Origin of the sequence: Paenibacillus xylanexedens, from assembly GCF_017874615.1 — a bacterium.
Taxonomy (GTDB): domain Bacteria; phylum Bacillota; class Bacilli; order Paenibacillales; family Paenibacillaceae; genus Paenibacillus; species Paenibacillus xylanexedens.
Window position 1 is genome coordinate 57,672 of the sequence record NZ_JAGIKV010000017.1, and the last position, 95,577, is coordinate 153,248.

Below are 95,577 nucleotides of genomic sequence, written 5' to 3' on the forward strand. Positions count from 1 at the left end.
GTAACGTAGCATTGGCATCTGCATCCTTGACCGCGAAACGTACATGCCCTTTGTCAAGCCCCGGATACATGGCACAGCTGCGAATCAGAATACCTCTTCGGCCCAGCTCCTCTTGCATTGCTGCCGCTGTCCAAGGGTCCGGCACACGTGCCAAAATAAAGTTCGCCTCTCCCGGTGTCACCGCACATCCGTACGCCTTCAGCCCTTCGATGAGATGACCCCGTTCCCGCGTGATCTGTGATATGGTCTCCTGTTCGTACCGTTCTCCGCTGCGCAGACAGGCTTCACCTGCCATGAGTGCCAGACCGTTGACACTCCAGGTCACCTGTTTCTTTGTCATCGCCTGAATGTATTCGGCACGGCCCAAAGCATATCCGAGACGCAAACCCGGAATGGCATAAAACTTCGTCATCGAGCGAATGATGATCACATTAGGATAGTCATTCAGTTGTGCTGCCAGGGACTGACGCCGGTCTACCGGAATAAAATCCATAAAGGCCTCGTCAATGACAAGTACGGTTCCCGTTTCTTCCGCTTTGCGGGCAAGCCTTTGTAATACCTCAAGTGGATATTGTACACCGTTTGGATTGTTGGGCTGGCCGAGGAAGAGCAGGTCTACCTTTTCCATGAGCTGCTCGATGTCCTCGGGTTCCGCTCGCCACGCCAGTTCTTCTCTTCCCTCCGTATGCACAACCTCGGCACCGAATTGTCGTGCCAACGACCGGTACTCCGAAAATCCCGGTTCCACCGTACCCACCTTGCGCGGGGCAAGCCCCAGCAGAATGAGCGCCATGCTTTCGGCTGCGCCGTTGCCCACGGAAATCTGCTCCTGCATCACACCAAGACGCTCGCTCAGCAGTGCTTTGAATCCCCGATGCGCCGGATCGGGATACCGAATCACCGACTGCAATCCTTGCTGTATAGCCTCCAGTACCCCTCTGGGCGGACCGAGTGGATTAATGTTGGCACTGAAATCCAGAAAATCAGCGGCTTCCCTCCCAAATCGTGACGCAGCCGTCTCCACGTCCCCGCCATGTCCGAACACTTCGATATAACCGGTCATTCTCCCGTCATCCTTTCTGTATGTCCTTTTTATTATGGATGGCACGGGAGGTGTGGGTCAATCCTGTTTTCTTTGTGTCCCAACCATAATTCGTTTACAATAGAAGAGGAATTTCGGTTCCTTTTGATATACAAGGTTCACTACATAAGGGACTAGCAATCCCTCACATACATTAATGGAGGAATGACCATGCTGTTTGTAGACAACCAGGGCATTACAGATCCTTCTGTAAACCTTGCGATTGAGGAGTACATTCTGAAACATCTGCCGATGGAGGATGACAGCTATCTGCTGTTCTACATCAACCGTCCGTCGATCATCATCGGAAAACATCAAAATACGATTGAAGAAATTAATATCGAGTACGTTCAGGATAACGGTGTGCAGGTGGTTCGTCGTCTTTCGGGAGGCGGAGCGGTATATCATGATCTGGGCAACCTGAATTTCAGTTTTATTACAGCGGATGACGGTCAATCCTTCCATAACTTCCGCAAGTTCACCCAGCCTGTGGTTGAAGCTTTGCACGAGCTTGGTGTAAATGCCGAGTTGACCGGGCGTAATGATCTGCAAGTCGGCGAAAAGAAAATTTCGGGCAACGCCCAGTTTTCCACACGTGGGCGCATGTTCAGTCATGGCACATTGATGTTTGATCTGAACCTGGAGCATGTTCAGGCTTCCCTGAACGTCAATCCAGAGAAATTCAAATCCAAGAGCACCAAGTCCGTGCGCAGCCGGGTCGCCAACATCCGGGATCTGATTGACACCAACCTGACGATTGAGCAGTTCCGCGATGAGCTGTTACGTCACATTTTCCGTATGGAGCCTAAGGACGTTCCACAGTACACGCTCACTGACAAGGACTGGGACAAAATTAAGGAAATCTCCGCTGAGCGTTATAATAACTGGGACTGGAACTATGGCTTGTCTCCGGAGAGCAATGTGAAGCACACTCGCAAATTCCCTGTCGGCATCATCGATCTGCGCATGAACATCAAGGATGGACGCATCGAAGATATCAAAATCTTTGGCGACTTCTTCGGTGTAGGCGATGTGGCGGATATCGAAAATATGCTGCGCGGCAAGCGGTATGAGGAATCCGAGGTGCGTACTGCACTTGAGGGCCTGGATGTAAAACATTACTTCGGCAACCTTGAGCTGGAAGACTTTATCGGCCTTGTTTTCCTGGAAGAGTAAAATTTAGATGTAAGTATAGTTTTAGAACGAAGTCTAATTACACGTTAACGGAGAAGACAGAATTCATCGGGAGAAGCGAAGCGTTCGCTTAAAACTTTTTGAAAAAAAGCTACATCGGAAGCATACGCTTATCAACGGATTTCCCCTTAGGGGAATGGAATCAAAAAATCCGGGGATAACAGCGATCGAAAGATGAATCTGTATTCGGAGTGGCCTCGTGTAAAACTTATTTTTTCGTTCGTTAGTATAGATACAGATAAAAAAAGGAGAGAAACACAGATGACCTACAAATTAATCGCAATCGACATTGATGACACACTGATCAACGACAACAAGGAAGTAACCCCTGCTACACAGACTGCACTGGAACAAGCAGTTGCCCATGGTGTAACTGTAACGCTGGCGACTGGACGTGCTTATGCTTCCGCACAAGCACTTGCTCGTCAAACCGGACTTAACGTGCCGATCATTACGTATCAGGGCGCATTGGTGAAAAACCTGCTGGACGAAAAAGTACTTTATGAGCGCTACGTTCCACAGGAAGCTTCCCGCAAATTGTATGAATACTGTCTGGAGAACAATCTCCACCTTCAAACATACATTGACGACAAGTTGTATGCCCGTGAGGAAAACGACAAACTGCGTGATTATGCCAAATTAAACGGCACCCAATATTATATCGAATCTGATTTCATCAAAGTCATCGAACAAAAAACACCGAAGTTGCTTATTATCGATGAGCCTGACTACTTGGATAAGGTTGCCGTTGACCTGCGTGAATTGCTCGGACCTCAAGTGCATATCACGAAGTCCAAACCTTACTTCCTGGAAATCATGCACAATGAAGGAACTAAAGGCCACGCCCTGACCTTCCTGGCTGACCATTTCGGTCACCAGCTCAGCGAGTGTATTGCCATCGGCGACTCCTGGAATGACCATGAGATGCTCGAAGTTGCTGGTCTTGGTGTAGCGATGGGGAATGCCATCCCTGCGCTGAAAGAGCTGGCGGACTACATTACGGCAAGTAATAACGAAGACGGCGTTAAAGAGGTTATCGAGAAGTTTGTGCTGAACGCAGAGTAAATAAGATCAACGAACAGCCCTGTCGGCGAATTTCGCTGTACAGGGCTGTTTTTTTGATTTTATAAATATGTTCATTATCCTGTTTAAACGATTATATTACGTATATTTCTCTGTTATTTTTTATGTTTTGAGAGCAATAATGCGCTGACTTTCACGCACCACGAATTATTATCTTACTTGCTCATGGCATGCTGGAAAGTCTCCAACAGTTTCTTGATTTGCCCATCAAATTCCAGTTGAAATGACGGAATGATCTCATCTATTCTTTGCTGGAACAGCTCCGGATCTTGGACACCAAGCTCCGCTCTTAACTCCATTTCTTCTTCGGAACCATTGTCGTTCAGGATCATGTTCAGGATTTCACCTTTAAAGTATTCACTCGGAGGAAGGATTAGAGCATTCATCAGGAACTGGGTAAAAAAGAGATGTTTATTATTTTCCTGACTCGCCTTTTTCATCGCCTGCTTCGTAAACAAGTTTATATACTTCTGAGCAAACGCAACCCCTTTCATTCGGGAAGGCCCAACATGTTCGACCCCTTTCCAACGCAGATCGGCCACAGAACTGAGCCACCAGGCTGGTTCAATCGCCTGCTGCATACGAAGCAACACTTGGCGCTCAAACTGCGGCTCAGGATGCATTCGCTGCTCATTCAAACATTTCGCTATGGTCTCGGCTTCAATTGCAGCGACCGTCATACCTTGGCCATGGATCGGATCGAAGCTGCAAAATGCATCGCCAAGGACAAGTAATCCAGAGGGCCAATTCTCCATGAGTTCAAAATGTTGACGGACAGACTCGGAAATACGGTATCCACGTGGCCCTTGAAAAGGCTCCAGCTGGTCTGCCAACGCTACGATTTCATCCGAAGCAAACAGATGTTTGATTTGCTCTTGGAACTCATCGGGTTGAGTTGAAGGATATTCATCTCCTCCTGCGTTGAACAGTAACAGTCCAGCGATATCATTCTCAATGCGCCACAACATGCCTGCACGAATTCCTTGCACAGGATCGGACTCTGTTATCACCGTGCCCCAGTCATTTTGAATAGAGGATGGTATCTTATAATAGCGGGTGCTATAACCAAGCGACACCTTCAGCACTTCCGGCTCAGGCACGGACAACCCTATCTTATCGAGCCATCTGATCAATTTGCAAGAACGCCCCGCGGCATCTATAACCATATCTGCTGTAAGCATTGCTTCCCGATTATCCCGGCCTCTTTCTTTGGTATACACGCCTGTAATCGAACGCTGATCTTCTGATGTCATTAACCCGGTAACTTCCGTACTCGTTAAGAAGCTTATATGATCTATGCTCTGGACTCGCTGACGCAATACCCATTCCAGCAGAGCTCTGCTGCTCGATGCAATTTTGAATGAGGAATCAGCATTCGCCATATTAACTAATGTACCGTAGCGATTGGCAATCATAAACTTCTCTTCATGTGAAGGAATGGCACCAAGCGCGACCAATTCGTCATTATATCCGGGAAAGTAATGTTCCAGAATGAGTCCGCCGCGCGGTAATACACGATGTGGATGAAAGGATTGAGGCACACCCTGCCGATTCGCCGGCTCAGAAGGCAATTCATCTCGCTCAATGATACATACCTCATCATAATAATCAGATAACATCCTTGCAGTGATTAATCCTGCAATACCTGCCCCGATCACCACAGCTTTTTTCAATTCGGACATCGCCACTTCATCCTCTCTAATCCATCATATTTCATCTACACTTGTAGCCTTATCAAAAAATTACTTATAATACCAATATACACTTGGAATCTCGTATCATGTAAGAATCAATGTGTTGATACTATATAGCTAAACTACAATAAGGAACTGATGTAGATGAAAATGATTGATAAAAAGGTGGATTTGAGAGTTATCCGAACTCATAAATTGTTAACGATGGCACTACTCGATCTGTTATGTGAGAAAGGCCAGCTATTCAGCAACATCACAATTAATGAAATATGTGACAAAGCTATGGTTCACCGAACAACGTTTTACAAACATTTCAAGGATAAATTTGCTCTGCTGTCCTCCACCTTAACATGGGTCCTTCAGGATTATTTACACATGAATGTAGAAGATCGATTACAGCAGCCTTTGCAAAGCATATCTAAAATGCTGTTCGGAAATGTACTGGAGACCATCGTGCAAAACCAACAGAATGATGAGGGGTTTAACAACTTTTTCATACATTATATCGGAGAGATATTCAGACAGGATTTTCTGGAATTGAAGAGAAGAGGTAAACAATTTTCACTTCCCATAGAACTTGTAGCGGAGTTTCACTCGGGGGTGATTCGTTTGCTTGTGACGTGGTGGATACAACATTTCGAAGAAAATGTTACGGCAGAACAGATGGATGAATATTACTACCTACTGGTTAACGAGAATATCATGTTGAAATAACAAACAGCTCAACCTAAAATCAATGGCTGATTTTGAGATTGAGCTGTATACCTTCAAACTTTACCTATTTTAAAACAGATTCGGAAGCCTGCACTGTCATCCTCGCACGCTTTCCTTTCTTCAACCAGCTGCTCACCTTCTCATTCATCGCCAGTAGACCTGAAACGACCAGCACCACACCGATCCACGTAACCCAGCTGACATGTTCACCGTAGACAACAGCACCAAGCCCTACGGCAATGGGTGGTGAAATGTATAACCATGTTGCTGGAAACAACGGGTTGGTACGCGACATAATCCAGTAGAACAGACTATGCCCCACCATGGAACCGATGACAGTCAGATAGATCACCGACGAGACGGCAGGCACCCAGTCCAGAGCAGACATATTCCACGATTCCGTTCCGACCGAGAGCAGGGATAACAGCAGTCCCCCATACATCATCTGCACCGCATTAATCGCTACAGGACTAGCCTCCTTGAACTGATGAATAACCTTTTTGGAGTACAATGCACCTGCTGAATAACAGACTTCCCCTACCAGTACCGCGATACAGCCCCACATAAACAGGGAACCTGCACCAAGCGATACACCTGGCAACACAACCAAAACCACACCGGTGAACCCGATCAGGCAGCCCACAATCATACGGGCAGATGTTTTTTGCCGTAACAGCGCCGTCTGCATCAACATAATCATCAGCGGCCCTGTCGCTGACAAAATGGCACCCACACCCGAGCTCACATGCTGTTCAGCCCAATATAATGTGGCAAAGGTGCCGAAGGTCAGCCCCGCTCCCGTTAACAACATCTCCTTGCGGAACAGGAGCGACCAGCTCACTTTGCCCTTCATCCTCATCCATGCAAACATCAGCGCTCCCGCGATTACAAATCGCAATCCGGCTGACAGAAAAGGCGGCATGCTTGCCTCTACTCCAATTTTAATAGCCAGAAATGTTGTACCGAAAATAAGACACATAACCGTAAATGCAATCCCTACCATGATAACCACTCCTTTATCTGTTCTCCATCATATCTCATGGTCTACAGAACAGAATGAACAAAACAGAACAGTTTTCTCCCATTAGCTGTTACAATAGAGTTCAAAAGGAGTGTGAGCCGGGTGGGCAGAACCATGATGATGACAGATAACAGCCTGAAATTATATGAGCAAGTAATCCATTATCTCGTTGTACGTATAGAAGCGGGAGAGTGGGCCGAACATGAAAAACTGCCATCTGTACGAAGCCTGTCCGAGCTACTCGGCGTACATCGTCTGACCGTATTCAAAGCCTATCAGGAGTTAAAGGAACGTGGGAGTGTTTATGTTAAGGACAAGTCCGGCTATTATGTCAGTCCAGCAACTCCATTCTCAGTAACGGATCAGGCGGATGATCCCGCTGTGTCTGCCTGGCTGCATTGGGATTCACTTGCACGGGTACAATCTCTAGAAGCAGAATACCAATTTTCCAAATCGTTAATCGATCCCTCTCTGTTGCCCAACCGTTATTGGGGTGAACTGATGCGTGATCTGCTAGATCAATATCCCCGTTTGCTCGGAACGTATTCCACAATTCAGGGTGATCTGGAATTGCGAAGTGCGCTGGCAAGCCATCTAACGAAAAAAGAACGCTTCTATCTCTCCGCAGACGAGGTGTTAATTACATCGGGTGCCCAGCAAGCGATCGATGTGATCTCCCGCAGCTTGGTCAAACCCGGTGATCGTGTTCTGATGGATAGGCCCACGTATGGACCGGCAATGGAGATTTTCCGCAAACAAGGTGCTCGTCTGATCTTTACGGATATTCACTCGGACGGGTATGATCTGGAGCAGATCGAACATCTGATGAAAAGTGAGAAGCCGCGTCTCTTTTATATGACACCGACCTTTCAGAATCCAACCGGCATTAATGTTCCAGTAGAACAGCGCAAGCAATTACCCGAACTTGCAGAACAGTATGGTTGTTTTCTACTCGAAGACGACAGCACCTATGATATCTATTTTAAGGAGAAACCTCCTGCACCGATTTTCACCTATGACACCACCGGACACACTCTGTACATTCGCAGTTACAGCAAGTATGTTGCACCCGGGCTACGGATTGCAGCAATAATATGCCGTCAGCGTTTCATGCCAGGACTACAGGCTGTAAAATCACTGACAGATAACGGATCGCCCCTTCTGAACCAGAAGCTTTTTCTCCGTTATTTTCAGTCAGAACGCATGCATCAGCATCTATCCAAGCTGCGGACCGCCATCCAGCTACGGATGGAAGGGATGGAACAATCTCTGCTGGAAACGGACTGGACGTGGACCCGGCCGGAGGGTGGACTCAACTTTTGGGTAGAGCTTCCTGAGGGTGTGGATACAGGGAGACTGCTTCACCGATGCATGGAACAATCCGTTGCCTTTGTACCCGGAACCGTATTTGATCCTTCGGATCATTCAGCCAGTCGCAAGCTGCGCCTGTCCTTCTCTTATGCACATGAGCAGCAGATTCGGGAAGGCATGAGCAGGCTTATTACACTGGCTAAAGAAATGTAAGGTTTGGTTATAAATCGAAAAAAAGCCTGAAAGGTCACATGACCTTCCGGGCTACTGTTATGAGCTGGATATGACCTTATCTACCAATCCATATTCGACTGCTTCCGCAGCGGTCAGGAAATAATCTCGATCCGAGTCCTTCTCAATTCGCTCAATTGACTGTCCTGTATGGTCGGCTAACAGCTTGTTAAGACGCTGACGATGCTGAATGATGCGGTTAGCATGAATCAGCATATCCGACGCCTGCCCCCGCGTACCGCCATGTGGCTGATGGATCATGATCTCACTGTTTGGCAATGCCATACGCTTGCCTTTTGTTCCACCTACCAGCAATATCGTGCCAAAGCTTGCCGCCATACCTGTACAGATTGTGGAGATATCCGGCTTCACAAATTGCATCGTGTCATAGATCGAGAATCCCGCAGTCACCGACCCACCAGGGCTGTTGATGTACATCTGAATGTCCTTTTCCGGGTCCTCTGCAGTCAAAAACAACAACTGGGCCACGATGGCATTTGCCATCTGATCCTCAATTTCTCCTGACACCATAATGATCCGGTCTTTGAGCAAACGTGAATAAATATCATAACTCCGCTCACCGCGAGCGGTCTGTTCCACTACATAGGGTACTACATTCATGTGTGTCGCCTCCTCGGTTTAGGCAACCATGTTGACCGTGTATCCTCCTCCATACGACATCGAGTTCATGCCAGAAGTGGAGTACCCGTACATCATTGGCTGCATGGATGGAGACGGCAAAGTCTGCTGCAAAATCGTGCCCGCCACAGCCATCGGATCATCGGTCCGGTTCAGGCACAGATCAATGATTCGGGCTGTATCTCCATTACGAAATGCCAGCAGATAGCTGCGCAGTTCCTCCCGATTGTCCTCCACTGCGCCTTCCTCATACTGCAATTCAGCGTCCGATTGTTCCAACCTGTGCCTCACTTCAGCTATGGCAGAGCGGGCACGACTTAACGCCGCTTTCACAGCACCTTCTGTCGTATCCAGCATTTCCGCAGTCTCTGCCGCCTTATAACCCATTAATTCACGTAATACATATATCACTCGCTGCCACGGTGGTAGCTTATCTACAAGAAGTTGAACGGCAGACTCCAATTCTTCGAATCGCCTTTCCTCCTCCATCTCGTGCAGGAGCGGCTTCAAGCTATCCAGTTTATATGCCAATCTCTCCCGCTGACGTAAGATATCAATCCAGCTGTTGCGTGCAATACGAATCAGATAAGCTTCCCAGTTTATATCTTTATTCATCCCGGAAGATTCAACCGCTCTCGACGACAATACTTTGAGACAGGTCTCCTGAACCAGATCTTCCGTGTCTGGAACTGATTTCGTCAGAGATAAACAATACGCATACAACGAACCCATCAGATCGGGTAGTACGGTATGGAAGCTTGGGTTCAATTGAATTTTTCTGTCGTTGCAATTAGATTCAATATCGAATTTATCTTGTTTACCATCATCATGTGGTCTGTTGATTCTGCAATCCACGGACTTCACAAAGGCCATCTTGGGGGCCCCCCTTTGCTGGTTCCTGATTGATTTTGACTTACACTATGTAAACGAAGAACCCCTTGTAAAGGATACGCTCTTCTGAATTTATTTTTATTACGCTAGTTAAATTGGGTTACGCATTCATTTCCAGCTTTAATGTTCCAAGCGGCACCTTCATCCCGGTAAGGGCAATCGTAATACCTTGATCCAGATTATAATTCTGCCGTACATCGACGTCATGAGACATATGTGTAAAATAAGTATGACCCAGCTTCAGTTCCCGCAGCAGCTCCTGCGCCTCACGCATATCGTACACGGAACGTGTTGAGAATTCCGCAAGCTCATGCACAAAGCTTGTTCCAAGCACCAGCATATCCAGTCCGTGCAACGGCTCTTTTTCGGATGTCTTCAGGTCAATGGCATCTGAACAATACGCCCAGCTATACCCACCCTGATCCAATCGATAGGCGTAAGAATACCCGTTATGTCCATGGCAGACTTTCCAGGAATGTACCTTCCAGCCGCCTAGTTCAATACCGCCATCTGTTTCCAGAAAGTCCACATGACGCCCCAACCAGGGAAACTGTCCCTGAATGGTAGCAATCACTTCACGCGGTGCATACAGCCGTCCCTTTACACCCAACCAGCGGCACGCATCCGCCCATTCGGGCAATCCGCCAATATGGTCAAAATGGGCATGAGTGATGAGCAGCGTATGCACCATACGCAATCCCTGATCCTCCATCTGTGATCTCCAGTCTGGTCCGCAGTCAATCATGAACTGTTCACTCGTACCATCCCCATCACCACCGTCAATCAGAACAGAAGAGCGTTTCCGTTTATTCTCTCCCATAAGCCTCGCCTCTGTACATACGTCGCAATCACAATACACACGTGGAACGCCCATCGCATCCCCAGTGCCCAGAAATGTTAGCTGATTCAATCCGCATTCCCCCTGAATTAATGATATGTAGATTGTAATGTTCCACCTCTGTTTTTGCAAAAAAAAGACCATCCCGCTGCAGTTCTCCACTGCAATTCGGGACAGTCTGTGGTCTGACCGTTCACCGTCAGACTTCAATTCCATGCTTCGCTCCATTCGGGAGCTTACGCTTCGTCAGCATGTGATTCAACCTTATAAGCGGGTCGCCCGCATGAAGAGCAGGCCTTTTACCTTTTTCACAGGCCATGACCTACTGATTCGAGTCACATTAACCCAACGCTAGAATTAAACCAGTGCCCGCAGCTTCAAGGTCAGTTCCTGACCCGCAGGTACATCCTTCGATTCTGTAATGACCCAGTTCGATGCAAGCCGTTTCGCCAGCACCTCTGCCTGCTCTGGTTTCAACTGCAATCCAGTGACGATCCCTTCACCCACCGTGAAGTCTTTCTCCGGCTGCACCTTAAAGGCCTTTTCCAACCAGATTCCGAGTCCACCACGCGTGTTAAAGGTAATCCGGTAGCCGTCTTTCACTGCTTCCTCCAGATTTTCACCATGCTCATCCGCATACGAGAAAAATTCGTTATATCGGTATTCCTCTTCAGACACGGCGTCAAAAGCGGAAACGTCTTTCGCTTGAATAGCTTTTAAAAGTTCTTCCTCAGGCATCCCCTTACCGCGGGCCTGCTCCAGTCGAATTGCTGTACTTTGGGATAATTTGATCTCTGCACTCATCCAACTCACACCTTCCCTACTACTATGTAACAATCATGATTCAGTATACCTCTATTATAACCTTTTGGCAGTAAAAAACCTCCATCTCTACTTCCATTGAAATGAAGGTTTAGTATCCACACGCTCGGTTACCTATTCGATTACATCAGCAATACTCATAATCCAGCGAGCACCTGATACCACACGCCGCGTTTGGAGTACAACGTACTTCGTACCTCGTCCCATCCACCCAGATAGTTGATATCAAACAGTCCTTCGGGCGTTGAGAATGTCGATTCCGTCTGTGCAAATACATCCGGATCTACTGAACGAAAACCATGCTTGGCAAAAATGCGCTGTGCTTCTGGTGTACGCAAATATGCGACAAAAGCTTCTGCCAGTTCACGGTTCCCATGTTTATCAGCATACTTATTCACCACAACTGCCGGGTTCTCAATCAGGATCGTATTTTTTGGAATGACGATGTCATAATCTACACCTTTGGCGATCCGGGCAAGCAATTCATTTTCATACGTGACGATTACATCACCGACACCATACTCGAATGCCGCCATCGAAGAACGCCCGCTCTTGTCCAATGATTCAACGTTGCGGTGTACCTGTTCGAGAAAAGCCTTGGCTGCGGCAGGATCTTTCTTCCCCTCTTGCTCCTCCGACAGTTTCAATCCGGCACCGTAGATGGCATTAATGTCCCATTGTGCGCCCCCAGATGTCTTTGGATTGGGGTACAGTACCTTCACTCCTGGCTTGGTTAAGTCCTGAAAATCACGAATACCGAGCGGGTTGCCCGCTCTTGTGCCCAGAACAACAATTGAACGGGTGATCATGCCCTCATTAGGGGTCTGTTTCCAATCAGAGCTAACCAGATCGGCTTTGACCAACTTCTCGATATCACTCTCCATTGCGAGCAAGGCCACATCAGCCTCGAATCCACCAACGATGGCTCTTGCCTGTGTACCCGAAGCTTCATAGGACTCTTGAAAGTTAATCGTCTGTCCGGTTTTTGCCTTCCACTCCTCCTGGAACTTGGGCAGCAATTCGCCTACAGCATCTTTCGCTACACTATAGGCACCAATCACCAGCGTATTGGATGAATCGTTACCAGAGGGCTCGTTCTGTTCGCTTGACTCCTCCTGCTTGCTGCATCCAGCGGTCATGCAGACGAGCAGAAGCATGAGGGCAATGTATAAAAGTATGGATTTCTTCTTCCTCGTCTGCATGGGCAGCCCCTTTCTTCCACTTGATCTAAATCATCACCGGCATCGGATCTTCCTTCAGTCGGTTCTCAACCACCCAACTGTTGGAGTCATTGAACAGGTATGCACGGTGTACAAGGACGCGAATTTGTTGACCGATTTCCAATGTCGTTTTCTCCAGGGAACGATAGGTGATTAACTTGTGACCCTGTACTTCCACCTCTACCATCCATTCACTGCCGCGGAAATGAAGATGTTTGACTGTACCTTTTTCCGTAGCAGACAGCATGGTGAACTCGTTTTTCAAACCGATCTCAATGTACTCCGGTCGGATCAGCGCTCGTGTACCTTCACCCTCAACCGCATGTTCGAATCCTTTCAACTGTGAAGCATCCTCCACAACCGTAGACTCCCCGATAAATGTAGCGACAAACGGTGTCTGCGGGTTTTTGTAGATATCCCAAGGTGTGCCCTTCTGTTCCAGACGTCCTTGGCTGATAATCATAATCTCGTCCGCGACTTCAATCGCTTCATCCTGGTCATGCGTTACAAAGATCGAAGTGATTCCCACTCGTTCGATTAGCTCACGTAGCCATGAACGCAGTTCCTGACGAATCTTCGCATCAATAGCCGCGAATGGTTCATCCAGCAATAACAGCTGCGGCTCCGGGGCGAGTGCTCTGGCAAAAGCAACACGCTGACGCTGCCCACCAGACAACTGATGTGGATAACGCTGTTCGAAACCTTTTAACCCGGTCAGTTCAACCAGTTCCATCACCCGATCACGGATCTGGGCTTTCGGCGTCTTCTTAACCTTGAGTCCAAAGGCGATATTCTCAAATACCGTCATATGTTTGAACAGGGCATAGTTCTGGAATACAAATCCGATGCCCCGCTCCTGTGGAGGCAGATGGTTCACCACTTTTCCGTGAAAGCGAATCTCTCCGGAACCCGGATTCTCCAGACCCGCAAGCATACGCAGAATGGACGTTTTCCCGCCTCCGCTGGGTCCAAGCAGACCGATCAAATGGCCTTTGGCAATATCGAATGAGACATCTTTTACCGCATGAAAATCACCGAAATGTTTGTTCAGATCACGGACTTCTACATGCATATCAATGCACTTCCTTTCGCTTCTTGGCCCATTCCATCATGAGCAGCAGCCCGACGGAGAAGGTGACCAGCACCAATGCCACACCATTTGCCGCAGCCACATTAAAATTCTCAACATCCTGATACACCAGGGTTGTTGCGGTCTGCGTTTTGTTCATAATATTCCCGGATACCACCAGCACTGCACCGAATTCCCCAAGCGAGCGCGCCACCGTCAAGACTAGACCATACACTACCGCCCAGCGGATCGAAGGCCATGTCACACTCCAGAATGTTCTCCAGCCGTAGGCGCCAAGTGTAGATGCGGCCTCCTCTTGCTGAGAACCGAGTTCCTGCAGGACAGGCATAACCTCTCTGACCATCAGTGGAAAGGTAACAAATAACGTTGCGATCACCATACCTGGGAAGGCATAGACCACATTGAATCCAATCCCCTCAAAAAAAGCGCCCATAATGCTGTTAGGTCCCAACATCAACACAATCATCAAACCGCCAATGACAGGAGATACGGCATAAGGCAGGTCTACAATGCTGTTCAGCAGCCCTTTTATCCGTTCACTCATCCATCCAGCACGAACCAGATACAGAGCCATCATGATGCCAAACAATGTATTTAACAGGGTGACCACCAGAACCACCAGTCCGGTCATCATCAAGGCGTGTAACGCCTCAGGGCGCATCAGCCCTTTCAGGAATCCACCTGCCCCGTCTTCAAATGCACCAATAAAAATGCGTCCAAGCGGGATGATCAGCAGTACAATAAATACCGCAAACGTCAGTCCGATTAACAGTCGTCTCATCGTCTTCTCCCCCGCATCTGCACCAGATTGATCAGCCAGAGGATCAGGAAGGAGAGCGTCAGGAGCAACACGGATACAGCAGCAGCCCCCGTTGGATTATCACTTTCAATCTCCCCGTAGATAAATACGGAAGCAGTCAGTGTTCTTCCCGGAATGTTACCAGCCACCAGCACAACAGCCCCGAATTCAGCCAGTCCTCTCGAGAAAGCCAGCATCCCCCCACTGATCATACCAGGTGCCATGGATGGCAGAATAACCTGCATGAACGTGCGAGCCTTGGATGCCCCCATCGTGTACGAGGCTTCTTCCTCCGAAGGATCAATTTCTTCCAGCAAAGGCTGCACTGCACGGATAACAAACGGAAACGTGACAAAAGTCATCGCGATAACAATGGCGGGCTGGTGAAATACAATCTCAAATCCCATGGATTCTGCCAGTTTCCCGATGGCACTGACCGGGCCCAAAAGTAGCATAATCATCAAGCCGCCCACCGCTGTTGGCAGTGCAAACGGGAGATCAACCAGACTATTAAGAAACGATCGGCCCACAAAGCGATATCTTGTCAACACCCAGGCGATCATCGTGCCCAAAACCACATTAATCAGCGTGGCAATGACGGCCAGCCGAATGGTCAGCAGTACGGCTTTCCACGCGATGGGGTCCATAATGCTCTGAACAAAGTTGCTCCATCCTTCGGAGAAGGAATTGACGTACACACCGATGATTGGAAGTACAATAAGTACGATAAAATATAACAATACGGTACTGCGGAATCCCCAAGTCCATCCCTTATGACGAAGAACGGTATTCATTGCTGCGTTCCCTCCCAGCCTCCGGCTTTAGCTCCGGTCGGCAGTCTTCCTGGCTTTAATACGACATTTTTCCTAAGTTGGATGATATTACTTTAATATTATTCCCATTAGTCTACTTGGTTTTGCTTTTCTGATACTTTACCAGTTTGCAGTGCTAATCGTCAATGCTTTTATTGAATATAATTAGGCCACATATAAGAACGATTAATAAAAATCGCACTGTACACTGCGCGGCCAGAACAACCTTCCGATCACTGTTATCCCCAGATTTCTTTGATCCCCTTTTTTAAGGGGAAATCCGGTGATAAAGGCGAAGCTTATGCTTCCGAAGCAGCTTTCCTACAGAAAGCTTTGAGCTTCCGCTTCTTCAGGTTATTTCTGACCTCTCCGTTACTGTGCGATTCACATATCCGTCTTCATATGTGGTTTGTTTGGTATGTAGTGGTTAAGGTACAATCAAGGGTAAGAAATGAGATCCTAAGGAGTGATTTAACATGTTATACAAGAAGAATATATCCACTGCCACACGAGATGAAATCAAAGATATCACATGGGACGTAAAGCAGGTTGTCCAGACTAGCGGGGTGCAGAATGGGACGGTGCTCATCTACTGTCCACATACGACGGCAGGTATTGCCATCAACGAAAATGCAGACCCGGATGTGAAACACGATGTCTTGCTGCGCCTTGACGAAGTGTACCCTTGGGAGCACCCCGAGTATCGACATGCCGAAGGCAATACAGCCTCTCACCTGAAATCGATCACAATAGGGCCATCACAGACGGTGATTATTCACGAAGGCAGGCTGCTGCTCGGCCGCTGGCAAGGCATTTACTTTTGCGAATTCGATGGACCACGTGAGCGGGAGTACTTTCTCAAAATCATGGAAGGTTAGTTGGGTCCAATAGAACTGCCACCAACTCGTTCATTTTTTGCAAACACAAACAGGCGGTCCACCCTCATTCCGGGTCGGAGCCGCCTGACTTGGTCTACTGCGCATATTAACTTTCGCGAGACAACGTTATAAAGAATTAAAGTTATGACAAATCACCGCCCTGAAGTGTAGGGGTGCAACAACAGCGCCATTATTGGTCGCCAGGCTACTGACCCAGATTGCGGCACAGCACTTTGACATGAGACAGCGCAGACGATTCAATCTCCACAAACGTTAAACGGTCCTGAATGTAATAAGAAATGAATCCGTGCATAGCCAAAAATAGCGTACGCGGTACCCTTTGAATATCCTCTTCCGTACAGTTCTCTTCATTCATATACTGCCTTATAATCGATGCAAACAATTCAAAGCAACGTCCCTGTTCGGTACGACAATAAGACAACAGTTCTTCATCCCTGATCATAAACATAATTTCGTATTGGTATGGATTCTCCAGACCAAAGCGAATAAACTCCATCATAATGTGCTCTACCTTGCTCACATCATCACGAACCGGCCTGACCATGGCTTGCAGCAGCAAATGCCCCAGATGATTAAAATCTTCAACCACGATGGCATAGAACAGCTCTGCCTTTTCCTTAAAGTGATAATACAGCGACCCATGACTATAGCCCAGATGCTGGCCGATGCTTCGCATCGAAATGGCGCGGTATCCTTTGGTAATAAAAAGGTGCCTCGCCGCCTCCAGTATCCGCTCCCTCGACAACTCCTGTTCGACTGCTCTTCTAGCCATATATTTTATTCCCCTTCAATAAAATAAAGCCGCTGTCCCTCCGTGATCCGGGATTGCCCTTGCGTCAAATCCGTGATCCAGGCTATAAAAGCCTCGGTTTCACTATCCGGCGGAAGACAAGTCAACGTAACCTTATCGGTGAATCCAGTTTCACCTGTACGGACTTCCCGGCTTCTTAACTCATTTTCCACTTTACCCAGCCACGTATAATCCAGTTCAACAAACACTTCACGATGCAGCACGTTGGTAATGGCTTCTCCGGCTTCAATGGCTGCTACAGCTCCATCCGTATAAGCACGAATTAACCCGCCAGCTCCAAGCATAATTCCCCCGAAGTATCGCGTAACCACAATTGCCACATTTTTTAATTTCTGATTTTTGATCACTTCAAGAATGGGTTTCCCTGCTGTTCCACTGGGTTCACCGTCATCGGATTGCTTCTGGATCTCGTCCCGCTCCCCAATCATGTATGCAGAGCAGTTATGAGTTGCATTCCAATGTTTTTTCTTGATCTCATCGATGAAGGCAACAGCCTCTTCCTCTGTCGTGACCGGCATAATATGACCGATAAATCGCGACTTCTTGATTACAATTTCCAGATTGCCCGGTCCTCGAACCGTGCGATAACGTTCAATCATTCCTATCCAACTTTCTAATTTGATCCATTTTACAAGAAAGCAGTTCACCGCGCGAACGCGGACGAACTGCCCTGGTTATCTACATCCGGGAACCCTGCATCTTACACGAACAGTGATTCCCGGTTAGTTTTACATTACCTTATTCAACTATATGAGCAGACCGATGAATTATTCGGAAAGTCTCGCTTCGAGCGCTGCTTTCTCTTCTTCAAAGCCTGGTTTGCCCAGCAATGCGAACATATTTTTCTTGTAAGCTTCCACGCCTGGTTGGTCAAATGGATTGACGCCCAGCAGGTAGCCACTGATACCGCATGCTTTTTCAAAGAAGTATACCAGATATCCGAAAGAATATGGAGTCATATCTGGAATGTTCACAATCAGGTTTGGTACTTGACCATCCGTATGTGCAAGCAGTGTTCCTTGGAACGCTTTTTTGTTAACAAAGTCCATAGTTTTTCCTTCAAGGAAGTTCAAACCATCCAGATCGTCCGGATCGGATTTGATTGAGATATGCTCAGCAACTTCAGTAACCTGGATAACAGTTTCGAAGATATTCCGGCTACCTTCCTGGATGAATTGACCCATGGAGTGCAAGTCTGTAGAGAAATCAACAGATGCAGGATAGATCCCTTTGTAGTCTTTACCTTCACTCTCTCCAAACAGTTGTTTCCACCATTCGGATACGAAGTGCAGGGATGGCTCATAGTTTACAAGGATCTCAGTGCCTTTGCCTTTGCGATACAATGCGTTACGAACTGCAGCATATTGATATGCTTCATTCTCAGCTACGTTCGGGTTGCTGTATTCTTTGGATGCATCAGCCGCACCTTGCATCATTTCTTCGATGCTGATACCCGCTGCTGCGATTGGCAGCAAACCTACAGCTGTCAGAACGGAGTAACGTCCACCTACATCATCCGGGATAATGAAAGATTCGTATCCTTCTGCATTTGCCAGTTCTTTCAATGCACCGCGCGCTTTGTCTGTTGTAGCATAGATGCGTTTGCGAGCTTCTTCTTTACCATATTTCTCTTCCAGCGCTGCACGGAAGATACGGAATGCAATAGCCGGCTCTGTTGTTGTACCGGATTTGGAGATAACGTTGACGGAGAAATCTTTGCCTTCTACCAGATCCAGCAAATGAGTTACATATGTGGAACTGATATTGTTTCCTGCAAAATAGATTTCAGGCGTTTTGCGTTTGTCTTTTGGCAGATTGTTATAGAAAGAGTGAGTCAGCATTTCGATCGCTGCACGTGCACCCAGGTATGATCCACCGATACCGATAACGATCAGTACTTCGGAGTCGCTTTGAATTTTGGCAGCTGCTTTTTGAATGCGGGCGAACTCTTCTTTGTCATAAGCCGTTGGCAGGTCAATCCAGCCCAGGTAATCGGAACCTGTTCCTGTTCCGTTGTGAAGCTGCTCGTGAGCCAGACGAATCGGTTCTGCGAAATAATCCACTTCGTGCTGATTTACAAATTGCAATGCCGTGCTATAGTCAAATGTCACTTTTTTTGCCATGATCTCAAAAACCTCCTGATTTCGATTATAGTGCGTGTTCAAACTTTGTAATCAAAAGCGGACTTTTTGAACAACCTCTTATATTATGTCCGTATTCCATTCTATACAACTTGCCTTAAGGATACTTCAAATCCACGGGGCTGACAAGCTTGCAGCTCGAACTTTGTCGTTAGAATTCAAGAAGCAAAAAGGGTAAACCGAATCCGCGGGTTGCGGTTCTGCTTACCCTTCTTATGTTATTCCGCCGGGTACGAGCAGACGTAGTCAGTAACGCTGCGTATCTCCAGTTTAAATTTGGATTCGGCAGGCACGTGGAACGTAGCTTGACCTTGAATCTCTTGCCACTCTTCTTCTCCGGGAAGCAATACTTTCAGATCTCCGGACAGAATCTCCATAATTTCACGGGAATCCGTACCGAACTCATAACTGCCTGGAAGCATGATGCCCAGAGTCACTTTGCTGCCATCCCCCAAAATAACCGTTCTGCTGGTTACCTGACCATCATAATAAATGTTGGCCTCTTTCACTACACTGACTTGATCGAATTGTGACATGCGTACCCGCTCCCCTGAAGTTAATGAAAACAAAAGGCAAAACAGATTAGGGCGATAACGAATCACCGCCCATCTCTGCCGAAATAACTTACTGCCATGGATCAGGACAGCATGGTGCTCTCCCAACCATAGCAGCGCTTATGAAGCTATAAGTGCGTGTTCAAAAAGTCAGGTTTTCAGTGCCGAGAAGATGGGATGAAGCTAGAAATGGAGTAGCGGAGCGTAGGAGAAAACTACGTGAGCAACGGACATTTCGGCTGAATCCCATATTCGACGCTGATGATGCCGTGAGGCATCCTTCGTAATCAAAAGCAGACTTTTTAAACAACCTCTATTACAGCAATGCTTTTACGCGGCTAACCACGTTATCCACTGTAAAGCCATACTCTTGGATAACACGGTCGCCAGGCGCGGATGCACCAAATGTGCTGATTCCGAGAATGTCACCTTGATCTCCAACATATTTCTCCCAGCCCATTGGATAAGCCATTTCAATTGCAAGACGAGCTTTAACATCCGGAAGAAGAACGGACTCTTTGTAAGCTTTGTCTTGTTTCTCGAACAGATCCCAGCTTGGCATGCTGATTACGCGAACTTGGATGCCTTGTTCTGCAAGTGCTGCTTGAGCTTTAACAGCCAATTGCACTTCAGAACCTGTAGCGATGATTTGTGCTACCGCTTTGCCATCTTTTGCATCAGAGACAACATAAGCACCACGTTTCACGTTCTCACGTGAACCTTCAACGGTACCTTCCAGGATCGGCAGGTTTTGACGAGTGAGTACCAGTGCAACCGGGTTGCTCTTGTTCTCAAGCGCGTAAGCCCAAGCAGCCGAAGTTTCATTACCGTCAGCCGGACGAATAACCGTCAGGTTAGGAATGATACGCAGGGATGCCAATTGCTCGATCGGTTCGTGCGTGGGACCGTCTTCACCAACAGCGATACTGTCGTGAGTCAGAACATACGTTACAGGCAATCCCATCAGGGCAGCCAGACGAACAGCCGGACGCAGGTAATCGGTAAATACGAAGAACGTACCTCCGAATACTTTCACACCGCTGTGCAGTGCCATACCGTTCATTGCTCCAGCCATACCGAATTCACGGATACCGAAGTAGATGTTACGGCCGGAGTAATCTTCAGGTGTAAAGTTCTCCAGGTTGTTCAAGTGAGTCATTGTGGAGCTTTCCAAGTCAGCAGATCCACCTGTCAGTTGTGGCACGTTGTGCGCCAGACCGTTCAGAGCGTTACCGGATGCTACACGAGTGGAAAGAGCTTTGTCTGTTGCTGCATATTTAGGAAGATCACGGTCCCAACCTTCTGGAAGGTCGCCGTTAATCGCTGTTTCGAATTGAGCTGCCAGCTCAGGGAAAGCTTTTTTGTACTCGGCAAATTTCTGGTCCCAAGCTTTGTTAGCAGAGATACCACGATCTTTCACTTGTGCAAAGTGATCGCGAACTTCAGCTGGTACGTGGAAGTTTTCTTCGTAAACCCATTTGTAATACTCTTTAGTCAATTTGGCTTCGTCTGCACCCAGTGGAGATCCGTGAGTACCGCCGTGGCCGCCTTTACCTTGTTTGTTCGGGCTACCATAACCGATAACCGTTTTAACTTCGATCAGTGTAGGACGCAGTGTATCTGCTTGACCTTCCTGAATTGCTTTTTCGATTGCAGGCAGATCGTTACCATCTTCAACGCGCAGCACTTGCCAGCCATAAGCTTCAAAACGCTTCGCGATGCTTTCGGAAGAAGACAGATCCAATTTACCATCCAACGTGATGTCATTGGAGTCGAACAACATGATCAGTTTGCCCAGGTGCAAACGTCCAGCCAAAGAAGCTGATTCATGAGATACGCCTTCCATCAAGTCGCCATCACCACAGATTGCGTAAGTGTAGTGGTCAACTACGTTGAATTTGTCTTTATTGTATGTTGCGCCCAGTTGAGCTTCAGCCATCGCCATACCTACAGCCATTGCAATACCTTGACCCAGTGGGCCGGTAGTTGCATCAACACCTGCAGTATGTCCGAATTCCGGGTGACCCGGAGTTTTGCTTCCCCATTGACGGAACTGTTTCAGTTCTTCCATTGGAAGATCATATCCGCTCAGGTGCAGCAAGCTGTACAGCAACATGGAGCCATGTCCTGCAGACAGGACAAAACGGTCCCGGTTAACCCAAGTTGGGTGGTCCGGGTTATGAGTCATCGTTTTTGCAAAAAGTTGGTACCCCATTGGAGCGGAGCCCATAGGCATACCCGGGTGTCCGGAATTTGCCTTCTCAATTGCATCAATCGCCAAAGTACGTACGGTAGTAATCGACAGGTTGTCGATTGTAGTGTTCTCGTCCTTTTGAATCGCTTCGTTCTTGTCAGTCATGGTTTGTCCTCCTCATGTCTTTAGATAAGTCGGGTGCGCAAGCGAATCCCTCTCATCATACAAGCAAACCGAATTTCACAATAAGTGAATCCGCTTGAGTGTTTCATTTTGACTTATTCACTTTTGTATTGTATCACTTGGCGTGAAGCTTTTCCATAACCTTCTTTTAGAAGTTCGTGAAAAATCGGTGGTTTGTGATGAATAATCCTTGGCCTATCAAGCAAAAATCGTACTGTACAAGGTACTAAATTCCAAAAGCAGACTTAAGGAGCCTCGCAAATCCATCGCATGAAGTATAACCTTTTACCTGAAAACCATGCATTTTTTAGATATTCATCCTCAATTCACATATAATGTTCCTGAATATGGATTCGAAAGTATATAGGAGGTCGCGATCATGCCAGATCCTGCTGCTCACCCATCAACATCGGTAAAACACTCATTACCCTGGCTATCCGGTATTTTAACGGGAATTCTCTCGGGAGTTGTCCTTGGATTTTTCCTCAAAGTGATTCAGGCCATCACAGGTGAACAAGTATATACTCTGCTGCTGAATATTGATTTTGTGCCTGGTCTTCCGCCAACCTTACCCGAATTCATTGAATTTGCTTTGCATCTCATCGTGTCCGTTGTCATCGGTATCTTCTATCTGTGGTGGGTAAGACATTCAGGCAGCCCTATGATCAAAGGAATTTTACTTGGTGCAGTCTCGTCCTTGCTCTATATTCCACTTTCTCAATTGTCATCACGTGTGCCAGACCTGTACGATGTGTCCGCCATCCTCTACTGGATTGCAGGACATCTGCTGTTTGGTATTATGCTTGGCTTGTGCGGAAAGTATATCAACACAACAAAAAAAGCGAATCCCGCTTCGTAAACGAATTGGGGTCGCTTTTTTGTTAGCCTGTAGTCTATTGCGTGGTTCCGAATCAACCTTGCACAGTGTTAAAGCGCGAGCTTAAAATACAACGGTTTTATTTTCGTGAACGAGAACACGGTCTTCGACATGCCATTTCACAGCACGTGCGAGCACAACACGCTCTATAGTACGTCCAATGCGCTTCAGTTCGGTTACATCGTCCCCGTGGCTTACACGCTGCACGTCCTGTTCAATAATCGGGCCGCCATCTAATTCTTCCGTAACATAGTGCGCTGTCGCACCGATAATTTTGACACCGCGGTTGTACGCCTGCGCATACGGTTTCCCCCCCACAAAGGCTGGCAGGAACGAATGGTGGATATTAATGATTCGATTACGGTAGTGCTCAATGAACATGGGAGAGATGATTTGCATGTAACGAGCCAAAATGATCACATCCACATCGTTGCCGATGACGTCCAGTTGGCGCTGTTCCGCTTCTTTCTTCGTATCTGCTGTAACTGGGATATGATGATATGGAATGCCAAATGATTCTACATAATCCTTCATGTCCAGATGGTTGCTGACCACAAGAGCAATATCTGCATCCAGATCGCCTGCCTGCCATTGCCACAATAATTCAACCAGACAGTGATCTTCTTTGGATACAAAGATAGCCAGTTTCTTCTTGCGGCTAACCGCAGATAACGTCCATTCCATCTGGAAACGGCTTGCTACTTCTGCAAAATCAGCTTCGAGTTTCGGTAAATTGACCAACAATTGCGGAAGATCAAACTCAATGCGCATAAAGAACATGCCGCCAGCAGGGTCCATTGTATATTGGTCCGATTGAACAATGTTTGCACCATGCTGGTGCAGGAAGTGAGAGACGGCAGCTACAATTCCTGGACCATCCGGACAGGAAATAAGCATGCGCGCACGATCAGCGCGGTTTTTAGAATCAGGGCGTACTTGTTTAGCGTGGATCTCCATCGGGTTATTCTTCCTCCTTCAATTAAGCCATGACCTGCGGGGTTAACCCGCAAGCCATGCAATCAAGCGATGATTCAGTTGTTCTTCATTCAAATGCGGGAACAAAGCAGCTTCAGTCACCATGTCATAGAGGCGTTCCAGCGGTTCGCGCGGATCTGCCTTTTTGGCTTTGGCATCATTTTTGAGCAATGTCCACACATCCAGAATATACGAACGAGACTCAATCTCTTTACCTTTGAAAAAGTGTTGCAACTGTTCTACTTCAGTCAGGAATTCCTGGCCGAATCGACCGGCAACATCCCCACGAAGCAGCGCAATCTCAACCTCATACATTGGACGCTGTGTCTTGGACTCTTTACCAATCCAAGGTGTCTCCAAAATAAATGGACGTCCTTGAAGCTTCTCATGGTTGACAATGCGGTTAATCGCCTCAAACCCGATCCAGCCAGAGCCAATTGGTGTATGACGGTCCTTGTGCGCACCCACAGCATTCTTACTATCATTAATATGCATTACGGCAATGCGGTCAAGTCCTACCGTACGATCGAATTGTTCCAGTACACCGTCAATATCGTTAACAATATCGTATCCGGCATCATGAATGTGGCATGTATCCATACACACAGTCAGGCGCTCGTTATACGTTACTTTCTCAATGATCTGGGCGATCTCTTCGAAACTGCGACCCATCTCCGTACCTTTGCCAGCCATGGTCTCCAGAGCGATGTTCACATCCGTGTCTTTCACACCCTCCAGCACTTCATTCAACCCTTCTGCGATCCGTCCGATCCCATAGTGGGCATCTTTGTCTGTAAATGCGCCGGGATGTAATACGATGTTTTTCACACCAATGGCATGTGTACGACGAATCTCCTCCTGAAGGAAATCTACAGCCAGTCTAAACGTGTTATCTTTGTATGAGCCAAGATTAACAATGTACGGTGCATGGACAACGATATCTTCCATTCCACCCTCTTGCATGGCAACCTTGCCTTCTTCAATATACATGGACTCAATTGGCTTGCGACGCGTATTCTGTGGTGCACCCGTATATATCATAAACGAACTGGAACCGTACGAGGACGCTTCCTTCGTTGCACTCAATAATCCCTTGTCCGAAAAGGACACGTGGGAGCCGATTTTCAGCATTATTGATCCCCCTTATTCTGAATTATCCCTTATTCTAACGCGATTATCGAAATAAATCTAGAAATGCGCTATAATTCGGGATAGAGGCTATTTTTGACAGCTAATATGTGGAACATGGGTAGGCGGAATCCGTCTTTCCGTGAAAATCAATGAACCGAGGTGACTCCGCAATGATTTTCGACTCCTACGCGATAATACTGAACAGCTATTCCCCCAGCAATTGGTTTATGAATACGATCGCATTCTGGACTTTTTTATTGCTAGGCAGCATGTGTATCGGTGGATTTTTCATGATGCGCAAGTTTTTGAAAGTGCTACCAAAAGCAGACGGAAAGTCCAAACTGGATTGGCAGAATTATTGGGTTGAAGCCAGCCGTCACTTATGGACAGATGAAGCCAAAGCTTTTTTGGATCAACTAGTGGAGCCTGTGCCCGGGCCATTTCGTGACATCGCCAAACATTCCATTGCTGCAGAGATCGGTAAGATTGCAGTTGAAGACAATGCCACGGAAGTATCGAGAGATCATTGCATCAAAGGATACATTATTGCCACACCAAAGCGGGATAATAAGTTTTTGGTAAAATTTTTGGAGAAAAACAAAATCGATTATTCCCCTTATCAACATTTGATTAAATAAAATAAAAGATGAGTTAAGTGGCATATAGATTTGGTTAATGAGATACAGATATGCTCCGTCAGGTAAGTTGTTCCCAACAGGCAGTGCTTACCGTACGGGGCTGTTTGTCGATCCAACGGTATATCTCAGCGCAGTGAAAATACAGAGAGGATGTTTGATATGAAAATCGCCATTTGTGGAGGTACCGGATTTGTGGGAGGAGCACTTGTAGATTACTGGCTGCAAGCCGGGCACCATGTGAAAGTTATTACACGAAAACTGCCTGACTTGCATACTCCAAGTAAAAATCTTACATATATATCGTGGGAACAAGTCGAAGAACAACCTCACTTGCTTGAAGGTATGGACGCTCTCGTTAACCTTGCCGGAGAAACGCTGAATCAACGTTGGACAACCAAGGCGAAGCTGGAGATTGTTGAATCCAGAGTCACGACCGTAGCGCGGGTAGCCCGATTGGTAGAATCCCTGGAACAAAAGCCGGAAGTGGTCGTTCAGGCTTCTGCCATGGCCATCTATGGAACCTCTCCTACCGAAACCTTTGACGAGAGCAGTCCGCAAAAATCAATAAATTTCCCGTCCCGGGTCTCGGAACAATGGGAAGTTGCAGCAGATGCAATCAAAAATGTAAGACTCGTTAAAATCCGGGTAAGTCTGGTTCTTGGACATAAAAGAGGTGCGTTTCCATTGATGAAACTTCCTTATATGTTGGGTGTTGGTGGCAAGATCGGCAGTGGCAAGCAATGGACTAGCTGGATTCACATTATGGATATCGTAAGACTCATTGATTTTAGCATTCAAAATAAACAAGTGTCAGGTCCGGTCAATGCTTCCTCACCAAATCCTGTTACCAATGATGAATTCGGTCGTACGGTCGGTAAAGTGTATCATCGCCCTCACTGGTTCCCCGTACCCAGCTTCCTGATTAAAACCTTGGTCGGAGAACTATCCGTTGTCGTGCTTCAAGGGCAAAGAGTCATTCCGCAAAAAGCTCTCGACCACGGATTCCAGTTCACCTTCCCAACCTTAACCCAGGCACTGGAAGATCTGAAACACCGCGGCTTATCTGACTGATTGAACTATGTCTTATCCAACCGACCGATAAGTGTAGACTGATTCCGCAAGTGTAAATGTGTCTCCATCCGCCAATGGATACTCCTTATACGGAGCAAGAATATTACCCTGAAGAATGGTGCCATTGACGGAACCCAGATCCTTAATCACATAGCCCGATTTGTTCCGGCTCAATTCCACATGAGCACGGGACACGCCGGTCGCTGTGTCCACCCACTGAACCATGTCTGCTGATCTTCCGATGACAAAAGATGCTCCTTGCACATCCATCCGTTCATGTTGGTCACCGGTGCCAGATCTTCGTTCAAGATAATAAGACGCCATCGCCGGGCCTGCCCCTGTAACATTACCTCCACTCAGATTCTGCAAATTCACGGTTGCCTCCGCAACTGCATCCTGTCGAATTAGCTCTGAGGTTGAAGCTACCGTTTCCACATGGTGCTGAACGAACGGTGGTTCGGAGTGTTCAGGTGTCATATGCAGACTTTGATAACGGGAATGCTCGCTACCACCTTCTGAGGCAGATGCAATCGTTTGGTTTATGCGTTCCGCTGGCCTTTCAGCTGTATTCCAGCGCCAACTTTCCTGAAATTGTTCCTCATCCTCTTCCATTTGCTTACCTTTGTTCTTACCTAAATTGAATGAAAAAGAACGCTTATTCTCTGCGTCATTCTGAGGGTTTGCCTTGCGTTTCCATGTCCATCCTGCTACACCAAGCAAACCAAGGCTTAGTACCATGCACAGGATCATCTGCGTCTGTCCTGGTTGCTCCATGTATATAAATCTCCATACCAATGCCATGGCAACCATGCAGCCCAATATGATATAGGTTACTTTGGAAGATCCGGGCTTCTCCTCCACTTCCATATCAACACGATCTAACGAATCGTACGGGTTACTTCCTCTATTATCCATGCTGTCTGAGCTCTCTAATGAAGATTGCTCAGGTGAGCGCCTGCCTGGAAAGGTTCGAGATCTCAGCGGAATGTCTTCAACCTCAGATTCACTCTTATTGTGCGGCTGACGGAAATTTAGTTGCGGCCCCACAGGAGCATTTTGAACGGGAGCACCGGATTGATATGGCCGAGAAATACCTGTGGCTAGCCTGCTATCTCGCTCAGAAATCGAAGAATGAAGATCACCTCTTGAATCATTGGTTGTTTCCGAAGTTCTGGACGAGAGAAATGCTGCGCCTCCTCCATTCGCTTGCTCGTCAGCGTATAATTCCAGCAGAAGCTCTCGCAACTGTCTGATATCCCAGCGTTCGTTGTCACATAACTGCAGAACACGCTGAATGCCTTCTCCCTGCAGTTCCTGTACATGTGCCATCAGCCTGATCACCAGCTCACGGAATTGCTGAGGTGTTGGATCAACTTCAACTGTATCCATGATTGGTACATATACCATCCCAAGTTCACCCTGTTCGAATGAACCGTTAATGAATAAGTACTCTTCCTGGATCAATAATTTACGAGGCTCCAGCATATATTGTCGGCATTCCGTGAAGGCATCAGCTAGTTGGAACAACAAACCATACAGAACACGCAATTTGATTTTGCTTGACTTTAACATCTGCGATAACATCTTGTACCCTGATATGTCGTACTGCAAAGTTACATTTCGATCGACTTCCCGAATATGAACAGGAAGAAGTCGCGGAATCTGATTGGAGGACAACATCCCCATCTGTACCCGGCTCAATTCCTCCATTCGTAATCCGTCCTCTTTCTCCAAAACCATGAACGCTCCGCCGTTACGAATAAAATCTCTCGTTAGTCCATACATGCCAATCCTCTCTTTCCATTGTTATTCTCAACTTTTTCTACTTCTTCACTTAAGGGAAAAGTCCCGGGATAAAGACCGTGATAAACCCGGGCAATACCGCCAGCATAAACGGAAACTTCAATGTCTTCTCTTTGTTTACCAGCTTGAGCGAACCGAGCATAAAAAAACCTGCAAGACTACCTGCCATGCCTCGAATTCTCTTCGCTGAATCTTTACGGAATAGAAGTATCACTAGACCAATTGCGCCCGCGTACAAAACGGAGTAAATAATGACATGCATGCCAAAAGTAAGTCCCGTCCATGCGCCAATCCCACCAAACAATTTCACATCTCCTGCCCCTACGGCTCCAATCGCGTACATCAGAAACAAAATGCCAAAACCTGCTGCAAATCCAGCGACTGAAAACAAGAAACCATCCCAACCTCCCCATATGATATGGGCCAATACGCCAGCAACAGTCACGGGTAAAGTCAATCGATTTGGAATTTTCATTGAACGAATATCTGTAATAAAAGCTGCAATGACGTATATGCCACAGGCAATGTAAAACCATTCCACCTCCATCATTCCCTTCGTTATTTTCTGGAGGCCACGGTAAACGTAGTCTCCGTCTTGGCACCGTCCCCTGTCTCGACAACAAAACTCCATGTTCCTTCTGTTGTCCGAGTACCAACAAACCAGTTCCATTCAATAATTCCATTCTCATCTGCGGTGGCCCAGCCGATGTGCTTCGCAGAACTTTCACCTGACTTGTAAAATATCGTTAAGTTGGCTGTCGCTCCTGGTTCTACCTTCACCTTGATCGTTGCATTGTTGCCTATGTATGCCGGGTCAGGCTTCGACAGTACCGTTGCTGAACCCGCAGTATCCCCGTCTCCTGCGCTGCCATCTGATCCTTCTCCGGTATCTCCAATCCATACCCGTTCTGCCGCAGCAGCCTGAATCCGAATTGGTTTACTGAGAAAGGGGACTTTTATAGGCAATTCATAACTCAGTTCAAGTCGGAAATATGGATTTGTTTTGTTTTTGAGATCTGGTATCGAAATACCATTCACATGAACACGTTCCATATTAAGCAGCGTTGGCTCGATAAAAGGTTGAAGCAGCGGTTTTACCGTGGGATCAAGTACGGTTTCCAAGACGGATGTTTTGATCTCCTGTAGTGGCTGTTCACCACTGGCCGCCGCTGAACGTACCCAATCACTTAAAGGCTCGGGTAGAGAAGAAGCATAACCTTCTGCCCATTCCGTCAGCGATAACTCTGGTATCTTCCAGCCCCCTCCTGAACCTTCTCCGCCGGCAGAATCAGAAGGTGTGAATGCAAGGGAAACGGGATATATTTTCGTTGACAATTGCTTCACCGCTTCACCCGCCGTGCTCTGTAACGCTGTGGAGATTAGAGTCATTTGCACTATGAAGATGAGAAACATGATAAAGAATAGAAAGACAGGTAACACCAGTGAAGCTTCCAGAACCATGCTACCCTGTTCCTTTTTTGGAGAACATATCTGCTTTTTGAGAGACTTCAAACGCTGCAATCTGATTATTCGTGTTAAACGAATCTGCTTTTGTGCGCTTTCTTTTTCATAATGTTGCTGCTTATCCATAATCCCTCCACCGAAACGATCCTAATTATTCAATAGGAATAATCCGCCTTCCGCTCAATGAAAAATCGCCCATCTTCAACCTGATCCTCACTACCCATAACTGCACCTATGCTTCTAACCACCCCTGGTAAAAACCAAAGTTTGATGCTACTACGCATGTTACTCGAAGCATACGTCTGTTTCTCATCTGGATTCACACCCGTATTCAATCGAATTAGCGCCAGCATTCTGGACATTTTGCGTTCATTGTTACTATGCATCAATAGGAACAATCGGAGATGGTCCCTGTACGTCAGTTTGACTTTGATATACTTGGACAATTCCACACTGCCCTCTTTTGCTAGTTTCATCATATCCGCGATGGCGTTTGTAATCCCGTATAAGATTGCCGCCGATAATACCAGAAGTGGGTTCCCAAGCTTGCTGTGCTCAATTAACCCTTCTGCCGTCCGAATAGCCAGCCGCATCCCAAATATCTCCGCATATGCCGCAGCGATATTACCCGAAGGATTATGAAACCCGTAGACGATATACTCCAGTTCCTGATTCTCCAGTTTGAAAACATCACCAGCATCTCCATCACCTTCAGTCCAGGTAAATAACTGACCAAAATCCATGGAATTGAAATAGGCTAAAGCATATTCATTCTGAAATAATTCGTCGCCAAGACTGTCCAGCAGATCGGACATCCCGCCAAACAAACTATCCATTCCCTTCATGGCATCGCCACCAGAGTCGTAGGGGTCACCCGCAATCTCTGTCTTTTGGGCTTCCTCACGACTAGCCTCATTAAAAGAAATATTAGCGTTGTAATATTCCTCCAACTGTTTGAAAGCGTCCATGGAACCCGAACTTCCATTCTTAATCTGCGACAAGATTCGTTTGACTTCCTTCAATTTCCCTTTGGATTCTTTGTCATTCGCTTTGCGCTGGGCATCCGACCCACGACCACTCTCCAGCTGCTGCTTACTTTGGAGGATGAGATTGGCAGGACCGCTACGTACATAGGTGTCCATATATCGTTCCGTAACCTGACTTGCCTGTCTGACCGCCGGTTTAATCGGAACACCGCTCATGGCCGTGACACTGCGAAGCTGTGTATTCAATTCCATGTTGTCTCTTCTGACGTTAGAGAAGTCTGAATTCTGGGAAACAACCCGCGCCTTCAATTGATCAAATAGGCTATCTGCCCTCACAAGCTCCGAAGCAAGAGAACGTGTACTTTTAGCTTCAGTGCCTGATCCAGTAGATGCAGGACTCGTCCCAGGCAAATTCGAGTTGCCGACGTTGTCATAGCTCGCATTCTGCGAACGGTTCTCCCCCTCCGCGATCACACGTTTCATTACCTCATTAATCTTGCGTGCTTCTTCGATTTTGGACTGCGCTTCCTCCAGCTTTGTTTGATGGGCCTGTAACGCGGGCTGTATGATCATGCTGATGCCTGTCACCACATTACCAACACCAGTCCGATAACGAGCAAGTTCCAATATGTATTGTTGCTCTCTGAACGGCAGTCCCTCATCCGCCTGTTTCTTGTTCAGATAATCTGCATAACGTGCTGCTGCCTCGGCAGCTGTCTCTGGTGTATCTTCCAGCATCTCTTCATAGATGGCTTGTGAAGGCGGGTCCATGATCAACTTCGGAAGATTCTTCAGTTTCTCCGCGGATTCCGTCTGATTGGCAATGGCTTCATCCAGTAATTCTTCACGTTTGTCATATAACTTCTGTAATTTTTTCAGCAAGTCTACCGTGTGTGCAGCTTCCTTCATCTCGTCTGATATCGGTTTGAACCGATTGATCACTTCAAGGGTAAAATCAACCGGAGCCCGATACTTCATATCCTCCTGAATCTGGCGATTAAATATATCGTATCTGCCCAGTTCACGCTCCATGCTCAGCGAAGTTGTATCCCACTGGATATCCAGAATGGGAAATCCATCTTTTACAGCTGAAGGCTTCACGCTATCATTCAACACTTTAGCCATAATTGCATCCCCACTGCTGTCCCCATACCCGAATAAACCATACTCACGGAGTGATGTGTCATAGGCTGACATGACGGATCTCATCGCAGCATGAGTCATGCGTTCGGTCTGCACCTTGAATGCCGCTATACGAGCGTAATCAATAAATATTGCGACAAACATATAAACTCCGGCCAATATTAATATTAAAAAAAGGGTTACGGCTCCCGACTCACCGTCTTTTTTTCTAAACAGCTCCGCCCTCCTCCTTTTCTCACTTTTTGCTTTTGCCAAAATGCTGCACAACCTGTCCGGCTTCTGCCGCTGTACTGGTCGCCGCACCGCCTTTCCCTTTAAACTTGGCTGCATAATACCGGATTAAATCTACCGTTCGAATGAATTCAACCGGTTCAACCACTGCGGACGATCCTTGAGTGAGGACACGGTTACCTGAATCGAACAAAAAAGAAGGAAGAGGCAAAGATATTACTTGTTCCAGCTTGGTTGTTACTTTCCGCTGAATCAGAGAATTCTGATACTCAATCGTTCCTTTCATAGCTGAGGGCATATGTTGCACCGCTTGTGCTAATTTCTGTTCCGAGAGATTGCCACCTTCACCACCAGGTATAGAGACGCTAACCTGATTATCCGCTCCCGCCCAGCCAAACAGTGCTCCAAGCATACGATCGTCCGTCAGTCTCCAGTACAGATTGTCATGTTCTCCAACACCATATTCACCTGTCATCGCCTGTTTGTGGCTGTTGTCCCAGCTATAGGCTGAACGTTCGGAAGCCGCATAAGCATGTTGATTCAGGAATGTCTTTTGATACATGTACATGGTAAAGAAGAGCAACAACACAAGAATAAACAGCACGACAGGGAAGATCAGGGAGGCTTCAACGGTGAAGCTCCCTTCTTCCTTTTTGAACTTGTTATTCGAAGAATTCATTACTTTTATTACTCACATTAGTTAACAGTCTTTCTACCAATTTTTTAATTTGGTCTTTAAAAATCAAAGCAATAATGATAATAACCCCGATAATCAGAATCAGCTCCAACGTGCCGAGCCCGTCCTCTTCCTTCCAAAATGCGTTTACCTTGTTCTTCAATACTTCCATCATCCCAATTCCTCCTACATATTCATCATCATAAAAGCAGGTGCCCCGATCATGACCACAATCGTAAAAAAGATCAGTACCATCGGAAACACCAGTTTGGAAGAAGCCTGTTCTCCCTTCGCCCGACTGACAGCCTTGCGTTTCTCCCACAACACATGTGACAGATCCCGCAGCGCCAATACAAAGTCACCTCCCCCACGCCGGAAATTCAGCAGCACCGTTGTCGTAAAAATCGTCACTTCCTGCACACCGCAACGGCGGCTGAACTGTTCAAATGATTGTTGAAACGAGTAACCATTATTCCAGTCTCCCACCGTCTTTCTGAGTTCGTTGTACAACGGATGATTCCGTTCCCCCTGGCTTGTCACACAGTGAACGATGGCACGTTGCACGGTCTCCCCAGCCCCCACCAATAGAACAATTCGGTTCAGCAGCTCGGGCAGCTCCATAAGAATATCCTGGTCTCTTCGCTGCACTTTCGTATTGAGGTCTTTGTAGAGCGCAAAAGGCAACGCTGCACCGAGCGCGAGCCCACCCACCATACCTCCGATGCCCATATCTCCAACGAGCGATAACAGGCAGCCCACCAGCAGCATGAGCCACGTGTAGGTCAACATTTCGGCGCAATACAGCATCGTTTTCTCTCCACTGTGCTGTATGCCATACATTTTCTGAATGGCATGTTGCATTCGAAACATGAGCACTGGCAATCTGCGTCCAATCTCAAACTTGTCCAATATAAACAGGAAGGGGCCATGCAATTTTTTCAGTCGTAATCCTTCCATATCCAGCTTGCGCAAATGCCGGTAGGTCTGCCCCCTGGTTCGATCCAGCACCAGCCATCCCGCTCCGAGCATACCTGCGACTATAACGGGAAGCAGCATCGTTTCAGCTCCTTATACTTTGATATCCATAATGCGATTAATCCACAGATAACAGCAGGCGAGTACTACCAATGCTCCACTAGAGATGAGGTACCCCATCCCGCTATATAATGGCTCCATAAAGTCCTTGGCGGTCAGATTGAGGAATATCAGAAAAATAAATGGAGCGGCAAACATCACCTTTGATTCGAACTTTTTCTGCGATACCGCGACCATAATATCCTGCTGAATGTCCAGCTTCTCACCAATCACCGCAGAGGTACGACGCACAACCTCAACCAGATCCCCGCCAGTTCGTTTGCACGTAATGAACACATCTGCAAAGTTCGTAATATCTTCAATCTGCGCCCGATCCGAAAAATCCTGTAGTGCCTCTTCAATTGGTTGTCCATACTCCATCCGTGTCCGCAATATCGTGAACTCACGAATCAGATCGGTATCCGCTTCCGGGTTCAACATCCGCAGATCCTCCACGGATTCCTTGAATCCATTTTCCACTGATTTTCCTGCGGCCAGTGCCGAAGATAATGCATATAATGCTTGCTTAAAATGTAAACTGAGTGTCATTCTTTTTCGTTCCAACAGCACTTTAGTCCAATGTTTTGGTACCCATATGCAACCCGCAGCCAGGATCGCTCCAGCCAACCAGTGATGGTAGAACAGAATTCCGATGCCAAAAAACAGCAGACCACTAATCAGCATACAGACCATTCGTTGTCTCCGGGAAAGCGCATATACGGTGTAATCCGTCAACATCTGTCTGGCTTCACCCAACAGTAATCACCTTCCAATGGCTTTAATTCACGTTGTTATCTGATGAATCTATTCCAACACTATATTGTTCTATGTATTCATCCAGCCATTTCCCGAGCCCAGCCATCTGAATTTTATCCACCTGATTCAACTTTCCAACCTGTACTAACCCGCCAATAATTTTGCCTTCACGCTCTTCTTGTTCCTGGAAACGAAACAGTGGATTCAGCATAACCTCACCGTCCTGCATGCCAATCACTTCACTAATCTCCGTCACCCGCCGTGAGCGGTCTCGTAGCCGGGACAGATGTACAAAAATATCGATTGCTGAACTAATCTGCTGCCTTACAACCGCAATAGGAAGATCCGCACCACTAAGCACCATCGTTTCGAGTCTGCTAATCATGTCCGAGATGGTATTCGCGTGCCCAGTTGATAAGCTTCCATCATGGCCGGTGTTCATGGCCTGTAACATATCCAGCGCTTCTGCGCCCCTGACTTCCCCAATCACAATCCGGTTTGGACGCATCCGTAAGGAAGATTTGATCAGATCCCGAATAGATATCTGTCCCTTGCCTTCGGTGTTTGCATTCCGCGTTTCCAGTGATACCAGATTCGGTACCGTAACAATCTGTAACTCAGCTGAATCCTCAATGGTAATAATCCGCTCATCGGCAGGGATGAACTGTGATAATGCGTTCAGAAAGGTCGTTTTTCCCGACCCGGTCCCTCCTCCAATGAAGATGTTATATTTGCTCCTTACCAACTGCTGCAATAATTCTGCCGCTTCTTCATGCAGGGCTCCCTTTTCAATCAGATCGGACATCTTCATCGGTTCACTGGGGAATTTACGAATCGTCATCGTGGGGCCTTTCAAGGCAATAGGAGGCAACACGATATTGACCCGCGAACCATCCTTTAAACGGGCATCTACGATTGGAGAAGACTCATTCACAATCCGGTTTACCCCGGACACAATCATCTGGATGATATCCTCGAGCCGTTCCCTGGACTCAAATTCAAGGGTGATCTGGCTGACTTCACCTTCCTGCTCCACAAAAATCTCCTTGTGACTATTGATCATAATTTCCGTAATATCGGGATGATCCACAAGCGGCTGCAAAATATCCAATCCTCGAAAGGAGTCAAACAATCGCTGTACCAGCGTATGACGCTCTCCTGAGGTCAGATCATCCAGCTTCGGGTCGGTGAGAACTTTGCGTTCTATCCCCTGCCATAGTTCATCATCTCCTGCGGAAGAGGTTAGATCGAGGCCAGCCCTGACTTCCCTTCGCATCATCTGAAACTGTTCTTCACGATCCAGTATTCTATTGGATGAATCCGTCATAACGCCCACCGATCCTGCTTCTGAATTCGTCCCGTCTGCTTCAATTCTTCTTCGCCATCTTGTACCAGCATGGCACATAATCTCTTCACTTCACGTTGGAAGATCGGAGAACTAAGCATGACTTCCTCCTGACTGAGTTGCTTCCAAGAAGGGATATAGGGTAACACTGCATCCAGATGCAGATCAGGGCGTGGAAGTGCATTGACGACATTGTCCCGATATTTGTTAACCACAAAGCGTGAACGATCCAACATACTTTCGTATAGATCTGGCTTCGTACGCTCAGCATGCTGTAACCATTGTCCCCATCGATGCATGGCAGATATATCATCCTCAACCAACCAGACAAATGCATCTGCTGCATCCAGCACCCCTTCACTGCGCCCATCCCAACCGGAATCCCCATCCAGAATCAACACGTCATACTGTCCACAATCCGTTAAATAACGAAGCAGATTCGACGTATCCTCACGAGTCATTTGCAACAGTTCTTTCCGATTCGATAATGGCCAGAACACATCGGATTTCAGCGCTTCATGCCGGACCACATATCCATCTACGCCCTTCGATTGTACCTGTAACTGCTTACCGGATTCCTTCCTGCCCACCTTCAGATCGTATAACAAGCGGGACAATCCCGTCTCCGCATCCGGGTGGCGCTGCCCACTTCTAGTTAGTCCCTTTTCCAGAAACGGGAGCGTGCTGTCCAGCGTCTCCAGATTAAGATAAAGAACAGCATATCCTGCAAGTCCCAATTGCTTCGCCATATGCAAGGCCACTGCCGTTTTGCCACTTCCACCAGAAGCGGATACTACACCGATGGAGAGAGTCTCTTGCCCTGGATGGTGAACCTTCTTACGGCGTGGCTGCCGGCAAGCATGCATCACAGCATCCAGCAAAGCAGGCAAGGGTTGATATTTCATCAGCTGCTTGGCCTCATCCACCTCTTCCATCCCTTCACTAAGCATTAGCCAAGGTACACCTGATACTTCTCCCCCGTTATTCAGCCAGTCATTCAGAAACTCCGGTTCCGCAATAACCAGATCCGGTAATTCTCTACCTTCTTGCTCTTTCATGTGATCCCTGAACGAATCCTCTTGGGAGAATGCCGTGAAACGCACATGAAGACCAGACGGATTTCCCTGTACATAATCAAGCCAGGCGCTAATGTAATCTCTATCCTTTGAAACCAGAACAACCTTCAGTACAATCAATTTTTCCTTCCCTCCCTGTCAAAAAGCACAAAAAAGCACCGTCCAATAACCGCATGAATATGCAGTATATGGACGGTGCTTCCGTCACGTGCTATGAATGTATGGATAATATAGCATACAATTTCTGGGGGAGCAAGGGATTTATTCTAACCCTTTTTCCCTTAAGAGTTGTACGATGAATCGAACTCAATAATATTACGGTCCGGATCAAGTACAAAAATCTGCGCGAATCCAGCCACACTGTCAGGTCTTGCTTCATACTCAATTCCCTGCTGCTCCAGCCAGGCTATAGTCCCTGAATAACTGGTGACCCAGATCGCAAAGTGACCGTCTGTAGTATCAATCCCAGCCTCACGTAACGTGTGACCCTCCGGGTGCTGAAGCAGATGAAGCTGCTGGCTGCCGATAGCGTACCATGTACCCGTGGAGCGGAAGGCTGGACGTTCAATCTCTTGCATTCCCAGTAACCCCGAATAGAATTTCTTCGCGATTTCCAGATCACGTACAGCCAGACTAACATGGTGAATGTGTGCGTATTCAATCATCTTTTATCTCCCCTCTCTACTTCAATATGACTATACTATAACACCTTGAACCCTGAACATATTCTCCTCCAAAAAGAAAAACACCCCTGTTTGAATCCGGTAAACCTCTCGGCTCACACAGATCTAGTTCAGAGGTGCATGTTTTATTTCGCGCTATCTAATGCTTCTTGTGGAATCTTGATCTCTTCCACTTGATCGTGGTTAGAAAATGTACTGTTCATCTTCATGTCCATCGTCATTTTCTGTCCATTCTGTTCCATCTCCATGACCATGGTTACGTCCGTACTTGCAGGTAGGTATGTTTCTTTGTTGATCATATATTTCATCTTCATGCTGGTGATATTCATCTGATCAAGCATGGCTTGCATCTGGGCATCCGATCCGTTCTGCTCCATCACGGCTTTGGCCAGTTCCTTCACGTTATCACCGGATACGTCAGCGTTAATCACATAATTGTCGCCTTCTTCGGTCACTTCAGTATCTTCTTCGATCTTTTTGAATTGCTCCAATTCACCTTCGGGATTCATGCTTGCTTTCATCTGCTCAATCAGTTCCTTGGTTTGAGCTTCAGGAATCGCAACCCATTGATCCCCAACTTGAGAGTAGATTTTATCCGAAGTGATATACTGCTTCACGTTCTGAGCTTCCTGTCCCGACATTTCCATTTTCATCTCTTGATAGATCATCATTGGATCTTTGATAATATCCATCTTGAGCGATGTTTTAACCTGTTGATCCTGGGACTGTTCACCAGCATCCAGTTTCAGATTCTGATCAATGTTTGCTTCAGTTGTGAAGCTTTTCATTTCTTTGGTTGCTGCATTGGTTTTGGTAATCAATTCGTCCAAGGTAGGGATCTTTGTTTCCTGCTCTGCAGGTGTATTACCCTCGTTAGATGTTTCATTGTTAGTCGCTGGCGGCGTTGCCGTATTATCTGTGTCGTTACTGCATGCTGCCAAGCTCACTGCTAATAATGCCCCGATAAATAATGTAGTCCACTTCTTCAAGTTGTTGTCCTCCCAAAATAGATATGATCTGTACTCATTACCCAATTATTTCCGTTATTAATCACACTCACAAAAATCGATCTTTGATCTCCGGTGTAGGCAACATGCACGCTTCATCCTTGCCAAACCAGCGATAACGGTTGCGAGCAACCCAGTTATAGACTGCATTGCGAATAAATTTCGGCACAATAATGAACACATATAACAATGGATAAGGAAACTTCAGACCTTTAGCCAATCGCAGTGCGGCGGTTGAACGTGTAAAGTATTTTCCATTTTCAATCAGAACAAAGGTGTCCATACTGTCTGTCGACAAATTGCCCTTCGCCAGCAGTTCCTTGGCTACATCCGATTGAAGCGATGCAAAATGATATTTCCCTTCCGGGTCACGCTTGATAATCCATTTGGTTAAGCCCTGACAGAAGTGACAGACACCATCCACCAGTACGATCGGATGTCCCTGATGCACATCTGTTTGATTTGCTGTCATATTGGTTGCCTCCTATTGTTGCGGTTAGAGTAACTTACCCAATCCGGGCCATATTGTTCACTAATTCTAATACTATTTCTAAAGGTAGTTCAAAAAGACTGAACACCGCTCTTTTTGAACACGCCTTAATGGGGAATATAAAGAAAAAGAGCGCAGGCATTGTGCCCACGCTCGTATCTGTCCGACAATTACTCCGTAACTGCCTTTTCCATCCATTGGTCATCGATCATCTGTTGATGCAGGTCACTTGCCCACTGGTCCATACATTTGCAAATGAAATCTTTGCGACATACTGGACAAGGGGTTTTCTGCAGACGGCTAATATTGGTCATCTTCCATTCCGGGGAACGGGTGTAGAATACACGGCATTTTGTACCGTCTACCAAATTCATTTTGAATTCATACAATCCGTCTTCCTTGTTACCATAAGCTAATTCTAAATCTGCAATACGCGGTCTATAAGACATGGATATCACCTGTTTAATTCAAATTTGGTTCATGCAATGACACTACTCAGTACTAAGTTATATTAAAGAAAATTCAGATCAATGTCAACTCGCGCATGTCTACCCGCCAAAGAGAATATCCAGAATCGTCCCTACCTGCCCCTGTTTTTTCCCTTTCAAGACATCTGGATCAAATACTTCAACATACCCGCATGAAGTACAAGCCACGAACAAGTAGTGATTATGCTGTATATCGAACATCTTGCTCAGGCCTGCTCCTGACATGGAAACTTCCTTAATGTTACAATCCGTGCTCCTGCATTTTGTATACATAAATCGCCGCTCGATCATCTCTTCAATACTCATCTTCGTTCCCCCTTTGTGGAATGTGTAGCATGAAGTGGGAGTGCAATTATGTAAAATAGTACGCGATCTGGCATCCAATCTCCTGCATCATGTCCTTATATTATGATCAACACAAAACCCTGCCGATTGCCAGCAGGGCTTTGTAGTCGAACATCAGGTATCTGGGATACCCTGCTCTATATGTTCCCTTTACTTGCCGGGAGTCAAATCTTAGACTACGTTTAATACAACATCAATGTTGCCACGTGTTGCTTTGGAATATGGACAGAAATCATGTGCCTTGCGGGCCAGATCTTCTGCTTGACTGTGATCCACACCAGGCATACTCACGTCCAGACGAACAGACAGCTGGAAACCGTCATCCGCAGGGTCTTTACCAATGGATACGTTACTTGTAACGACCACATCCTCCAATTTCACACCTGCTTTACGTGCTACATTGGCAAGGGCACTTTCATAGCATGCTCCATATCCAGCGGCAAAAAGCTGCTCAGGGTTAGTACCCTCACCACCGGAACCTCCAAGCTCTTTTGGCATTTTCAGATCATGCTTAAGCACGCCATCCGAAGAAGTCACCGAACCTGTACGTCCACCTTTAACTGTCGCTACTGCTGTATATAAAGCTTCCATTAAGAATCTCTCCCTTATCCATATAGTTTTTACTGCCTTCCTTTCAATTTAAACTTCTGGCTCATTTTGAAACGCAATTTTATATCTTTATCAGCTTTTACAACTTTATTATTTTCATGCATTTCATCGCCATGGCTGTATTTTCCTAAGGTTGGGTTATATACGAAGGGGATCTTCAAATTAGAACCGAAAATTTTGTGTTAATACATAAAAGTTGCACTAGACAAAAATTATTGAAGGAGTACAATGTAACAATAAACATAAAATTTTAGATATATCATGAGCGGTTTGTCCCGCATCAATATTCCAAAGTCAGGTGATAATCGTATGAGTAAAAAAAATCCGTTCAACGCTCCTTCAAGAGAATCATTGTCTACTGCGGGCACGGCTCCTTCCCTTGGAGAAGCACATAGTTCCATGAAAGTTCCGCAGAATGCTGCATGGTGGAAGAAATTCCTCGCCTTTGTAGGCCCAGGATACCTCGTTGCCGTAGGTTATATGGACCCCGGGAACTGGGCAACAGATATCGCAGGCGGCTCGCAGTTCGGGTATACCTTGTTATCCGTTATCCTGTTATCGAACCTGATGGCCGTTGTCCTTCAGTCGCTGGCTGGCAAGCTCGGCATCGTCACTGGACGGGATCTGGCTCAAGCCTGTCGTGAACGATTCAGCATGCCTGTTGTCATGATGTTATGGATTCTGTGTGAGCTTGCCATTGCAGCCACCGATCTGGCTGAAGTCATTGGTTCTGCCATCGCGTTAAAGCTTTTATTTAACATCCCCATGTTATACGGCGTTATCATCACCGCAGTTGATGTACTTCTGATTCTTGTACTGCAAAACAAAGGCTTCCGCGCTCTGGAAACACTTGTCATTGTGCTGATGGCAACCATCGCCCTCTGCTTCGGGATTGACCTCTTCCTGGCGAAACCCGATATGGGCGGTGTTCTCCATGGTTTTGTACCAAATGTTGAGATTCTGCAAAACCCGGCCATGCTCTATATCGCCATTGGTATTATCGGTGCAACCGTGATGCCGCATAATCTGTACCTTCATTCTTCCATTGTGCAGACCCGTCAGATCGAACAGACACCACAGGGCAAAAAAGAAGCCATTCGGTACTCGACCATGGATTCTACAATCGCGTTGACACTGGCCCTGTTCATCAATGCGGCCATCCTGATTGTATCTGCTGCTGTATTCCACAGTGCTGGTATGACGCAGGTTGCCGAGATCGCAGATGCCTATCATCTACTGACACCTCTATTGGGTACTACGGTTGCAAGTATTCTGTTCGGTGTGGCGCTGTTAGCATCAGGTCAGAATTCTACCCTTACAGGTACACTCGCTGGGCAGATCGTTATGGAAGGTTTCCTGAACATTCGAATTCCCGCTTGGCTGCGCAGACTGGTCACACGTCTGATCGCCATCATCCCGGCGGTAATTGTGACAGCCATTGCAGGAGAACATGGAACAGAAGAACTGCTCATTTTGAGCCAGGTCGTGCTGTCTCTTCAATTACCTTTTGCTGTAATCCCTTTGGTGATGTTCACGAGTGATAAAAAAAGCATGGGTGCATTCGCCAACAAATTGTGGCTCAAAATCATCTCATGGGTCATTACAGCTGTTATCGTTATGCTAAATGTATATCTGATCATTCAGACGATCCGCTTGTTCTAATCTCATTCTAATCGACTAAATATCAAAAAGGCTGATCAACTCCGGTATGCTATACCTAAGTTGATCAGCCTTTATTGCAATAGAGCAACATGTTTCCTTTTATAGTAAAACTCTAATAAACAATCATCTATTCCTGATTTGGTATCAGTAACGGCAGGAGTTCTTCCAATGAATCAACAGTCCAATCCGCACGTTGGTCTTCCGATAGTTCTGTCTGGAATCTTCCGTAACCCTGCATAATTCGAACCGTACGCATGCCCAGCTTCCGAGCTGGAATGATATCGTTATCAATCCGATCGCCGATCATGACGGCTTCCTCCGGTTCACAACCGGCCTGTTTCAAGGCCACAGCGTATAGCTCAGGGTCTGGCTTGGACACCCCTTCTTCAGCCGAACAGGCCAGAACGTCAACATACTTCCGCAATCCGTAACTCTCCAGTCTCTCTTCCGTTCCAGGACTCTGATTGGCAATAATGCCAATGTGATAATGCCGTGACAACTGCTGAAGAACAGAATCCGCTGAAGGAAAAGGACGTTCAAGATCTTTTTGAAACTTCAGCTTGTCCTGAATCTGTTTCTGGTGTTCCTCGTCTTTAACGAATGTGCGAATTGCCACTCTCATAGGCCATTGTTCATATTTTCGGTAACAGCTCGCGAACAGTTCGCGTACCGCCTCAATCTTCACCGGATACCCCAAAGCACAAGCTTCACGGACGAACTGTCCGATAATATCATCAACCGGCTCCCATTCATCCACCAGCGTATCTCCAACATCAAAAAACAACCATTTCAATCCACCTACATCCGGCACGCCAATTCCTCCTTGTAAGCCACAGGTGATTCCTGATCCTAATCGAGTTCAAAAAGTCTGGTTTTCAGTACCAAGAAGATGGAATGAAGCTAGAAATGGAGTAGCGTAGCGTAGGGAAAACTACGTGAGCCACGGACATTTCGGCTGAATTTCATATTCGATGCTGATGATGCCGTTAGGCATCCTTCGTAATCAAAAGCGGACTTTTTGAACAACCTATAGAAACCATAAAAAAGAAGACTCACCATCCTGCATGAGTCTCCTCAAACTTCCGTTTATCGATACATTCAATTATAACAGGCACCTTACACCTGAGCAATCACAAGCTATGGCATTAACCATTGAGGAGAAAACCAACTTCCCCATTGAGCGAATATACAATCCGGTCTGCGCCCATGCCCCGATAGATGCCCTTTGGATGACTCTGCTCCGTAATGACGCACAGGGATTTCGATGTCCATGAACGGCAGATCTGTAAATAACGACAGGTCAGATTCAGGCTGTTTTCGAAAATAAACACGTTGCCTACGCTGCCCTGCGGCAAAAACCATTTTTGAGCTGCAGCCGTATTCATGCGAATGACATGTTCTACTCCGATTCTACGGAGTCTGCGCTCTTCCCCTGCACTGTTGGTTAGAACGGCAAACGGCATTTTTTTATACATCAGCAATTTGATAAATTTGCGTCCTGCTTCATTTGGAGCAGTCACTAAGATCATCTCAGTATCCATCATTCGTTCCTCCCTTGGCGTGAAAAGACAACAAAAAAGAAGCGTGGGGGACCAAGGCCTCCCGAACGCTTCTTAAATAACCCATGGCGAAAAAACCATGAACCAGCGTACGGCTTGTTGCCTCTCCCTTTAACGCTTACGAGGTTAGCTGACGGATTCGGGCGCGAGAGTCGCCCTATTTCCGGCTGTCACCGGAAAATTCACCCCATGAATGCCCACTGTCCTGGACAGCGCATTCCGTTGGTTCCCCCGTTTCCCATTCATCAATGAATGGAAACTCAGCGATTAAAACATCGTTCGTATATCTTAAAGTAAGATCGAGCGATATTATCGTTTGTTTCGTTTTTCAAGTACAATTTAGTTTAAATTGAAATTACGTTATGAATCATACACCCGCGCCATGACGGTGTAAAGTCCTTACAGATCACCGAATCGGCAGATTTTTGCCAATACTCGTCCATAATAACGCTTACAATAAGGTTATACTCTATCCATCTCTTCAAGGCTATCTAATTCTCACTCTGACGAAAATCACTTCGCAATTCATTCACGTATTCAGCACAACTTGCCTGTTTTGATTCTTTTAACACCATATTAGTTTTGCAATATTTAATTGTAACCAATATAATAGAAGATATAAGAGTAAATAAATGGAGGCGATTTAGATGACAGTCTACGATTACAAAGTGAATACCCTTCGCGGTCAAGAAGTTGAAATGTCCGACTACCGTGACAAAGTGCTCCTGATTGTGAATACGGCAAGCTCATGCGGCCTCACCCCTCAATTCAAAGGTCTGCAAGAATTGCAAGACAAATTTCAAGATGCTCCATTTGAAGTTCTTGGTTTCCCAAGCAACCAGTTTGCACAGGAAAAAGGATCTTCCGACGATATTGCCGAGTTCTGTCAGATGAATTATGGCGTGAGTTTCCCCATGTTTGAGAAAATTGATGTGAACGGCTCAAGCGCTCACCCTCTTTTCCAACACCTTAGCACAGAGGCTCCTGGCCTGCTCGGCTCCAAAGCAATCAAATGGAATTTTACTAAATTCCTTGTGGATCAGAACGGACAGGTACTGAAACGTTATGCTCCCAAAACAACACCTGACAAGATTGAAGAAGATATCAAGAACTTGCTGCAAAAATAATACATTGGTCACCCGTAACCGGAAGGTAGAGCACCAGTGCTCCCGGTAATGGATGGCCTTTTTTTTCTCAACAAAACTTGATGTCATACTGTTCGAAAAAGGCAAAAAAAAAGAAGCTTTCCAATAACGGAAAGCTTCTTCTTAATCGTTCATATGATGCGGTCGAGAGGACTCGAACCTCCACGGGCATACGCCCACTACCCCCTCAAGATAGCGTGTCTGCCATTCCACCACGACCGCATGTCGTAAATAATCGGCAACAGAGTTGATTATACCGGGTTCAGAACTAAAAGTAAAGTATTTTTTAATACTTCTTTTTCAGCTAGGCATTTTCATCAAAAATCGCATAATCTCGTCATCTTTACCCATGAACTGCATATGATTAGATTTGATCCCCTCTTTTTCGGTAAGAGCCGATCTTGTTGATTCATTTATATATAGTCCTTTCTTATATATAGTCCTCCCTGCACTTCGCCACAATAATAACACAATAAGTTATCTAAAGTAACACAATTATTGAGTTAAAGATTTAATTCATTGATTTTAAATCACACTATTGACAAAAAGCGGATATTTGTGGGAAGATAACTATCATATAATTCGGATTTACAAACAAAAAGCAAACAAAAAGCAAACAAAAAGGAATATAATTGTTATTTAAAGTGACATTTAACGAACATAGGAGGCGAATGATTGTGAACCGTGGGAATAAGCTGCTCGATTATGTCAAACTGCTTGATTCCTCTATTCAGGTTGGAGGGTTCACCCATTCCTTCGGCATGGATATCCATATCAGAGAGGGTACCATTCGTAATGCTGAAGATCTCGAATCATTCATGCGTTGTCAGTTGCATCCCAGCATCGTTCGTCTTGAAGGCATGGCCATCAAAGGCATCTATACTGCAGTAGATCACAAGGATACATGGCGGATAGCTCTGATCGACAAGCTCGTCCATGTTCAGCGAACCCCTGGAGATCTCAGAGAACAAGCTGCCGCCATGGGTAAACGATTGATCAGACTCGCACGTGCTCTGCACCCCTGGATTGATTTCAGCCAGCTCGAACAAATTTCTGCCAAATACGATTCGGTTGGCTACCTCTCCACTGTTCACGCCTGGATTAACCACCACCTCGACATCCCGGTCGAGGAGGCGGTCCTTGGTTACCTGCATTCAGCCATGAATGCCTGCATAACCGAAGCCTCCAAAGTCATTCCCCTGAACAACGATACAACCAAGGAACTGATGGTCCGCCTGGCCACAGATCTGGAGAATGAATGGAAGACCGTCAGCGCCTCGGCTGCGGATGGACTGGCACAGCCAACCTCGATGTCCATGAAATCGTTTTTCCCCAGCTTCCATATGCTTGGAGCTGGACTTCATGCCTACAGGGCCTAATCCTCTTCCTCCTCATACCCGCTCCCCTTCATTCAGACAAACTAAAAAACACGCGGCAACCTCCTTGCCGACGTGTTTTTTGTCATTTTATTTGTTTTATTTACGTATTTACGCCATTTATAATCACAAAATACACTTTTTTCCGTCTTTTTTAATTGTTAGATGACGAATTTACGTATATAATAAAACATACAGCTCGCATTTCTATATATTCTACATGAAGAAAGGGCGGCTGAATACTACATTCTAACCAGGGGTGAACCCTTTTGAACAAGAAAAAACCAGTTACTCCGTTCGGATGGGCCATCAAACGACGGCTAACCGAACTTCAAGTGGACCAGAAGACCTTTTGTGAACAGCATGGCATCCCACCCTATCGTTTATCCAATCTTATTCACGGCACACGCAAAGCAACCCGATTCAGGCACCTGGTCGCTGATATTTTGGATATTCCAGATGAACTGAGATAAGATTTCTGCCAAAGGAGGGTCTCATCCATGAGACATGTTACATCCGATCTGGAGAGGCTGTCGTTCCAGTCCATACGTCACCAGCTCATCATCGTTGATCACAATTGGATTATCCAAAGTTGTAACCGTGCCTGGCAACAGGGACTCGGTCAATGCTCACCAAACCCGGATACACACAGTAGTCATAGACACTACCTGCACCTGACGGAAGCCTGGGCAAAACGAGGCAAGAACGCTAACATGGCACTTGTCGCACAGAATTTGAAAGAACGCGGAATACCCTTTAATCGAAATCATACATATGACATCTGCGTGTATACTGTATACAACGAAAAGAGGTGGTTTCGTGTAGAACTCACCCCTCTATCTTATGCAAATTCAATTCTGGATACTGATCTCGCTTTGATTGCACACATGGATATTACCGAACAGAGAAAGACAGAACACCAATTGAAGAAGGCATTGTCTGAAGTGCGCACATTGCGCGGATTGCTGCCTATTTGCGCCGTCTGCAAACAAATCAAGGACGAAGAGGAACACTGGAACTCCGTTGAGAGTTATTTGGAAAAGCATACCCACGCCGAATTTACCCATGACATCTGTCCGGAATGCATCCGGCAGTTATATCCGAAATACTCGAATATCCTGGACAAGCGTTCCTGAAACCTTTCTCCACTCGCCGACTAACTACAACTATACGGAGAGATGATGTTCAAACTGCGACATATCCAGTTCTTGCGGTGTCCCATGCAGGGTTATGGTTCCTTTGTCCATGATATAGATGTAATCTGCGGCACTTCGTACAAAATCGATACTCTGCTCTACCAGCAGAACCGAGAGGTTCCCCTTTGCCTTGAGCTGCAAAATAACCTGCCGAATGTCCTCCACGATAGAAGGCTGAATGCCTTCTGTCGGCTCATCAAGTAGCAACAACCCCGGACGCGAAGCCAATGCCCGGGCGAATGCCAACTGTTGCTGCTGTCCACCACTCAGATCCCCGCCCTGCCGTCCATACATCGTAGCAAGCACTGGGAACATCGCCAGTACATCCTCCGGGAACGTTTTTACTCCCGGCGCACTTGTCTCCAGACCGAGCAATAAGTTTTCTTTCACCGTAAGCTGCGGGAAAATCTCCCGCCCCTGCGGTACATAACCAATCCCTGCCCTTGCCCGCTTGGCTGTGTCCAAGGTGGATAACTCCTGATTTTGCCACTGAATACTGCCCTTGCGTGTTTTGAGCAGCCCCATTAATGTTTTCATCAACGTTGTTTTCCCTACACCGTTACGGCCCATCAGACACACCACCTGTCCAGGCTGTACATCCAGGTTCACACCACGAAGCACATTGCTTTCCCCGTAGCCGGATTCAATTCGTTGCAGCGACAGCATGGTCATCCCTCCTTTTGCCCAGATACACTTCGGCCACTTTCGGGTCTGCCTGTACCTCCGCCATCGTACCTTCCTTCAGCAGTTTCCCTTCATGCATCACCGTTACCTTGGCTGCGAACTCTCGCACAAACTCCATATCATGCTCCACCACCACAACCGAGCGTTCACGCGCAATCTCTTGCAGAAGTCGCCCGGTCTTGTGTGTTTCTTCATCCGTCATGCCTGCGGCTGGTTCGTCCAGCAACAACACACGTGGCTCCTGCAGAAGCAACATGCCAATCTCCAGCCACTGCTTCTCCCCATGTGATAACGCTCCTGCACGAGCATCAACGCGATCTTGCAGACCAATCTGGAGGGTAACATGCTCCATAGCAGCACTCATTTTCCCATATCGACGAATACCGATGGCTTGCAAAGGGGAACGGCGAGTCTCCGCCGCCAGCGTCAGATTCTCCTGCACCGTCAGACCTGCAAAGATCGATGGCGCCTGGAATTTGCGTCCCACACCTTTGCGAACAATCTGGTGCTCCTTCAATCGTGTTAATTCCGTGCCATCCGCCATCTTCACCGAGCCGGACATGGGTTTTGTTTTGCCGCATATCACATCCAGCATCGTTGTTTTCCCAGCACCATTGGGTCCGATTAGAAAATGCAAGTCATGTTCATGCAACTTCAGATTCATGCCTTTGACAGCAACGAACCCACCAAAAGCCACCGTAATATCCTCGGCTACCAACACCGCTGATTCCTCAGTAGACTTTAGGTTTTTCCCGAGTGACTTGGACATGCGCACTCTCTCCTCTCCGCTTCAGCAAGCGAACGACATGACGATACACACCTATAATTCCGTTTGGCATGAACAAAACGACCGTTACAAAGAGCCCACCCATGACGAACAGCCACCCTTCGGGATAAGCCTCGCTTATGCCTGTTTTGGCTGCATTCAGCACCACCGCTCCGATGACCGCTCCAATAAGCGTACCGCGACCACCCAATGCAACCCACAAGACCATCTCAATGGAGGGCACAATCCCCATCATCGATGGCGAGATAATACCCACCTGAAGAACAAACAACATGCCCGCGATGCCTGCAAGCGCACCGGAAAAAGCAAAAGCCAGCGTTTTATATCCTGCCGGATCATATCCGAGGAATCGCACCCGATTCTCTCCATCACGCGCAGCTTCGAGCACTTGACCGAACCGACTGTTCACCATTCGACGACAGAGCATATAAGCGATCACCAGAACAGCAAGCGTTATATAGTAGAGAGCAATCGTCGTTCCAGCGGAATGAAGTGTAAAACCAAAGATTGAATTATATCCGGTGATGCCATTTGTTCCACCCGTCCATTCCTGTTTACCAACAAAGAGTGTTACCGTAATAAGAACCAAGGCCTGAGTCAGGATGGTAAAATAAACACCGGTGATCCGGTTACGGAACGTAAACCACCCCAGGGCAAAGGCAAGCAATGCCGGAAGGGCTATCCCCAATAACAGCGCCACCGGGAAAGAGCGAAAGGGTTCCCAGAACCACGGCAGACCACTGAGACCACTCCATCCCATGAAGTCAGGAAGCGTTGCTCCACTGGCCTGAAGCTTCAGATACATCGCCATCGCGTACCCACCCAGACCAAAGAACACCCCATGCCCAAGACTCAACACACCCCCATATCCCCAGATCAGATCGAGACCGATGGCCAGGATTGCTAGCGCCAAAAACTTGGCTAACAGACTCAGACGAAACTCCGTGGAGATTAGTGGAGCAAGACACATCATGATCAGCACAACCGCCCAGATAATCCTCATTTTCAGACTGCCGGTCTTGAGTAAAGCGGACATGAACTAACCCCCTTTTTCACGTTAATCGAGACTCCGTGTACGCATCGCGACCAATCCGCGTGGTTTCCATTGCAGGAAAGCAACGATACATACAAACACAAGCACCTTGCCAATGGAGGCCGAGGTATAGGTTTCGAACAGCGTGTTGAACATACCAATCCCCAATGCACCACACACGGTTCCAACCAATTTTCCCACACCACCCAAAACAACCACCATGAACGCATCCACAATATAATACGTACCAAGCGAAGGACCAATCGGACCAATGAGCGTTAATGCACAGCCAGCAATTCCGGCAATGCCCGAACCAATCGCAAAGGTCATGCCATCCACCCGCCGGGTCGAAATCCCAAGACACCCCGCCATGCTCCGATTCTGCATTACAGCCCTCATTCGTCTTCCGGAAGATGTTCGATAGATATAGAGATACATACACAGCAGCACCACCGCAACCAGTGCGATAATGAAAATTCGTTTATACGGAAATACAATACCATCCGAGATCGCCAATCCCCCATTGAGCCAAGCCGGACTGGATACTCCCACATTGGGTGCTCCGAATATTGTACGGGCCAGTTGTTGCAGCATCATGCCTACACCCCATGTCGCCAGCAAACTGTCCAGCGGCCTGCCATATAGATGCCGGATCAGCACCACTTCAAGCAACCAGCCAATCAGAGCCGCTACAATGAACGCAATCGGTAGAGCCACAACAAAGTAGGCACCAAACCACGCCGCTGGAGCATAGGACATAAACAGATTTTGTGTTACATACGTTGCATATGCACCGATCATGATCAGTTCACCGTGAGCCATATTGATGACATTCATCAGCCCAAACGTTACTGCAAGCCCCAATGCAATCAACAACAGAATTGAACTGATACTCAGACCGTTGAACATCTGCAGGATAAACATATCCATCGCTATCCCCTCCTCCATACCGTGACTCTCGATATTTCACATGAATTCAATTAGCGGCAGTAACATTTTTGATATTACAGTAACGCTTTACCGCGATACGTTAAGAGGATGTGTTGTCACACCCTCGTTTATGTTTCGGCTGCTTTGAAGCGAGTTACCTGTTTTATTGCGAGGTTTCTATGTTATTTAGCGCTGAGGGAAGCTCCCCATTCATACGTTTTCAGATAAGGGTCCGGCTTGACAGGCTCACCAGAATTCCACAATTCCTTGAACTGCCCATCTTCCTGCACCTCACCGATCCGTACGGTTTTGTAGATATGCTGATTCTCTCCATCCACGGTTACCTTACCTTCCGGAGCATCAAACTCCAGACCCTTGGCAGCTGCCTTCACCTTCTCTACGTCGGTTGATCCTGCTTTTTCCACCGCCGCTTTCCAGAGATAAACCGCCACATATCCCGCTTCAATCGGATCAGCTGTCACTCGATCAGCACCGTATTTTTCTTTATACTTGGCAACAAATGTAGCATTTTCAGGTGTATCGGTTGTCTGATAATAATTCCACGAAGTCAGATGCCCCTTCAATACGTCTGCGCCAATACCACGGATTTCTTCCTCCGCCACACTTACCGAGAGGGTTGTCATCTGATCCGAGGAGATTCCGGCATCCTTCAATTGTTTGAAGAAAGCCACATTGCTATCTCCGTTCAGCGTATTGTATACAATATCCGGCTTCGCAGCCTTGATTTTGCTTATGATGGTACTGTAATCGGTATGGCCCAGCGGTGTGTATTCTTCACCCACCACTTCGCCGCCCTCTGCTGCGAGTTGTGCCTTAATGACCTGATTGGCCGTTTTTGGGAATACATAATCTGAACCGAGCAGATAAAACGTCTTGCCCCTGTTCTCCAGTAACCAGGTTACAGATGGAACGATCTGCTGATTCGTGGTTGCTCCTGTATAAAAAATGTTTGGCGATGATTCCAATCCTTCATATTGCACCGGATAAAACAATAGACCTTTGTTCTGTTCGAACACCGGGAGCATCGCCTTCCGACTCGCAGAGGTCCATCCTCCAAATACAGCAGCGACCTTATCCTGTTGCAGTAACTTCCCAGCCTTCTCCGCAAAAGTAGGCCAATCCGAAGCGCCATCCTCAATTACAGGCTCGATCTGTTTACCCAAAACTCCGCCCGCGGCGTTAATCTCTTCAATGGCAAGCATCTCCGCATCTTTAACAGATACCTCACTGATCGCCATCGTTCCACTGAGAGAGTGAAGAATGCCAACTTTAATCGGTTCACCGGATGCAGCCGGCTCTCCTGCACCACCTGAACCCGAAGCTTCAGGTGGCGCAACGCCCTCCACACATCCTGTCATCACAATGACCACACCGAGCAAAATACTCCATAACTTGACCGACCTCTTCTTCAATAGCCTACACTCCCTTTTTTTAGTCTATTGACGAACATTAAGGTCATTTGCGTCCGAAATGTTCGTTGATCCAAATTATGGAGGGTCACACTCTTCATGTCAATATAGCTTACATAATTTTATTTCATGCCTACTCGTTTCATGCATACTGCTAATAAGCCTTGAAGCTTATTGACAAAGAAATCACCCTGTGTGAGTATATTTAACATATAACTTGATTCATGAACATATCAGACACTATAAGCGAAAGGTCGGATTGCCTTGCACTGGACTGAGCAGGAAAAAGAAAAACTCCTGATTACCGTGGCCGCTAACCTCGCCCGTGAACGAAGAGCACGCGGACTCAAGTTGAATGTTCCCGAAGCCATCGCCTTGTTGACCTCCGAACTGATGGAACGAGCACGGGATGGAATGAGTGTTGCCGAATTAATGAGATACGGAGGCACCATCCTGACACGTGAAGACTGTATGGATGGTGTTCCCGATATGATTCCTGAAGTACAGATAGAAGCCACATTTCCTGACGGTACAAAACTGGTTACTGTACATGAACCTATACGCTGAGAAAGGCAGGAGAAAACATGATTCCTGGTGAATACCGTTTGAAGCCAGATGACGACATCATCTGTCATCCGGATCGTTTAACCCTACGACTCCTTGTCCTTAACCGCGGCGACCGCCCCGTCCAAGTCGGCTCTCACGTTCACTTCTATGAAGTTAATGCAGCACTGGACTTTGATCGCACGTCAGCTTTTGGACATCGCCTACACATTCCGGCAGGCACCGCAGTCCGCTTCGAACCCGGTGAAGAGAAACCAGTCGAACTCACGACCTTTGGCGGCAAACGCCAGATTCACGGATTCAACGGATTAACCGAAGGCTCTGCGGATCAAGCTCCTGATCCACTGAAACTGGAGGCATTCCTGAAGACGTTCTCTCCTCCCATACCAGATGGAGGTGAACCTTCATGAAACGAATGAGCCGCGAACAGTACGCTTCGATGTTTGGACCGACAACCGGCGATGCCGTAAGACTTGCAGATACCGAACTATGGGCAGAGATTGAACATGATTATGCCGTATACGGAGATGAGAGCAAGTTCGGGGGCGGCAAAGTTATCCGCGACGGAATGGGCCAGTCTACTACTGCTCTGCGAAGTGACGGCACTCCTGATACTGTTATCACCAACGCTATCATTATCGATCATTGGGGCATTGTAAAAGCGGATATCGGCATTCGAGATGGTCACATCTGCGCCATTGGCAAATCCGGTAACCCAGATACAATGGATGGTGTTCATCCCGCACTAGTTATCGGTGCTTCCACCGAAATCATCGCTGGTGAAGGCATGATTGTAACTGCTGGCGGCATTGATACCCATATTCATTTCATCTGCCCACAGCAGATTCAGACTGCGTTATCCTCCGGGGTCACAACCATGATCGGCGGCGGAACAGGACCTGCAACAGGAACCAAAGCCACCACCTGCACACCAGGAGCCTGGCACATCCACCGGATGCTGGAGTCCGCAGAAGCTTTTCCCATGAACATCGGTTACCTTGGCAAAGGCAACAGTTCCAGCACCGCACCTTTAATTGAACAGATTGAAGCGGGTGCAATCGGCCTGAAGCTGCATGAGGATTGGGGCACCACCCCTAGTGCTATCGATGCCTGCCTGACTGCCGCCGGGGAACATGATGTTCAAGTCGCTATCCATACCGATACATTGAACGAAACCGGATTTCTCGAAAACACCCTGGCTGCGATCAACGGCCGGACGATCCACACGTACCATACGGAAGGCGCTGGTGGCGGACACGCACCGGATATTATCCGGGCCGCTGGGGAGTCCTACGTTATCCCCTCATCAACCAACCCAACACGACCGTACACACGCAACACTGTAGAAGAGCATCTCGATATGTTGATGGTGTGTCACCATCTGGACCCTTCCATCCCGGAAGATGTAGCTTTTGCCGATTCGCGGATTCGTCCCGAAACAATCGCAGCCGAAGACATTTTGCATGATCTTGGCGTGTTCAGCATCATCAGTTCCGATTCACAGGCCATGGGCCGAGTGGGCGAAGTCATTATCCGCACCTGGCAGACAGCCGACAAAATGAAAAAACAGCGTGGCAAACTTGAGCTCAACCCGAATTCTCCCTCCGATAACGATCGGATCAAGCGATATGTCGCCAAGTACACTATCAATCCAGCTATCGCTCACGGAATCGGTCATCTCGTCGGTTCGGTGGGAGTTGGAAAGCTGGCAGATCTAATCATATGGAAACCGGCTTACTTCGGTGTTAAACCCGAGATTGTCATCAAGGGTGGCATGATTACATTTGCCCAGATGGGTGATCCCAATGCGTCCATCCCGACACCTCAGCCGGTATTTGGCAGACCGATGTTTGGAGCCTATGGTAGCGCCATTGCCAGCGGATCGATCACCTTTGTCTCCCAAGCCGCAGCAGATGCGGGGATCAAAGAGTCATTGGGCCTGAAAAAGCGGGTTGAACCCGTTAAAGGCTGCCGCTCGGTCAGCAAAAAAGACATGATTCACAACGACGTCACCCCCGTTATTGAAGTCGATCCCGAAACCTATGAGGTGCGCGCCGACGGCGAGCTTCTCACCTGTGAACCCGCAGACGAGCTGCCTATGGCACAGCGGTACTTTATGTTTTGATAGGAATACGGATTAGCTGATAAGGGGGCACTCATGATGAATAGTGGCACGAAGCTACTTCGTTATGTTCAGCTGCTGGATTCGGCCCTGCCCATCGGCGGCTTCTCCCATTCCTTCGGTCTGGAAGCTTACACGCATGATGGCACCGTGCGGAATACCGCGCAGCTTGAACAGTTTATTCGCAGCCAGCTTCATTCCAGTCTCGTGCGACTAGATGGTCTTGCCATCAAAGGCGTCTATCAAGCGATAAAACAGCAAGATGCCGCTCTACTTGCCCTGTATGACAAACGTGTGCACGCCCAGCGCTCCCCTCGGGAACTCAGGGAGAGCGGCCACAAAATGGGAAAGCGACTACTCAAGCTCGCCCGTTCACTCTATCCATGGATGGACTTTTCCCTAATTGATGAGGCCATACAGGAATACGGCGCGTATTGTGGCATCACGACCATTCACGGTTATATCAACTATCAATTGGAGATTGGATTGGATGAAGCCGTTACCGGGCATCTGTATACCTCAGTGAACGCTTATGTAAACAGCGCACTTCGCCTGCTGCCCATCGGACAAACGGAAGCGCAGATGTTGATTCAGAAACTGCTTGATGTTATCGAAGCGGAATGGGCTCTCATTCGGGAAAATGACCCGGAAGATATGCACAGCTTCGGAATCGCCCAGGAAATCTACGCCATGCGGCACGAGACCTTACCCGCGCGGCTGTTCATGTCTTAACTACAACTTTTATCTAACCAAGGAGGAATTGTTATGTGTGGAGGAGCTAATCATACGCATCATCCGGAGTGGGAACGTAAGACATTTGATCGGAGTCGTCCGATGCGAATTGGAATTGGTGGACCGGTAGGTTCAGGTAAAACAGCCCTTGTGGAGAAGCTGTCCAAGGCACTGCGTACACGTTATAGCCTTGCTGTCATCACGAATGACATTTATACCAAGGAAGATGCCGAGATTTTGCTGCGTCAGAACGCATTGGCACCAGAGCGTATTATCGGTGTAGAGACTGGCGGATGCCCACACACCGCTATTCGTGAGGATGCCTCCATGAATTTCGAAGCGGTTGACGAATTGATTGAACGCTTCCCGGATCTGCAACTGATCTTCATCGAGAGTGGCGGCGACAATCTCTCCGCTGCATTCAGTCCGGAACTCGCTGATGTGTTCATCTACATTATCGACGTTGCCCAAGGGGAGAAACTTCCTCGCAAAGGCGGTCCCGGCATCACGCGTTCAGATCTGCTGTTAATCAACAAAACCGACCTCGCCCCTTATGTTGGAGCAAGCCTGGAAGTTATGAAAAATGATACCGAACGGGTACGCGAAGGCCGCCCTTTTGTCATGTCTAATCTAATGAGCGGTGAAGGTGTATCCGAGATTGTCCACTGGCTTGAACATCAATACATGGATGACGATGCTTCCGCTGCACATCTGCATTCACACAGCCATGAACATGGCACTCACTCGCATTAATTCATCTTCTGTCCCCACGGGAACAGAGATAAATAGGAATGAAAGTGCAGGTGCACCCGTCACACGCCGCAGTGAGCTTCGGGCCACCTTTGCCTTTCAAGGCGACCGGACGGTCATGACTGATCGTTATTACAGCGCACCACTCCGGTTTAGCCGATCCTTTCGACCTCCCGGAGGCGGAACCGAATTATGTGTGTACACGTCAGACGTCTCGCCCGGAGTCCTTAACGGGGATCATTATCATTCCGAGTGGGAGTTAGGTGAAGGCACCCATGTCATGCTGAGCAGCACATCTGCTACCCGACTTCATCCTACACCTTCCATTCCTTCATCCGTTAATCATCACTTTCGGTTGGGGAAAGGGGCCACGCTGGAATACTTTCCTGAATGCGTCATTCCCTTCAAGGGAAGTTCTTCTTCGCTCGCTGTAACCTTCGAGCTGGAAGAACAGGCAATCCTGGCCTATGCAGATATCTGGTCTGCCGGACGGATTCATCGGGGAGAAGCGTTCCAATTCGAGCGTTACCGCAGCTTGACGGAGATATGGCAAGGTGAACAACTGGCTGTCTGGGATCGATTCGGACTCGAACCGGATACCGATGATCCCAGACACTCAGCGTCTCTCCTTCACTACACACATACCGCTGCGTTATGGATGATTGCCCCCGGGCTTGGTAATGCGGAGTTGGAGCAAGTCAGATCTGTGCTGCCACCAGATGGACGAATGCTCGCAGGTGCAAGTTTACTGGCATCCGGTGGCATCGGTGTTCGACTCCTTGGCATGGCAGCCTGGGAACTTCAGGAGCAGTGTCTTCATATCTGGAACACACTCCGCCCCCATCTGCTGGGCAAAGAAACTCTTGTCTTTCGTAAATAAGGGCATCAAGCATAGTTAACACCAAAAAACCTCTGAACTGTCTCCGAGTGTGTTCGGATTAGTCCAGAGGTTTTTGCACATTCAGTCCATGGATGCTGCTCATATCACTTACGCTTCGTTTTCCTCAGAATTGTTATCTGATTTGTTCTCAGGTTTATAGCGATAGTCGCCTGCATCCTTGCTTTCCTTGGATTTACGGTAACGGGTGAACTCAATATATTCGCTGATAAAAGACTGTTCCACAGTCGATAATTCACTTTCTTGGCAATTCAATTGCCGCAAAACGTCAAAAAAATAATCCTCCCGTTTTTCCCGAACCATCGCTTCCTTCGATGGACGCCCAATCATGAGCCAGTCAAGGCTCACATCAAAAAACGAAGCAATCTCAATTAACTTATTCGTACTCGGAATAGACTTGCCACGTTTCCAGTCACCCAGATTGCCTGTGCTAATCTTCAGCTGTTGACAGAAAGCCTTCTTGGTCATTCCTCGTTCGGCAATCAGGTGTTCAATTCGCTCATAGATCGACTGCATACAAGAACCGCCTTCCAACCGTAATAATCAACTCATCTGCTTGAATTATACCACATTATTCCTGAATGCTCAGCCTTTATATACCTGGAACAGGATGAGGTATATCGTATAACACAAAGATAGACTCCCATGAATGATCATAGAAGTCTATCTTATATTGTTGCTGTGATGCGGTCGAGAGGACTCGAACCTCCACGGGTATACACCCACTACCCCCTCAAGATAGCGTGTCTGCCATTCCACCACGACCGCATATTCAATTGTAAAAATGGTGAGCCATGAAGGGCTCGAACCTTCGACACCCTGATTAAAAGTCAGGTGCTCTACCAACTGAGCTAATGGCTCTTGCTGTAAACTTCACCGGATGTGCCATGCTTCATTCTTGTCTATAAGAGCAATGACTTTGAGGATTACTCATCGAAAATGTAGATCTCATGAGGTGGTGAAGATATGACCCGTAGGGGATTCGAACCCCTGTTACCTCCGTGAAAGGGAGGTGTCTTAACCCCTTGACCAACGGGCCTTAATAACAAGTTGTCTTTCTTGGCGACAAGAATGAGTATACCACAGGACAATTTGAACTTGCAATACTTTTTTTGAAATTTATTTTTCAAGCCTTTTTGTCCATTGCATACTGCTCTTTAGAGCCCCGTTATTAGCCACCTCCCGTTCATGCCAATGTCATCCCCGTGCAGGAATAATGTAAACCATCCATCAAAACACTTATAAAAACTTACGTTCACTTATAATATTGCAAATCACATTAAGAATACTTATAATTAAAGTATCAGTATAAGTACGGTCATCCATACACTCGGAGGTGACATGTTTGTTTCAAGAAGAACGAATGCAGCTCATTGTTGAACATCTACGCAAACACAATCGCATCTCAGCCGATGATATTGTCGCCTTGTTTGATGTATCACGGGATACTGCACGCAGGGATCTGATTAAGCTTGAGGAACAGGATGCCATTATCCGAACACGTGGCGGCGCGATTCTCCCCCCTCCTCCGCAAGAATTCAGATCCTACAAAGACCGTTTACTCGATGTATCTGAGGAAAAGAGGGCCATCGGCAAACTCGCTGCGGCCATTGTAAGACAAGGCGAGATCATTATTCTGGACTCTTCCACGACTGTGCAAGCCTGTGCCGAGAACTTAAACGGCAAATCCTGTACCATCATTACTAATTCGATTCATTCCGCTGATCTTCTCTCCAATCACACTGCTGTCCAGATTCGTTTGCTCGGAGGCAAAGTAGATAAGGAACAACGTTATGTCTACGGTACCTCTGTTATCGAGACCCTCTCCCACTATTATGTAGATAAAGCCTTTATCGGAATTGGCGGTATCACCATGGATGGCTTCAGTGCTTCCGAAGAGGAAGGGAAAATTAAACACCAAATGATGAAAGCTGCCAAGAAAGTTGTTGTTCTTGCAGATCAATCCAAGTTTGATAGACGTTATGGTTATCGTTTTGCCGACTGGTCGTTGGTGGATGTATTGATTACGGATCAATGGCCAACCAAAGAATGGCTTGTTTTTCTAGCCGAACAACAGGTTGAGATTCTCATTCCTGAACCTACAGATGATAAGGAGTTGTAAATATATGAAATTATTTGCCACAGATTTAGATGGAACTTTGTTGAACATAGATAGCCAGATTAGCCCGGAGAATGCCGCAGCCATCCAACAGGCCCAGCAATCCGGTATGAAAGTTACCATCGCAACAGGACGTGTCTATTCCGATGTTGTGACCATCAGCCGCGAAGGCGGAATCAAAACCCCAATCATCGGCTCCAACGGAGCGACAATTCATGATGCAGACGGTGAACGTTTATTCCATCTTCCGCTCGAGCGTGACACAGCAGCTTCCGTCATGCAGTGGCTGGAAGATCATGATGTCTATTATGAGGCTTCAACGCAACAAGGCATCTATGCCCCGCGTAGCAGTCATGAGACCTTGCTCGCCGAGATGGAACGTGTTCTTGGTTCAAACCCTGGTGAGGACATTGCACGCATGATTCGCTCCATCAAGAAACACTATGACAAAAAAGACTACCACCGCGTAAACAGCCATCTCGAAATTCCGGCAGAAGCCTACATCTATAATATTATGGCCTTCTCCATGAATCCGGACAAAGTAAAGACAGGACGAGAATACTTCGCTTCCCGATCCGATGTCGCTATGGTTGTATCCTTTGAGCATAACTTCGAAATGCAGCACCCGGACGTATCCAAAGGTAATGCCCTCACCAAACTGGCGGCTCACCTGAACATCTCCATGGAAGATACAGTAGCGATCGGCGATAACTTCAACGATGTCTCCATGTTAAAAATGGCAGGACTCGGCATCGCCATGGGTAATGGCGAACCCGAAATCCAGGCATTAGCCAAAGCCATAACGCTGACCAATGTGGAGCATGGTGTTGCCCATGCCATCGAGTGCCTGCTCGAAGGTAAACCAGTGTCCCGTCCAGAAACGATTGTCGGAGAAGGTCAGTAATCGAACCCATACTGAATTAAGCACTGAACCTGCATGGTCACCTGTTGATCCATGCAGGTTCTCTTCATTTTAACTCCGCAGATCGAACGTGAGGCACGTCCTGTAACAAAATAATCAGTTGCTCGCCCCGGTATGAACCCGGTAGTTGCAACGTGAACTCAAGCATAGTCTCTTCCATGGAGTCTGTGCTTGTTTGCTGTTCAGTCTTAAATCCGATGACTGAGATCTTCTCCTGTCCCAGCAGTGCCAAAACAGTCTTCAGGGCCTCTCCCTCATTTTGCAGATGGATGGTTAACGTCTCTGTTCGGGCGGATACCAGCCAGCGTGTGGGTCTATGCAGTAACATCTGTGCCACGACAATAAGCAGTGTCACACCTGCACCCGTCCAATACAGACCTGAACCCACAGCAAGTCCCATGCCTGCCGTAGCCCATATGCCAGCCGCTGTGGTCAATCCCCTGACCGTGTGCCGCTGTGTGAAGATCATGCCCGCTCCAATGAACCCCACACCACTAACGACTTGTGCAGCGATCCTTGAAGGGTCAAGAGACAGATTGTCCCAGCCAGCCTGATCCTGGAATCCGTATTTCGATACAATCATCATCAGGGCAGCACCAACGGCGACCACAAAATGAGTACGGATTCCCGCTTCTTTCATTCGGTTCTTGCGCTCATATCCGATTAGCACACCACATATTCCAGCTATGAGTACACGCATCAAATATTCCACTTCCATGCACATCACCTCTTTCATTATGTATATGCTTACATGAGTCTATCTTTACTATTACCCAATCTTTACATGACTAATAAAGAACTTCTACTCAGGTCAATTCTCTGCCCGGAAATTTTCCCCTTGTCTCTTGCCCAATCCGAAATAATGTCTGAAATTATATATCAGCGGATGCCATTCCTCTGGATTAATTTTGTTCGGTCCAGATATTAGTCTTGTGTGCGCGTGCACCTTCAACGCTTTCACTTCAACAATCGCCATGAACGGTGTATGTTCGGGAATACGTATGTGTTGTACAGCCGCTTCAATCTGGAGCGGACATTCAACTATTTTATCTGGTGCCACCTGAACCGAGCATTCGGATGTCAGTCCAGCTACAGTGAATTTATTAGGACAATATTCATAGCCCATCTTCCTTTTCTCCTCAGGAACCGGGGTAACTCCCGTATAACGACCCAATGCCTCAACCTGTTTCCACATGGTCGCATCCGGCAGATTAATTACACACTCCGGGTGTCGACTCAGATTTTCATAGGCTTTGCCTTGTGTACCTAGACCGAGAACCAGACAATCCCCCAGTGCCCAAGACGAGGATAATGGTGACAGGTTGGTTGATCCATCCTCATTTAATGTGCTTAGCAGCACTACAGGCGTACCATAATATAAAATACTGGGATTAATCGTCTCATGTTGAATCACTTCTGGACTCGCGGACAACTGCTCTGTAGCAAAGTCCTGTTTCGTTATCTTTTTCATCCTGTACCTCTCCTGTTCCCATTCCAATAATTTATAAGCTCAATCTGACCCATATGGGACGATACAACTCGATTGTAATACAGTAATAGTTCAGGTATGATCGAAGTATGAATGTATATCCGAATATTACTGTTATTGCGTCGTTAATCGCTGATCCAAGCCGCGCTATTTTTCTGTCAGCCTTACTGGATGGCCGTGCGTTGCCCGCAGGAGAGCTTGCTCATATGGCAAGTGTCACTCCCCAGACGGCAAGCAGCCATCTAGCTAAACTCGTAGAGGGAGGATTACTCGAAGTTGAACAACAAGGACGCCATCGATACTACCGTCTTGCAAACAAAGAAATTGCTAATCTGATTGAAAGCATGGCCAGTATTGCCCCGCCTGTACAGATCCGCTCTCTCAAACAATCCGATCAGCTTCAACAACTGAGTCATGCACGGACCTGTTATGGTCATCTGGCCGGGAAATTGGGAATCTCGCTCTGTGAAGCCTTAGTACAGAAGGGTTATCTTGCAGAGCCCGAAGAGGCACACAGCAAGGATTATCAAGTTACAGAGGAAGGAAGGCAGTGGTTCACTACGTTTGGAATTGAACTTCAGATGAAGCCGGGATCACGCCGTGCCATCGCTCGCAAATGTCTGGATTGGAGCGAACGCCGTCATCATCTCTCAGGTATGCTTGGGGAACAACTCAGACATCGATTGTCGGAACTGGACTGGATTCGTCAAAAAACAGGAAGTCGCTCTGTCGAAGTAACGGAAGCAGGCAAGAAAGGTTTATACGAGATGTTGAGCATTTCACTTTAAGCATAAGCGTATACGAGGGATAACCAAAGATCAGTAAACGCAAAAAATCCCCTTCACACTGACCGTTAACCGGTCTAATGTGAAGGGGATTTTTTGTGCAATCAGAACGGAGAAAGAGGAGTACTCTCACTTCGTTCGAGACTGCGAAGTATTGCTAACGAAGCTTATGCTCCGACGAACCTTTAGGGTTCTCATCCCTTTGCAGAGAAGTTTAATTCAGAACGGAGAGAGAGGGATTCGAACCCTCGCACCGCTTACGCAGTCTAACCCCTTAGCAGAGGGTCCCCTTATAGCCACTTGGGTATCTCTCCAAGAAATGGCTCCCCGAACAGGGCTCGAACCTGTGACAACTCGATTAACAGTCGAGTGCTCTACCAACTGAGCTATCAGGGAAAATTAACTTGAATAAGATTAATCTATCATGATTAATAATCCAAGTCAACAGACCTGTCAATATTTCCTAATTGTATTGCTTTCTTCCTCTCAGAAGGAAGAGGTCATCGCCAGTTGGGTAGTATTTTGGATCATGTCCCTGTCTGCTCGTGGAAGGCAAACACTTACTTTGAATACGTCTCCGTCCACTTGTATTCCCATAGAACCTTCATGCAATTCTACAATGCTTCTGGCGATGGACAAGCCTAGACCTGAGCCCTCCGTTGAACGGGAACGGTCCCCACGCTTAAAACGTTCAAAAATCTCATCCGATGAGAACTCCATCTCGTATGCGGATACATTTTTGATCGTAAACTCCATTTGATTTCCTTGTTCGATCAGTTCAATATAGACCCTGGATTGGGGCAGACCATATTTCAAAACGTTTCCCAACATATTCTCCATAACACGCCACATCCGGCTGCCGTCCACCATTGCGTATATAGGCTCAGTCTCCTCTCGAATCCTTATCTGTAACTCTGCCTGCTCGAACGAATCACTATATTCTGCTACAGCCTGTCGAAGTAACTCCCCCATGTCTATCTGTTTTAAATGAAGTTCCACATCTCCGCTCGCCATTTTCGCTGCTTCAAATAAGTCCTCCACCAACAAACACAGACGCTGCGTTTTCCGCTCCAGAACTTGAATGTATCCAGCCTTCTCCTCCTCTGTGCCCTCATCGCGCTTAAGCAGATCGATATAACTAACCAAAGAGGTTACAGGTGTTTTCAGATCATGAGAAACGTTAGCGATCAACTCGGATTTCATACGCTGGCTCGTAACCTGTTCTTTCATTGCATTCTGGAGCCCTTGTCTCATTCCGCTCATCTGTGTCACCAATGGTTGCATTATGCCTGTTACATGCTCTGGGAACTGCACATTGAACCTGCCTTCTCCCATTTCCTTAGCCGCTTGCGTAAGTTGCTGCGCCACATGAATCAGTTGAAACATACTATATACCAAGAAAACACTAATCAGAACTGTCAAAAACACAAATGGAGTGACCATTGAAGACTTAATGGACGCGAGAGAAATAACCGCTAATTGCATAAGACATTGCACCATACATAATAAGATTAAACGCTGAATTCTTTTTTTGTCAGTCGCCTCGCCTTGCTCCAAAATCTTTTTCACCAAACTGTACCATTTCCATACCCATATCTCGTTTCGTATTGGCCTATGGCTGGATATATTCCCGATATACCGGACAGCCCCCCTTACATGCACACCAACAAACCACACTCCGAGACCAGCGATGAACATGCCTATAAAATAAACAAAAATATCATTTATCCATCGACGAGTGAAAAAGTAAGGAGTTATCCCATAATCTGAAGTCACCCCGTTTAGTACTTTTAACAGTAGAAAGGACCCTATACATAAGGTAATAAAATGTGCATCCAAGGAAAGTTTCTCACTCCACCAGATTGTCACCTTCCGATATTTGCTATTCTCAGGCAAAGGAATACGATTCGCAGTCACAAGTAACGCCGTACCAATGACTAAGAGCAGGATCAAAGGTATAACACCAGATACATTCCAATCTTTATAAATGAATCGCATCTCATACCTCAATGATGCAAGCTTCATAAACACCAGTGTAAAACAAATCATTGCTGCTATCCGAACTCCGTAAGCCAGCATATTATTCTTCCAGTTTGTAACCAATACCCCACACCACCTTTATATATTTGGGTTCTCTGGGATTAAATTCAATCTTCTCACGGATTCTGCGGATGTGAACAGCGACTGTATTCTCCGGCTGAAAGGCAGGCTCTTTCCATACACGTTCATAAATTTCATCAATAGCAAATATCCGGCCCTTATTCTCCATAAAAAGCCTAAGTATATGAAATTCGGTAGGCGTCAGCCTAACATCTTCTCCTTCCAAGGTCATTGTTTTCTTCTGTTTGTTATATACTAGGCCACGAACCTGAATCTCGTGTTCTGCGTCTTCGGAACTTTGATTTATCTGCGCACCCAGGCCGGTGAAGCGTCGTAACTGGGACTTTACCCTTGCCATAAGTTCCAATGGGTTGAATGGCTTGGCTATGTAATCATCCGCACCGATGTTCAAACCCACAATTTTATCATAATCCTCTGTTCTGGCAGATAACATAATGATCGGAACATTACAGGTTTCACGAATTTCAAGTGTCGTCTGCAGTCCATCCAATCCAGGCATCATAATATCCATAATAATGAGCTGAACAGAATGGGCTTGGAGCTTTTGCAATGCCTCTTCCCCATCCGACGCCTTGTAAACCCCGATTCCTTCACTACGCAAATATATTTCAATCGCATTGCTGATATCGGGATCATCATCAACAACCAATACACTGTGGGCCTTCAAAGGGGCACTCCTCCTTTTCTTTTAAACTGGATTATGTGGACTGATGAACAGTTTACATCAGATAAATGACAGGAAATCCAACAAAAGATTTACAAATTTCTTAAGATCCATCCGCACTATACTCCAAAAAAAAATTACTATATGTCGTGAAGGCTCAGCTTTCCCGAGCAACGACCACAACGGTAACGCTTCGGATCTATTTTCCGCTTGCGCAAATATTCCGTACCACAGCTCTTGCACACCAGCTTATAACGATATGGCAGCGGCTTTCTGCCTTTGCCGTCAGGAAGTGATTGGCAGTAACGCGAGCCGCCAACCTTCTGCAATAAAGCCTTGAATTCCGGATCACGATGCTGATAGCCGCGCCCACGAATATGCAGATGATAGTGACACAGCTCATGCTTGATGATTTTCTCAACCTCATCTCGCCCATAGGCTTCGAGTTGATGCGGATTGATCTCAATCCGGTGACTTTTCAGCATATAACGCCCCCCCGTCGTGGTCAGGCGACTGTTAAACAACGCTTCATGGGTGAACGGCACTCCGAAATGATCCAGTGATACCTGTTCAATCCATTGTTGCAATTCCTCATTTTCCATCGATATCCTCTCCTTGCACCCCCTCGGAGCATTTGTTTTTCCGGTATAATACTTGAATTTTAACCGTTTCGTAGGCTACACTGTCAAGTAGAATGTATGAGGGGAGATTATTACTCGTTATGCCTACAATGCGCTATGTCATCCTGCAGCAGGAACAACACTTGCAGTTCGTGGAAATGCCCGCAGATTACGCCTATCAACTCAGTGCGCTCAACCTGCGCCTGCACAAGGAAATTGATAAACTCACTGCAGCAGATGTCCCTGTCCTGCCTTGGGCGATCGCCGAATGTGACAGCCTCGATCTCCTAAACGAAAATCTTACTATCATCGGCGGCCTTGATTATATCAATGCGCTTGAAGAATCTTTTGCAGCACTACGTGAAAGCCATTATCCTTTGATTTCTCTGCTTACCGAAATCCGGGCTCTTCAGGCCCAATTGGAACAATGGTATGAAGAAGAGATGGAAGCTCTCTAATTCACCGCTGGTATCATTTTATAATGATGAGAACGAAAAGCACATTTCCCTGAATTGGGATTTGTGCTTTTTTTGAGTGAACCAGATTGATTTGCTGGAGGCCTCCACTTATCCCGCACAGTCCAGGCTATTGCCACATATGCTAACGTACAGATGAATTATGCAAGAGGAGGAGATACCCTTGCCTCAATGGCTTTGCAATCAACTGATGCGTGCATTTCACAAAAAGGACAGCCGGCAAATCAAGTTGCTGAACGAATGCTGGTTCTTTTATCGTAACAAACCAGCAAATGGCACACCACGCAGCGCGGAGAACGAACTTTAAGAGGTTGTTCATAAAAGTCTGCTTTGGATTACGAAAGATGGCCTTTTGAACACGCACTTTAGAAAATGCACATATTGCCCACCGTACTTACTAGAGGAATTAGAACGGACAACGGGACTATTACTGTCGACAACAAACAGCCTTCCTGGTTAGGGAAGGCTGTTCTCCAATCCTACTATTTAAGAAGGCTGTTGCGCAGAAGCAGGCTTCTTCATCGTAAGGCCAACACGGCCTTTTTTGGTATCCACACTCATAACCCAGACCGTTACATTATCCCCGACAGACACAACGTCCATCGGATGTTTAACATACCCGTTGCTGAGCTGTGAAATATGGACAAGCCCATCACTCTTAATCCCAATATCAACAAAGGCACCAAAATCAATAACGTTCCGAACCGTACCTTGCAGCTCCATGCCTTCCACCAGATCCTCAATTTTCAATACATCTGTACGGAAGATTGGCAACGGCATTTCTTCACGCGGGTCACGACCCGGGCGCTGCAAGCTGTCCAGAATGTCACGCAATGTAGGCACACCTACGTCCAGTTTCACGGCCAATTGTTCTGGCTGTTGCTCTGACAGTAATACCGACAGTTCCTTGCTGCCCAGCTTGTCCAGTGCAACCTGAAGCTCCTTGAACAGCTGATCCACTACCTTGTAAGACTCAGGGTGAATCGGTGTACGATCCAATGGATTCTCACCTTCACCAATACGCATAAATCCTACGCACTGCTCATAAGTCTTCGCACCCAGACGTGGCACCTTCTGAAGCTGACGGCGGTTCGTAAACCGGCCATTTTCTTCGCGGTACTTCACGATGTTTTTGGCAATCGTAGCATTAACTCCGGCAACGTATGACAGCAACGAAGGTGAAGCCGTATTCACGTCCACACCCACATGGTTAACTGCGGATTCCACGACAGCCTTCAGGCTTTCTTCCAGAATCTTCTGGGATACGTCATGCTGATATTGACCCACACCAATGGCTTTTGGATCAATCTTAACCAACTCCGCCAGCGGGTCTTGTACACGACGTGCAATGGAAGCTGCACTACGCTCGGCAACATCCAGATCCGGGAACTCTTCCTGGGCCAGTTTGGATGCAGAATATACACTCGCGCCTGCTTCGTTAACAATCAGATACACAAGACTTTCATCACCGTTCTCCTGAATGATCTCGGCAACAAACTGCTCCGTCTCACGTGATCCGGTACCATTACCAATGACGATCAGTCCGATATCATATTGCTTGATCATGCGATGGAATACTTCGGCAGCTTCACGTTTCTTGTTGTGTGGTGGCGTTGGGTAAGTCACAGCCACTTCCAGCAGTTTGCCCGTATCATCTACTACAGCCAGTTTACAACCGGTACGATAGGCCGGATCGACACCCAGCACACGTTTGCCATGAATCGGCGGTTGAAGCAACAGGTTACGCAGATTGGCCGAGAATACCGATATGGCCTGATTTTCACCTTTTTCCGTAAGTTCTCCACGAACTTCACGCTCGATGGAAGGCGCAATCAGCCGCTTGTATGCATCTTCAATCACATCACGCAGGATATCCTGCACGGCAGAAGCACCACGAATGATCTGTCCTTCCATATGGCGATGGGCCGGTTCTGCCTGTACGTCCAAGCCGACTTTCAGAATACTCTCACGTTCACCGCGATTAATTGCGAGAATACGGTGTGGAGGCATTTTTTTGGCTAATTCGCGGTAATCATAATAATTCTCGTACACGGACTCCTCTTGAGCATCCTTCGCTTCTGAAGTCAGCATCCCGTGATCCAAGGTGTACCGACGAATCCAGGCACGAATGGCAGCATCGTCTGCGATATTCTCCGCGAGAATGTCTTTGGCTCCCTGAAGCGCCGACTCCGCATCTTCTACACCCAGTTCAGCATTGATATATTTCGCAGCTTCCTGGAGTACATCTCCTTGTTTCGGTTGACCCCAGATCCATACAGCAAGGGGCTCAAGACCTTTTTCCTTGGCCACACTGGCACGCGTTTTCCGCTTCTGACGGTAGGGTCGATACAAGTCTTCCACTTCCTGCAGCTTCACAGCTTGCGTAATGGATTGCTTCAGTTCTCCGGTCAGTTTGCCCTGTTCCTCTATAATACGGATGACTTCCAATTTGCGATCCTCAAGATTGCGCAGATAAACAATGCGTTCTTCAATCGATCGCAGCTGGTTCTCATCCAGCTCTCCAGTCATTTCTTTACGGTAGCGGGCGATAAATGGAATCGTATTGCCTTCGTCCAGAAGCTCCGACGTTGTGCGGACCTGCTTCAAGGACAGTGACAGTTCCTTGGCTACCTGTTTGATGATTCGTTCATGGCGTTCTGCCTTTATTGTTTCTTCATTGGGTTCCAGAACCGTTTCCTGTTCAGACAAAATAAATCCCTCTTTCCTTCCTGAATCGTTCGTTACAATCATTTCAGGGCAGCTCTGCTGCTGTAATTACAGTATAGTTGAACCATTTGTTTCTTCCACTCTACCCTATATTATCACAGAATCACGTCCAGATTTCCATCAATCCGCAAGCATACAAGTTCTGACAGAATGATGTCATCCTCCAGCCTTCCCCTTTGCAGCAAAAAAAGACCGAAAAACGTCATCACGACGCTTCTCGGTCTTTCCGTTTAGAACTTTATATCCATTTGTAATCTATACGCGTTCAAAGCGGAACAGTTCGCTCAGATAGTCTCCTGATGTGCTGCCTACCGAAATACCGCCATACATTAAGGCATCGCCGGTAAAGGTCTCCGATCCGCCTTTCAGACGGTAATCCGCATTAGGGTCCAATCCTTTCAGCTTCAGGCGCTGAAGTGGCGCATTAGGCTCAGAGAGCACGCGGAAGTAAAATACAACCGCTTCGCTTCCATCTGGTGCAATAAACATCCACGCTGTCTCATTGCCTTCAAACGGACTGAGCAAACGACGGAATGTTCCATATTGAACCGTTCCACGAATCTCCTTGTACAGCTCAACCTGGGCTTTCACGATGTCGTTCTCTTCCTCCGTGAATTTTGTCAGGTCCAGCTCGTACCCGAAGTTGCCCGACATCGCAACATGTCCCCGAATCTCAAGCGAAGTGATCCGGTTGACCTGATGATTCGGTACCGCTGAGATATGCGATCCCATCGAACTTACCGGGTACACAAGACTCGTACCGTATTGAATCCGCAAGCGGGATATTGCATCCGTGTTATCACTTGTCCACGTCTGTGGCATGTAATACAGCATACCTGGATCGAAGCGGCCACCACCACCTGAACAACTCTCGAACAGAATGTTCGGGAACGCCGAAGTGATTCGTTCCATAACATCATACAGTCCGAGCATGTAACGATGCGCTGTCTCACGCTGTCTATCTGCCGGAAGCAATGCAGAACCCACTTCCGTCATATTGCGGTTCATGTCCCATTTCACATAAGTGATTGGTGCAGAACCAAGTACGTCTGTTAACATGCGCACAATCTCATCACGTACATCCTGACGAGAGAAGTCGAGTACCAGTTGTTGACGCCCTTCTGTCCGGCGACGATCAGGCACATGCAGACACCAGTCTGGATGCGCTCGGTAGAGCTCACTGTCTGGTGAGATCATCTCAGGCTCAAACCACAATCCGAACTGCATATCCAGACCTGTTACTCGGTTAGCCAGATCATCCAGTCCCTGTGGCAATTTGTTCTTATCTACAATCCAGTCGCCCAGCGAGGAGTTGTCACTGTCCCGGTGTCCAAACCAGCCATCATCCAAGACAAACAGCTCAATACCCAGCTTCTGTCCAGCGCGAGCGATCTGTTCAATCTTGTCTGCATCGAAACCAAAGTAAGTCGCTTCCCAGTTATTGACCAACACCGGACGCTCCGCATTGCGGAATTTGCCGCGTGCCAGACGCTCCCGATACAATTCGTGGTAGGACTGTGACATGCCGTCCAAACCTGCAGCCGAATATACCATAACCGTCTCAGGTGTCTGGAATGCTTCCTGTGGCTCCAACTTCCAGCTGAACTCAAACGGGTTGATCCCGAGCGATACACGGGTGGTGTGGAACTGATCCACTTCAGCCTGTGCGGTGAAGCTACCGCTATAGACGAGACTGAATCCGTAAACTTCACCTTGGTCTTCATCCGTGCCTGGTGTCATCAGCGCAATAAATGGATTCTGCTGGTGACTGCTTGAACCGCGACGACTCTCAATCCCTTGCAGGCCTGACGCAAGCGGTCTGCGAACGATATCACGTTCCCGTGTCCATGCACCTGACAATTGCAACAATTCATAATCCGCATGCGGGAAATCAACAGAAGAACTGAGCGCACGCGCCACATTCACTGAGGTAGCGCTCTCATTAACGATACGCATGGAGCGTGTAATTGCATTAAATGCCGTAAAGGCTGTATAAGAAAGCTCGATTTTGATGCCTGCAACGCGGTCTTCCAACTCAATAACCAGCGTCTCTGCTTCTTCATCGGATTCAACATACGTTGCTGGCAGTCCGGTAAGCGCTGCCTTTCCTTTGATCAATCGATGACCTGTATACGTAAACTCCGAAACCGTCGAGCCATTCTCAAGTTCCAGTTGGATAGCCGGATTACGGAAATCACTTGTGCCATACACGGGTAGTTCCACTGCCAATGTATCAAATGAAATTGTACGGTCCTCTGGTACCGGGTTCGGACTGAAAGATGCTCGTTCTGTACGAACATGCAACCAGCTCAGATCGGTGTCGCGTAATTTTTTGCCATAATACAAATGCACCAAATATCCTGAAGGCAGTACCTGAAATACGTAACTGGCCTCGCGGGTCTGTAAATGAAACTGAAGTTTCTCTTGATTGATGTAAATGCTCATATGTCTCCTCCAACTCTATATATAGGTCTTTCGGGTAAACGGTTTCTCAGGTTTCATTATAGCGAAAAGATCGCCAATGTTCTACGCTTTCATCAAGCTTTAATCAAAAGAGCGCATAACAGCCCGAAGGATGTCATACGCTCTTTTGGTTACAATCTGAATTCAGTGTGTTCCCTTACAGGAACATCCATTGCCAACGGACGGCAGGGCAGCGTACAAGACGCTGGTTGCTGCCTTAAAAATCGATTAAACCAAGGCTGATCTGTAAGGCTTCATTGACCAATTTCATGGTCTCCTCGTCCAGATGGGTAATCTTGTCAGTCAGCCTCTGTTTATCAATCGTCCGTATTTGTTCGAGCAAAATAACCGAGTCCCGGTCAAAGCCGTGTGCCGCCGCATCAATTTCAACATGCGTTGGCAGCTTTGCCTTCTGGATTTGGGCGGTGATAGCCGCCACAATACAAGTTGGACTGAACCGGTTGCCGATATCATTCTGGATCACCAGAACCGGCCTGACTCCACCTTGCTCGGAACCGACAACGGGAGAAAGATCCGCAAAAAAAACGTCACCACGTTTTACGATCAATGTCTACACCCCGCTAACTAAGCGGTCCAGAGTGCTGTCCGCATCTTCCTCCGCATGAAAGGCTTCGGATGCCATGGTCAGATTAATTTTCGCCATCTCCATGTACCCTCGCTGCATCGTTTCACGGATGTAACGTTTCTTACGCTCCGTTAAATACAGCTTCATAGCCTGCCTAATCAATTCGCTGCGGTTGGAATTCTCCAGCGCTACGATGCCATCCACTTCCTGCAAAAGATAATCAGGTAAACTGATCATGATCCGCTTGGTGTTCTGCAAGTTGGCCACCTTTCTTCCACCCCCACAAACCTTTCGCCATTGTGAACCAGTATTACGTTTTCCCAGAACTTTTATACAAAGGAATATATATGCCCCGAGTATATCAAGTATGCTGTACTCCATTATAAACACGGGGAACAATATTCGTACAGACCAAACATCTCAATTCAGGAATTAAATCCTTACTGTCATACATAATTCGAGATGCTCCGACAGTTTTCCTTCTGTTCTGAAAAAAAGTTTATTGGGAATGACGTCCAGTTTACCTGTCAGGATGTCAAAAGTGGATTGATTCTGGCGACTACTGCTCCCCCACGGGTATATACCCGTGGAATGCGGTGCGCCATCATGCAGATCACCTCATAAGCAATCGTACCGAGCTGGGATGCCACCTCGTCTGCGGTTATTACGCCACCAGACTGATGACCGATGAGGACAACCTCTTCGCCGACTTGAATTTCTTCCGCCTCTTCCGCGAAAGATTGTAACGACACCATACACTGATCCATGCAGATCGTACCGACAACAGGGACGCGACGGCCGCGTACAAGCACTTGTGCTTTACCTGTCAGCATTCTGGAGAATCCGTCTGCATATCCGAGCGGCAGTGTCGCTATTCGTTCGTAACCTTGCGTAAAATAACGGGTTCCGTAACTGATCCCCCAATGGGGTGGCAGTGTTTTGACCAGAACCGCTTTTGTCTTCAGCGTCAATACTGGGGACAGCTTCACCACCTGATGATTCACCTCAGCCGAAGGATACAGTCCGTACAGGCTTATTCCCACACGTACCATATCATAGGACAATTCCGGTGTATCAATGGCAGCGGCGCTGTTCGCCGTATGTATAATCGGGATGACACACCCCTGATCCCTGAGCGCATGAACCACGCTTTGGAACCGTCTATACTGCTCCAGTGTATAGGTTTTGTCTTCTTCATCTGCTCTGGCAAAATGGGTAAACATGCCTTCCAGCATCACCTGATTAAGCGAAGCTACTTCCTGAATGAAAGCCAATGCCTCATCGCTAGGCAACAGACCTAATCGGCCCATGCCGCTGTCCATTTTAATATGAACCTTCAGTTGGTTAGCGAATGTGCTCGCATCCAGATGTCGAATGGCGTCAAGCACTTCCCTGCTGAACAGTGTGACGGTCACATCATGTTGCCATGCAACAGCGATCCCTTCAGGCGGCGTATATCCCAGTACCAGGATTGGAATCGTAATCCCATGTTGTCGCAGTTCCAGAGCTTCGTCAAGAAAAGCCACACTTAAGTAATCCACACCCACTCGTTCCAGTTCTCTAGCCGTCTCCACCGCTCCGTGTCCATAGGCATTGGCCTTCACACAGGCGAGGAATTTCATGCCCTGAGGCAATGCCTCGCGGAAAGCTTCTACGTTAGTACACAAATGATCCAAATTGATCTCCGCTTGGGTCGGCCGATATTGTCCTTGCACGTTAAGTCACCTTCTCTAATCATCTTAATCCGGGTCACGTCAGACTCCATCGTAATGCTCCAGCATGTGACTGTCAAATGAACCGAAGTTTCGCATTCAAAAACAGATGTAAGGTGCGCCGTTTGAGGAACAAATGCGAACATAGAAGAAGACCGATAAGCGAGATTGGCAGGGCAAAATTCCACTTTCCACCCCAGCAAAATCTGCTTATATCGATTATTTACCCGGTTCCCTCTGCGTAGAAGCGCATTTTGCATTATTGGGTGTATCGGGTAAGAAAAACAGCGCTAAATGAACACCTTTCTTACATCAAAGCAAAGCACCGGAGAACAGGTCTCCGATGCTTCTTAGCATTCCTTATGTTTATGCTACTATTCGTTCATTTGTTCAAAAATCATTTGCCTGACTCTTCTTGCATTGATGTTGCAATACGTACCATTTCGTTCTGAGGCAGATCTGCACTGGTGATCCGATACTCTATACCATCTGTCATCCATGTCAGTGTTTTCAATGCATCTCCGCTGATCATTCCCAGTGTGAATCCAAGATCCACTACACTGGATGGAGCAAGCGACACAGCTCGATCCTGCGGTCTGGCTTCGAATATCGTGTAATTATACATTCCTTCATAACGAAGCATAACCGAATAGTCTCCCGCCTCTTCCAGAATCTGATCATCCTTGAGCTGCACACCTTCTGGCGCATAGGTCGGCTGAATTACGCCGAAGCTGTCTGAGCCTTCCGGTTCTGCGAGTGTTGGCTCTTCGCCTTCCTGACCTGTTGCAGCACCTTCTGTACCTTGCTGCTCTGTGTCCCCACCTACACCTGTCTGTCCATCAGTGACAGCTCCGTCAGGTTCAGGCGCAGTCTGAGGATTGGCAGGTTCTTTACCGCCCTCATTACCGGTTTGTTCCACAGGAGTTACACCAGAATCCGTTCCTGTTTGGCCACCCTCTTTTGTAGCTGCTGTCATGTTACGTTGCATGTCAAAGGCATCTTTCTCAAATTCAGTCCCGAATTTGAAGGAGTCAAACTTCACATCCACAACCACATTGGCATTGGAGTCGGATACCTCCACCTGTTTAGGTGCGTAATCACTTTTGTTCAGCCAGATTTTCTGTCTGACAAGTGCGTGAGTATTATAATTGGCAGCTACATCAAAAACATAGCTCTCCTTCTCATCCGCAAACTGGCGGGTTGTATCCCCCGTAATGCTCCGAATCAATGTTTCATAGAGGTATACCTGTCCCTGATTATCTGGCCAATTGCTCTGAAAACGGAAGCTTTTGTTCTGGCTCGGTGTCAAAACAAACACGCCTTCATCGTTACGCAGTACAATCTGTGTTACATCCTTTTTGGCATTCGTTAACGCAATACGATAATAGGAAGGCTTCTGATGCCATACCTCGACCTTGTACTGCTGCGGCGTATCTCCGGTATGCAGCGTCATCACGCCTGCCCCCTGGTAACTTTCCATCTCTCCTACGACTTCGTTCAGATCTTTGACCACAGCTGCCGCATCCTTCTTCCCGCAGGCGGCAAGCAAGACCGATAAGACCAATACCATGGCAAGCATCCATGATATTCGGCGCATGACATCATCCCCTTTAGCACATGTTTTCACTTCAGGATTGTGCTTGCAGCAGAACCCCTACTTGATTAGTACATGTTATGAGGGACTTGTTCGATATATGCGGACTAGTTTGACAAGCAATCGGCGAAGTCCGTTAATACGGCATTGCTACGCAAAATCAGTCTCGGGGAGGATGTTAACTTTATCCAGAAAAGGCATAGTGGATTGTAGGAAATTATTCGTTTATTGAATATTGGGAGGGGAAGGTATGACGACAACTAAGCTTCGTACATCACTGGAAGGACTGGATGAATTCATCGACGAGCAGCTTCAATTATGGAATGGTGTCGGCACAGCGGTGGCTGTGATCCATAAGGATGAAGTCATCTGGCAAAAGGGCTACGGTTATCGTGACATGGAGTCCAAACTTGAAGTTACCCCTAATACGTTGTTTGCCATCGGTTCAAGTACCAAAGCCTTTACCGCAGCAACCGCTGCTCTGCTTGTGGATCAGGGGATACTCGACTGGGATACCCCTGTGAAGTCGTATATGAAAGATTTTCAGATGTTCGATTCGGTCGCAACAGAACGTATAACTATTCGCGACATGCTCTGTCATCGTTCCGGTCTTCCAAGGCATGAGTTGGTATGGTACAACTCCCCACGTACAAGAGAAGAACTTGTTCGTACATTACAGTATCTGGAACCAAATCAGGATTTCCGAAACAAATGGCAGTATCAGAACCTGATGTACATGACGGCAGGTTATCTGGTTGGACAGCTCAATGAAACTTCGTGGGAGCAGATGGTTCAGAAGACCCTATTTAATCCGCTGGGTATGAACTCAAGTCTGTTCTCTGTTGAAGAAATGCAACTTCAGCCTGACTATGCTTACCCTTATATGGAGAAGGATGGTCAGAATACGAGAATACCTTTTCGAGCCATTGATGCCATAGGACCTGCTGGTTCCATTAACAGCAATCTAGCCGATATGATTGCATGGCTTCAATTCCAGTTGCATCAAGGTCAATGGGAAGGAACGTCATTGATATCTAAGGAACAGATGAAGATTATGCATAGTCCTCAGATGCCCAGTGATTCGCCGTTCATAAGCCAAGAACTGCCTATGAGTACGTATGGTCTGGGTTGGATGATTGAGACTTATCGTGGACATGCCATGATTCATCATGGTGGGGCTATTGATGGCTTTGCATCACAAGTTGCCTTTTTGCCAGAGGATCAGATTGGAATCGTGGTTCTGAGTAATACCAACGGAAGTATAATTCCGTATACGGTTGCTTTTCATATCATGGACCGACTGCTTGGATTGGAGCCCGTCAATTGGAGTTCCAAATTGAGCAAATTAATGGGGAAAGAATCAGCAGAAACGGAGGCTAATCCGGAGAATCCTCTGGAAGTACCTATTCAGCCAGACACTGCCGTTGAGGAAAAAATTGAAGAACCTAACATCATACCTTGTGATCGCCCTTACACCGCTTATGCGGGTATTTACACGCATCCTGGTTATGGCGAGATGTCGATTCAAGAGACAACGGACGGGTTGCAAGCAACCTTTAACGCCATCGAAATGCCCATGGAATACACCAGGAAAGATACGTTTTCCGTCGAACTGGTCACATTCGGGCTAAAGATTACATTTACGTTCACCCTGAATGAATCATCAGAAGTTGCTCAATCCATCTCCATTCCTTTGTTGCTTGAGCCTGGTACAAAGCCTATTGAATTTACCAGAGTTTCGTAAATGATCTGAACTGGTGAACACCTGATTCATTTCCGTTGATGGCTGGTCTGTATATCCTGATGGGGCTTGGAGCGCTCGTCTTTTTCCGAATGTTACTTCGGAGGGCAGAGGAACAGAATCAACATCTACCGTGTGCAGATGCATCTTGATTTCACTTTTCTGGCAACTTTTCCGACAACAAAATAATCATCCTTGGGAGCCCAACTGGCTCTCTTTTTCATGTCCATGATCAACGTTTAGAAGTAAATGATCTTTAACATTTTGTATATTATAGTTTACATTTAGTAAAATATCATGTACATTAGGTTCATGGAGGTGAGCAAGTGGAAGAATTACACAATCACGTTCGGGAGTTACGAGCCAGAGACCGGCTATCCCAAGCAGAACTGGCCAAACTCATTGGTGCATCCCGTCAAACCATTGCCCTGATTGAGCGCGGAGATTACTCTCCGTCGGTCGTTCTGGCACTAAAAATAGCACATGTCTTTCGTGAACCTGTCGAAAAAATCTTTGAACTGAAAGGTGGAGATTAAAATGAAAAATTCATCATCCTCGACCATTAAAAAGCGGTTGCGTCTTCCCTTGTATGCAGCCGGTGGCGCTGTAGTTGGTTTTCTCGGCGCTAGCGGAGTCAGTAAACTCCCTTCTGACTTGAACTGGACGCTGTCCGTGTATTATGACTATGATCTTTTATTCGCAATCCTGGCGGCTCTTGTGGTAGTTATGACGGTGTGGAACATCTTCAGTCTCTCCCGCACGCCATCTGTCCCTCCCATGGAAGATGACGCTTATGGAGATTCCGATTCACTCATCTCTCCCGCAGAGCGCTCCCTCGGAAAAGCGATGATCCTCAGCGGATTCAGCGTTATTCTTACGTTTACCTGGGCAGCACTTGCCTTATCCTTGTATGCATCCAACCGAACCATGCCGAATTCTCCAGAACTGTTCAACCTCTTGAATTTTGTTGCTTCGTGTATCTCTATTATCATCGTTGTGGTCGTGCAAACTCTGACTGTGAAGCGATACAACCGTTATTATCCTGAACGCACTCTGGATCTGAACTCGCGCAATATGAAGAAAGATCATTTTGAGAAGCTGGATGAAGGCGAGAAATGGATTGTCTATCGCGCAGCCTATCGTTCTTTTCAGATGATGAATGTACTTCTTGGTGTTGGAATGGTCTCTATGGTTCTATATTCGATGCTCTTTACCTTTGCTCCATTCCCGATTGTAATGCTCTCTGTGATCTGGATTGCCAACATCGGAATCTATTATCGTGAAACCTATCGTGCGAGTAATCAGTAATACATGGTTAGGTAACTATTTTGTAAATATTTTCATAAAGGAGTGTTTGCATGCATTTATCCAAACGAAAGACCCGTTTCAGGTTCACCTCCCTAACAGGAGCTTTTATGGCTGTGGTTCTGTCTCTCAGTCTGTGGGTACCCGCAGTTCAGGCGGAGACCGCAACTCCAGTAGCTGCTGAACAAGGAAAGACGAAAGCGCTGACAACCGAATCAGCTACAGCATTTCTGGATTCATTCTTCGATTCACCTGAGGCAAAAGCCCATTATGTGGGAGCCTCCGTTGTTGTTGTGAAGGATGGCAAAGTTCTGGCGGAAAAAGGATATGGCTTCTCCGATGTGGAGAGTAAAACTGCGATCGATCCCAAAAATACCGCTTTCCGTGTAGCCTCTGTCTCCAAAACGTTCACGTCAGCAGCTGTAATGCAGCTGGTAGAGCAAGGCAAGGTTGATCTGCAAGCTGACTTTCAGACCTATGTGAAAGGGCTCGAATTTGATAATCCTTTTGACAAACCTGTAACTGTGGAGAACCTGCTCACACACACGACCGGATTCGAGATCCGTGATCCGCAACAGGAAGACATCCATACTGATTTTGATAAGTACATAGCGATGGAGGATTACGCACAGCAACACATGCCTCCTGTCGTTCGCGAGCCTGGTAGCGCCTATATGTACGATAATTTCTCGTTTTTGCTGCTTGGCATGATTGTTGAAAATGTAAGCGGCGAACCCTTTGAATCCTACATGCAACAACATATCTTCAAACCGCTAGGAATGGATAACAGCAGTTTCATGCTGGACAAAAAGTTCCAAAAGCAGCTGGCCACAGGCTATGATGCGGCACACAATCCGCTTGATCTGTACACCATCTCTCCAACACCAATGCCTCAAGGTGGCATGTTGTCTACCGCTGAGGACATCGGGAAGTTCATGATTGCGTTCCTGAATGATGGCGTGAAGGACAACAAGCGAATTTTCAAGGAATCCACAGTGAAAAGCATGGAAAAGTACCGTTCTTCCATTCATCCACTGTTACCAAACACCACGTATGGATTCGAAGCTGCATTCCAGCTTCCCGGAGCAGGAAGTAGTCCAAGTATCATTACAAAAGGAGGCGACCTGACCGGATTCAGCTCTTATCTCTTCCTTATTCCCGAGCAAAATACAGGCGTTTTCCTGACGTATAATCAAAATGGAGCACTTCGTAATCTGTTCTACCCTGCATTCATTCAGAGCTTCTTCCCACAATATGCAGAGCCTGTACAGTTCAAGGATTACACGCCGCAATCCGCAGCTGAGCTGCAACGCTTCACCGGATTGTACGCCGATCTTCGACTTAGCACGATTGTAAGTTCCCTGAAAGGTGGCGGGGATAAGCCAGGACAACTGAGCATTAACGATGTATTCCTAGGTCAACGCAACCTGATTCAGGTGGAAGATAATCTCTTCAAAGATGAATTGACTGGTCAATTCACAGCATTCAAAGAATATGCAGATGGCACCACATACATGAAAGAACCTTACCTCAACCCTATGGGTTATGAGAAAAAAGGTCAAAAGCCTATGGGCTTCCGGGATGTTCGTGAGAACAGTCCTTATGCTGAAGCCATCTATGCCATACAATCTCTTGGATATTATGAGAATGATGCTAACAAGTCTTTCCAACCAAAAACAGCTGTGACACGAGCTGAATTTATTGAGAACACGCTTAAACTGAGTGGATTGAAGCCCAGCAAAACTACGCCTCCAGTTGGCACCGACTGGGCAGATCATGCAGCAGCCGGATATATTCAACTCGGATATGAATTGGGTATGATAACTGGCACGGACGAACAGCAGTTTAAGCCGGATCAAGTGATTATCCGACAGGAAGCCATGGTCATGATGTGGAGAATTATGCAACTACAATATCCTAGCGAACTGTTCAATGATGTGAAACTTGCGGGGCACACAGATGCTTGGGCTGTACCAGCCATTCAGATGATGGCGAAGCTTGGTATCCATGGACCCGAGGTGAAGGTAATGGAGGATGGTTCTGTTGATTTCCTTTCCCGCAAACCTCTGATTCGTCAGGAAGAGGCTGCGATCATGTATGCGCTGCTTACCCAACCAACAGATCAAATCGTCGCTGAACTGATGGCATCTCAACAACCACAAGCAGAACCTGCCGAAGGAGCTGAGCCTGCAGATGAGACATCTGAAACTGCGCCGGTTCCTGTACCAGTAACGGTCCCTTCTGCAACATCAGCACAATAAAAATAAAATATCTTCATATCGATTAGAATTATCATGCTTATGATGCAAGAAAAAACAGGCTTGTTCAGAAGGGTAATATCCTTCTTGAACAAGCCTGTTTCGTTACTTTTCATAACTTATTATTATAGCGATCTGTTACTGAGTTATATCCGTCTCTATTCGATCAACGAAGATACATGGTGGTTCCCGTTGCGCTGATCAAACTTGGCTGCAGCGGTCTGAGCATGCTCCGCAAAGTAATCGGCCAGCTTGAGCAGGTCGCCTGGATCACCTTCATACGGGAAGGATGCTGGCAGACGCAATCGGTATTCTGGAGATTCTTCCACCCAGCGGCGAAGCAACGATGCTGCTCTGGCATAAAACAACATTTTGGCGTAAGGATCTTCATGATCAGCAGCGAACACCAGTGTTTCCTCCAGCACATCAATGCCTTTTGCCGGATTCGTACGTGTGAGATAATCCATCTGCTCCGCAAAACTCTGCACAAAATCGTTCTGGCCTTTAATCAGGCGATATCCCTTGGTCTGATGTTTATCTGCTTCCGCAGTCCGTCCCAACCGATATAGCGGCATCAAAATTTCAGACAAAGTCAGATGCGGAATCTCCGCACAGCTCATACGCCCTTTCAGGATAGGCTGTGCCGCCTCCAACACCTTCTCATCGTCTCCTTTTAACAAGAAATATCGCATAATCTCATCCTGCTCACAGGCTTCGCAGTCACTCATAAAGTCACGATCCATCGTTCTGAATCGATCATAACTGCGTCCCGCTTCCTCCAGCTCCCCAAAATCCATAAAGATCCGGAACCGATAATACCAGTAGGAGCGTTCGCTGTAACCGTAGGACTTGAAACGCCGTCCGAAATCCTCCAACAGCTCCAGGATCTTCTCGCGTGATATTTCCGGGAAGTCGGGCATCTTGCCCAATATCCATTTGTACGACCACATTAACGTTTCTTCATCATATTCTTCGGGCTGTTGGTCGAACTTGCCCAGCTGCCAGGAAAAAGCAATCAGTGCTTTCATCGGATAACCGCAGAATGTTGCTGTCTCCACAATCTCCGATCTGGCTTCGTATGCCTCTTCCTCCATGCCGTTCACATCGGCAACTCTTGCCGCTTCCTCCAGCATACCAAGCTTCGCCGGACCATTCGGCAAGCCATAGGCCTCGTCCATCAGTTCTTCAAAATCCATCTCTGTCTTCATCAGGCATCCCCCTTACGGTCTGTATTTGCACGCAAACCCCAATCTATAAAACGAACAATGCCCTGATTTAACACCTCAAGCTCCTGCTTGCTCATGGCATAATGCCCCATCATCAGTGCATTGACGTATAACATCTCGATGGCAATCGGTGTCATCTGATCATCCGGTGATGTCAGTACCCGCTGTATGATCGGATTACTCACGTTCAAATACAAGGTTGAGTACCCTGCTGAACTCATGTTAGAAGACAATGAACCCAGAACAGAAGAGAACAATTCCGTGCTCTCCTCGCTTGCTTTTTCAAGCGCACGAAGTGTTGAGGATTCCTGAGACAGCGTGAACAACACCGGCAGATCCGATGGCTTAAAACCTTTCACCTCAGCCCGACAACGGAAGCGCTGTAAGGCAGAATCGGCCAGTCGCAAGGCATCATAATACTGATTACGCTCAGCGGGTGGCACATCGGTGAAACTCATCGAGACCTGATCCGGCTGTAGCCGCTCCGTGTGTACGTTGTGCACGGTCATCGGCAGTGTCGCCATCAACTCGCTGTCATAGATGTAACCACCGTTAATCACAAGCATCGATTGTGCGGATGCCACATGATGAATCTGACGGTACTCATCAACAGAGGACGTGAAATACAATGTCTCTCCTTCATCAATTAGCTCACCCAGTTCACGGTGCCCCCTCGTACTCTCAAATGGCAACCAGCGATGAATCATCGCGTAGAATGCTTGATCCTGCACAGCTAGTGCCTTCATGGACAGAGCATGCAGGCGAATCAGCTTCTGTAGCCGTTCCGTCTGGCTCTCAGCCATGTCGGCCAATCCCTTGCGAAGTGCGTCTCCGAGTTCGGAGCGAACTTCCTCCAGCTTTTCATTTTCATAGAAATGTTCCCGTGATGCTGTCGGTTGAAGCTCATCTGTCCAGATCAGACATTTCACGAAGAACGCCCACTCTGGCAAAATGTTCTCAGCCTTCTCCGAAATCAACATTCGTTTCAGGTAAACCCGGTGAGAACGCTTGGCATTCAGATTAACCGCGTGTGGCAGTACAAAAGCAATACCCCCGGTACGGCCTGAAGCCGTTGTCAACGGAATGAAGTCCTGGAATTGCTCGCCAAGCAGACGTTCACCAAAAGCCAATACCTCCGCTCTGCGTGAACGTGCTAGTGCAGGGTCCATCAGCCAGATCGGTGTCTCGCTATTCACCACATGTTGCACGCCGTCATGATGCAGCGTGACCGGATACGGCAATAACGCTCCGTAATAGAACAGAGCTTCTTTCACATAATCTGGTTCAAAGTAGTGCGCCGCGTCCGGAGTGCAACGCAGATATACTTTGGTCCCCGGGGACAGCTGTGTGTCTAATTGTCGAATCGTATAGGTGCCATCCGGCTTGCCCCGCCACTCCATCGAAGGGCCGCCCTTCGCGGATTGCGTCAGCATGACAATTTCGTGACTGACCATGAAACAGGATAACAACCCAATCCCGAAACGCCCGATAAACGAAGTCTCTCCATCCAGCAGCGCTTGCTGCCCCCTCTTCGAGGATTGTCCAATCATCGCCAGGAATTCATGGATGTCAGCTTCGGTCAAGCCGATGCCGTTGTCCTCCACCATCATGGTGAGTTGCTCACCTGCTCCCGTTAGTTCAACACGCACTTCACCCTGATACCCTGGCTCCGCCTCCGTTCGTGCGGTAATCGCATCGGTCGCATTCTGCATCAGTTCGCGCAAGAACACTTTCGGACTGCTATATAGATGGTTGGATAAAATCTGGATCATCCCGCTCAGGTTCACTTGAAAACGATATTCATTGGATGCTGTCATGACTCACTCACCTTCCTCTACGTCCAAACACAATATGTACCCATACGATGTATTCATATGGATGTGTTAGACGAATTCATTATGTAATCGTTAGAAACAGACGTTCCCCGTGACGGGCACGCCACAACATCACGTCAAGCCGGCCCTGGATAACCAAGACCGGCGTTATATGCATATTTCAGGCATTCATGAGACGCAAGGCCTTATCTTTCATTACCACGTTATGAATAGCAATGAAACGGATGTTCTACCCTAAAATAAGGATACATGTTACAAGCCATAGTGAAAACAAACCTGAGACCCGATTTCAGACAGACTTCAGGGTAATTGTGCACCCAACATTCGGGACTATTGACGGAGAAATACATCTTTTTTCGTCATGCATTTGAAGTTTAGTTCTTCTTCGTTTCGTCACCCTATGGAATAGTCGGGCTGTGCAGATTGAGAAATAAATATACGCAGGTTATGATGTGGAGATATATGCTATGGGATGATTATAGAGAGGAATGGAACAACTGTATGGAATCCAAACTACTTCAAAAATTAAAATATGCTTCACAATTAACGGCACAGGAGAAACATATTGTGGACTATATCCTGAGCAACCCCGAAGTTGTATTTGATTCTACAGCCCATGAACTGGCTCAGCAGACCTATACAAGCTCATCCACCATTGTTCGCCTATGCAAAAAGCTGGGTACCAAGGGGTACCCAGACTTTCAGCTCAAGCTTGCTCTTGAATATCAACAGATACCTTCCGTGATGCAAACGCAGGATCATGCAATTGCAGAACAAGGCAACGTGCTGGCTGCCATCGACTCGGTTCCTTACCTGTATCAGCAGGCGCTAGATGATACGCGCCGGATGTTAAATGCTCCTGTTTTGCTACGAATCGCGAACTGGGTCAAAGAATCCGTACGCATTGATGTCTATGGCAGTGATATGAATTATTATCTGGCTCAACAGGCTTGTGCCAAGTGGAATGAACTCGGCATATCTGCGATTGCTCACAATAGTCCGAACATGCATTATTTGAACACGATGAATCCCAATAGCCTGACGCTGTCTTTTGTTATCTCACACACAGGTGAGAACCAATCCATGATTGAAGCCGCCAAAGTGCTCAGCAACAAACAGATGAAAGTCATCGCGGTCACGGGCAACAACCATTCAACCCTCTCTAGACATTGTGATGAAACGCTGCTGGCTTATGGATACAATGAACAATTACGACTGTCCAAAATGTCTGCGATGGTCTCTGTACTCTACATTTTCGACATGTTATACATGGGAAGCATTAGCGACACGTATTAACGATTACCGTTGATCCGCTGCAAATACAATCCCGGCATCCTTACGCGCACTCATGAGTACACTCATTACAGAATGGCTGTGTTCGAGCAGTTCGTAACACCGTTTGTGATCCCCATTTGCATGGATGTCCCTGAACGCTTCCCACTCATAGTACAGCCAATTGGATTTGGTCTGCGCATTATACTCTTCAGCAGGCTCATTCCCGATCTGAAGCTTGATCTCCTGGCAACCGTTTGCTCCTCCCACAACCTGAAGATAACCTTTCTCGCCCTGAATGAGCACAAAGTTCATGCTGTTTGTGTCTTTGGCACCTACACATTCCGCAATAAACTCCGGATACTTAAGAACCACAACACCTGATGTATCAATGCCGTTTGCATGCTTGTTCGCGGTGTACGATACGGTATTCGGACTGCCAAACAGATTCATGACCAGATGCAGATTATAAATATTGATATCCATCAGCGCGCCACCAGAGAAATGTGGATTGAATACGTTCGGCGTTTCCCCTGCAAGCAGATCATTGTATTTGCGCGAGTATTGACTGTAATTACACTGGATGAGTTTGATCTGGCCAAGCTTTGGTAGTTGCTCCTGTATGACTTTAATATTGGGCAGATGAATGTTGGAGATGGCTTCAAACAACAACAGATTCTTTTCTTTTGCAAGTGCAATCAACGTCTCTGCTTCCTGAAGCGTGGACGTGAACGGTTTTTCGCAGACGACATGTTTGCCATGTTGAAGTGCCTGATAGGCCTGTTCGTAATGCATGCTGTTTGGTGAAGCAATATATATGAGATCTACATTTGCATCTGAAAATAGGGACTCCAGGTCCGTATAGATGGTACTTACCCCATATTTACTCGCAAGTTCCTGTGCTGTCTCTCTCTTCCGGGAATACATCGCTGTACAAGTGACATCTTCCAGTTCATTTATCGCGGATAAAATGGCATCCACAATGGACCCTGTACCAATCGTTGCTATATTCATCATATCGTTTCGCTCCTGTCGTTGGTTGTTTGTCAGTTGGCTCTCTTCGCTGCTCTGGTTGAGTGTAATGTTATCACGATCAAGTCAGGCGGAGAATGCTTTGGGACGGGATTGGCAGCATCATGCGCAATTCGATTTCAGGTTTGAATGACTATGAAATTCAATTTCATTCTCTTCTTTTTTTCATGTTTGAGATCTAACATATCTTCCATAGTTTACCGATATAACATAAGGAATTAACGACATACATATAGAAGAACGAAGGGGACGATGAACGAATGAAAACAAGGTATACATACGTACAACGCACTATCTGTACATTGCTGTTATTTACACTCATTGCAGCAGTGACATTGGGAGGTGGAACCGCGGCCCAGGCAGCTTCACTTGGCCAATCCACAGTGTATTATGAGTCCGACGGAGTTTTGTACAAAGTATCCGCGGATGGAAGCAATACAACAGAAGTATTAATTGATTTCCAAGGTGTGGACTTGCACGCGGCAGGCTCTTATCTCTACTACACGCAGACTGCTTCTTCCACAACCTTGCTTCGGGTTCCGAATGACGGGTCCAGCGATGCGGCAGAGACATTTGCTACAGATGTACTCAGCTATTATACGGATAACGGATTCATCTATTATCTGGATGCTACAGGTACCATTTATCGCGCGAATGGCAATAGTGACGCTTCAGCTGTCACCAAGATTGCTGATAAAGCAGATACCGACTTCCCATTCCTCCTGGTAACCAAAGGGCGTGCCTACTATAATGCGTTGGTTAATGGAAACACGTGGATCGTGTCCAAAACGTCCAACGGTGCTGGAGCTGTGCAGCGGATTGCCGCAGGCGCAGTGGAAGGACGTTATTTTACGAATCAAGCCAAAAACGAACTGCAACTGATGGTAAATACAGACCCCTACGAGGAGTTTTACTCCACCAATGCTGTTGTCATGTATAAGGTGAATTACACCACTGGTAAAGCGACCGCTGTTAATCCCAAAGCCAAACTGGATGTGAATGCTGTATATTCCGGTGGTTGGGGAAACAATCTTTACGTGTATAACAAAGGAATCGTTCTCGACAGCAATAAGGATTACAATTATGCCAAAGGCAAAGCGTTTGCGTTAACAACTTCAGCCAAAACACTTCAGCTTCATAACAAAAGCGTTCGTGAAGTAAGTGCCTTAGGCACAGACAAGGTTGTCCTTATTGATGCAGACAAAAAGGCTTATGCCAAAACGGTCTCGGGCAACAAAGTGACCAAGTCTGCCAACCTGAACCTGACAAATGTAACGTATGTGGCGAATCAATTGACCAATGGTACATCTACGGCAGCGTACATCTCGGGCAACAACGGACTCTATTCGGTCAATACAGCTCTTAAGGTAACGAAACTTACCGGGGACGAATGGGATACATTCCATATCAGAGATGATGTTGCGGGCCTCTTCTACATCAATGCCAAAGATCAATATCGCTTGTATCACGTGCAAACGGGTGGAACAGGGAAAAAAGTAATGAGTGACGTTTTCCTCGACAATATTCTATTGGTGACACCGTACTAACATATCATGTTGATGCAGGCGTATAGCCCATTCAACGGACTTGTCCATAACAAAAAGGATTACCTTATAGCCATAACGGCTCTTGGTAGTCCTTTTTTGGTTGACGAAAACTATTTTTCAAAAACATCTTCCATATGAGAATGATAATTGTTATCATTAAGAAAAATAAGACAAAAGGATGGTCCGTATGACTGAACAGTTTCCCTTCATTGCTGAAACCTCATCTCTACCGCTCCTCTCCTCCATGTGCCGTGTGCGTCGTGGGGAGAATTTCCGTGTGCAAGGCAAGACGGTGTCACGGCCCATGCTCTGTCTTATTTTGCAAGGAGACGGTGTTCTGGTCCTGAATGATACAGCCTATACGGCTCAAGCGGGCAGCTTGTTTGTACTGAATCCAGGAACAACCATCGAGGCTGCTGCACGCTCGAATGTGACCGAATGTATATTGCTAAGCATGGATACGGTTTGTTTGCAGCAAGTGCGCGGTGAATGGAAAATGACTTCATCACCCGCCTTCCCGCTGGATTGGGAGACAGGCAGGTTGCTGGTTCGTCATGAGCAGCAGGCTGTATTACGTTTGGAACAACTGTATGAAACCTATCGCGGTCTTCAACCGGATCACTTTATCAGCATACATAGCCAGCTGCATGAACTGCTACAGTTTCTCTCGGAGAACAGGCTGGAAGCCAATCATGAGAAAGTGGACCCTGCCTTGGAACGCAGTATTATGTATATGAGACGTTACATGAGTGAAGGAATCAGCATGGATCAGCTTGCCAAGATTGCTGGACTCACCCCCAGCTCTTATTCACGCAGTTTCAAGAAGGCCAAAGGCATGTCACCGACCGATTACCTGAATCGTTTACGTATAAACGAAGCCAAAAAACAGCTGACAGAGGAATCCTGTATCCTCAAAGACGTCGCGGTATCTGTCGGGTATGGCAATGAGTATTATTTTAGCCGCAAATTCAAACAAACCTTGGGGATTGCTCCCAGCGTATATATGAAAAGAGATCAACTTCGCGTAGCTACGGCATCCATTATGGGATTCCATGAGAATCTCGCCTCGCTTGGACTGCGCCCTGTAGCTGTACTGGAGGGAGTTCTTGACCGAGAATCGGATGAATATGAACAAGAACGCCGATTAACCAGACAATTCGATCAACTTCGGCAGGCGAAGCCAGACTTGATCATCGGTGACTTTTACCACAAGCCCTACTATGATCGCCTGAAAAGTATTGCACCCACCATCATCTTGGAGTCCACTGATGACTGGAAAGAGAACCATATTCGCATAGCCGAACTAGTCGGACGTGAGAAGCAAGCGTTGCTGAATTTCAAAGAACTTGAATTTCGCAAGCTTGAAGCAAGCCTGAACCTGCAACCCTATTTCGGACAAAAACGGTTGGCTCTGATGGAGGTTACGAATCAGTTCATTCGCTTACAAGGGACTGGCGAGCATCCATTAAATCACTTGTTGTATGCTGAATTGGGACTCCAGCCTGCTCAGCTTGTATCTCCCGAAAGTTCCAGAAATGAGTATGTAGCGGATAGTATTCCCGTGCTGGACACGGATTACCTGTTGATCCATCGTGCTTCGCTCCAGCCTGTCAGTGAAAAGGTGTTCCGACGCATGAAACAAACGGCATCATGGAATCGATCCCCTGCTGTATTGTATGGTAACGTTCACGATATTTCGAACTGGCAACGGTTATGCTGGACCCCAAGTGGCCGGTTGCAGATTCTGAACGAACTGGAACAGATTGCTCAGCAGTCTGTAGTCTTTCCTCAGGCGGGTCTGATCGGACATTAGATGTGAACATAGGTCGATACGATGGGCAAGATTATCTTTTAATTTTGTTCCTTCATTATATTTCAGTAAGATATTGCACAGGCCAAAGGGCCCTCTCCTATAACGGAAAGGGCCCTTTGCATGTAATTATGAATGTTCCTTGATCTCTTCCTTCGGAACCAGCTTGTATATCTCTTCATTTTCCATGGTATCAATCAACCGATCCAACCATTTGTAATATGCTTCCGCTTGCAAAACTTTGTGTTTGTCTTCCATCAGAATGTGGATAAGTTCAGCGTCTGCCTGCTCATCCAGACCTTCGACTAACCGATTCAGTTCTTCAATTGATTTGCGTAGAATCTGAAGGTTACTCTCCACGGCTTTTCTCCATTTAATTGCAAAATAATCCGTAAACGTCTGATGCCAGTCATATTCCACTTCATATAGGTCTTTTCTGGAGCCCTTGCTCCACACTTTATTTACCATTTTCAAATCCAGCAGTGTTCGTACACCTGTACTCATACTCGTTTTGCTCATTTCCATTTCCCGTCCCATATCGTCAAGGGTCATTGGTTTGTCTGCAAAAAATAGCAATCCATATAAGTGTCCCGTCGACAGCGTAACGCCGTAAAGATCCATATTACGTCCAATGGCTTCAATGACGCGCTTACGAATCTTCAGCACGGTTGCCTGCTGTTCCTCTTGTAAATGGTCCAAGCCCATGCTTGCAACCTCCATTCTGAACATTCCACAGTCTTTGGCGAAATCATTGCAACACTTTAAAAGTCCTGCTTACATGGGAAAGCACTCGGCCGGACATCATATATGCCAGAGGGCTTTCATTCACCCAATGTATGAAAATGGGAACTTTACCAGGCTACAATTGCCTATGACTATCTTTTAACCAAAAAATTCAGCTTCAATTCAGCTCATTTTCTATTGTAGGAAAAGCAATGTCAAATGTAAAGCTGCCTTATTAGCCAGAATAAGGAGAATGACGGAGTATTTGGACGAAAAACTTTGTACAGTTTTTACTGTACAAACATTATGTACTGTTTATTCGGTTGATATACTGGTTAAGTATTGTTAGACTTAAAAACGTTACCCAGAAAGACGGGAAGCGAAGCAACAATTACCGGATTTCGTGGCTGGGCGCATAAGTGTATGGGCTTATGGATGCTGAAAGCCGTTCGAAGTGCACAACACATCAGAAGGGGTGAAAACATGACCATACTTGAAGTGAAAAACGTAAGTAAATTGTTTGGACCCCAAACCGAGCAAGGTCTGCAATTACTGGAGCAAGGTTGGGGTAAAGAAAAGTTGGCCAAAGAAAAACAGATAACGGTTGGTGTCAACCGGGTCAACATGGACATTAAGGAAGGCGAGATTTTCGTTATTATGGGACTGTCCGGGAGTGGTAAATCCACACTGGTTCGGATGTTCAATCGTCTGATTGAACCAACATCCGGAGAAATTCTGGTCCATGGTAAGGATCTACGCAAGATGAACAAAGAACAATTGCGCGAAGTGCGCCGGAAAACAATTAGCATGGTCTTCCAAAAGTTTGCGTTGTTCCCGCACCGTACCGTTCTTGATAATGTGGAGTATGGATTGGAAATACAAAAAGTAGATAAGGAAGTACGCCGGGAGAAGGCGAAAACCTCACTTGAGCTGGTTGGCCTTAAAGGCTGGGAAGACAAAATGCCAGATGAACTTAGTGGCGGGATGCAGCAACGTGTCGGCTTGGCGCGTGCACTTGCCAATGACCCGGAAGTACTACTGATGGATGAAGCCTTCAGTGCACTTGATCCATTGATTCGCCGTGATATGCAAGATGAGTTGATCGAGCTTCAGGATAAAATGAAAAAGACCATTATTTTCATTACCCATGACTTGGACGAAGCGCTGCGCATCGGCGATCGTATTGCCCTCATGAAAGACGGCGCAGTTGTGCAGATCGGTACACCGGAAGAAATCATGATTCAACCGGCCAACTCATATGTGGCCCGCTTCGTCGAAGACGTGGATCTGTCCAAGGTCCTCACTGCCGCTCACGTCATGCGTCGCCCTGAGACAATCACACTTGACCGCGGTCCTCGGGTAGCCCTCGAACTCATGCGCGAAAATGGTGTCTCTAATCTGTTTGTCATTGACCGTTCGAAGAAGCTGCTTGGTGTCATTACTGCAGAAGATGCAACCCGTGCAATGCGCGAAAACAAATTATTGAATGACATTCTGATCACGGACGGGCCGACAGTGTCGCCTGAGACCTTGATTCATGAATTGTTCGAGATTGTAAGTTCAGCCCATGTGCCGCTCGCTGTTGTTGGTGAGAATGGCCGTCTGCAAGGTGTTATCGTCCGCGGTGCCCTGCTGGGTGCACTTAGCGGTGAAGTTGCAGTAAAGGAGGAACTTGAGAATGATTCCCAAAATACCACTAGCATCATGGATTGAATCCATCGTTGACTGGATGAGCTCCTCGCTCTCCGGATTGTTTAATGTAATCTCTATTGTTATTCAGGCAGTAGTTGGATTCTTCTCCGGGCTGTTCATGCTGCCCCATCCACTCCTGTTCATTGCCATATTGGGTGTTCTTGCGTTCCTCGTAGGACGACTCCCACTGACACTATTTACGGTTATCGGGTTCTTGCTCGTAGATAACTTGGGATACTGGTCCCAATCGATGGACACACTCGGCCTGGTTATCACTTCAGGATTGGTTTCGATCCTGCTTGGTGTACCTGTCGGAATCTGGCTCGCATACAGTAAAACTGCGGCGCGTATCATTACACCGCTGCTTGACTTCATGCAGACGATGCCTGCATTTGTCTACTTGCTGCCTGCAGTTACATTCTTTAGTCTAGGTGTCGTTCCAGGTGTTATCGCGTCCGTTATATTTGCGATCCCGCCAACGATTCGTCTGACTCACCTGGGAATCAGACAGGTATCTAGTGAATTGGTTGAAGCAGCTGATGCATTCGGCTCAACTTCCATGCAAAAGTTGTTCAAAGTACAGCTTCCACTCGCTTTGCCTACCGTGATGTCCGGTATTAACCAGACCATCATGCTATCACTGTCCATGGTTGTTATTGCATCCATGATCGGTGCTCAAGGTATTGGTGCGGAAGTCTATCGTGCCGTAACACAGCTTCAAATCGGTAAAGGTTTCGAAGCCGGTCTGGCCGTTGTTGTACTCGCGATTGTTCTGGACCGTTTTACACAAAATGTATTTATGCCAGGTCGCAAAAAGACCTCACGCATTACAGCCAAGCAAAAAGCATGGATCACTGCTGCGGCAACATTCCTTGTGCTTGTAGCTGGTTTCTCACAATACTTCGTTGGTGGCACAACTTCGGCTGGTGGCAACAATTCAGCAGCCAATGCTGTAGGTCAAGAAGTGAATTATCAGATTATTGGTATCGATCCAGGGGCTGGTATCATGAAGTCTGCTGCAAAAGCGATCGAAGACTATAAACTGACTGACTGGACTCTGATTGAAGGCTCTGGTGCAGCCATGACGGCCACGCTGGACAAAGCCATCAAAAATGAAGACCCAATCATTATTACAGGTTGGACTCCACACTGGATGTTCAACAAATATGATCTGAAATATCTGGAAGATCCAGAGAAATCTTTCGGTGATGCTGAAGAAATTCATACCATCGCACGTAAAGGTCTGAAAAAAGATCACCCTGTTGCGTTTGAATTCCTGTCCCGTTTCCAATGGACATCGGATGAAATGGGTGAAATGATGACTGCTATCCAAGATGGCACATCCGCAGAAGAAGCAGCTAAAGCTTATGCTGAGAAACATGCCGATCAGATTGCTGAGTGGACCAAAGGTCTGACTCCAGTGAACGGTGATGCATTCAAACTCAGCTATGTGGCTTGGGATTCCGAAATCGCAAGTACGAACTTACTGAAATATGTGATGGAAAACAAATTGGGTTATAAAGTTAACGCTCTGCAAGTCGAAGCCGGACCAATGTGGACGGGTGTTGCCTCAGGCGACGTAGATGCCTCTCCAGCAGCTTGGCTGCCATTGACACACGCAGACTACTGGGAACGTTACAAAGACCAGGTGGACGATCTGGGGGCTAATATGACAGGTGTACGTACAGGCCTCGTGGTTCCTAAGTACATGACTGAAGTAAACTCGATTGCAGATCTGGAGACAGGTGCCGCTTCTTCCACTCCATCGGCGAATGCCAATGTGGGAAATGAAGTGAATCATCAAATTATCGGTATTGATCCAGGTGCCGGAATTATGAAATCCACAGCAAGTGCCATTGAGAAATACGGTTTGTCTGACTGGAAACTGGTTGAAGGTTCAGGAGCCGCAATGACGGCTACGCTGGATAAAGCTGTTAAGAATAAGGAACCGATTATCGTTACCGGTTGGACACCACATTGGATGTTCAACGCATACGATCTGAAATACTTGGAGGACCCGGAAGGCGTCTACGGTGAAGCTGAACAGATTCATACCATTGCCCGCAAAGGGTTAAAGGAAGACAAACCTGTCGCTTATGAATTCCTTGATCGCTTCTCCTGGACAACTGAAGATATGGGTGAAATCATGATAGCCATACAAAATGGAGAAGATGCTCAACAAGCTGCTGCAGCTTATGCCGAAAAGCATAGTGACCAAGTAGCTGAGTGGACCAAAGGTCTGACCCCGGTGAATGGTGAACCCATCAAACTAAGTTATGTAGCTTGGGACTCCGAGATTGCAAGTACCAACTTGCTGGAGTATGTTCTGAAGGAAAAACTCGGTTACAATGTAACTTCCCTTCAAGTTGAAATCGGTCCTATGTGGACCGGGATCGCCAACGGTGATGTAGATGCTACACCAGCCGCATGGTTGCCACTTACTTCTGCAGATTATTACAACAAATACAAGGATCAGATCGATGATCTGGGTCCGAATATGGACGGTGCCAAAACAGGTCTGGTTGTACCAGCCTACATGGACATCAACTCCATTGCAGACTTAAAAGATAATTAAACCAGATTGAGTTGTATAAACCTGAATTTGGTAAAAAGACCACCGAAATTTTTCGGTGGTCTTTTTGCGTGTAACTTTTACTTGGGAATGCCTTCTAGCCTAATGAAAGCCTGAATGTACCTGAAGTGCCGTTAAAGTGGATTTTCTCCCTTTTAATGAAAAGCTTCGCTCTGGATAGGATCAGGAGTCAGCTACTCACACACACGGTTGGAGCAGAGCAAGTCCAAGCGCTAGCTATGATGAACGTAACCGCAAAAATAGCCCTCCATATTGCTGCACATCGTAGGTTAAAATGGAAAGTAAGAACCACCATTTCAGAGCTACA

At 47.0% G+C, this 95,577-nt stretch carries 90 protein-coding genes, 6 tRNA genes and 1 riboswitch (1 of these 97 cut by a window edge); of the genes, 33 read left to right on the top strand and 63 right to left on the bottom strand.

Annotated elements, in window-relative coordinates:
* Positions 1 to 1,063, bottom strand: partial view of a threonine-phosphate decarboxylase CobD gene (gene cobD, locus J2Z28_RS20660; RefSeq protein WP_211084107.1) — the 5' portion only. 89 nt of this gene lie to the left of the window's left edge; the window shows 1,063 of its 1,152 coding nt (coding positions 1–1,063); it begins with the start codon at positions 1,061 to 1,063; its stop codon lies off the left edge, out of view.
* Positions 1,064 to 1,252: 189 nt separating this feature from the next.
* On the opposite strand from cobD, the gene lplA reads away from it, so the two are divergent.
* Both lplA and J2Z28_RS20670 read left to right on the top strand, forming a co-directional pair.
* Positions 1,253 to 2,257, top strand: a complete 1,005-nt coding sequence (lplA, locus tag J2Z28_RS20665; protein WP_133386795.1) for a lipoate--protein ligase — start codon at positions 1,253 to 1,255, stop codon at positions 2,255 to 2,257.
* A 279-nt stretch (positions 2,258 to 2,536) separates the two neighbouring features.
* Positions 2,537 to 3,340: a Cof-type HAD-IIB family hydrolase gene (locus tag J2Z28_RS20670; RefSeq protein ID WP_211084108.1), complete on the top strand. Its 804-nt coding sequence runs from the start codon at positions 2,537 to 2,539 to the stop codon at positions 3,338 to 3,340.
* 173 nt (positions 3,341 to 3,513) lie between these two features.
* Here J2Z28_RS20670 and J2Z28_RS20675 read toward each other — a convergent pair whose 3' ends face one another.
* Positions 3,514 to 5,040 carry an NAD(P)/FAD-dependent oxidoreductase gene (locus J2Z28_RS20675; RefSeq protein ID WP_211084109.1) on the bottom strand — a complete coding sequence of 509 codons (1,527 nt, stop codon included), beginning with the start codon at positions 5,038 to 5,040 and terminating at the stop codon, positions 3,514 to 3,516.
* 156 nt (positions 5,041 to 5,196) lie between these two features.
* Here J2Z28_RS20675 and J2Z28_RS20680 point away from each other — a divergent pair, with 156 nt between their 5' ends.
* Entirely contained in the window at positions 5,197 to 5,766 is a 570-nt protein-coding gene (locus tag J2Z28_RS20680; protein ID WP_211084110.1) for a TetR/AcrR family transcriptional regulator, read from the top strand.
* Positions 5,767 to 5,830: 64 nt separating this feature from the next.
* On the opposite strand, the gene J2Z28_RS20685 is transcribed toward J2Z28_RS20680, so the two are convergent.
* Positions 5,831 to 6,769 (bottom strand): DMT family transporter, encoded by a 939-nt coding sequence (locus tag J2Z28_RS20685; RefSeq protein ID WP_211084111.1) that lies wholly within the window; start codon positions 6,767 to 6,769, stop codon positions 5,831 to 5,833.
* A gap of 120 nt (positions 6,770 to 6,889) precedes the next feature.
* Here J2Z28_RS20685 and J2Z28_RS20690 point away from each other — a divergent pair, with 120 nt between their 5' ends.
* Entirely contained in the window at positions 6,890 to 8,311 is a 1,422-nt protein-coding gene (locus J2Z28_RS20690; protein WP_342357530.1) for an aminotransferase-like domain-containing protein, read from the top strand.
* 57 nt (positions 8,312 to 8,368) lie between these two features.
* On the opposite strand, the gene clpP is transcribed toward J2Z28_RS20690, so the two are convergent.
* The 8 genes from clpP to cysT form a co-directional block, all read right to left on the bottom strand.
* Complete coding sequence (gene clpP, locus J2Z28_RS20695; protein ID WP_017689971.1) at positions 8,369 to 8,950, bottom strand: ATP-dependent Clp endopeptidase proteolytic subunit ClpP; 582 nt, start codon at positions 8,948 to 8,950, stop codon at positions 8,369 to 8,371.
* 18 nt (positions 8,951 to 8,968) lie between these two features.
* The gene (locus J2Z28_RS20700) at positions 8,969 to 9,841 is read right to left on the bottom strand and encodes an RNA polymerase sigma factor (RefSeq protein ID WP_211084112.1); all 873 of its coding nucleotides are present in this window, start codon (positions 9,839 to 9,841) and stop codon (positions 8,969 to 8,971) included.
* Between the two features lie 118 nt (positions 9,842 to 9,959).
* The gene (locus J2Z28_RS20705; protein WP_211084113.1) at positions 9,960 to 10,769 is read right to left on the bottom strand and encodes an MBL fold metallo-hydrolase; all 810 of its coding nucleotides are present in this window, start codon (positions 10,767 to 10,769) and stop codon (positions 9,960 to 9,962) included.
* A 285-nt stretch (positions 10,770 to 11,054) separates the two neighbouring features.
* Positions 11,055 to 11,501 (bottom strand): hypothetical protein, encoded by a 447-nt coding sequence (locus J2Z28_RS20710; RefSeq protein WP_211084114.1) that lies wholly within the window; start codon positions 11,499 to 11,501, stop codon positions 11,055 to 11,057.
* Between the two features lie 155 nt (positions 11,502 to 11,656).
* Complete coding sequence (locus tag J2Z28_RS20715) at positions 11,657 to 12,721, bottom strand: sulfate ABC transporter substrate-binding protein (RefSeq protein WP_211084115.1); 1,065 nt, start codon at positions 12,719 to 12,721, stop codon at positions 11,657 to 11,659.
* Positions 12,722 to 12,746: 25 nt separating this feature from the next.
* Entirely contained in the window at positions 12,747 to 13,811 is a 1,065-nt protein-coding gene (locus J2Z28_RS20720) for a sulfate/molybdate ABC transporter ATP-binding protein (protein WP_169480091.1), read from the bottom strand.
* 1 nt (position 13,812) lies between these two features.
* A complete protein-coding gene (locus J2Z28_RS20725; RefSeq protein ID WP_047842044.1) occupies positions 13,813 to 14,610 on the bottom strand; it encodes a sulfate ABC transporter permease subunit in 798 nt (265 codons plus the stop codon).
* On the bottom strand, positions 14,607 to 15,422 hold the full coding sequence (gene cysT / locus J2Z28_RS20730) for a sulfate ABC transporter permease subunit CysT (RefSeq protein WP_017689978.1): 816 nt from the start codon (positions 15,420 to 15,422) through the stop codon (positions 14,607 to 14,609). Before cysT ends, J2Z28_RS20725 begins: the two co-directional genes overlap by 4 nt.
* Positions 15,423 to 15,916: 494 nt before the next feature.
* On the opposite strand from cysT, the gene J2Z28_RS20735 reads away from it, so the two are divergent.
* Positions 15,917 to 16,318, top strand: coding sequence for a secondary thiamine-phosphate synthase enzyme YjbQ (locus J2Z28_RS20735; protein ID WP_211084116.1), 402 nt, complete (start codon positions 15,917 to 15,919; stop codon positions 16,316 to 16,318).
* Between the two features lie 205 nt (positions 16,319 to 16,523).
* Here J2Z28_RS20735 and J2Z28_RS20740 read toward each other — a convergent pair whose 3' ends face one another.
* The 5 genes from J2Z28_RS20740 to tkt form a co-directional block, all read right to left on the bottom strand.
* Positions 16,524 to 17,111 (bottom strand): TetR/AcrR family transcriptional regulator, encoded by a 588-nt coding sequence (locus tag J2Z28_RS20740; protein ID WP_211084117.1) that lies wholly within the window; start codon positions 17,109 to 17,111, stop codon positions 16,524 to 16,526.
* 5 nt (positions 17,112 to 17,116) lie between these two features.
* Positions 17,117 to 17,749 (bottom strand): YigZ family protein, encoded by a 633-nt coding sequence (locus J2Z28_RS20745; RefSeq protein ID WP_036669098.1) that lies wholly within the window; start codon positions 17,747 to 17,749, stop codon positions 17,117 to 17,119.
* A 168-nt stretch (positions 17,750 to 17,917) separates the two neighbouring features.
* Positions 17,918 to 19,273: a glucose-6-phosphate isomerase gene (locus tag J2Z28_RS20750; RefSeq protein ID WP_017689982.1), complete on the bottom strand. Its 1,356-nt coding sequence runs from the start codon at positions 19,271 to 19,273 to the stop codon at positions 17,918 to 17,920.
* Positions 19,274 to 19,509: 236 nt separating this feature from the next.
* Positions 19,510 to 19,827, bottom strand: coding sequence for a pyrimidine/purine nucleoside phosphorylase (gene ppnP, locus J2Z28_RS20755; protein ID WP_017689983.1), 318 nt, complete (start codon positions 19,825 to 19,827; stop codon positions 19,510 to 19,512).
* Positions 19,828 to 20,161: 334 nt separating this feature from the next.
* Positions 20,162 to 22,204 (bottom strand): transketolase, encoded by a 2,043-nt coding sequence (gene tkt, locus J2Z28_RS20760; protein ID WP_211084118.1) that lies wholly within the window; start codon positions 22,202 to 22,204, stop codon positions 20,162 to 20,164.
* A gap of 397 nt (positions 22,205 to 22,601) precedes the next feature.
* Between tkt and J2Z28_RS20765 the strand changes: the two genes are divergently transcribed.
* A complete protein-coding gene (locus J2Z28_RS20765) occupies positions 22,602 to 23,081 on the top strand; it encodes a hypothetical protein (protein ID WP_211084119.1) in 480 nt (159 codons plus the stop codon).
* 81 nt (positions 23,082 to 23,162) lie between these two features.
* On the opposite strand, the gene purU is transcribed toward J2Z28_RS20765, so the two are convergent.
* Both purU and J2Z28_RS20775 read right to left on the bottom strand, forming a co-directional pair.
* The gene (gene purU, locus J2Z28_RS20770; protein ID WP_017689986.1) at positions 23,163 to 24,056 is read right to left on the bottom strand and encodes a formyltetrahydrofolate deformylase; all 894 of its coding nucleotides are present in this window, start codon (positions 24,054 to 24,056) and stop codon (positions 23,163 to 23,165) included.
* A 42-nt stretch (positions 24,057 to 24,098) separates the two neighbouring features.
* Complete coding sequence (locus J2Z28_RS20775; protein ID WP_211084120.1) at positions 24,099 to 25,205, bottom strand: deoxyribonuclease IV; 1,107 nt, start codon at positions 25,203 to 25,205, stop codon at positions 24,099 to 24,101.
* Positions 25,206 to 25,375: 170 nt separating this feature from the next.
* Between J2Z28_RS20775 and J2Z28_RS20780 the strand changes: the two genes are divergently transcribed.
* Together J2Z28_RS20780 and J2Z28_RS20785 are read left to right on the top strand one after the other, a co-directional pair.
* Positions 25,376 to 25,843 carry a DUF2621 domain-containing protein gene (locus J2Z28_RS20780; protein WP_036610792.1) on the top strand — a complete coding sequence of 156 codons (468 nt, stop codon included), beginning with the start codon at positions 25,376 to 25,378 and terminating at the stop codon, positions 25,841 to 25,843.
* Between the two features lie 159 nt (positions 25,844 to 26,002).
* Positions 26,003 to 26,914, top strand: a complete 912-nt coding sequence (locus J2Z28_RS20785) for a TIGR01777 family oxidoreductase (protein ID WP_211084121.1) — start codon at positions 26,003 to 26,005, stop codon at positions 26,912 to 26,914.
* A gap of 12 nt (positions 26,915 to 26,926) precedes the next feature.
* Here the strand turns inward: J2Z28_RS20785 and J2Z28_RS20790 are convergent, their stop codons facing one another.
* The 16 genes from J2Z28_RS20790 to J2Z28_RS20865 all read right to left on the bottom strand — a co-directional run bounded on the left by J2Z28_RS20790 (position 26,927) and on the right by J2Z28_RS20865 (position 41,072).
* Positions 26,927 to 28,699 carry a DUF6382 domain-containing protein gene (locus tag J2Z28_RS20790; protein WP_211084122.1) on the bottom strand — a complete coding sequence of 591 codons (1,773 nt, stop codon included), beginning with the start codon at positions 28,697 to 28,699 and terminating at the stop codon, positions 26,927 to 26,929.
* A 49-nt stretch (positions 28,700 to 28,748) separates the two neighbouring features.
* A complete protein-coding gene (locus J2Z28_RS20795; RefSeq protein ID WP_211084170.1) occupies positions 28,749 to 29,264 on the bottom strand; it encodes an A24 family peptidase in 516 nt (171 codons plus the stop codon).
* An 11-nt stretch (positions 29,265 to 29,275) separates the two neighbouring features.
* Positions 29,276 to 30,307 carry a pilus assembly protein gene (locus J2Z28_RS20800; RefSeq protein WP_211084123.1) on the bottom strand — a complete coding sequence of 344 codons (1,032 nt, stop codon included), beginning with the start codon at positions 30,305 to 30,307 and terminating at the stop codon, positions 29,276 to 29,278.
* Between the two features lie 29 nt (positions 30,308 to 30,336).
* The gene (locus J2Z28_RS20805) at positions 30,337 to 32,454 is read right to left on the bottom strand and encodes a hypothetical protein (RefSeq protein ID WP_211084124.1); all 2,118 of its coding nucleotides are present in this window, start codon (positions 32,452 to 32,454) and stop codon (positions 30,337 to 30,339) included.
* A gap of 91 nt (positions 32,455 to 32,545) precedes the next feature.
* Complete coding sequence (locus J2Z28_RS20810; RefSeq protein ID WP_211084125.1) at positions 32,546 to 33,220, bottom strand: TadE/TadG family type IV pilus assembly protein; 675 nt, start codon at positions 33,218 to 33,220, stop codon at positions 32,546 to 32,548.
* Positions 33,204 to 33,392 (bottom strand): Flp1 family type IVb pilin, encoded by a 189-nt coding sequence (locus tag J2Z28_RS20815; protein WP_047842034.1) that lies wholly within the window; start codon positions 33,390 to 33,392, stop codon positions 33,204 to 33,206. Before J2Z28_RS20815 ends, J2Z28_RS20810 begins: the two co-directional genes overlap by 17 nt.
* 11 nt (positions 33,393 to 33,403) lie before the next feature.
* Positions 33,404 to 34,273 (bottom strand): type II secretion system F family protein, encoded by an 870-nt coding sequence (locus J2Z28_RS20820; RefSeq protein WP_047842033.1) that lies wholly within the window; start codon positions 34,271 to 34,273, stop codon positions 33,404 to 33,406.
* A 12-nt stretch (positions 34,274 to 34,285) separates the two neighbouring features.
* The gene (locus J2Z28_RS20825; protein WP_211084171.1) at positions 34,286 to 35,029 is read right to left on the bottom strand and encodes a type II secretion system F family protein; all 744 of its coding nucleotides are present in this window, start codon (positions 35,027 to 35,029) and stop codon (positions 34,286 to 34,288) included.
* Between the two features lie 40 nt (positions 35,030 to 35,069).
* Positions 35,070 to 36,374 (bottom strand): TadA family conjugal transfer-associated ATPase, encoded by a 1,305-nt coding sequence (locus J2Z28_RS20830; RefSeq protein WP_211084126.1) that lies wholly within the window; start codon positions 36,372 to 36,374, stop codon positions 35,070 to 35,072.
* Positions 36,371 to 37,588 (bottom strand): nucleotide-binding protein, encoded by a 1,218-nt coding sequence (locus J2Z28_RS20835; RefSeq protein ID WP_211084127.1) that lies wholly within the window; start codon positions 37,586 to 37,588, stop codon positions 36,371 to 36,373. Before J2Z28_RS20835 ends, J2Z28_RS20830 begins: the two co-directional genes overlap by 4 nt.
* Before the next feature lie 161 nt (positions 37,589 to 37,749).
* Complete coding sequence (locus J2Z28_RS20840) at positions 37,750 to 38,133, bottom strand: VOC family protein (protein WP_211084128.1); 384 nt, start codon at positions 38,131 to 38,133, stop codon at positions 37,750 to 37,752.
* Positions 38,134 to 38,276: 143 nt separating this feature from the next.
* Positions 38,277 to 39,140 carry a DUF6612 family protein gene (locus J2Z28_RS20845; protein ID WP_074093995.1) on the bottom strand — a complete coding sequence of 288 codons (864 nt, stop codon included), beginning with the start codon at positions 39,138 to 39,140 and terminating at the stop codon, positions 38,277 to 38,279.
* A gap of 67 nt (positions 39,141 to 39,207) precedes the next feature.
* Complete coding sequence (locus J2Z28_RS20850; protein ID WP_211084129.1) at positions 39,208 to 39,630, bottom strand: thiol-disulfide oxidoreductase DCC family protein; 423 nt, start codon at positions 39,628 to 39,630, stop codon at positions 39,208 to 39,210.
* A gap of 188 nt (positions 39,631 to 39,818) precedes the next feature.
* Positions 39,819 to 40,097, bottom strand: a complete 279-nt coding sequence (locus tag J2Z28_RS20855; protein ID WP_036610814.1) for a hypothetical protein — start codon at positions 40,095 to 40,097, stop codon at positions 39,819 to 39,821.
* 99 nt (positions 40,098 to 40,196) lie between these two features.
* Entirely contained in the window at positions 40,197 to 40,442 is a 246-nt protein-coding gene (locus J2Z28_RS20860; protein ID WP_211084130.1) for a zinc ribbon domain-containing protein, read from the bottom strand.
* A 210-nt stretch (positions 40,443 to 40,652) separates the two neighbouring features.
* Positions 40,653 to 41,072: an organic hydroperoxide resistance protein gene (locus J2Z28_RS20865; protein ID WP_211084131.1), complete on the bottom strand. Its 420-nt coding sequence runs from the start codon at positions 41,070 to 41,072 to the stop codon at positions 40,653 to 40,655.
* A 327-nt stretch (positions 41,073 to 41,399) separates the two neighbouring features.
* On the opposite strand from J2Z28_RS20865, the gene J2Z28_RS20870 reads away from it, so the two are divergent.
* Positions 41,400 to 42,752 carry an Nramp family divalent metal transporter gene (locus J2Z28_RS20870; protein WP_211084132.1) on the top strand — a complete coding sequence of 451 codons (1,353 nt, stop codon included), beginning with the start codon at positions 41,400 to 41,402 and terminating at the stop codon, positions 42,750 to 42,752.
* A 127-nt stretch (positions 42,753 to 42,879) separates the two neighbouring features.
* Here J2Z28_RS20870 and J2Z28_RS20875 read toward each other — a convergent pair whose 3' ends face one another.
* Both J2Z28_RS20875 and J2Z28_RS20880 read right to left on the bottom strand, forming a co-directional pair.
* Positions 42,880 to 43,563 carry an HAD family hydrolase gene (locus tag J2Z28_RS20875; RefSeq protein ID WP_211084133.1) on the bottom strand — a complete coding sequence of 228 codons (684 nt, stop codon included), beginning with the start codon at positions 43,561 to 43,563 and terminating at the stop codon, positions 42,880 to 42,882.
* 334 nt (positions 43,564 to 43,897) lie between these two features.
* Positions 43,898 to 44,296, bottom strand: a complete 399-nt coding sequence (locus J2Z28_RS20880; RefSeq protein ID WP_235193755.1) for an HAD family hydrolase — start codon at positions 44,294 to 44,296, stop codon at positions 43,898 to 43,900.
* Between the two features lie 115 nt (positions 44,297 to 44,411).
* A riboswitch (cyclic di-AMP (ydaO/yuaA leader) is annotated at positions 44,412 to 44,587 on the bottom strand.
* Positions 44,588 to 44,958: 371 nt separating this feature from the next.
* Here J2Z28_RS20880 and J2Z28_RS20885 point away from each other — a divergent pair.
* A complete protein-coding gene (locus J2Z28_RS20885; protein WP_091015296.1) occupies positions 44,959 to 45,438 on the top strand; it encodes a glutathione peroxidase in 480 nt (159 codons plus the stop codon).
* Between the two features lie 157 nt (positions 45,439 to 45,595).
* Here the strand turns inward: J2Z28_RS20885 and J2Z28_RS20890 are convergent.
* Positions 45,596 to 45,678 (bottom strand) — tRNA-Leu (locus J2Z28_RS20890).
* Between the two features lie 455 nt (positions 45,679 to 46,133).
* Here J2Z28_RS20890 and J2Z28_RS20895 point away from each other — a divergent pair.
* The 3 genes from J2Z28_RS20895 to J2Z28_RS20905 all read left to right on the top strand — a co-directional run bounded on the left by J2Z28_RS20895 (position 46,134) and on the right by J2Z28_RS20905 (position 47,968).
* A complete protein-coding gene (locus J2Z28_RS20895; RefSeq protein ID WP_211084134.1) occupies positions 46,134 to 46,835 on the top strand; it encodes an urease accessory protein UreF in 702 nt (233 codons plus the stop codon).
* Between the two features lie 266 nt (positions 46,836 to 47,101).
* Complete coding sequence (locus J2Z28_RS20900) at positions 47,102 to 47,305, top strand: hypothetical protein (RefSeq protein WP_017690011.1); 204 nt, start codon at positions 47,102 to 47,104, stop codon at positions 47,303 to 47,305.
* A 27-nt stretch (positions 47,306 to 47,332) separates the two neighbouring features.
* Positions 47,333 to 47,968, top strand: a complete 636-nt coding sequence (locus J2Z28_RS20905) for a nitrogen regulation protein NR(II) (protein ID WP_211084135.1) — start codon at positions 47,333 to 47,335, stop codon at positions 47,966 to 47,968.
* A gap of 30 nt (positions 47,969 to 47,998) precedes the next feature.
* On the opposite strand, the gene urtE is transcribed toward J2Z28_RS20905, so the two are convergent.
* From urtE to urtA, 5 genes are all read right to left on the bottom strand, one after another.
* A complete protein-coding gene (urtE, locus tag J2Z28_RS20910; RefSeq protein ID WP_076209466.1) occupies positions 47,999 to 48,694 on the bottom strand; it encodes an urea ABC transporter ATP-binding subunit UrtE in 696 nt (231 codons plus the stop codon).
* On the bottom strand, positions 48,672 to 49,481 hold the full coding sequence (gene urtD, locus J2Z28_RS20915; RefSeq protein WP_101314094.1) for an urea ABC transporter ATP-binding protein UrtD: 810 nt from the start codon (positions 49,479 to 49,481) through the stop codon (positions 48,672 to 48,674). Before urtD ends, urtE begins: the two co-directional genes overlap by 23 nt.
* Positions 49,444 to 50,535, bottom strand: coding sequence for an urea ABC transporter permease subunit UrtC (urtC, locus tag J2Z28_RS20920; protein WP_211084136.1), 1,092 nt, complete (start codon positions 50,533 to 50,535; stop codon positions 49,444 to 49,446). The genes urtD and urtC overlap by 38 nt, the downstream gene beginning before the upstream one ends.
* A gap of 21 nt (positions 50,536 to 50,556) precedes the next feature.
* The gene (urtB, locus tag J2Z28_RS20925) at positions 50,557 to 51,462 is read right to left on the bottom strand and encodes an urea ABC transporter permease subunit UrtB (RefSeq protein ID WP_036610830.1); all 906 of its coding nucleotides are present in this window, start codon (positions 51,460 to 51,462) and stop codon (positions 50,557 to 50,559) included.
* Between the two features lie 182 nt (positions 51,463 to 51,644).
* Positions 51,645 to 52,895 (bottom strand): urea ABC transporter substrate-binding protein, encoded by a 1,251-nt coding sequence (gene urtA / locus J2Z28_RS20930; protein WP_211084137.1) that lies wholly within the window; start codon positions 52,893 to 52,895, stop codon positions 51,645 to 51,647.
* A 261-nt stretch (positions 52,896 to 53,156) separates the two neighbouring features.
* Between urtA and J2Z28_RS20935 the strand changes: the two genes are divergently transcribed.
* Genes J2Z28_RS20935 through J2Z28_RS20960 form a run of 6 tightly spaced genes read left to right on the top strand, consistent with a single transcriptional unit; the run spans position 53,157 to position 57,940 of the window.
* Positions 53,157 to 53,459, top strand: a complete 303-nt coding sequence (locus J2Z28_RS20935; RefSeq protein ID WP_211084138.1) for an urease subunit gamma — start codon at positions 53,157 to 53,159, stop codon at positions 53,457 to 53,459.
* Between the two features lie 17 nt (positions 53,460 to 53,476).
* Positions 53,477 to 53,866, top strand: coding sequence for an urease subunit beta (locus J2Z28_RS20940; RefSeq protein WP_211084139.1), 390 nt, complete (start codon positions 53,477 to 53,479; stop codon positions 53,864 to 53,866).
* Entirely contained in the window at positions 53,863 to 55,581 is a 1,719-nt protein-coding gene (gene ureC, locus J2Z28_RS20945) for an urease subunit alpha (protein ID WP_211084140.1), read from the top strand. Before J2Z28_RS20940 ends, ureC begins: the two co-directional genes overlap by 4 nt.
* A gap of 33 nt (positions 55,582 to 55,614) precedes the next feature.
* Positions 55,615 to 56,310, top strand: coding sequence for an urease accessory protein UreF (locus J2Z28_RS20950; RefSeq protein WP_211084141.1), 696 nt, complete (start codon positions 55,615 to 55,617; stop codon positions 56,308 to 56,310).
* A 33-nt stretch (positions 56,311 to 56,343) separates the two neighbouring features.
* Positions 56,344 to 57,063 carry an urease accessory protein UreG gene (gene ureG / locus J2Z28_RS20955; RefSeq protein WP_211084142.1) on the top strand — a complete coding sequence of 240 codons (720 nt, stop codon included), beginning with the start codon at positions 56,344 to 56,346 and terminating at the stop codon, positions 57,061 to 57,063.
* Positions 56,969 to 57,940, top strand: a complete 972-nt coding sequence (locus J2Z28_RS20960) for an urease accessory protein UreD (protein ID WP_211084143.1) — start codon at positions 56,969 to 56,971, stop codon at positions 57,938 to 57,940. Before ureG ends, J2Z28_RS20960 begins: the two co-directional genes overlap by 95 nt.
* Before the next feature lie 108 nt (positions 57,941 to 58,048).
* Here J2Z28_RS20960 and J2Z28_RS20965 read toward each other — a convergent pair whose 3' ends face one another.
* The 4 genes from J2Z28_RS20965 to J2Z28_RS20980 all read right to left on the bottom strand — a co-directional run bounded on the left by J2Z28_RS20965 (position 58,049) and on the right by J2Z28_RS20980 (position 58,997).
* Entirely contained in the window at positions 58,049 to 58,474 is a 426-nt protein-coding gene (locus J2Z28_RS20965; protein WP_211084144.1) for a helix-turn-helix domain-containing protein, read from the bottom strand.
* 169 nt (positions 58,475 to 58,643) lie between these two features.
* Positions 58,644 to 58,726: transfer RNA gene (locus tag J2Z28_RS20970), tRNA-Leu, on the bottom strand.
* A gap of 17 nt (positions 58,727 to 58,743) precedes the next feature.
* Positions 58,744 to 58,819 (bottom strand) — tRNA-Lys (locus tag J2Z28_RS20975).
* A 106-nt stretch (positions 58,820 to 58,925) separates the two neighbouring features.
* Positions 58,926 to 58,997 (bottom strand) — tRNA-Glu (locus J2Z28_RS20980).
* Between the two features lie 306 nt (positions 58,998 to 59,303).
* On the opposite strand from J2Z28_RS20980, the gene J2Z28_RS20985 reads away from it, so the two are divergent.
* Positions 59,304 to 60,080 (top strand): DeoR/GlpR family DNA-binding transcription regulator, encoded by a 777-nt coding sequence (locus J2Z28_RS20985; protein WP_211084145.1) that lies wholly within the window; start codon positions 59,304 to 59,306, stop codon positions 60,078 to 60,080.
* 4 nt (positions 60,081 to 60,084) lie between these two features.
* Positions 60,085 to 60,981 carry a Cof-type HAD-IIB family hydrolase gene (locus J2Z28_RS20990; protein WP_211084146.1) on the top strand — a complete coding sequence of 299 codons (897 nt, stop codon included), beginning with the start codon at positions 60,085 to 60,087 and terminating at the stop codon, positions 60,979 to 60,981.
* A 64-nt stretch (positions 60,982 to 61,045) separates the two neighbouring features.
* On the opposite strand, the gene J2Z28_RS20995 is transcribed toward J2Z28_RS20990, so the two are convergent.
* Both J2Z28_RS20995 and J2Z28_RS21000 read right to left on the bottom strand, forming a co-directional pair.
* The gene (locus J2Z28_RS20995; protein WP_211084147.1) at positions 61,046 to 61,717 is read right to left on the bottom strand and encodes an MgtC/SapB family protein; all 672 of its coding nucleotides are present in this window, start codon (positions 61,715 to 61,717) and stop codon (positions 61,046 to 61,048) included.
* Positions 61,718 to 61,810: 93 nt separating this feature from the next.
* On the bottom strand, positions 61,811 to 62,470 hold the full coding sequence (locus J2Z28_RS21000) for a flavin reductase family protein (protein WP_244988440.1): 660 nt from the start codon (positions 62,468 to 62,470) through the stop codon (positions 61,811 to 61,813).
* A gap of 107 nt (positions 62,471 to 62,577) precedes the next feature.
* Here J2Z28_RS21000 and J2Z28_RS21005 point away from each other — a divergent pair, with 107 nt between their 5' ends.
* The gene (locus J2Z28_RS21005; RefSeq protein WP_211084148.1) at positions 62,578 to 63,276 is read left to right on the top strand and encodes an ArsR/SmtB family transcription factor; all 699 of its coding nucleotides are present in this window, start codon (positions 62,578 to 62,580) and stop codon (positions 63,274 to 63,276) included.
* A 222-nt stretch (positions 63,277 to 63,498) separates the two neighbouring features.
* Here J2Z28_RS21005 and J2Z28_RS21010 read toward each other — a convergent pair.
* From J2Z28_RS21010 to J2Z28_RS21030, 5 genes are all read right to left on the bottom strand, one after another.
* Positions 63,499 to 63,587: transfer RNA gene (locus J2Z28_RS21010), tRNA-Ser, on the bottom strand.
* A 6-nt stretch (positions 63,588 to 63,593) separates the two neighbouring features.
* Positions 63,594 to 63,669: transfer RNA gene (locus J2Z28_RS21015), tRNA-Asn, on the bottom strand.
* Positions 63,670 to 63,759: 90 nt separating this feature from the next.
* Entirely contained in the window at positions 63,760 to 65,376 is a 1,617-nt protein-coding gene (locus J2Z28_RS21020) for a sensor histidine kinase (protein WP_211084149.1), read from the bottom strand.
* Positions 65,354 to 66,061, bottom strand: a complete 708-nt coding sequence (locus tag J2Z28_RS21025) for a response regulator transcription factor (protein WP_211084150.1) — start codon at positions 66,059 to 66,061, stop codon at positions 65,354 to 65,356. Before J2Z28_RS21025 ends, J2Z28_RS21020 begins: the two co-directional genes overlap by 23 nt.
* 137 nt (positions 66,062 to 66,198) lie before the next feature.
* A complete protein-coding gene (locus J2Z28_RS21030) occupies positions 66,199 to 66,660 on the bottom strand; it encodes a SprT family protein (protein ID WP_211084151.1) in 462 nt (153 codons plus the stop codon).
* 119 nt (positions 66,661 to 66,779) lie between these two features.
* Here J2Z28_RS21030 and J2Z28_RS21035 point away from each other — a divergent pair, with 119 nt between their 5' ends.
* Positions 66,780 to 67,136, top strand: coding sequence for a hydrolase/acyltransferase (locus tag J2Z28_RS21035; protein ID WP_105597708.1), 357 nt, complete (start codon positions 66,780 to 66,782; stop codon positions 67,134 to 67,136).
* A 181-nt stretch (positions 67,137 to 67,317) separates the two neighbouring features.
* Positions 67,318 to 67,461 (top strand): cortex morphogenetic protein CmpA, encoded by a 144-nt coding sequence (cmpA, locus tag J2Z28_RS21040; protein ID WP_017690033.1) that lies wholly within the window; start codon positions 67,318 to 67,320, stop codon positions 67,459 to 67,461.
* A 179-nt stretch (positions 67,462 to 67,640) separates the two neighbouring features.
* On the opposite strand, the gene J2Z28_RS21045 is transcribed toward cmpA, so the two are convergent.
* The 6 genes from J2Z28_RS21045 to J2Z28_RS21070 form a co-directional block, all read right to left on the bottom strand.
* Positions 67,641 to 69,863, bottom strand: coding sequence for a Tex family protein (locus J2Z28_RS21045; RefSeq protein ID WP_244988441.1), 2,223 nt, complete (start codon positions 69,861 to 69,863; stop codon positions 67,641 to 67,643).
* 273 nt (positions 69,864 to 70,136) lie between these two features.
* Positions 70,137 to 72,326: an alpha-galactosidase gene (locus tag J2Z28_RS21050; protein ID WP_211084152.1), complete on the bottom strand. Its 2,190-nt coding sequence runs from the start codon at positions 72,324 to 72,326 to the stop codon at positions 70,137 to 70,139.
* Positions 72,327 to 72,561: 235 nt separating this feature from the next.
* Positions 72,562 to 72,912, bottom strand: coding sequence for a type II toxin-antitoxin system PemK/MazF family toxin (locus tag J2Z28_RS21055; protein WP_024630714.1), 351 nt, complete (start codon positions 72,910 to 72,912; stop codon positions 72,562 to 72,564).
* Positions 72,913 to 72,915: 3 nt separating this feature from the next.
* Entirely contained in the window at positions 72,916 to 73,197 is a 282-nt protein-coding gene (locus tag J2Z28_RS21060; protein ID WP_017690037.1) for a CopG family ribbon-helix-helix protein, read from the bottom strand.
* Positions 73,198 to 73,457: 260 nt separating this feature from the next.
* Entirely contained in the window at positions 73,458 to 74,645 is a 1,188-nt protein-coding gene (gene alr, locus J2Z28_RS21065; protein ID WP_211084153.1) for an alanine racemase, read from the bottom strand.
* Positions 74,646 to 75,039: 394 nt separating this feature from the next.
* Positions 75,040 to 76,239 carry an outer membrane lipoprotein-sorting protein gene (locus tag J2Z28_RS21070; protein ID WP_211084154.1) on the bottom strand — a complete coding sequence of 400 codons (1,200 nt, stop codon included), beginning with the start codon at positions 76,237 to 76,239 and terminating at the stop codon, positions 75,040 to 75,042.
* Positions 76,240 to 76,486: 247 nt separating this feature from the next.
* On the opposite strand from J2Z28_RS21070, the gene J2Z28_RS21075 reads away from it, so the two are divergent.
* From J2Z28_RS21075 to J2Z28_RS21090, 4 genes are all read left to right on the top strand, one after another.
* Positions 76,487 to 77,980, top strand: coding sequence for a serine hydrolase (locus tag J2Z28_RS21075; protein ID WP_211084155.1), 1,494 nt, complete (start codon positions 76,487 to 76,489; stop codon positions 77,978 to 77,980).
* A gap of 323 nt (positions 77,981 to 78,303) precedes the next feature.
* On the top strand, positions 78,304 to 78,513 hold the full coding sequence (locus J2Z28_RS21080) for a helix-turn-helix transcriptional regulator (RefSeq protein WP_017690042.1): 210 nt from the start codon (positions 78,304 to 78,306) through the stop codon (positions 78,511 to 78,513).
* Between the two features lies 1 nt (position 78,514).
* Positions 78,515 to 79,285 carry a DUF3169 family protein gene (locus tag J2Z28_RS21085; protein ID WP_211084156.1) on the top strand — a complete coding sequence of 257 codons (771 nt, stop codon included), beginning with the start codon at positions 78,515 to 78,517 and terminating at the stop codon, positions 79,283 to 79,285.
* A gap of 50 nt (positions 79,286 to 79,335) precedes the next feature.
* A complete protein-coding gene (locus J2Z28_RS21090) occupies positions 79,336 to 81,543 on the top strand; it encodes a serine hydrolase domain-containing protein (RefSeq protein WP_211084157.1) in 2,208 nt (735 codons plus the stop codon).
* 155 nt (positions 81,544 to 81,698) lie between these two features.
* Here the strand turns inward: J2Z28_RS21090 and J2Z28_RS21095 are convergent, their stop codons facing one another.
* Complete coding sequence (locus J2Z28_RS21095; RefSeq protein WP_036611202.1) at positions 81,699 to 82,748, bottom strand: hypothetical protein; 1,050 nt, start codon at positions 82,746 to 82,748, stop codon at positions 81,699 to 81,701.
* The gene (locus tag J2Z28_RS21100; protein ID WP_211084158.1) at positions 82,748 to 84,583 is read right to left on the bottom strand and encodes an HSP90 family protein; all 1,836 of its coding nucleotides are present in this window, start codon (positions 84,581 to 84,583) and stop codon (positions 82,748 to 82,750) included. The genes J2Z28_RS21095 and J2Z28_RS21100 overlap by 1 nt, the downstream gene beginning before the upstream one ends.
* A 519-nt stretch (positions 84,584 to 85,102) precedes the next feature.
* On the opposite strand from J2Z28_RS21100, the gene J2Z28_RS21105 reads away from it, so the two are divergent.
* A complete protein-coding gene (locus J2Z28_RS21105; protein WP_244988442.1) occupies positions 85,103 to 85,897 on the top strand; it encodes a MurR/RpiR family transcriptional regulator in 795 nt (264 codons plus the stop codon).
* A 3-nt stretch (positions 85,898 to 85,900) separates the two neighbouring features.
* Here J2Z28_RS21105 and J2Z28_RS21110 read toward each other — a convergent pair whose 3' ends face one another.
* Positions 85,901 to 86,887, bottom strand: coding sequence for a Gfo/Idh/MocA family protein (locus J2Z28_RS21110; protein WP_211084174.1), 987 nt, complete (start codon positions 86,885 to 86,887; stop codon positions 85,901 to 85,903).
* 278 nt (positions 86,888 to 87,165) lie between these two features.
* Here J2Z28_RS21110 and J2Z28_RS21115 point away from each other — a divergent pair, with 278 nt between their 5' ends.
* Positions 87,166 to 88,452, top strand: a complete 1,287-nt coding sequence (locus J2Z28_RS21115; protein WP_211084160.1) for a DUF5050 domain-containing protein — start codon at positions 87,166 to 87,168, stop codon at positions 88,450 to 88,452.
* Positions 88,453 to 88,639: 187 nt separating this feature from the next.
* The gene (locus tag J2Z28_RS21120) at positions 88,640 to 90,265 is read left to right on the top strand and encodes a helix-turn-helix domain-containing protein (RefSeq protein ID WP_211084161.1); all 1,626 of its coding nucleotides are present in this window, start codon (positions 88,640 to 88,642) and stop codon (positions 90,263 to 90,265) included.
* Between the two features lie 126 nt (positions 90,266 to 90,391).
* On the opposite strand, the gene J2Z28_RS21125 is transcribed toward J2Z28_RS21120, so the two are convergent.
* Complete coding sequence (locus J2Z28_RS21125) at positions 90,392 to 90,967, bottom strand: GbsR/MarR family transcriptional regulator (RefSeq protein WP_036611216.1); 576 nt, start codon at positions 90,965 to 90,967, stop codon at positions 90,392 to 90,394.
* A gap of 501 nt (positions 90,968 to 91,468) precedes the next feature.
* Here J2Z28_RS21125 and J2Z28_RS21130 point away from each other — a divergent pair.
* Positions 91,469 to 92,698 (top strand): quaternary amine ABC transporter ATP-binding protein, encoded by a 1,230-nt coding sequence (locus tag J2Z28_RS21130; protein ID WP_211084162.1) that lies wholly within the window; start codon positions 91,469 to 91,471, stop codon positions 92,696 to 92,698.
* Entirely contained in the window at positions 92,664 to 95,252 is a 2,589-nt protein-coding gene (locus tag J2Z28_RS21135) for a glycine betaine ABC transporter substrate-binding protein (protein WP_211084163.1), read from the top strand. Before J2Z28_RS21130 ends, J2Z28_RS21135 begins: the two co-directional genes overlap by 35 nt.
* Positions 95,253 to 95,577 lie beyond the last annotated feature (325 nt).

Excerpts from the sequence above, each read along its gene's own strand:
- lplA (WP_133386795.1), top strand. The coding sequence starts at position 1,253 with ATGCTGTTTGTAGACAACCAGGGCATTACAGATCCTTCTGTAAACCTT.
- J2Z28_RS20670 (WP_211084108.1), top strand. The coding sequence starts at position 2,537 with ATGACCTACAAATTAATCGCAATCGACATTGATGACACACTGATCAAC.
- J2Z28_RS20675 (WP_211084109.1), bottom strand. The coding sequence starts at position 5,040 with ATGTCCGAATTGAAAAAAGCTGTGGTGATCGGGGCAGGTATTGCAGGA.
- J2Z28_RS20680 (WP_211084110.1), top strand. The coding sequence starts at position 5,197 with ATGAAAATGATTGATAAAAAGGTGGATTTGAGAGTTATCCGAACTCAT.
- J2Z28_RS20685 (WP_211084111.1), bottom strand. The coding sequence starts at position 6,769 with ATGGTAGGGATTGCATTTACGGTTATGTGTCTTATTTTCGGTACAACA.
- clpP (WP_017689971.1), bottom strand. The coding sequence starts at position 8,950 with ATGAATGTAGTACCCTATGTAGTGGAACAGACCGCTCGCGGTGAGCGG.
- J2Z28_RS20700 (WP_211084112.1), bottom strand. The coding sequence starts at position 9,841 with ATGGCCTTTGTGAAGTCCGTGGATTGCAGAATCAACAGACCACATGAT.
- J2Z28_RS20710 (WP_211084114.1), bottom strand. The coding sequence starts at position 11,501 with ATGAGTGCAGAGATCAAATTATCCCAAAGTACAGCAATTCGACTGGAG.
- J2Z28_RS20715 (WP_211084115.1), bottom strand. The coding sequence starts at position 12,721 with ATGCAGACGAGGAAGAAGAAATCCATACTTTTATACATTGCCCTCATG.
- J2Z28_RS20720 (WP_169480091.1), bottom strand. The coding sequence starts at position 13,811 with ATGCATGTAGAAGTCCGTGATCTGAACAAACATTTCGGTGATTTTCAT.
- J2Z28_RS20725 (WP_047842044.1), bottom strand. The coding sequence starts at position 14,610 with ATGAGACGACTGTTAATCGGACTGACGTTTGCGGTATTTATTGTACTG.
- cysT (WP_017689978.1), bottom strand. The coding sequence starts at position 15,422 with ATGAATACCGTTCTTCGTCATAAGGGATGGACTTGGGGATTCCGCAGT.
- J2Z28_RS20735 (WP_211084116.1), top strand. The coding sequence starts at position 15,917 with ATGTTATACAAGAAGAATATATCCACTGCCACACGAGATGAAATCAAA.
- J2Z28_RS20740 (WP_211084117.1), bottom strand. The coding sequence starts at position 17,111 with ATGGCTAGAAGAGCAGTCGAACAGGAGTTGTCGAGGGAGCGGATACTG.
- J2Z28_RS20745 (WP_036669098.1), bottom strand. The coding sequence starts at position 17,749 with ATGATTGAACGTTATCGCACGGTTCGAGGACCGGGCAATCTGGAAATT.
- J2Z28_RS20750 (WP_017689982.1), bottom strand. The coding sequence starts at position 19,273 with ATGGCAAAAAAAGTGACATTTGACTATAGCACGGCATTGCAATTTGTA.
- ppnP (WP_017689983.1), bottom strand. The coding sequence starts at position 19,827 with ATGTCACAATTCGATCAAGTCAGTGTAGTGAAAGAGGCCAACATTTAT.
- tkt (WP_211084118.1), bottom strand. The coding sequence starts at position 22,204 with ATGACTGACAAGAACGAAGCGATTCAAAAGGACGAGAACACTACAATC.
- J2Z28_RS20765 (WP_211084119.1), top strand. The coding sequence starts at position 22,602 with ATGCCAGATCCTGCTGCTCACCCATCAACATCGGTAAAACACTCATTA.
- purU (WP_017689986.1), bottom strand. The coding sequence starts at position 24,056 with ATGGAGATCCACGCTAAACAAGTACGCCCTGATTCTAAAAACCGCGCT.
- J2Z28_RS20775 (WP_211084120.1), bottom strand. The coding sequence starts at position 25,205 with ATGCTGAAAATCGGCTCCCACGTGTCCTTTTCGGACAAGGGATTATTG.
- J2Z28_RS20780 (WP_036610792.1), top strand. The coding sequence starts at position 25,376 with ATGATTTTCGACTCCTACGCGATAATACTGAACAGCTATTCCCCCAGC.
- J2Z28_RS20785 (WP_211084121.1), top strand. The coding sequence starts at position 26,003 with ATGAAAATCGCCATTTGTGGAGGTACCGGATTTGTGGGAGGAGCACTT.
- J2Z28_RS20790 (WP_211084122.1), bottom strand. The coding sequence starts at position 28,699 with ATGTATGGACTAACGAGAGATTTTATTCGTAACGGCGGAGCGTTCATG.
- J2Z28_RS20795 (WP_211084170.1), bottom strand. The coding sequence starts at position 29,264 with ATGGAGGTGGAATGGTTTTACATTGCCTGTGGCATATACGTCATTGCA.
- J2Z28_RS20800 (WP_211084123.1), bottom strand. The coding sequence starts at position 30,307 with ATGGATAAGCAGCAACATTATGAAAAAGAAAGCGCACAAAAGCAGATT.
- J2Z28_RS20805 (WP_211084124.1), bottom strand. The coding sequence starts at position 32,454 with ATGTTTGTCGCAATATTTATTGATTACGCTCGTATAGCGGCATTCAAG.
- J2Z28_RS20810 (WP_211084125.1), bottom strand. The coding sequence starts at position 33,220 with ATGAATTCTTCGAATAACAAGTTCAAAAAGGAAGAAGGGAGCTTCACC.
- J2Z28_RS20815 (WP_047842034.1), bottom strand. The coding sequence starts at position 33,392 with ATGATGGAAGTATTGAAGAACAAGGTAAACGCATTTTGGAAGGAAGAG.
- J2Z28_RS20820 (WP_047842033.1), bottom strand. The coding sequence starts at position 34,273 with ATGCTGCTTCCCGTTATAGTCGCAGGTATGCTCGGAGCGGGATGGCTG.
- J2Z28_RS20825 (WP_211084171.1), bottom strand. The coding sequence starts at position 35,029 with ATGTTGACGGATTACACCGTATATGCGCTTTCCCGGAGACAACGAATG.
- J2Z28_RS20830 (WP_211084126.1), bottom strand. The coding sequence starts at position 36,374 with ATGACGGATTCATCCAATAGAATACTGGATCGTGAAGAACAGTTTCAG.
- J2Z28_RS20840 (WP_211084128.1), bottom strand. The coding sequence starts at position 38,133 with ATGATTGAATACGCACACATTCACCATGTTAGTCTGGCTGTACGTGAT.
- J2Z28_RS20850 (WP_211084129.1), bottom strand. The coding sequence starts at position 39,630 with ATGACAGCAAATCAAACAGATGTGCATCAGGGACATCCGATCGTACTG.
- J2Z28_RS20855 (WP_036610814.1), bottom strand. The coding sequence starts at position 40,097 with ATGTCTTATAGACCGCGTATTGCAGATTTAGAATTAGCTTATGGTAAC.
- J2Z28_RS20860 (WP_211084130.1), bottom strand. The coding sequence starts at position 40,442 with ATGAGTATTGAAGAGATGATCGAGCGGCGATTTATGTATACAAAATGC.
- J2Z28_RS20865 (WP_211084131.1), bottom strand. The coding sequence starts at position 41,072 with ATGGAAGCTTTATATACAGCAGTAGCGACAGTTAAAGGTGGACGTACA.
- J2Z28_RS20870 (WP_211084132.1), top strand. The coding sequence starts at position 41,400 with ATGAGTAAAAAAAATCCGTTCAACGCTCCTTCAAGAGAATCATTGTCT.
- J2Z28_RS20880 (WP_235193755.1), bottom strand. The coding sequence starts at position 44,296 with ATGATGGATACTGAGATGATCTTAGTGACTGCTCCAAATGAAGCAGGA.
- J2Z28_RS20885 (WP_091015296.1), top strand. The coding sequence starts at position 44,959 with ATGACAGTCTACGATTACAAAGTGAATACCCTTCGCGGTCAAGAAGTT.
- J2Z28_RS20905 (WP_211084135.1), top strand. The coding sequence starts at position 47,333 with ATGAGACATGTTACATCCGATCTGGAGAGGCTGTCGTTCCAGTCCATA.
- urtE (WP_076209466.1), bottom strand. The coding sequence starts at position 48,694 with ATGCTGTCGCTGCAACGAATTGAATCCGGCTACGGGGAAAGCAATGTG.
- urtD (WP_101314094.1), bottom strand. The coding sequence starts at position 49,481 with ATGTCCAAGTCACTCGGGAAAAACCTAAAGTCTACTGAGGAATCAGCG.
- urtC (WP_211084136.1), bottom strand. The coding sequence starts at position 50,535 with ATGTCCGCTTTACTCAAGACCGGCAGTCTGAAAATGAGGATTATCTGG.
- urtB (WP_036610830.1), bottom strand. The coding sequence starts at position 51,462 with ATGGATATGTTTATCCTGCAGATGTTCAACGGTCTGAGTATCAGTTCA.
- J2Z28_RS20940 (WP_211084139.1), top strand. The coding sequence starts at position 53,477 with ATGATTCCTGGTGAATACCGTTTGAAGCCAGATGACGACATCATCTGT.
- ureC (WP_211084140.1), top strand. The coding sequence starts at position 53,863 with ATGAAACGAATGAGCCGCGAACAGTACGCTTCGATGTTTGGACCGACA.
- J2Z28_RS20950 (WP_211084141.1), top strand. The coding sequence starts at position 55,615 with ATGATGAATAGTGGCACGAAGCTACTTCGTTATGTTCAGCTGCTGGAT.
- ureG (WP_211084142.1), top strand. The coding sequence starts at position 56,344 with ATGTGTGGAGGAGCTAATCATACGCATCATCCGGAGTGGGAACGTAAG.
- J2Z28_RS20965 (WP_211084144.1), bottom strand. The coding sequence starts at position 58,474 with ATGCAGTCGATCTATGAGCGAATTGAACACCTGATTGCCGAACGAGGA.
- J2Z28_RS20990 (WP_211084146.1), top strand. The coding sequence starts at position 60,085 with ATGAAATTATTTGCCACAGATTTAGATGGAACTTTGTTGAACATAGAT.
- J2Z28_RS20995 (WP_211084147.1), bottom strand. The coding sequence starts at position 61,717 with ATGGAAGTGGAATATTTGATGCGTGTACTCATAGCTGGAATATGTGGT.
- J2Z28_RS21000 (WP_244988440.1), bottom strand. The coding sequence starts at position 62,470 with ATGAAAAAGATAACGAAACAGGACTTTGCTACAGAGCAGTTGTCCGCG.
- J2Z28_RS21005 (WP_211084148.1), top strand. The coding sequence starts at position 62,578 with ATGAATGTATATCCGAATATTACTGTTATTGCGTCGTTAATCGCTGAT.
- J2Z28_RS21030 (WP_211084151.1), bottom strand. The coding sequence starts at position 66,660 with ATGGAAAATGAGGAATTGCAACAATGGATTGAACAGGTATCACTGGAT.
- J2Z28_RS21035 (WP_105597708.1), top strand. The coding sequence starts at position 66,780 with ATGCCTACAATGCGCTATGTCATCCTGCAGCAGGAACAACACTTGCAG.
- J2Z28_RS21050 (WP_211084152.1), bottom strand. The coding sequence starts at position 72,326 with ATGAGCATTTACATCAATCAAGAGAAACTTCAGTTTCATTTACAGACC.
- J2Z28_RS21070 (WP_211084154.1), bottom strand. The coding sequence starts at position 76,239 with ATGCGCCGAATATCATGGATGCTTGCCATGGTATTGGTCTTATCGGTC.
- J2Z28_RS21075 (WP_211084155.1), top strand. The coding sequence starts at position 76,487 with ATGACGACAACTAAGCTTCGTACATCACTGGAAGGACTGGATGAATTC.
- J2Z28_RS21085 (WP_211084156.1), top strand. The coding sequence starts at position 78,515 with ATGAAAAATTCATCATCCTCGACCATTAAAAAGCGGTTGCGTCTTCCC.
- J2Z28_RS21090 (WP_211084157.1), top strand. The coding sequence starts at position 79,336 with ATGCATTTATCCAAACGAAAGACCCGTTTCAGGTTCACCTCCCTAACA.
- J2Z28_RS21095 (WP_036611202.1), bottom strand. The coding sequence starts at position 82,748 with ATGAAGACAGAGATGGATTTTGAAGAACTGATGGACGAGGCCTATGGC.
- J2Z28_RS21100 (WP_211084158.1), bottom strand. The coding sequence starts at position 84,583 with ATGACAGCATCCAATGAATATCGTTTTCAAGTGAACCTGAGCGGGATG.
- J2Z28_RS21105 (WP_244988442.1), top strand. The coding sequence starts at position 85,103 with ATGGAATCCAAACTACTTCAAAAATTAAAATATGCTTCACAATTAACG.
- J2Z28_RS21110 (WP_211084174.1), bottom strand. The coding sequence starts at position 86,887 with ATGAATATAGCAACGATTGGTACAGGGTCCATTGTGGATGCCATTTTA.
- J2Z28_RS21115 (WP_211084160.1), top strand. The coding sequence starts at position 87,166 with ATGAAAACAAGGTATACATACGTACAACGCACTATCTGTACATTGCTG.
- J2Z28_RS21120 (WP_211084161.1), top strand. The coding sequence starts at position 88,640 with ATGACTGAACAGTTTCCCTTCATTGCTGAAACCTCATCTCTACCGCTC.
- J2Z28_RS21125 (WP_036611216.1), bottom strand. The coding sequence starts at position 90,967 with ATGGGCTTGGACCATTTACAAGAGGAACAGCAGGCAACCGTGCTGAAG.
- J2Z28_RS21130 (WP_211084162.1), top strand. The coding sequence starts at position 91,469 with ATGACCATACTTGAAGTGAAAAACGTAAGTAAATTGTTTGGACCCCAA.
- J2Z28_RS21135 (WP_211084163.1), top strand. The coding sequence starts at position 92,664 with ATGATTCCCAAAATACCACTAGCATCATGGATTGAATCCATCGTTGAC.